Origin of the sequence: Bacillus sp. MHSD_36 (assembly GCF_030757775.1) — a bacterium.
In the GTDB taxonomy this organism is placed as follows: Bacteria; Bacillota; Bacilli; order Bacillales; family Bacillaceae_G; genus Bacillus_A.
The window spans coordinates 401,243-516,585 of record NZ_JAVBIS010000002.1 but is presented as its reverse complement, the minus strand read 5'-3'; the positions used below and the strand labels follow the sequence as shown (position 1 = coordinate 516,585).

General features: G+C 35.8%; 127 protein-coding genes, 1 tRNA gene, 1 pseudogene and 2 riboswitches (2 of these 131 running past the window's edge). Of the genes and pseudogenes, 102 read left to right on the top strand and 27 right to left on the bottom strand.

What is annotated here, in order from left to right:
* A pseudogene (locus Q9B79_RS26985) lies at positions 1-634 on the top strand (delta-aminolevulinic acid dehydratase) (it extends 55 nt beyond the left edge of the window).
* A gap of 264 nt (positions 635-898) precedes the next feature.
* Positions 899-1,399 (top strand): DoxX family protein, encoded by a 501-nt coding sequence (locus tag Q9B79_RS10810; protein ID WP_000236600.1) that lies wholly within the window; start codon positions 899-901, stop codon positions 1,397-1,399.
* Between the two features lie 207 nt (positions 1,400-1,606).
* Here Q9B79_RS10810 and Q9B79_RS10805 read toward each other — a convergent pair whose 3' ends face one another.
* Together Q9B79_RS10805 and Q9B79_RS10800 are read right to left on the bottom strand one after the other, a co-directional pair.
* Complete coding sequence (locus tag Q9B79_RS10805; RefSeq protein WP_306184002.1) at positions 1,607-2,482, bottom strand: alpha/beta fold hydrolase; 876 nt, start codon at positions 2,480-2,482, stop codon at positions 1,607-1,609.
* Between the two features lie 15 nt (positions 2,483-2,497).
* Positions 2,498-3,331, bottom strand: coding sequence for a GNAT family N-acetyltransferase (locus Q9B79_RS10800; RefSeq protein WP_306184001.1), 834 nt, complete (start codon positions 3,329-3,331; stop codon positions 2,498-2,500).
* Positions 3,332-3,592: 261 nt separating this feature from the next.
* On the opposite strand from Q9B79_RS10800, the gene Q9B79_RS10795 reads away from it, so the two are divergent.
* Positions 3,593-4,978 (top strand): alkaline phosphatase, encoded by a 1,386-nt coding sequence (locus tag Q9B79_RS10795; RefSeq protein ID WP_212955429.1) that lies wholly within the window; start codon positions 3,593-3,595, stop codon positions 4,976-4,978.
* A 54-nt stretch (positions 4,979-5,032) separates the two neighbouring features.
* The gene (locus Q9B79_RS10790) at positions 5,033-5,500 is read left to right on the top strand and encodes a hypothetical protein (protein WP_306183998.1); all 468 of its coding nucleotides are present in this window, start codon (positions 5,033-5,035) and stop codon (positions 5,498-5,500) included.
* 197 nt (positions 5,501-5,697) lie between these two features.
* Here Q9B79_RS10790 and Q9B79_RS10785 read toward each other — a convergent pair whose 3' ends face one another.
* Positions 5,698-6,348 (bottom strand): GTP pyrophosphokinase, encoded by a 651-nt coding sequence (locus tag Q9B79_RS10785; RefSeq protein WP_139866606.1) that lies wholly within the window; start codon positions 6,346-6,348, stop codon positions 5,698-5,700.
* A gap of 337 nt (positions 6,349-6,685) precedes the next feature.
* Here Q9B79_RS10785 and rpmG (Q9B79_RS10780) point away from each other — a divergent pair, with 337 nt between their 5' ends.
* Together rpmG (Q9B79_RS10780) and Q9B79_RS10775 are read left to right on the top strand one after the other, a co-directional pair.
* Positions 6,686-6,835, top strand: coding sequence for a 50S ribosomal protein L33 (gene rpmG / locus Q9B79_RS10780; protein ID WP_306183995.1), 150 nt, complete (start codon positions 6,686-6,688; stop codon positions 6,833-6,835).
* A 71-nt stretch (positions 6,836-6,906) separates the two neighbouring features.
* Positions 6,907-8,394, top strand: a complete 1,488-nt coding sequence (locus tag Q9B79_RS10775; RefSeq protein WP_306183993.1) for a YcdB/YcdC domain-containing protein — start codon at positions 6,907-6,909, stop codon at positions 8,392-8,394.
* A gap of 43 nt (positions 8,395-8,437) precedes the next feature.
* Here the strand turns inward: Q9B79_RS10775 and Q9B79_RS10770 are convergent, their stop codons facing one another.
* On the bottom strand, positions 8,438-9,331 hold the full coding sequence (locus Q9B79_RS10770) for a hypothetical protein (protein ID WP_306183991.1): 894 nt from the start codon (positions 9,329-9,331) through the stop codon (positions 8,438-8,440).
* 183 nt (positions 9,332-9,514) lie between these two features.
* Here Q9B79_RS10770 and sigK point away from each other — a divergent pair, with 183 nt between their 5' ends.
* Together sigK and Q9B79_RS10760 are read left to right on the top strand one after the other, a co-directional pair.
* Positions 9,515-10,228, top strand: coding sequence for an RNA polymerase sporulation sigma factor SigK (gene sigK / locus Q9B79_RS10765; protein ID WP_000051382.1), 714 nt, complete (start codon positions 9,515-9,517; stop codon positions 10,226-10,228).
* A gap of 290 nt (positions 10,229-10,518) precedes the next feature.
* Positions 10,519-11,307 (top strand): phosphatidylserine decarboxylase, encoded by a 789-nt coding sequence (locus tag Q9B79_RS10760; RefSeq protein WP_074614813.1) that lies wholly within the window; start codon positions 10,519-10,521, stop codon positions 11,305-11,307.
* Between the two features lie 146 nt (positions 11,308-11,453).
* Here Q9B79_RS10760 and sda read toward each other — a convergent pair whose 3' ends face one another.
* Positions 11,454-11,609 carry a sporulation histidine kinase inhibitor Sda gene (sda, locus tag Q9B79_RS10755; protein WP_000850094.1) on the bottom strand — a complete coding sequence of 52 codons (156 nt, stop codon included), beginning with the start codon at positions 11,607-11,609 and terminating at the stop codon, positions 11,454-11,456.
* 247 nt (positions 11,610-11,856) lie between these two features.
* On the opposite strand from sda, the gene Q9B79_RS10750 reads away from it, so the two are divergent.
* The 8 genes from Q9B79_RS10750 (at position 11,857) to Q9B79_RS10715 (ending at position 16,992) form a co-directional block, all read left to right on the top strand.
* Complete coding sequence (locus tag Q9B79_RS10750) at positions 11,857-12,369, top strand: YqeG family HAD IIIA-type phosphatase (RefSeq protein WP_306183990.1); 513 nt, start codon at positions 11,857-11,859, stop codon at positions 12,367-12,369.
* A 3-nt stretch (positions 12,370-12,372) separates the two neighbouring features.
* A complete protein-coding gene (gene yqeH, locus Q9B79_RS10745; protein WP_000140795.1) occupies positions 12,373-13,479 on the top strand; it encodes a ribosome biogenesis GTPase YqeH in 1,107 nt (368 codons plus the stop codon).
* Between the two features lie 15 nt (positions 13,480-13,494).
* Positions 13,495-14,328: a shikimate dehydrogenase gene (gene aroE / locus Q9B79_RS10740; protein ID WP_306183989.1), complete on the top strand. Its 834-nt coding sequence runs from the start codon at positions 13,495-13,497 to the stop codon at positions 14,326-14,328.
* 5 nt (positions 14,329-14,333) lie between these two features.
* Positions 14,334-14,627 (top strand): ribosome assembly RNA-binding protein YhbY, encoded by a 294-nt coding sequence (gene yhbY / locus Q9B79_RS10735; RefSeq protein WP_000955224.1) that lies wholly within the window; start codon positions 14,334-14,336, stop codon positions 14,625-14,627.
* 137 nt (positions 14,628-14,764) lie between these two features.
* Positions 14,765-15,334, top strand: coding sequence for a nicotinate-nucleotide adenylyltransferase (nadD, locus tag Q9B79_RS10730; RefSeq protein WP_306183987.1), 570 nt, complete (start codon positions 14,765-14,767; stop codon positions 15,332-15,334).
* Positions 15,324-15,893 carry a bis(5'-nucleosyl)-tetraphosphatase (symmetrical) YqeK gene (gene yqeK / locus Q9B79_RS10725; RefSeq protein WP_306183985.1) on the top strand — a complete coding sequence of 190 codons (570 nt, stop codon included), beginning with the start codon at positions 15,324-15,326 and terminating at the stop codon, positions 15,891-15,893. The genes nadD and yqeK overlap by 11 nt, the downstream gene beginning before the upstream one ends.
* Positions 15,890-16,246 (top strand): ribosome silencing factor, encoded by a 357-nt coding sequence (gene rsfS, locus Q9B79_RS10720; RefSeq protein ID WP_000653200.1) that lies wholly within the window; start codon positions 15,890-15,892, stop codon positions 16,244-16,246. Before yqeK ends, rsfS begins: the two co-directional genes overlap by 4 nt.
* Positions 16,243-16,992 (top strand): class I SAM-dependent DNA methyltransferase, encoded by a 750-nt coding sequence (locus Q9B79_RS10715; RefSeq protein WP_306183982.1) that lies wholly within the window; start codon positions 16,243-16,245, stop codon positions 16,990-16,992. Before rsfS ends, Q9B79_RS10715 begins: the two co-directional genes overlap by 4 nt.
* Positions 16,993-17,213: 221 nt before the next feature.
* Here Q9B79_RS10715 and comER read toward each other — a convergent pair whose 3' ends face one another.
* Positions 17,214-18,041 (bottom strand): late competence protein ComER, encoded by an 828-nt coding sequence (gene comER, locus Q9B79_RS10710; RefSeq protein ID WP_306183981.1) that lies wholly within the window; start codon positions 18,039-18,041, stop codon positions 17,214-17,216.
* Positions 18,042-18,118: 77 nt separating this feature from the next.
* On the opposite strand from comER, the gene Q9B79_RS10705 reads away from it, so the two are divergent.
* The 3 genes from Q9B79_RS10705 (at position 18,119) to Q9B79_RS10695 (ending at position 21,675) form a co-directional block, all read left to right on the top strand.
* Positions 18,119-18,718, top strand: a complete 600-nt coding sequence (locus tag Q9B79_RS10705) for a helix-hairpin-helix domain-containing protein (protein ID WP_306183980.1) — start codon at positions 18,119-18,121, stop codon at positions 18,716-18,718.
* 63 nt (positions 18,719-18,781) lie between these two features.
* The gene (locus Q9B79_RS10700; protein WP_088311955.1) at positions 18,782-19,339 is read left to right on the top strand and encodes a ComE operon protein 2; all 558 of its coding nucleotides are present in this window, start codon (positions 18,782-18,784) and stop codon (positions 19,337-19,339) included.
* Between the two features lie 14 nt (positions 19,340-19,353).
* Complete coding sequence (locus Q9B79_RS10695; protein WP_306183979.1) at positions 19,354-21,675, top strand: DNA internalization-related competence protein ComEC/Rec2; 2,322 nt, start codon at positions 19,354-19,356, stop codon at positions 21,673-21,675.
* A 29-nt stretch (positions 21,676-21,704) separates the two neighbouring features.
* Here the strand turns inward: Q9B79_RS10695 and Q9B79_RS10690 are convergent, their stop codons facing one another.
* A complete protein-coding gene (locus Q9B79_RS10690) occupies positions 21,705-21,839 on the bottom strand; it encodes a YqzM family protein (RefSeq protein ID WP_000997609.1) in 135 nt (44 codons plus the stop codon).
* A gap of 346 nt (positions 21,840-22,185) precedes the next feature.
* Between Q9B79_RS10690 and holA the strand changes: the two genes are divergently transcribed.
* Positions 22,186-23,196, top strand: a complete 1,011-nt coding sequence (gene holA, locus Q9B79_RS10685; protein ID WP_306183978.1) for a DNA polymerase III subunit delta — start codon at positions 22,186-22,188, stop codon at positions 23,194-23,196.
* Positions 23,197-23,280: 84 nt separating this feature from the next.
* Here holA and rpsT read toward each other — a convergent pair whose 3' ends face one another.
* Positions 23,281-23,538 carry a 30S ribosomal protein S20 gene (rpsT, locus tag Q9B79_RS10680; RefSeq protein WP_001274011.1) on the bottom strand — a complete coding sequence of 86 codons (258 nt, stop codon included), beginning with the start codon at positions 23,536-23,538 and terminating at the stop codon, positions 23,281-23,283.
* Positions 23,539-23,719: 181 nt separating this feature from the next.
* Here rpsT and gpr point away from each other — a divergent pair, with 181 nt between their 5' ends.
* The 31 genes from gpr (at position 23,720) to Q9B79_RS10525 (ending at position 54,742) form a co-directional block, all read left to right on the top strand.
* Positions 23,720-24,823 (top strand): GPR endopeptidase, encoded by a 1,104-nt coding sequence (gene gpr, locus Q9B79_RS10675; protein ID WP_306183977.1) that lies wholly within the window; start codon positions 23,720-23,722, stop codon positions 24,821-24,823.
* Positions 24,823-25,185: a YqxA family protein gene (locus Q9B79_RS10670; RefSeq protein ID WP_306184808.1), complete on the top strand. Its 363-nt coding sequence runs from the start codon at positions 24,823-24,825 to the stop codon at positions 25,183-25,185. Before gpr ends, Q9B79_RS10670 begins: the two co-directional genes overlap by 1 nt.
* 209 nt (positions 25,186-25,394) lie before the next feature.
* The gene (gene lepA, locus Q9B79_RS10665) at positions 25,395-27,218 is read left to right on the top strand and encodes an elongation factor 4 (protein WP_306183976.1); all 1,824 of its coding nucleotides are present in this window, start codon (positions 25,395-25,397) and stop codon (positions 27,216-27,218) included.
* A gap of 150 nt (positions 27,219-27,368) precedes the next feature.
* A complete protein-coding gene (locus Q9B79_RS10660; protein WP_001293546.1) occupies positions 27,369-27,743 on the top strand; it encodes a winged helix-turn-helix transcriptional regulator in 375 nt (124 codons plus the stop codon).
* Between the two features lie 52 nt (positions 27,744-27,795).
* Entirely contained in the window at positions 27,796-28,935 is a 1,140-nt protein-coding gene (hemW, locus tag Q9B79_RS10655) for a radical SAM family heme chaperone HemW (protein ID WP_306183975.1), read from the top strand.
* A 133-nt stretch (positions 28,936-29,068) separates the two neighbouring features.
* Positions 29,069-30,085 (top strand): heat-inducible transcriptional repressor HrcA, encoded by a 1,017-nt coding sequence (gene hrcA / locus Q9B79_RS10650; protein ID WP_098667264.1) that lies wholly within the window; start codon positions 29,069-29,071, stop codon positions 30,083-30,085.
* A gap of 114 nt (positions 30,086-30,199) precedes the next feature.
* Positions 30,200-30,778 carry a nucleotide exchange factor GrpE gene (gene grpE, locus Q9B79_RS10645; protein WP_306183974.1) on the top strand — a complete coding sequence of 193 codons (579 nt, stop codon included), beginning with the start codon at positions 30,200-30,202 and terminating at the stop codon, positions 30,776-30,778.
* 26 nt (positions 30,779-30,804) lie between these two features.
* A complete protein-coding gene (dnaK, locus tag Q9B79_RS10640; RefSeq protein WP_306183973.1) occupies positions 30,805-32,640 on the top strand; it encodes a chaperone protein DnaK in 1,836 nt (611 codons plus the stop codon).
* 194 nt (positions 32,641-32,834) lie between these two features.
* Positions 32,835-33,950 carry a chaperone protein DnaJ gene (dnaJ, locus tag Q9B79_RS10635; protein ID WP_071757255.1) on the top strand — a complete coding sequence of 372 codons (1,116 nt, stop codon included), beginning with the start codon at positions 32,835-32,837 and terminating at the stop codon, positions 33,948-33,950.
* 28 nt (positions 33,951-33,978) lie between these two features.
* Positions 33,979-34,917, top strand: a complete 939-nt coding sequence (prmA, locus tag Q9B79_RS10630) for a 50S ribosomal protein L11 methyltransferase (RefSeq protein WP_306183972.1) — start codon at positions 33,979-33,981, stop codon at positions 34,915-34,917.
* 147 nt (positions 34,918-35,064) lie between these two features.
* A complete protein-coding gene (locus Q9B79_RS10625) occupies positions 35,065-35,814 on the top strand; it encodes a 16S rRNA (uracil(1498)-N(3))-methyltransferase (protein WP_306183971.1) in 750 nt (249 codons plus the stop codon).
* Between the two features lie 6 nt (positions 35,815-35,820).
* The gene (mtaB, locus tag Q9B79_RS10620) at positions 35,821-37,173 is read left to right on the top strand and encodes a tRNA (N(6)-L-threonylcarbamoyladenosine(37)-C(2))-methylthiotransferase MtaB (RefSeq protein WP_306183970.1); all 1,353 of its coding nucleotides are present in this window, start codon (positions 35,821-35,823) and stop codon (positions 37,171-37,173) included.
* A 409-nt stretch (positions 37,174-37,582) separates the two neighbouring features.
* The gene (gene rpsU / locus Q9B79_RS10615; RefSeq protein WP_000048061.1) at positions 37,583-37,756 is read left to right on the top strand and encodes a 30S ribosomal protein S21; all 174 of its coding nucleotides are present in this window, start codon (positions 37,583-37,585) and stop codon (positions 37,754-37,756) included.
* 15 nt (positions 37,757-37,771) lie between these two features.
* Positions 37,772-38,215, top strand: a complete 444-nt coding sequence (locus Q9B79_RS10610) for a GatB/YqeY domain-containing protein (protein ID WP_000054573.1) — start codon at positions 37,772-37,774, stop codon at positions 38,213-38,215.
* Positions 38,216-38,323: 108 nt separating this feature from the next.
* A complete protein-coding gene (gene yqfC, locus Q9B79_RS10605) occupies positions 38,324-38,617 on the top strand; it encodes a sporulation protein YqfC (protein ID WP_000732265.1) in 294 nt (97 codons plus the stop codon).
* A 176-nt stretch (positions 38,618-38,793) separates the two neighbouring features.
* Entirely contained in the window at positions 38,794-39,993 is a 1,200-nt protein-coding gene (gene yqfD, locus Q9B79_RS10600) for a sporulation protein YqfD (RefSeq protein ID WP_306183969.1), read from the top strand.
* 3 nt (positions 39,994-39,996) lie between these two features.
* Positions 39,997-40,956, top strand: a complete 960-nt coding sequence (locus Q9B79_RS10595; protein WP_306183968.1) for a PhoH family protein — start codon at positions 39,997-39,999, stop codon at positions 40,954-40,956.
* A gap of 176 nt (positions 40,957-41,132) precedes the next feature.
* Positions 41,133-43,277, top strand: a complete 2,145-nt coding sequence (locus Q9B79_RS10590; protein WP_306183967.1) for an HD family phosphohydrolase — start codon at positions 41,133-41,135, stop codon at positions 43,275-43,277.
* Complete coding sequence (gene ybeY, locus Q9B79_RS10585; RefSeq protein ID WP_306183966.1) at positions 43,274-43,744, top strand: rRNA maturation RNase YbeY; 471 nt, start codon at positions 43,274-43,276, stop codon at positions 43,742-43,744. Before Q9B79_RS10590 ends, ybeY begins: the two co-directional genes overlap by 4 nt.
* Entirely contained in the window at positions 43,741-44,094 is a 354-nt protein-coding gene (locus tag Q9B79_RS10580; protein ID WP_306183965.1) for a diacylglycerol kinase family protein, read from the top strand. The genes ybeY and Q9B79_RS10580 overlap by 4 nt, the downstream gene beginning before the upstream one ends.
* A gap of 99 nt (positions 44,095-44,193) precedes the next feature.
* Complete coding sequence (locus Q9B79_RS10575; protein ID WP_306183964.1) at positions 44,194-44,592, top strand: cytidine deaminase; 399 nt, start codon at positions 44,194-44,196, stop codon at positions 44,590-44,592.
* Positions 44,585-45,490, top strand: coding sequence for a GTPase Era (gene era, locus Q9B79_RS10570; protein WP_001080242.1), 906 nt, complete (start codon positions 44,585-44,587; stop codon positions 45,488-45,490). Before Q9B79_RS10575 ends, era begins: the two co-directional genes overlap by 8 nt.
* Positions 45,491-45,666: 176 nt before the next feature.
* Positions 45,667-45,810 (top strand): YqzL family protein, encoded by a 144-nt coding sequence (locus tag Q9B79_RS10565; protein WP_000883923.1) that lies wholly within the window; start codon positions 45,667-45,669, stop codon positions 45,808-45,810.
* Between the two features lie 33 nt (positions 45,811-45,843).
* Positions 45,844-46,590: a DNA repair protein RecO gene (gene recO, locus Q9B79_RS10560; RefSeq protein WP_000487010.1), complete on the top strand. Its 747-nt coding sequence runs from the start codon at positions 45,844-45,846 to the stop codon at positions 46,588-46,590.
* Positions 46,591-46,697: 107 nt separating this feature from the next.
* A complete protein-coding gene (ccpN, locus tag Q9B79_RS10555) occupies positions 46,698-47,330 on the top strand; it encodes a transcriptional regulator CcpN (protein WP_000583759.1) in 633 nt (210 codons plus the stop codon).
* A 29-nt stretch (positions 47,331-47,359) separates the two neighbouring features.
* Positions 47,360-48,172, top strand: coding sequence for a pyruvate, water dikinase regulatory protein (locus tag Q9B79_RS10550; RefSeq protein ID WP_000368943.1), 813 nt, complete (start codon positions 47,360-47,362; stop codon positions 48,170-48,172).
* An 853-nt stretch (positions 48,173-49,025) separates the two neighbouring features.
* Positions 49,026-50,822 carry a DNA primase gene (gene dnaG / locus Q9B79_RS10545; RefSeq protein ID WP_000528216.1) on the top strand — a complete coding sequence of 599 codons (1,797 nt, stop codon included), beginning with the start codon at positions 49,026-49,028 and terminating at the stop codon, positions 50,820-50,822.
* Positions 50,823-50,881: 59 nt separating this feature from the next.
* Positions 50,882-52,009, top strand: a complete 1,128-nt coding sequence (rpoD, locus tag Q9B79_RS10540) for an RNA polymerase sigma factor RpoD (protein WP_000764060.1) — start codon at positions 50,882-50,884, stop codon at positions 52,007-52,009.
* A gap of 385 nt (positions 52,010-52,394) precedes the next feature.
* Positions 52,395-52,751, top strand: a complete 357-nt coding sequence (gene cccA / locus Q9B79_RS10535) for a cytochrome c550 (protein ID WP_000828141.1) — start codon at positions 52,395-52,397, stop codon at positions 52,749-52,751.
* 165 nt (positions 52,752-52,916) lie between these two features.
* Entirely contained in the window at positions 52,917-53,624 is a 708-nt protein-coding gene (locus tag Q9B79_RS10530; RefSeq protein ID WP_306183963.1) for a tRNA (adenine(22)-N(1))-methyltransferase, read from the top strand.
* A complete protein-coding gene (locus Q9B79_RS10525; protein ID WP_306183962.1) occupies positions 53,621-54,742 on the top strand; it encodes a Nif3-like dinuclear metal center hexameric protein in 1,122 nt (373 codons plus the stop codon). Before Q9B79_RS10530 ends, Q9B79_RS10525 begins: the two co-directional genes overlap by 4 nt.
* 40 nt (positions 54,743-54,782) lie before the next feature.
* On the opposite strand, the gene Q9B79_RS10520 is transcribed toward Q9B79_RS10525, so the two are convergent.
* Positions 54,783-55,733: a 4-hydroxy-3-methylbut-2-enyl diphosphate reductase gene (locus Q9B79_RS10520; protein WP_000706669.1), complete on the bottom strand. Its 951-nt coding sequence runs from the start codon at positions 55,731-55,733 to the stop codon at positions 54,783-54,785.
* A gap of 89 nt (positions 55,734-55,822) precedes the next feature.
* Positions 55,823-56,560 (bottom strand): VrrA/YqfQ family protein, encoded by a 738-nt coding sequence (gene vrrA, locus Q9B79_RS10515; protein ID WP_306183961.1) that lies wholly within the window; start codon positions 56,558-56,560, stop codon positions 55,823-55,825.
* 180 nt (positions 56,561-56,740) lie between these two features.
* Between vrrA and Q9B79_RS10510 the strand changes: the two genes are divergently transcribed.
* Together Q9B79_RS10510 and Q9B79_RS10505 are read left to right on the top strand one after the other, a co-directional pair.
* Positions 56,741-58,051, top strand: coding sequence for a DEAD/DEAH box helicase (locus tag Q9B79_RS10510; RefSeq protein WP_098667278.1), 1,311 nt, complete (start codon positions 56,741-56,743; stop codon positions 58,049-58,051).
* Positions 58,052-58,186: 135 nt separating this feature from the next.
* On the top strand, positions 58,187-59,083 hold the full coding sequence (locus Q9B79_RS10505) for a deoxyribonuclease IV (RefSeq protein ID WP_002194541.1): 897 nt from the start codon (positions 58,187-58,189) through the stop codon (positions 59,081-59,083).
* Between the two features lie 26 nt (positions 59,084-59,109).
* Here the strand turns inward: Q9B79_RS10505 and Q9B79_RS10500 are convergent, their stop codons facing one another.
* Positions 59,110-59,364: a DUF2624 domain-containing protein gene (locus tag Q9B79_RS10500; protein ID WP_001048965.1), complete on the bottom strand. Its 255-nt coding sequence runs from the start codon at positions 59,362-59,364 to the stop codon at positions 59,110-59,112.
* A gap of 149 nt (positions 59,365-59,513) precedes the next feature.
* Between Q9B79_RS10500 and Q9B79_RS10495 the strand changes: the two genes are divergently transcribed.
* The 4 genes from Q9B79_RS10495 to Q9B79_RS10480 all read left to right on the top strand — a co-directional run bounded on the left by Q9B79_RS10495 (position 59,514) and on the right by Q9B79_RS10480 (position 62,664).
* Positions 59,514-60,392, top strand: a complete 879-nt coding sequence (locus Q9B79_RS10495) for a YitT family protein (protein WP_061677326.1) — start codon at positions 59,514-59,516, stop codon at positions 60,390-60,392.
* A 241-nt stretch (positions 60,393-60,633) separates the two neighbouring features.
* Positions 60,634-61,404 (top strand): metal ABC transporter ATP-binding protein, encoded by a 771-nt coding sequence (locus tag Q9B79_RS10490; RefSeq protein ID WP_001059655.1) that lies wholly within the window; start codon positions 60,634-60,636, stop codon positions 61,402-61,404.
* Positions 61,404-62,237, top strand: coding sequence for a metal ABC transporter permease (locus Q9B79_RS10485; protein WP_098667280.1), 834 nt, complete (start codon positions 61,404-61,406; stop codon positions 62,235-62,237). Before Q9B79_RS10490 ends, Q9B79_RS10485 begins: the two co-directional genes overlap by 1 nt.
* Before the next feature lie 13 nt (positions 62,238-62,250).
* A complete protein-coding gene (locus Q9B79_RS10480; RefSeq protein ID WP_001054512.1) occupies positions 62,251-62,664 on the top strand; it encodes a Fur family transcriptional regulator in 414 nt (137 codons plus the stop codon).
* 79 nt (positions 62,665-62,743) lie between these two features.
* Here the strand turns inward: Q9B79_RS10480 and ispG are convergent, their stop codons facing one another.
* The 3 genes from ispG to Q9B79_RS10465 form a co-directional block, all read right to left on the bottom strand.
* Entirely contained in the window at positions 62,744-63,847 is a 1,104-nt protein-coding gene (gene ispG / locus Q9B79_RS10475; RefSeq protein ID WP_011040674.1) for a flavodoxin-dependent (E)-4-hydroxy-3-methylbut-2-enyl-diphosphate synthase, read from the bottom strand.
* A gap of 164 nt (positions 63,848-64,011) precedes the next feature.
* On the bottom strand, positions 64,012-64,377 hold the full coding sequence (locus tag Q9B79_RS10470) for a hypothetical protein (protein ID WP_306183960.1): 366 nt from the start codon (positions 64,375-64,377) through the stop codon (positions 64,012-64,014).
* Positions 64,378-64,430: 53 nt separating this feature from the next.
* A complete protein-coding gene (locus Q9B79_RS10465; protein WP_306183959.1) occupies positions 64,431-65,195 on the bottom strand; it encodes a DUF1189 domain-containing protein in 765 nt (254 codons plus the stop codon).
* 242 nt (positions 65,196-65,437) lie between these two features.
* On the opposite strand from Q9B79_RS10465, the gene Q9B79_RS10460 reads away from it, so the two are divergent.
* The 14 genes from Q9B79_RS10460 to glcK all read left to right on the top strand — a co-directional run bounded on the left by Q9B79_RS10460 (position 65,438) and on the right by glcK (position 79,650).
* Positions 65,438-65,511: transfer RNA gene (locus Q9B79_RS10460), tRNA-Ile, on the top strand.
* Positions 65,512-65,732: 221 nt separating this feature from the next.
* Positions 65,733-66,344 carry a superoxide dismutase [Mn] gene (sodA, locus tag Q9B79_RS10455; protein WP_001052031.1) on the top strand — a complete coding sequence of 204 codons (612 nt, stop codon included), beginning with the start codon at positions 65,733-65,735 and terminating at the stop codon, positions 66,342-66,344.
* A gap of 115 nt (positions 66,345-66,459) precedes the next feature.
* Positions 66,460-67,737, top strand: a complete 1,278-nt coding sequence (locus Q9B79_RS10450) for an MFS transporter (protein WP_306183958.1) — start codon at positions 66,460-66,462, stop codon at positions 67,735-67,737.
* A gap of 109 nt (positions 67,738-67,846) precedes the next feature.
* Positions 67,847-69,973 (top strand): peptidoglycan D,D-transpeptidase FtsI family protein, encoded by a 2,127-nt coding sequence (locus Q9B79_RS10445; protein ID WP_306183957.1) that lies wholly within the window; start codon positions 67,847-67,849, stop codon positions 69,971-69,973.
* Between the two features lie 331 nt (positions 69,974-70,304).
* Positions 70,305-71,222 carry a phosphate ABC transporter substrate-binding protein PhoX gene (phoX, locus tag Q9B79_RS10440; protein WP_306183956.1) on the top strand — a complete coding sequence of 306 codons (918 nt, stop codon included), beginning with the start codon at positions 70,305-70,307 and terminating at the stop codon, positions 71,220-71,222.
* A gap of 27 nt (positions 71,223-71,249) precedes the next feature.
* Positions 71,250-72,200 (top strand): phosphate ABC transporter permease subunit PstC, encoded by a 951-nt coding sequence (gene pstC / locus Q9B79_RS10435; protein WP_306183955.1) that lies wholly within the window; start codon positions 71,250-71,252, stop codon positions 72,198-72,200.
* Position 72,201: 1 nt separating this feature from the next.
* Positions 72,202-73,068 carry a phosphate ABC transporter permease PstA gene (gene pstA / locus Q9B79_RS10430; protein ID WP_306183954.1) on the top strand — a complete coding sequence of 289 codons (867 nt, stop codon included), beginning with the start codon at positions 72,202-72,204 and terminating at the stop codon, positions 73,066-73,068.
* A gap of 28 nt (positions 73,069-73,096) precedes the next feature.
* Positions 73,097-73,912 carry a phosphate ABC transporter ATP-binding protein gene (gene pstB / locus Q9B79_RS10425; RefSeq protein ID WP_000226683.1) on the top strand — a complete coding sequence of 272 codons (816 nt, stop codon included), beginning with the start codon at positions 73,097-73,099 and terminating at the stop codon, positions 73,910-73,912.
* Positions 73,913-74,072: 160 nt separating this feature from the next.
* Complete coding sequence (phoU, locus tag Q9B79_RS10420; protein WP_306183953.1) at positions 74,073-74,729, top strand: phosphate signaling complex protein PhoU; 657 nt, start codon at positions 74,073-74,075, stop codon at positions 74,727-74,729.
* Positions 74,730-75,086: 357 nt separating this feature from the next.
* A complete protein-coding gene (locus Q9B79_RS10415) occupies positions 75,087-77,441 on the top strand; it encodes a sugar phosphate nucleotidyltransferase (RefSeq protein ID WP_306183952.1) in 2,355 nt (784 codons plus the stop codon).
* A 69-nt stretch (positions 77,442-77,510) separates the two neighbouring features.
* Positions 77,511-77,660: a 50S ribosomal protein L33 gene (gene rpmG / locus Q9B79_RS10410; RefSeq protein WP_001265616.1), complete on the top strand. Its 150-nt coding sequence runs from the start codon at positions 77,511-77,513 to the stop codon at positions 77,658-77,660.
* A gap of 104 nt (positions 77,661-77,764) precedes the next feature.
* Positions 77,765-78,343, top strand: a complete 579-nt coding sequence (locus tag Q9B79_RS10405) for a 5-formyltetrahydrofolate cyclo-ligase (protein ID WP_306183951.1) — start codon at positions 77,765-77,767, stop codon at positions 78,341-78,343.
* 103 nt (positions 78,344-78,446) lie between these two features.
* Positions 78,447-78,647 (top strand): YqgQ family protein, encoded by a 201-nt coding sequence (locus Q9B79_RS10400; RefSeq protein WP_000623706.1) that lies wholly within the window; start codon positions 78,447-78,449, stop codon positions 78,645-78,647.
* 19 nt (positions 78,648-78,666) lie between these two features.
* Positions 78,667-79,650: a glucokinase gene (glcK, locus tag Q9B79_RS10395; protein WP_000391706.1), complete on the top strand. Its 984-nt coding sequence runs from the start codon at positions 78,667-78,669 to the stop codon at positions 79,648-79,650.
* An 80-nt stretch (positions 79,651-79,730) separates the two neighbouring features.
* Here the strand turns inward: glcK and Q9B79_RS10390 are convergent, their stop codons facing one another.
* The gene (locus tag Q9B79_RS10390) at positions 79,731-79,904 is read right to left on the bottom strand and encodes a DUF2759 domain-containing protein (protein WP_000524846.1); all 174 of its coding nucleotides are present in this window, start codon (positions 79,902-79,904) and stop codon (positions 79,731-79,733) included.
* Between the two features lie 170 nt (positions 79,905-80,074).
* Here Q9B79_RS10390 and Q9B79_RS10385 point away from each other — a divergent pair, with 170 nt between their 5' ends.
* Together Q9B79_RS10385 and Q9B79_RS10380 are read left to right on the top strand one after the other, a co-directional pair.
* On the top strand, positions 80,075-80,704 hold the full coding sequence (locus Q9B79_RS10385; RefSeq protein ID WP_306183945.1) for an MBL fold metallo-hydrolase: 630 nt from the start codon (positions 80,075-80,077) through the stop codon (positions 80,702-80,704).
* Positions 80,705-80,713: 9 nt separating this feature from the next.
* The gene (locus Q9B79_RS10380; protein ID WP_306183943.1) at positions 80,714-81,826 is read left to right on the top strand and encodes a class I SAM-dependent methyltransferase; all 1,113 of its coding nucleotides are present in this window, start codon (positions 80,714-80,716) and stop codon (positions 81,824-81,826) included.
* Positions 81,827-81,977: 151 nt separating this feature from the next.
* Here the strand turns inward: Q9B79_RS10380 and Q9B79_RS10375 are convergent, their stop codons facing one another.
* The 4 genes from Q9B79_RS10375 to metI all read right to left on the bottom strand — a co-directional run bounded on the left by Q9B79_RS10375 (position 81,978) and on the right by metI (position 85,626).
* On the bottom strand, positions 81,978-82,268 hold the full coding sequence (locus Q9B79_RS10375) for an ArsR/SmtB family transcription factor (RefSeq protein ID WP_000894375.1): 291 nt from the start codon (positions 82,266-82,268) through the stop codon (positions 81,978-81,980).
* 433 nt (positions 82,269-82,701) lie between these two features.
* Complete coding sequence (locus Q9B79_RS10370; protein ID WP_306183940.1) at positions 82,702-83,214, bottom strand: cysteine hydrolase family protein; 513 nt, start codon at positions 83,212-83,214, stop codon at positions 82,702-82,704.
* Between the two features lie 139 nt (positions 83,215-83,353).
* On the bottom strand, positions 83,354-84,517 hold the full coding sequence (metC, locus tag Q9B79_RS10365) for a cystathionine beta-lyase (RefSeq protein ID WP_306183938.1): 1,164 nt from the start codon (positions 84,515-84,517) through the stop codon (positions 83,354-83,356).
* On the bottom strand, positions 84,514-85,626 hold the full coding sequence (gene metI / locus Q9B79_RS10360) for a cystathionine gamma-synthase/O-acetylhomoserine thiolyase (RefSeq protein WP_103626534.1): 1,113 nt from the start codon (positions 85,624-85,626) through the stop codon (positions 84,514-84,516). The genes metC and metI overlap by 4 nt, the downstream gene beginning before the upstream one ends.
* Before the next feature lie 93 nt (positions 85,627-85,719).
* Positions 85,720-85,829, bottom strand: a riboswitch (SAM riboswitch).
* A gap of 203 nt (positions 85,830-86,032) precedes the next feature.
* Positions 86,033-86,142, top strand: a riboswitch (SAM riboswitch).
* A gap of 70 nt (positions 86,143-86,212) precedes the next feature.
* Here metI and Q9B79_RS10355 point away from each other — a divergent pair.
* The 6 genes from Q9B79_RS10355 (at position 86,213) to Q9B79_RS10330 (ending at position 93,915) form a co-directional block, all read left to right on the top strand.
* Positions 86,213-88,045: a bifunctional homocysteine S-methyltransferase/methylenetetrahydrofolate reductase gene (locus tag Q9B79_RS10355; RefSeq protein WP_000770330.1), complete on the top strand. Its 1,833-nt coding sequence runs from the start codon at positions 86,213-86,215 to the stop codon at positions 88,043-88,045.
* Positions 88,045-91,443 (top strand): methionine synthase, encoded by a 3,399-nt coding sequence (metH, locus tag Q9B79_RS10350; protein WP_306183934.1) that lies wholly within the window; start codon positions 88,045-88,047, stop codon positions 91,441-91,443. The genes Q9B79_RS10355 and metH overlap by 1 nt, the downstream gene beginning before the upstream one ends.
* An 18-nt stretch (positions 91,444-91,461) precedes the next feature.
* A complete protein-coding gene (gene murG, locus Q9B79_RS10345; RefSeq protein WP_000724748.1) occupies positions 91,462-92,520 on the top strand; it encodes an undecaprenyldiphospho-muramoylpentapeptide beta-N-acetylglucosaminyltransferase in 1,059 nt (352 codons plus the stop codon).
* Between the two features lie 96 nt (positions 92,521-92,616).
* Positions 92,617-92,877 (top strand): DUF3966 domain-containing protein, encoded by a 261-nt coding sequence (locus Q9B79_RS10340; RefSeq protein ID WP_306184805.1) that lies wholly within the window; start codon positions 92,617-92,619, stop codon positions 92,875-92,877.
* A 95-nt stretch (positions 92,878-92,972) separates the two neighbouring features.
* Positions 92,973-93,347 carry a nucleoside 2-deoxyribosyltransferase gene (locus Q9B79_RS10335; protein ID WP_001012338.1) on the top strand — a complete coding sequence of 125 codons (375 nt, stop codon included), beginning with the start codon at positions 92,973-92,975 and terminating at the stop codon, positions 93,345-93,347.
* A 79-nt stretch (positions 93,348-93,426) separates the two neighbouring features.
* Complete coding sequence (locus Q9B79_RS10330) at positions 93,427-93,915, top strand: hypothetical protein (protein WP_042875547.1); 489 nt, start codon at positions 93,427-93,429, stop codon at positions 93,913-93,915.
* Positions 93,916-93,951: 36 nt separating this feature from the next.
* Here Q9B79_RS10330 and Q9B79_RS10325 read toward each other — a convergent pair whose 3' ends face one another.
* Positions 93,952-94,263 carry a hypothetical protein gene (locus Q9B79_RS10325; protein WP_001093243.1) on the bottom strand — a complete coding sequence of 104 codons (312 nt, stop codon included), beginning with the start codon at positions 94,261-94,263 and terminating at the stop codon, positions 93,952-93,954.
* 252 nt (positions 94,264-94,515) lie between these two features.
* On the opposite strand from Q9B79_RS10325, the gene Q9B79_RS10320 reads away from it, so the two are divergent.
* Entirely contained in the window at positions 94,516-94,731 is a 216-nt protein-coding gene (locus Q9B79_RS10320; protein ID WP_001008328.1) for a DUF3912 family protein, read from the top strand.
* 215 nt (positions 94,732-94,946) lie between these two features.
* Here the strand turns inward: Q9B79_RS10320 and Q9B79_RS10315 are convergent, their stop codons facing one another.
* From Q9B79_RS10315 to Q9B79_RS10305, 3 genes are all read right to left on the bottom strand, one after another.
* Positions 94,947-96,341 (bottom strand): L-cystine transporter, encoded by a 1,395-nt coding sequence (locus tag Q9B79_RS10315; protein WP_306183929.1) that lies wholly within the window; start codon positions 96,339-96,341, stop codon positions 94,947-94,949.
* Positions 96,342-96,447: 106 nt separating this feature from the next.
* Positions 96,448-96,690: a DUF2626 domain-containing protein gene (locus Q9B79_RS10310; protein ID WP_000440714.1), complete on the bottom strand. Its 243-nt coding sequence runs from the start codon at positions 96,688-96,690 to the stop codon at positions 96,448-96,450.
* Between the two features lie 125 nt (positions 96,691-96,815).
* Complete coding sequence (locus tag Q9B79_RS10305) at positions 96,816-97,511, bottom strand: helix-turn-helix transcriptional regulator (RefSeq protein ID WP_306183926.1); 696 nt, start codon at positions 97,509-97,511, stop codon at positions 96,816-96,818.
* A 205-nt stretch (positions 97,512-97,716) separates the two neighbouring features.
* Between Q9B79_RS10305 and comGA the strand changes: the two genes are divergently transcribed.
* From comGA to Q9B79_RS10255, 10 genes are all read left to right on the top strand, one after another.
* Complete coding sequence (gene comGA / locus Q9B79_RS10300; RefSeq protein WP_306183924.1) at positions 97,717-98,760, top strand: competence protein ComGA; 1,044 nt, start codon at positions 97,717-97,719, stop codon at positions 98,758-98,760.
* Complete coding sequence (comGB, locus tag Q9B79_RS10295; protein ID WP_306183921.1) at positions 98,753-99,784, top strand: competence type IV pilus assembly protein ComGB; 1,032 nt, start codon at positions 98,753-98,755, stop codon at positions 99,782-99,784. The genes comGA and comGB overlap by 8 nt, the downstream gene beginning before the upstream one ends.
* Positions 99,785-99,795: 11 nt before the next feature.
* Positions 99,796-100,095: a competence type IV pilus major pilin ComGC gene (comGC, locus tag Q9B79_RS10290; protein ID WP_306183919.1), complete on the top strand. Its 300-nt coding sequence runs from the start codon at positions 99,796-99,798 to the stop codon at positions 100,093-100,095.
* Positions 100,092-100,547 (top strand): comG operon protein ComGD, encoded by a 456-nt coding sequence (gene comGD, locus Q9B79_RS10285; RefSeq protein WP_306183917.1) that lies wholly within the window; start codon positions 100,092-100,094, stop codon positions 100,545-100,547. The genes comGC and comGD overlap by 4 nt, the downstream gene beginning before the upstream one ends.
* Positions 100,540-100,842, top strand: coding sequence for a competence type IV pilus minor pilin ComGE (gene comGE, locus Q9B79_RS10280; RefSeq protein ID WP_306183915.1), 303 nt, complete (start codon positions 100,540-100,542; stop codon positions 100,840-100,842). The genes comGD and comGE overlap by 8 nt, the downstream gene beginning before the upstream one ends.
* A complete protein-coding gene (gene comGF, locus Q9B79_RS10275; protein WP_306183913.1) occupies positions 100,812-101,282 on the top strand; it encodes a competence type IV pilus minor pilin ComGF in 471 nt (156 codons plus the stop codon). The genes comGE and comGF overlap by 31 nt, the downstream gene beginning before the upstream one ends.
* Positions 101,279-101,650, top strand: a complete 372-nt coding sequence (gene comGG, locus Q9B79_RS10270) for a competence type IV pilus minor pilin ComGG (RefSeq protein WP_306183911.1) — start codon at positions 101,279-101,281, stop codon at positions 101,648-101,650. The genes comGF and comGG overlap by 4 nt, the downstream gene beginning before the upstream one ends.
* Positions 101,651-101,826: 176 nt before the next feature.
* On the top strand, positions 101,827-102,477 hold the full coding sequence (locus tag Q9B79_RS10265) for a 2OG-Fe(II) oxygenase (RefSeq protein WP_048531136.1): 651 nt from the start codon (positions 101,827-101,829) through the stop codon (positions 102,475-102,477).
* A 118-nt stretch (positions 102,478-102,595) separates the two neighbouring features.
* Complete coding sequence (locus tag Q9B79_RS10260; protein WP_098254311.1) at positions 102,596-103,093, top strand: shikimate kinase; 498 nt, start codon at positions 102,596-102,598, stop codon at positions 103,091-103,093.
* A gap of 38 nt (positions 103,094-103,131) precedes the next feature.
* Positions 103,132-103,332, top strand: coding sequence for a YqzE family protein (locus tag Q9B79_RS10255; protein WP_306183907.1), 201 nt, complete (start codon positions 103,132-103,134; stop codon positions 103,330-103,332).
* 68 nt (positions 103,333-103,400) lie between these two features.
* Here the strand turns inward: Q9B79_RS10255 and Q9B79_RS10250 are convergent, their stop codons facing one another.
* The gene (locus Q9B79_RS10250) at positions 103,401-104,033 is read right to left on the bottom strand and encodes a VC0807 family protein (RefSeq protein ID WP_001073110.1); all 633 of its coding nucleotides are present in this window, start codon (positions 104,031-104,033) and stop codon (positions 103,401-103,403) included.
* A 129-nt stretch (positions 104,034-104,162) separates the two neighbouring features.
* Positions 104,163-104,279, bottom strand: coding sequence for a hypothetical protein (locus Q9B79_RS10245; RefSeq protein ID WP_002022367.1), 117 nt, complete (start codon positions 104,277-104,279; stop codon positions 104,163-104,165).
* A gap of 73 nt (positions 104,280-104,352) precedes the next feature.
* Between Q9B79_RS10245 and Q9B79_RS10240 the strand changes: the two genes are divergently transcribed.
* A complete protein-coding gene (locus tag Q9B79_RS10240; RefSeq protein WP_000032702.1) occupies positions 104,353-104,580 on the top strand; it encodes a hypothetical protein in 228 nt (75 codons plus the stop codon).
* 104 nt (positions 104,581-104,684) lie between these two features.
* Entirely contained in the window at positions 104,685-104,816 is a 132-nt protein-coding gene (locus tag Q9B79_RS10235) for a hypothetical protein (RefSeq protein WP_000064661.1), read from the top strand.
* A 35-nt stretch (positions 104,817-104,851) separates the two neighbouring features.
* Here the strand turns inward: Q9B79_RS10235 and Q9B79_RS10230 are convergent, their stop codons facing one another.
* Positions 104,852-105,646 (bottom strand): YqhG family protein, encoded by a 795-nt coding sequence (locus tag Q9B79_RS10230; protein WP_001183969.1) that lies wholly within the window; start codon positions 105,644-105,646, stop codon positions 104,852-104,854.
* Positions 105,633-107,315, bottom strand: coding sequence for a DEAD/DEAH box helicase (locus Q9B79_RS10225; protein ID WP_306183903.1), 1,683 nt, complete (start codon positions 107,313-107,315; stop codon positions 105,633-105,635). Before Q9B79_RS10225 ends, Q9B79_RS10230 begins: the two co-directional genes overlap by 14 nt.
* Before the next feature lie 390 nt (positions 107,316-107,705).
* Between Q9B79_RS10225 and gcvT the strand changes: the two genes are divergently transcribed.
* From gcvT to Q9B79_RS10175, 10 genes are all read left to right on the top strand, one after another.
* The gene (gcvT, locus tag Q9B79_RS10220; RefSeq protein WP_000631769.1) at positions 107,706-108,806 is read left to right on the top strand and encodes a glycine cleavage system aminomethyltransferase GcvT; all 1,101 of its coding nucleotides are present in this window, start codon (positions 107,706-107,708) and stop codon (positions 108,804-108,806) included.
* Positions 108,807-108,826: 20 nt separating this feature from the next.
* Positions 108,827-110,170 (top strand): aminomethyl-transferring glycine dehydrogenase subunit 1, encoded by a 1,344-nt coding sequence (gene gcvPA, locus Q9B79_RS10215; protein ID WP_306183899.1) that lies wholly within the window; start codon positions 108,827-108,829, stop codon positions 110,168-110,170.
* Positions 110,167-111,642, top strand: coding sequence for an aminomethyl-transferring glycine dehydrogenase subunit 2 (gcvPB, locus tag Q9B79_RS10210; RefSeq protein ID WP_000795696.1), 1,476 nt, complete (start codon positions 110,167-110,169; stop codon positions 111,640-111,642). The genes gcvPA and gcvPB overlap by 4 nt, the downstream gene beginning before the upstream one ends.
* 362 nt (positions 111,643-112,004) lie before the next feature.
* Complete coding sequence (locus Q9B79_RS10205; protein WP_061677400.1) at positions 112,005-112,208, top strand: DUF3929 family protein; 204 nt, start codon at positions 112,005-112,007, stop codon at positions 112,206-112,208.
* Positions 112,209-112,278: 70 nt separating this feature from the next.
* A complete protein-coding gene (locus tag Q9B79_RS10200; RefSeq protein ID WP_000535935.1) occupies positions 112,279-112,470 on the top strand; it encodes a hypothetical protein in 192 nt (63 codons plus the stop codon).
* Between the two features lie 116 nt (positions 112,471-112,586).
* A complete protein-coding gene (locus Q9B79_RS10195; protein ID WP_001021351.1) occupies positions 112,587-112,961 on the top strand; it encodes a GntR family transcriptional regulator in 375 nt (124 codons plus the stop codon).
* A 3-nt stretch (positions 112,962-112,964) separates the two neighbouring features.
* Entirely contained in the window at positions 112,965-113,837 is an 873-nt protein-coding gene (locus Q9B79_RS10190; protein WP_306183896.1) for an ABC transporter ATP-binding protein, read from the top strand.
* Entirely contained in the window at positions 113,818-114,486 is a 669-nt protein-coding gene (locus Q9B79_RS10185) for an ABC-2 transporter permease (protein ID WP_306183894.1), read from the top strand. The genes Q9B79_RS10190 and Q9B79_RS10185 overlap by 20 nt, the downstream gene beginning before the upstream one ends.
* A 12-nt stretch (positions 114,487-114,498) precedes the next feature.
* Positions 114,499-115,131 (top strand): ABC-2 transporter permease, encoded by a 633-nt coding sequence (locus Q9B79_RS10180; RefSeq protein ID WP_306183893.1) that lies wholly within the window; start codon positions 114,499-114,501, stop codon positions 115,129-115,131.
* Positions 115,132-115,198: 67 nt separating this feature from the next.
* A protein-coding gene (locus Q9B79_RS10175) for an ABC-2 transporter permease (protein ID WP_306183891.1) crosses the window boundary here: on the top strand, positions 115,199-115,343 show its 5' end (the start). It continues 479 nt past the right edge of the window; only the first 145 of its 624 coding nucleotides appear in the window; its start codon is at positions 115,199-115,201; its stop codon lies beyond the right edge, outside the window.

Below are 115,343 nucleotides of genomic sequence, written 5' to 3'. Positions count from 1 at the left end.
TCCGTGCATCGCTTGAATATTTTGGGGCAAAAGTTGTCACGTATTGGATTGGTAGACCGAAAGAGTTCATCGATATTCTTTCTGGAAAGGGTTTATATAATGATATCGATTATGTTGTCTTTTGCTTTCATGGTGAGGAAGGAAAGTTTGTCATGGAAGAGTTAGGTGAAGATATATATGAACAAGATGAACCGAGGGGATACTTTGGTACAGCAGAAATTTATCCCGCGTTAACGGACAGTAAAACTCCCACCTCAAAATTCAGTTGGAGCAAAGAAGTTAGGTGGAAGATTAACTGTCCGTAAACGTCCGATTGGTTCAACTAATAATCAGTAGGGGATGAACAAAACCCCCACTGATTAAAGTTTCACTTTATAAATATGCAAAATTGCATAATACACATATTGTAAATAGCGGGTGTACGTTAGGGGAGCGAAAACTAGCAGAATCTTTCTTACGTAGTGGCGCGAAATCGTATATTGGATCGATAGATTATGTAGATGGGAATGCAGCACTTATGTTTACAATACGCTTATTTTACGGGCTTATTAACCATGAAAAAAAGTTAGGAGAGGCTTTTGAAGAAGCACGGTTAATTGATAAAGAGACATATACATTTCGATTATATAAGTAGTGTGAAACACGTTTATTCTATATTCGAATAAACGTGTTTCACATTTAACTCACATTTTTTTTACATTTTCTTCAATGAAAACTATTATCACTTATGGTATGATATGTTCAAGTTTTTACAGGTAATAAAAGTTACTATATAAACGTTAGTTTTTGATGTTTCATACACATGTCATGAATTTTTCATAATTAACATTTGAAAAATAAGTAACTAATGTTATTATATTATCTGTAACTAACTTAATTACGACTTTAGGAGGAAGATATGGTTATTCAATTTTTAAGAGAAAACAAAGCAGTTTCTTTTGTGTTAGCAGTAATTCGAGTGTATCTTGGTTACACATGGTTAATGGCTGGAATCGGTAAACTACAAGGAAAAGGATTCGATGCAACTGGTTATTTACAAGGTGCAATTGAAAAATCTAAAGGAGCACAACCGGCTGTTCAATCTTGGTGGGCATCATTTTTACAAGATTTCGCAATTCCAAACGTTGATCTATTTAATACACTTGTAACGTGGGGAGAAATTTTAGTCGGAATTGGTTTAATTGTAGGCTGTTTAACAAAAACAGCGGTCTTTTTCGGTCTTGTAATGAACTTTTCCTATATGTTTAGTGGGTCAATTGGTGTGAATCCTGAAATGGTTATTCTATCAATGTTCGTTCTAGTTTCTGGTATGAATGCTGGTAAATTTGGAATAGATGGTTTCGTTATTCCGAAAGTATTAGGTTCAAAAACTCAAAAACGCCAAAAGCAAGCTGCTTAATATATGAAAGCGGGTATCTCAAAATGAGATGCCCGCTTATGTTATTTTTCAACTTTTATCCCGCATTTAACGAGCAGTAAGCCCCCTCACACCTCAAAATTCAGCGAAAGCAAAGAAGTTAGGTGGGAGATCAACTGCCCATAAAAGCCCGATTGGTTCAACTAATAATCAGTGGGGGATGGACAAAACCCCCCACTGATTAAAGTTTCACTTTATTGGATTGTTCTTAAAGAATTCTTTTACATACCCTACAAATTCTTGTGGTTCTTGACGAAATGGTGCATGATAACCTTTTTCGATAACATGGAAAGTACTATTTTTTAAGAATTGATGATATGTTTCTCCTTCTTTCCAAGAAACGCTACTATCATTTCTTCCCCATATAATTAAGGTTGGTTGTTTCATTTCATTTGCATTGATTTGAAGACGTCTCGGCCATAATTTCATTTTATTGTAATGCTCTTCATCGTTACGTTTAAATTTCACTTTGCTCTCATCATAATCTGCAATAGCAGAAACGGTATTTAAATCGGTCGACAATTGTGGTTTTGGTGACCCTTGTTTATTAACGAGTGTATGAGGACCACCTGTAGCATCAGTTAAAATAAGGTGGGTAACGGCTTCAGGATATAAATACGTTAAATTAAGGGAGATTTCTCCACCCATTGAGTGGCCCAGTATTGCAAACGAATCATAACCTAGTTTTTTCATTAATTTATAATACAAATTTGCATGGGTTGAAAAGGAATAATAAAAATCCATCGGCTTAGATGAGCGCCCGAACCCTAAAGCATCTACAGAAATAATTGTATGATCTTTTGCTAAGTCTGAGTAAATCTTTTGAAAACCATCTGATGACCCTCCAAATCCATGGATCATAAGTAAAGGTGGCTTTTCGTTACCAATCTGCTTAAAGTAAATGGTTTGACCATCTATTTCCACCATCTTTTCCTCGGTAGCTAGTTTTGCTGTAAGTGTATTTTTAACTTGTTTTACTTGTTCTACTGGCTTTTCTGCTGCACTACATCCTACTAATAGTGTAAGAGTAAGACAACCTACCATAAAATAGCTAAATTGCTTCAATGAGGTGTCCCCTTTCTAACATAACGCTGTATCTATCATAGCAAATAGCATATTACGATTTCCAGGAAGTTGGCTACCATTTTTTATCATAAGAGGTGAAAGGAGCGTTTCTTGGAAATTTTTTGTTTGAAGAAATTTACGAAATGAAAATTGTGAATGTGGGATATCAATCCTTACTGTGCCACTCCAACATTCACAGATTTTCTTGAATAATTGAATAGCATCCTTCTCTTGCTTTGCGATAAGTGGATTGACGCATAATATATTTCCTTTTTGTATACATAAGGAAAAAGCTTCTATACAGTTATTTCTCTCAATTTTAAAAGAGTGGCTCGTTCTTGGTAATAGTGATGAATAAAGTAAGGAACGATTAGCACCAGTTGTAATTTGATCGAGAGAAATAAGTGAGACAAGATCTTGTTCTTTCACTTGTTGCGTATGAGTAATATGTGTTTTAGTAGTTTGTTTCTCAAAACGATGAATCGTTGTTACTGTTTGAAATCCGCATGATGTATAAAGAGGCTCGCCAGCTTTTGTTGCAATAAGTGCAATTGGTTGTTTTGGGTGAGTGTGTACTAAGCAATGATTTAGCAAAGTTCGCCCGATGCCCCGGCCTTGAAAAGCTGGATGGACGATTAACATGCCAATAGTAGAAAAACTATCTTTAAAAGGAAATACTCCTCCAGTTGCAATCAGTTTATTGTCATGCATATAACCGATAAGTGTGCCAAGAGAAAGGTACATTTCGAATTGTTTTTTCATAAATGTTTTATCTTGTAACCATCCAACAGCTTTACAAAGGTCGAGTAAATCAAAAATAAAAGATTCATCTAGCCGTATTGTTTGCATAAATGCCCACCACATTTCTATTAATTTTTATGAAAGTAGATTGAAAATGTTAAATAAGAGATTTACGTTACATGAAATCCAACTTGTTTATATTTTAATTGTAAAGGGGAAGATGGTTGATATGAAAAGACAAAGTTATACAAATTATAACTGATATTTACATAAGTTAACAAAAAATTTACATATAACTAATTTTCTCTTAACAGTATTCTATTAAATTTGATAGTGGGAAATGAATAACCTAATTAGGGGGACAAGACAGTGAAAAAGTTTGTGAAAAAAGCATGGCCATTTGCAGTTGTGGCATCATTAGCAGTTACTTCGGTAGCAACATGGAATTTTACACGTTCTAGTGAAGTGAGTGCAGATGAGAGCGGAAGCAATGCAAAGATTAAAAATGTCATTGTATTAATTGGGGATGGTATGGGTCCTTCATATATGACGGCTCACCGTTATATGAAAGATAATCCAAAAACTTTTGAGATGGAATCTACAGAGTTTGATAAACATCTTGTAGGAACACAAAAAACATATCCGGAAGATGAACATGAAAATATCACAGACTCTGCATCAGCAGCAACAGCTATGTCAGCAGGAATTAAAACATATAATGCGGCAATTGCAGTTGATAATGATAAAGCAGAAGTAAAAACTGTTCTTGAACAAGCGAAGGAAAAAGGGAAATCAACGGGACTCGTTGCCACTTCTGAAATTACACATGCCACACCAGCTGCTTTCGGTGCGCATGACATTAGTCGTAAAAATATGGACGCAATTGCAAATGATTATTTTGATGAAAAAATTAAAGGGAAGCATAAAGTAGACGTTATGCTTGGCGGCGGAGTAAATAACTTTGTTAGAAAAGATCGCAATCTTACAGAAGAATTTAAGAAATCTGGTTATAGCTATGTAACTGATCGCAATCAATTGTTAAATGATAAAAATGATCAAATTCTAGGTTTATTTGCGCCAGGCGGTTTAGATAAAATGATTGACCGCACCGATAAAACGCCTTCATTAGAAGAAATGACAAATGCAGCAATTGAACGTTTGAACAAAAATAAAAATGGTTTCTTCTTAATGGTTGAAGGAAGTCAAATCGACTGGGCTGGACACGATAATGATATCGTTGGTGCAATGAGTGAAATGGAAGACTTTGAAAAAGCATTTAAAGCAGCGATTGAGTTTGCGAAAAAAGATAAAAATACGTTAGTCGTTGCAACGGCAGACCACGCTACTGGCGGATTATCTTTAGGTGCAAATGGTGAGTATAACTTTAAAGTAGATCCAATTAAAGCTGCAAAACGCACACCAGACTTCATGGCAAATGAGATTGCAAAAGGTGCAAATGTAGAAGAAACATTGAAAAAATATATTGATTTACAATTAACACCAGAAGAAATTAAAGCGGTAAATGATATTGCTCCTTCAAAAGATGTAACAAAGATTGATAACGCGATTGAGGATATTTTCAATAAGCGTTCGGTTACAGGCTGGACAACAGGTGGACATACAGGGGAAGATGTAAACGTATATGCATTTGGCCCTGGTAAATACTTGTTCTCTGGCGTTCAAGAGAATACAAATATCGCTAAACGTGTCTTTGATATCGTTGGTGGTGGCGATCCGAATAAAGGAAGACGCTAATTATAAATGAAAGTGAGGCGAAATGCCTCACTTTTCTTTTTAGGAGATGGGAAGATGAGGGCTTTTTTCAGAGGGATAGGATCCCTTCTAATAGGTGTATTATTGCTAGTTGGATGTCAATCCAAAGAGAATAAGATAGAACAAAAAGCTACTACTACAAAAACTGAGGAAAAGGTACAAATAACGAAAGAAGAAGAGAAAACGATTCAAGATGTAATGGAGAAATTTGTACGGACGACAAATGAAAAGAATCTTACTGAACATATGGAGTTATTTTCAAAGAAGATGCCTAGTGCTGAAGATTTAAAAACACAAAAAGAAGCAGCTTTTCAAAAAGGAAATAAAAAAATTGAATTGGAACATATAGACATGAAAGCGAGTAAAGCAGGGTATGTTGTTGTTGAAACAGAGGAAAAGGAAATAGATGGGGATATCACTCTCCAAAAGAAAGTACAGTATGCACTTGGAAAAGAAGAGGATGGATGGAAAATTGAAGAGGTCCGCACGATAGGGAAGAAATAAAGTGAAACTTTAATTAGGGAGCTTTACTGCCCATAAATAGTGAAATAAAAAAGGTTCTCATTGGCGAGAACCTTTTTTTATCCCGCGTTAACGGACAGTAAAACTCCCACCTCAAAGTACAGTTGGAGCAAAGAAGTTAGGTGGGAGTCGGGCTGTCCGTTAACGTCCGATTGGTGAGGGCTGATTAAAGTTTCACTTTATAGCGGTAACATAATTTGATTTGAGCATGCTTCGATATCATCAATATCTTGGCGAATGGTTGCCATTTTATTATCAAGATCTTCAGCTTTCATTGCTGCATCATGTAGTTCATCTTTTAAATACTCAGGTATTTTCCCTTCATATTTATAATAAAGTTTATGTTCCAAACTCGCCCAGAAGTCCATTGCTAGCGTACGTAATTGAATCTCTGCAAAGACTTCTTTTGTACCTGAATTCAGTGATAAAGGATATTTAATAATCATGTGTAAACTTTTATAGCCATTTTGTTTTGGGTTAGCAATATAATCTTTTACTTCTATGATTTCCATATCTTCACGCTTTTGAATGACTTCTTTTAAATGATAAATATCTTCTACGAAGCAACATGTAATACGAATGCCGATGATGTCTTGTAAATGCGTTTGTGCATTTTCAACTGTCGGTAATAAATTTTTACGCTCAAGCTTTTTAATAATACTTTCGGGCTGTTTTAATCTTGTTTTTATATGTTCAAACGGGTTGTAATCCTCTAAAAATTGAGCTTCCCGGTTCATAATTTCAAATTTAGTTTTTAACTCTTCTAAAGCAAATGTATATGGTAGTACAAAAGCTTTCCAGTAGTTAACTGTTGATTGATTATATTCCATTTATATACACACCTTTTCCTATTTACAAGTGAGGTTGTTATTATACTAAATACCAAAGCATATAAGCGCAAGCAGCAAATGATGAGATCATAAAACGATATTTAGTTTTCATAATTTCAGCTCCTTTCGATTAAAAGTCTATATAAATAAACGTGATTGTTAATAAGTTCACTATGTACAATTCCTATAGTAATAGATTCGTGTGAATTTCGTATGAACTAATTGTTTCAGCTTTTTGTCTTTTTTTGCAATTGACAAATAGAATGAAGTTATATAATATTTAAATCGTAATCATTACGTTTTAGTTTGCGATCTTTAAAAGAAAGGAGAATTATATATGCGTATAAATATTACATTAGCTTGTACAGAGTGCGGTGATCGTAATTATATTTCTAAAAAAAATAAACGAAACAATCCAGAGCGCATCGAACTAAAAAAATATTGTCCACGATTAAAGCGAGTAACGCTACATCGTGAGACGAAGTAGAAGACTAGAGATATCTCTAGTCTTTTTTGTTTGTTATAATTACCTTAAATTGTAATAAAGGGAGCGGTATGATGAATCAAAAAGATAAAGAAAGAAAAGAGCAAGTGGCTCATATGATTGACATTTCAGATGATTATAGGCTTGTAGTAGACGATCAAGAAGGCGTAGATGACCCGTATCATCTATTATGGTGGGAGCATAAAGAGGATGAGGAGAGAACGATACAAATTACGTTGAATAGACATACTGGTAATTTAATAGAGTTTAGGATAGAGGATAAAAATTATTTTTCGATTGATAAGGAAGCGATAGAGGAAAAGAAAGCAAGAGAGATTGCAAATGTATTTTTAAAAAAATATACAAAAGAAGGTTATGAATTTTATACATATGTAACGGTTAAGGACGACAGACGTGGTTGGAAAGAAGTAAATTATATGCAAGAAGTGAATGGGTATCCACTGCCGAATACAGGATGTGTCGTGCAAGTTTGTCCTTCAGGTAATGTTGTGCATTTTCGTTATAATGGACAAAAAGCTATCGAGAAAAAACCGGTATGGCCAAGTGAAATTGTTGAGGAGAACGTCGTCTTAGAAAATTTGAAAGCTAGACAAGATATGAGACTTGTATTTGTAGATTTAACACACGCTTCATGTGAATATGAAAATGGAGAGGAAGTAAAAGGGTACCATCTTGTATATGAACCAGAACCTAGCCATGCGTTTATTAATACAAGTACAGGTAAAGATTTGTTTGGACCAGATCACTATAAATTGCCTCCAACTGTAGCTGTTGAAATAATGGGAAAAGGTAGCCAGCAAGATGATATATTCGATTTGCTTGACTGGGATAAAGACAGTTTTACAAAAGTAGCTGAGACGGAAGATGATGATGAAATAAGGATGAAATTTGTTCCGAAAGAGGAATTACAGAAACAAAAAGAAGAAAAAAATCCATATTTAATGAATGAATTTTTTAAGAAGCATTTACCGATGTTAAAATATAATAATTTAGTTGGCATTACGGTTGATAAATCTACCAATGAATTAATTGGCTTTATAAAACTGACAGACGATAAAGAAGTAAAGCCAATACTGTCTAGAGAGGAATGTTTACAAAAAGCACTTCAATTTTTAGAACAAGTTATTCCAGATGTCACACAATATTTACGTCTTTGGGAAGAACGTGAAGAAGATGGGATTGAAAGGTTTACCTTTTCCGTATATGTGAATGGTATTTCGGCAGAGTATAACCAATTTAGGGTCAATATCAATGCGGAGAATGGTGCTGTGATGCATTATTCAGGAGAATCTAGCAATATTATAAAAGGATTACTCACATATGAAACAACACCAAAAGTAACAAAGGAAAAAGCATTAGAAATATACAGAGGCGCCATGCGAGTTCATTTAGAATGGTTTTTAGAAAATGATGTAGAGGAAACAAGTTATAAACTACTGTATAAACAAACAACGGATGAGAATTATAAAGAGTTCTTCGACGGTAGTCGAGAAATTCGTTATATTGATGCGCATACTGGGGAGAAAATTTGGAGCAAGTAAAATAAAAAGAGTTATTTTTCAAAGGAAATAACTCTTTTTATTTTTATAATTTGCCTGTTCGTTTTTCAAATGTAAATGTGATAGGAAGGTTGGAAGGAGAACTATCACTTTTAAATGTTATTTTCCATTCTTTAGAATGAGCTTTGATTTCGAAATCAAGAAGATTCATTGCTCTACGTTTATCTATTTCTAAAAACATATTATGAATTTCTGGTTCTTGCTGTAAATTAAGAGCCTTTAGTGTGACTGTTAATGTGAAAAAATTTCGCCCTTCATATACTATTTTTGATATTTTTGTTTTTTGTGTATTTAACAGTATATAAAAACGGTCTGATGGAGTGAATTGTACAGAGTCATCAGTAACTTCATCCTCCATATTATGAAGTTTAACTAAGAAAGATGTACTATGGGAAGAATCTTTTTTGCTTGTAATCTGTAATTCAGTGGGAATCATCGGTATTTCATAAAAATCATTCCTTATTATATTGTTGTAATCCTCGGAAAATTTACGGACTTCTTTTGGGAAAGAGTCTTCTTCTTTTGTACTTAAAAAAGTTGTATGTTGCTTTGGAATTTTTTTACTAAACTTTAATGTTTCTTTAAAGTAATAATTGGATCCAGTTAAAAATAAAAAACTACAAATTAATAAAAAAATTCGATAGTGATTTTGAAAGTGAAAGAACAATAGTATACATGTAATAAATCCAATTACATAGAAAATAAAGATAAGTATTTCTAGTTTTGAGTGAAAGGAGAAACCATAGTTATGAAGAAATTTGATTCCAATTATAATTTGAGCTCCAAAAAACAAAGAAATTCCAAATTGAAAAAATAATAAATCAGGCCCCCTCTTAATAACAAAAGTAATGAACGAAATGAAAAGTAAAAATACCCCTAAATAAATTGTTACATTTAATAATCGATCTAATGTAAGCATGAATAGTGTCCCCTTTAATAGTATATTCATATATATAACTATAAATTTATATAATTATAATATAACGATAAAATATTTTAAATATTGGAAGTGTTGAGTTTTATAAATAAACTGTACAGACACAAACAACCTCAGGCCTACATACACATAGTAAAGACCACTATTTTGGCGGGGGTGAAAGGTTTGAGTCTATTCGCCGCAATTGGATATATGGTTCGAGAAGTGTTTGTCTTTGTTTCTTATGTGAAGAATAATGCGTTTCCGCAGCCGTTATCATCAGATGATGAGAGGAAGTACTTAGAGTTAATGGAGCAAGGTGATGCTCAAGCGAGGAATTTGTTAATTGAACATAATTTACGGCTTGTAGCTCATATCGTTAAGAAGTTTGAAAACACAGGGGAAGATGCAGAAGATTTAATTTCAATTGGTACAATCGGGCTTATTAAAGCGATCGAGAGCTATTCGGCAGGAAAAGGCACAAAACTTGCGACGTATGCAGCGCGCTGTATTGAAAATGAAATTTTGATGCATTTACGTGTACTAAAGAAAACGAAAAAGGACGTTTCACTTCATGACCCGATCGGGCAAGATAAAGAGGGGAATGAAATATCGCTTATTGATATATTAAAATCAGAGTCTGAAGATGTAATTGATATGATCCAGCTTAGTATGGAGTTAGAAAAGATTAAAGAGTATATCGATATTTTAGACGAACGAGAGAAAGAAGTGATCGTGAAGCGTTTTGGACTGGGGCTTGATAAGGAGAAAACGCAACGAGAGATTGCAAAGGCACTCGGTATTTCCAGAAGCTACGTATCCAGAATTGAAAAGCGCGCTTTAATGAAAATGTTCCATGAATTTGTAAGAGCAGAGAAAGAGAAAAAAGCGAAAGAATAATGTATATTGCAAGCAGCCGTATTTTAAAATGGGCTGCTTTTCTTTTTGGAAATCAAGAAAGAAAAAAGGTAATGTTCAGAAGAAATCCACGTTCACTGTTGAAAATGACGGATTCTATCTGTAATATTAGAGGGTGCTAAACAATTTAAGAATAATACCATACTTAGTTTTCCGCATGTATAATATAGTGGTTCTATATGATATGTGGGAATAAGAACCAATTTTACATATGATATAGAAGGAAAAGAAGGGGAAGCTAAAGTTATAGACTGATTAGGAGGTTTCGCAATTTGCGACGTACATTATATCGACTTATGATCGAACTTACAAATGGTCGTTTTACTTCTTATATATTACGTAAATTTGCACAATCTCGTTTGAGCTCTATCATTATTCCATCGTATGCGAAAGTTTTTCAAATTAATCAAGATGAGATGGAAAAGGGCTTGAAGGAATATAGAACATTGCATGAATTATTTACGCGTAAGCTAAAAGAAGGAAAGCGTAGTATTGATACAGATGCATCGAGTATCGTTAGCCCTGTTGATGGTGTTTTTGCTGATCACGGTCCTATTGAGGACACAAAAACATTCGATATTAAAGGAAAGCGTTATTCGATTGTGGATATGCTAGGTAATGAAGAGCGTGCACAGCGATATGCAGGTGGTACATACATGGTTATTTATTTAAGCCCAAGTCATTATCATCGTATTCATAGTCCGCTTTCTGGTTCTGTGACTGAAAGATTTGTACTCGGTAGAAAATCATATCCGGTAAATGCAGCTGGTATGGAATACGGGAAAGAACCGTTGTCAAAAAATTATCGCTCTGTTACAGAAGTGAATAGTGACGGTGAACATATGGCCCTTGTAAAAGTAGGAGCTATGTTTGTTAATAGTATTGAGCTGCTGCATGAAAGAGACGTTGTTCAAAAAGGTGAAGAAATGGCATACTTTACATTCGGTTCAACAGTTGTGTTATTGTTTGAAAAAGATATGATAAGAGTAGTGCAGCAATTAAAGAGTGGACAAGAGCTTCGCCTTGGTGAAAAAATTGCTACTCGATTGGCTCATAAATAAAAAAGATTTTATAACTGTAAGCAAGAGTTATGGACAAAGATGCTTAATGATGAAATTCCCTAGATGGGAGTACTTGTTTATTCGAGAGCCATCGCAGGATGGCTCTTTTTACAAGTTAGCTAATTAAAATTTCACTTTATATGTAATCAAGACGATTTGACAAGCTTGTCCTCTAATGAGCGTCTAATAATTTCTTGTTTTATAAGTAAAATGAAGTCGGGATTTAATTTTAGTTCTTTTGCTTTATAATAAGACTCAGTGAGTAACTCAGTAGATAACTGTTCCATATGTTTTGTTTTCAAGGTGAGTCACCTCCTAATAATATAAGGATTGATTCGTTGTTGCATTTAATGTACCAAAAAAATATGACAGTCACAAACGAGTGGTTATCCACATACCTAGGTGGATAAAATGTGTATAGATTGTTAGTAAATTCCAAATTGACTGAAAGATTAATGTGGAAAATGTGTACAATTTTATCCACAGGTCATATATCGAAATATGTTGTCGAAAAATTTTTATGAAAACTCCTCAAAGAGGTGAAAGAAATTGAAACTATTTTTACCAAATGAATACGTGAAAAATGTATATTATGTTCAACCAGAAGATTTGAAGAAGCGTGGAATTAAAGGTGTTATTACTGATTTAGATAACACTTTAATTGAGTGGGATCGTCCAAATGCAACGCCACAACTTGAAGAATGGTTTTTGAAAATGAAAGAGCAAGGCATTCAAGTAACGGTCGTTTCAAATAATAATGAGCAACGAGTGAAAGACTTTGCTGATCCATTAGGCATTCCATTTATTCATAGTGCGCGTAAGCCATTTGTTCGTGCGTTTAAGCGTGCGATACAAGAGATGCAGTTGCAGCCAGATGAAGTTGTAGTAATTGGGGATCAGTTACTAACGGATGTTTTAGGTGGAAATCGAGTAGGACTTCATACAATTTTAGTTGTACCGGTAGCACAAACGGACGGATTAGTAACGCGCTTTAATCGAAAAATTGAAAGAAGAATTATGAAAAATATGAAGAAAAAAGGTTTAATTAACTGGGAGGAATAAAGTTTGACTGAAACAATTAAATGTATTGGTTGCGGTGTAGAAATTCAAACAGAAGATAAAAATGAAGTGGGATATGCTCCTGCCTCATCTTTAGAAAAAGAACAAGTCATTTGCCAACGCTGTTTTCGTTTGAAACATTATAACGAAATTCAAGATGTATCATTAACAGACGATGATTTCCTACGTATTCTAAACGGAATTGGAAAATCAGATGCATTAGTAGTTAAGATTGTAGATATTTTTGACTTTAATGGCAGCTGGTTACCTGGCTTACATCGTTTCGTAGGAAATAATAAAGTATTACTTGTTGGAAATAAAGCTGATTTAATTCCTAAGTCAGTAAAACATGATAAAGTAAAGCATTGGATGCGCTATAGTGCGAAGCAGCTAGGATTAAAGCCAGAGGATGTCTTTTTAATTAGTGCAGCGAAGGGACAAGGAATTGCTGAGCTGGCAGATGCAATTGAATATTACCGCGGTGGAAAAGATGTTTACGTTGTTGGATGTACAAATGTAGGGAAATCAACATTCATTAATCGTATGATTAAAGAATTTAGTGATGAGACTGAAAATGTAATTACAACATCTCATTTCCCAGGGACAACGCTTGATTTAATTGATATTCCATTAGATGAAGAATCTTCTTTATATGATACGCCAGGTATTATTAACCACCATCAAATGGCTCACTATGTTGGAAAACAAAGCTTAAAGCTTATTACACCAACAAAAGAAATTAAGCCGATGGTGTTCCAATTAAATGAAGAACAAACGTTGTTCTTTAGTGGACTGGCACGTTTTGATTATGTAAGTGGCGGTCGTCGTGCATTTACTTGTCATTTCTCAAATCGTTTAACAATCCATCGTACAAAGCTTGAGAAAGCAGATGAATTGTATAAAAATCATGCTGGAGATTTACTAAGCCCACCAACACCAGAAGAATTAGAAAATATGCCAGAGCTAGTGAAATACGAGTTTAATATTCGCGAACCAAAAACGGATGTTGTATTCTCTGGATTAGGATGGGTTACTGTAAACGAACCGGGAGCAAAAATTGTTGCACACGTACCAAAAGGAGTAAGTGTTTCATTGCGTAAATCTTTAATTTAATATGGAGAGGGATTTATGAAACAATTATATGGGGTAATCGGAAATCCAATTGGACATTCATTATCACCCGTTATGCATAACGATGCATTTGAACACTTGAATATGGATGCCCATTATCATGCCTTTCTTGTTAAAGAGGAAGAGCTAGGGGAAGCAGTAAGAGGTTTAAAAGCATTAGGTATTTCAGGATTTAATGTAACAACTCCGCACAAAGTTGCGATTATGGATTGTTTGGATGAGATTGATCCGCTAGCAAAACAAATTGGTGCAGTAAATACAGTGGTTCATAAGGATGAAAAGTTGATTGGCTACAATACAGACGGAATTGGTTTTGTCCGAGCGCTGCAGTCTATTAGTAGCGAACCACTTCAAGAGAAACGTATTTTATTACTTGGCGCAGGTGGTGCTAGTCGAGCGATTTATTTTTCTCTTGCTGACGTAGGTGTGAAGGAGATTGATGTAGCTAATCGTACAGTAGATAAGGCGAAAGAACTTATTGCTGCATGTACGGCTACTGTTCATTCTGTTGCTTTATCGTTAGAAAAAGCAACAGAAGAACAAGGGAATTATGATATTATCATTCAGACGACAACAATAGGTATGCATCCACGTGTCGAACATACGCCTTTACAAATTTCTTCGTTAAAAAAAGGAACGATTGTATCAGATATAATTTATAATCCATTTGAAACGAAAATTTTATGTGAGGCGAAAGAGCAAGGTGCAATCATTCAAAATGGTATTGATATGTTTGTTTATCAAGGTGCACTTGCGTTTGAAATGTGGACGGGACGCGCGCCAAATATCGAACGAATGAAACAATTAGTTATAAGAAAGCTTGGAGGCTAACATATATGTTAACAGGAAAACAAAAAAGATTTTTACGTGCACAAGCACATCATTTAACACCGATTTTTCAAGTAGGAAAAGGCGGAGTAAATGAAAATATGATTAAACAAATCGCAGATACTTTAGAAGCTCGTGAGCTATTTAAAGTAAGTGTGCTACAAAACTGTGAATTCGATCGCCGTGAAGTTGCAGAAGAACTTGCAAAAGGTGCACGTGCTGAAATCGTTCAAGTAATTGGAAGCACAATCGTTTTATACAAAGAGTCAAGAGAAAATAAACAAATTAAGCTTCCTCGATAAAAAGATTAGCATGCGCTATTTTTATCGTTGATGTGTAATGATGTAGAGAGCGAAACCAATTGAACTTTTATTAATAGCAACTCTCTTCATTCCTAACCGAAGAGAGTTGCTGTACGTAAAAGGAAGGGGCGTTTCTTTTGAGGAAAATTGGCATCATTGGCGGTACATTTGATCCGCCACATTATGGACATTTGCTTATTGCAAATGAAGTATATCACGCTTTGAATTTAGAAGAAGTGTGGTTCTTACCGAACCAAATTCCGCCGCATAAACAAGGGCGAAATATTACAAGTGTAGAAAGTCGCTTACAAATGTTAGAGCTTGCGACTGAGACAGAGGAATACTTTTCTGTTTGTTTAGAAGAGCTAAGCAGGAAGGGCCCATCTTATACGTATGACACTATGCTACAATTGACGAAGAAACATCCGGATGTGCAGTTTCACTTTATTATTGGTGGAGATATGGTTGAGTATTTACCGAAGTGGTATAACATTGAGGCGTTACTTGATCTTGTAACGTTTGTTGGGGTTGCAAGACCTGGTTATACATTGTATACACCTTATCCTATCACCACTGTGGAAATTCCGGAGTTTGCAGTTTCTTCATCTTTATTACGTGAGAGATATAAAGAGAAGAAAACATGCAAATATTTACTTCCTGAAAAAGTACAGGTATATATCGAGAGGAATGGGTTGTATGAATCGTGAGAAAGCACTTCATATTGTCAAACAACAAATGCATGAAAAACGTTATATACACACAATTGGTGTAATGGAGACAGCAATTGAACTTGCTAAGTTATACGGTGTGGATGAAAAAAAGGCTGAAGTTGCAGCTATATTCCATGATTATGCGAAGTGTAGAGCGATTTCAGAGATGGAAGAAATCATTAAACATGAAGATTTGCCGAAAGATTTACTTTGTTATAACAAAGAGTTATGGCATGCACCTGTTGGGGCATACTTAGTAGAAAAAGAAGTAGGTATTACGGATCCTGAAATCCTGCAAGCTATTACATATCATACAAGTGGTCATGAGAAAATGACGATGTTAGATAAAGTAATTTATGTAGCGGATTACATTGAGCCTGGTCGGGATTTTCCAGGAGTGGAGGAAGCTCGCAAACTCGCATATGCGGATATAAATCAAGCTTTATTATTCGCGCTAAAGAGAACAATTCAATTTTTAATGGAAAAAAATCAAACGATTTATCCGTTAACATTCCAAACATACAACGCAGTTATCAAGGAGGAAATGAGTAAATGAAAGATAAAGATTTATTAGTATTAGCGGCAAAAGCAGCTGATGATAAGAGAGCAGAAGATATGGTTGTCCTAAATATGCAAGGTATTTCACCAATTGCAGATTATTTCATTATTTGTCACGGTAACTCAGATAAGCAAGTGCAAGCAATTGCACGTGAAATTAAAGCAAAAGCACACGAGTTCCAAATCGACGTACAACGTATGGAAGGTTTTGACGAAGCGCGCTGGGTATTAGTTGACCTTGGAGATGTAGTTGCTCATGTATTCCATAAAGATGAGCGTAATCATTATAATTTAGAGCGTCTGTGGGGCGATGTGCCGCGTGAAGATATTACAGAAGAGTTAGGCCAATGAATTACGAACAATTTGCATTGCTGTACGACGAACTAATGAATGATGTCCCTTATGATAAATGGGTAGAATTCACAGAGGAAAGCTTGCAGCAAGCGGATATGAAAGAGGCTAAGATTCTTGATGTAGCATGTGGTACTGGTAATGTAACGCTTCCGCTTGTACAAAAAGGTTACGATGTAATCGGTGTCGATCTTTCAGAAGAAATGTTAGCAGTTGCTCAGCAAAAACTAGGCGGAGAAGGATATTTTATGCCTTTTTACCAACAAGACATGCGAGAGCTTGATGTTCCGGGTGAGTTTGACTGTGTAACGATCTTTTGTGATTCATTAAATTATGTACTGCAAGAAGATGGAGTGCAAGAAACATTTCGGAGAGTGTTTCACCATTTACGTCAAGATGGTTTGTTTTTATTTGATGTACATTCTTTATATAAAATACATCATGTATTTCAAAATGAAACATACACAGTGAATGGAGAAGAAATATCTCTTATTTGGAATTGCTTCCCTGGTGAAGAATCAAATAGTGTAGAACATGATTTAACATTCTTTGTTCAAGATCCGGAGGAAGATGTGTACCATCGTTTTGACGAATGTCACGTGCAACGTGCATATCCGGTTGAAGAGTTAACGAAATGGCTTGAAGAAGCTGGTTTTACAGTGCTTCGTGTAACTGGTGACTTTGAACGACTTGAAGTTACAGAACAAACAGAGCGTATTTTCTTCATGGCGAAGAAAAACGGATAAAGTAAAACTTTAATCAGCGGGCTACTACTGCCCAGCAAATAGAGGGATAAAACAAAAGCAACCGAGAAGGTTGCTTTTGTTTTGTAAAGAAGATGTACTTTTCGTTCTAGCATAATTAGAAGGTGTTATACGTGAAGTGTGAAAATGCTAGTTTAAGTGAAAATGTAATGTGAAAAACTAAGTATTTATAAAAAGGATTTGGAATGACGATGACGTATTTATTATGTGTGTTTATTGAATTGCTGATCAACGCATTTTAAATCTTCATCAAATTTTTCGTGTGTCCGCTCGATTAATTTGTGAAACATATCCCCAACATGTTCTTCTAAAACACGAATGCCTTCTCCTGTAACGCCGCCTTTAACACATACTTTTTCTTGTAAAGTAGGCAATGTGAAAATCCCTTTTTCGAGTAGTTTACCCATTCCGACGACCATTTCACTTACTAAAGTAGTGGCTTCTTCATGTGTAATATTTGTTTTATCTACAGCAGCGTTAATGAAACATTGTAATAAATAACTAAAGAATGCAGGGCCGCAGCTTGCTATATCAGATGAAACGCGCGTTATATCTTCTTCTATTACAAGGGGAGTAGAAATGTTTTTGAATAGGCGAAATAGTTTTTGTTGCCACTCTTCAGAGCATTTACTTCCAAATGTAAATAGTGATGCGCCAGATAGGGCGCGGTTTGTAATGCTCGGAATAATACGGGCAACATGGCAAGGTACAAGTGTCTCTAATTGTGATGGAGATATTGGACTTGTGATAGAAACTAAGCACTTTTCATTAGAAAAATGTTCAGCGTATTTTTGTAGGATTGGGTATATATCTATCGGCTTTACGCAAATAAAAATAAGATGTGATCGTTCAATTACCTCATCAATAGTTTTGGCTATATGAACAGAAGGGTATTTTTCCTTTATGTGATATGCTTTGGCGGGCGTTCGATTAATGATTGTAAGGCACGAAGGTTTGACAGCACGGGTTTCTAAAAATGCATCGATTAGTATATTCCCCATGTTTCCTGTCCCTATAATTCCTATGTTCAATGTTTCATCCCTCCTTCGTAACAGCTTTCTCCTAAACAATATGAATGATGTTATAAATTTATGATTAGAGGTGAAAAATGATGTGGGATTTTCCAAGGAAATGGTTAGGATTAGTAGCTATTATGGGAACTTTACTTTTTTTTCTTTTTTGGAAAGCGAACGAGCATACAGAGCGGTCAGTCATTGCAACGGATGTGCAAGTGAAAGAGATAGAGAAAAAAAGTAAACCGAAAATATCGGATATAAAGCAGCAGAAAAAAATAATTGTAATTGATATGAAAGGAGCTGTTGTTAAAGAGGGAGTGTATGAAATGAAAGAAGGAGACCGGGTCAAGGATGCCATTGAAAAGGCAGGTGGTTTTTTGCCCGAGGCAGATAGGCTGAAGGTAAATTTAGCACAAATGGTACAAGACCAAATGATTCTTTACGTACCGAATAAAAACGAACAAGCGCAAGAAGGAGCTGCTATTTCAAAGGGAGAGGGCAAAATTCAAATAAATACAGCTTCTAAAGAACAAATTGAAAAAATTACAGGTATCGGTTCTCGGAAAGCGGAAGGTATTTTGAAATATCGAGAGGAACATGGTCCGTTTCAGAAAATAGAAGATTTGTTAGAGATTGACGGAATTGGTGTGAAGTCTTTGGAAAAAATAAAAGATCAAATTATTATTCCGTAAAAGATTGACGAAGTTTTTCTTCATTAGCTACACTACAAGTAGACAAAAAAGTAGGTGAAGAATATGGAACGAATTTCATGGGATCAATATTTTATGACGCAAAGCCATTTGCTATCATTACGTAGTACATGTACAAGGCTTGCAGTAGGGGCGACAATCGTTCGTGATAAACGAATTATTGCTGGTGGATATAATGGTTCAATTAAAGGTGGCGTACATTGTATAGATGATGGATGCTACGTTATTGATAATCATTGTGTTCGTACAATTCATGCAGAAATGAATGCTTTATTACAATGTGCAAAATTCGGTGTGAAAACAGAGGAAGCAGAAATTTATGTTACGCATTTTCCTTGTTTACAATGCTGTAAGGCAATTATTCAAAGCGGGATTACGGCAGTTTATTATGCGCAGGATTATAAAAATCATCCATATGCCATAGAGTTATTTGAAAAAGCGAATGTAACAGTGAAACACGTTCCGCTAGAATATGATATTGCAGCATTAGAGGATCAAAAGCGCCATATGGAGTTAAAAGAACTATTCGCATCTTTAGAAAAAGAGAACTTATCAATGGAAGAATTACAGCGTGTATTCACGAAAGCAAAAATGATGCTATAAGGAGTGAGTATGAGTTGCAAGGACAATGGGGCTATGTTGCAATCTCATTTATAATAGGGATTGCAATTGCCTTCTCCTCTTCGGTTTTATTGTTGACTTGTTGTCTCGGTCTATATGTTTTCTTTTGTTTGTATCGTACTTCGCGTAAAACCTTTTTTTATTGTATGGTAGCGTGTTTTAGCGGCGCTATGTACACTACGTATATTCAAGGTCAAAACAAGCCTCTAGGAGAATCCTACGAAGTTACAAGAGGAGTGATACACAATACACCTCTTATTAACGGAGATCGCCTATCATTTCAAGTTGAAGATCAGAATGAAAATATAGTGCAGTTAAGTTACAAAATTAAATCAGCCTCAGAAAAGAAACAACTACGAAAATTACATGCAGGAGTATCATGTGTATTCGAAGGTGAGAGGAAAGCCCCGCCAATAGCTAGGAATTTTCATGGTTTTAATTATCGTGATTATTTGTATAAGCAAAATATTCATTTCATATTGGAAGCTACATATATTTCTGAATGCCATAAAACATCGTTGTCACTCGTGCAATGGATTCTTCTGTTGAGACAGCAAGCAATCTCGGGCGTTACAGAAATGTTTCCAGAACAATCAGGTGCTTTTATGAATGCGTTAGTATTTGGTGATAGACAACAAATGACATTTGAAGTTGAAGAGCAATATCAACAATTTGGTCTTGTGCATTTGTTGGCGATTTCAGGTTCGCATATCGTATTGTTAATGGTGATCGTATATTTTATTTTGCTGAGAAGTGGTGTGACGAGGGAGGTAGCAACAGTATGTCTTATCTTCTGTATTCCTCTATATATGATTTTAGCAGGAGCGTCACCGTCTGTTATAAGAGCTTCTATAACAGGAATGTTAATGTTAATTGCTTTTATGTGTTCTATTCGTTTATCTAGCTTAGATGCTTTAAGTATAACTGCTATATGTATGCTTATATTTGATCCGTATCTTCTGTTTAATATTGGTTTTCAGTTTTCTTTCGTTGGTAGTTTTGCTTTACTATTATCTGCCTCGCTTTTACTAGAGAGTGGTAATGGATTGATTCGAAATTCTATTTATATTTCTCTTATTTCACAACTTGTTAGTACCCCAATTTTGTTATATCACTTCGGTTATTTTTCTCCATATAGTATTTTTCTTAATATCCTATACGTTCCGTTTTTATCCCTCATTGTATTGCCGTGTAGTATCGTTATTTTGATATGTATACCGATTATTCCATTCCTTGCAAAAGGACTTGCGAATGTACTATCAATAGGTTTGAATCTTTCTAATAATGTTTTAAGTTATTGTGAAAGTTTACCGTTTACCAGTCTTCATTTCGGGCAAACACCTATACTTCTTGTAGCCCTATATTGCGTAAGTATTATTAGTATATTGATGGTTTGGGAAAGGAAAATGCCGAAAGGGATTATGTGTGTAGCTTCGGGGATATTTCTTTTTATTAGTACATGTCATTATATATATCCGTATTTTCGGGAAAGTGGAAGTGTTACATTTCTTGATGTTGGACAAGGAGATGCGATATTAATTCGTCTCCCGTACGATAAAGAGATTTACCTCATTGATACTGGTGGAACAATTCGTGTAAACAAGGAAGAATGGCAACGGAAAAAGCATGAATTTTCTGTTGGAAATGATATTTTGATTCCTTATTTACAAAAGGAAGGTATTAAAAAAATCGATAAGTTGATCGTGACGCATGGAGATGCGGATCATATAGGTGCTGCGGAAGAATTATTATCAAATATAACCGTAAAAGAAGTCGTATTTGGCCGAAAGGAACAAGATGCGGAATTAGAAAAAGTAGTAAAGAAACAGGCGTTAGAAAAGGAAGTGAAAATAAGAGAGGTAGGAGAAGGAGAAAGCTGGAGCATAAATGGAGCAGAATTTTTCGTATTAGCGCCAGTAGGAAAGGAGAGTAGTGAAAATAACGCTTCAATTGTGGTGTGGGCAAAATTAGGAGGACTAACGTGGTTGTTTACAGGTGATTTAGAAGAAGAAGGAGAGAAGCTTTTAGTAGCTACGTATCCAGAGTTACGGGCGGATGTTTTAAAGGTTGCTCATCATGGGAGTAAAACGTCATCTGTAACGCCTTTTCTAAGTGCTGTACAGCCTGATATAGCGATTATTTCTGTCGGTGAGCGTAATAGGTATGGGCACCCTCATAAGGAAGTTATAGAGCGTTTTAAGCAGATGGGGATTGAAATATGGCGCACGGATAAGCAAGGTGCTATTTCCTATGTTTTTAAAGGGGAAAACGGAACCTTTCGTAGCAAAATCACATATGATGAAACACATAATCGATAAAAAAGAAGACTGCCAGTAAGCAGCAGTCTTTAAGAACCAATAAATTTAATAACAGTTGCAATGATGAAAAGTGTTGCGAAAAAACCAAATGAGACGATAAATCCTACCCCTGAATCAATAGCGTCATTGCGTTTACTTTGAACATTTTGTTCAAAATCATTCATTTAGAATCCCTCCCCAACATTCCACTTTAGTATAAAATATTGTCAGAAAAAAATCTACAATTTCCATGTGAAGAGAAATAGAGCGTTTTTATTACTTTTAGATCATGGAGTAACGTTAATTTTTTGTTTCCAAGCATGTTAACAGTTGGCACTTATACTCGAATTTTTATTGTGAATAATAAAGGGAAGGTGATTACCGCACACCAATAAGAAACCCGGGGCTTATTGAGTGGCGTTTAATATAAATAAAGGAACGGGTTATATAGCCTGTTCCTTTGTACTTGTAAAACAAAAGCTAGGGCATTAGTATAAATATATATTGCCAAGTTAGGGAGTAGGAAAAAGTATGAGTGATATACATAAAAAGATTAAAAAGAAGCAGTTTGCTCCGTTGTATTTACTGTATGGAACGGAAGCGTTTTTTATAAATGAAACGATAAAGCTTATTACAACCGAAGCGCTTGAAGAGGAAGATCGCGAGTTTAATGTCGTGACATATGATTTAGAAGAAGCGTATTTAGAAGATGTGGTTGAGGATGCACGTACACTTCCTTTTTTCGGAGAGCGTAAAGTACTATTAATAAAATCACCACTATTTTTAACTTCACAAAAAGAAAAGTTAGAACAAAATATAAAAATTTTAGAAGAATATATTGGGGAGCCTTCTCCGTTTTCTATTCTTGTTTTTGTTGCGCCTTACGAAAAGCTTGATGAACGAAAAAAAATTACAAAACTATTAAAGAAAACAGCAGATGTAATAGAAGCGAACGCAATGCAAGTGCAGGATGTTCAGAAGTGGATTGTTGCTCGTGCAGATGAAGTGCATGTACATATTGATCATGCAGCTGTTAGTTTATTGTTAGAGCTTGTAGGAAGCAATGTAACGATGTTGGCGAAGGAAATGGACAAGTTAACGTTATATGTGGGTATGGGCGGAGAGATTACATCGAAACTTGTTGCAGAGCTTGTGCCAAAATCAGTTGAACAAAATGTGTTTGCTTTGACAGAAAAAGTGGTAAAAAAAGATATCGCGGGTGCGATGCAAATTTTGGATGGATTATTTACGCAGCAGGAGGAACCTATTAAATTGCTTGCATTATTAGTAAGTCAGTTCCGTTTGCTGCATCAAGTGAAAGAGTTACAGCAGCGTGGTTATGGGCAGAATCAAATTGCGTCTCATATTGGTGTGCATCCATATCGTGTAAAGTTAGCGATGAATCAAACGAAGTTTTTCTCTTTTGAAGAATTAAAAAAAGTAATTATAGAATTAGCGGAAGCTGATTATAGTATGAAAACGGGAAAAATGGATAAGAAACTTGTGCTTGAGTTTTTCTTAATGCGGTTAAATCATATGTGATGAAGCAAAAAAAGTTCACGTGCTTAGCACGTGAACTTTTTTGTATATAAAAAAACGATCCAGATGGATCGTTTTTTAAACGCCTTACGCGTTTACTTGTTTCGCTAAGCGAGATTTTTGACGAGCTGCAGCGTTTTGGTGGATAAGACCTTTACGAGCTGCTTTGTCAAGTTTTTTAGAAGCAGTTTTGAAAGCTTCTTTAGCATTTTCAAGATCGTTATTAGTAACTAAAGCTTCAACAGTTTTAACAGCAGAACGCATGTCAGACTTGATAGAAGCGTTATGTGCACGACGCTCTTCGCTAAGTTTAGCGCGTTTGATAGCAGATTTGATGTTTGCCATACTTTTCACCTCCCTGGTGCAATCGAATGACTCGATTCATAACATAGAACAAGTGATATTCTATCAAACGGTGAAGAGAATTGCAATAGTATATCCATGAAATTTCACGTAAAGGAAAGAATGACCTTATATAACTTTGGGAAATCTAACGATATTTACTATGAATTACGGAGGAGATACGATGAAAGAACCATTAGATTTAAGTAAATATAGTGTTAGAACTGACCTTGCTGTAGAGGCACATCAAATGTTGCAAGAGCGTCAAGAAGAGCAACAAGGAATACAAGGAGTTATTGTAAAAGAGAGGGAAGAAGAAGGTATTACCGTTACGAAAGTAACGATTGACGAAGTTGCCTCTGACTCGATGGGTAAAAAACCTGGAAATTATTTAACGCTTGAAGTACAAGGTATACGTCAACAAGACACAGAGCTACAACAAAAAGTAGAGCGTATTTTTGCAAAAGAATTTTCGTATTTCTTAGAAGAGGTTGGCGTTACGAAAGAAGCGAGTTGTTTAATTGTTGGTCTTGGAAATTGGAATGTAACGCCCGATGCGCTTGGACCAATAGTTGTAGAAAATGTATTAGTAACGAGACATTTGTTTCAGTTGCAGCCTGAAAGCGTAGAAGAAGGGTTTAGGCCTGTTAGCGCGATTCGGCCGGGGGTAATGGGGATTACAGGAATTGAAACGAGCGATGTCATTTATGGAATCATTGAGAAGACAAAGCCGGACTTTGTTATTGCAATTGATGCATTAGCTGCTCGTTCGATTGAAAGGGTAAATAGTACGATACAAATTTCTGATACAGGAATTCACCCTGGGTCGGGTGTTGGGAATAAACGTAAGGAACTCAGTAAAGAAACATTAGGAATTCCTGTTATCGCAATTGGTGTTCCGACTGTGGTGGATGCCGTTTCGATTACAAGCGATACAATTGATTTTATTTTGAAACATTTTGGCAGGGAGATGAAAGAAGGTAACAAACCTTCCCGATCTTTGTTACCGGCTGGTTTTTCATTTGGAGAAAAGAAAAAATTAACAGAAGAAGATATGCCGGATGAAAAGAGTCGAAATATGTTTTTAGGTGCTGTAGGTACACTGGAAGATGAAGAGAAGAGGAAATTAATTTATGAAGTGTTATCTCCTCTTGGCCATAATTTAATGGTGACTCCGAAAGAAGTCGATGCTTTTATAGAGGATATGGCAAATGTAATAGCAAGTGGTTTAAATGCAGCGCTGCATCATCAAATTGACCAAGATAATACAGGAGCGTACACACATTGATGGGAAGAGAGGATAATCATTTAAGCCGCTTTTCGCTTTTATGTATATGTAGTGCGGCCATATGCTTACTTATGGTGATAGCGGGGGTGGCACTTGCTAATCACGGTTTGAAAAGTATGAAAGGTTATCAGCAAATGTCGTATGAACAAATCGCACATATGACAGGAACAAAAGGTGAGGCTGCTGAATCAGAAATTTTGGAGGGTTCGTTTTCCGCTACTGAAAAACAAAAACAATTAGAAAGCTTAAGAAGTTTTAATGTTGTAGAAGGAATGGGTATGGCGATAGCAAGTGTCGCCTATGAAATAACAAAGTTTGGAACAGACATAGTTGTCGGGAAAGTAAAAGAACTTTTTAGTTAAGAGCCAAACGGGGGCGGCTGTTTTACAGATTTGTAAGACAGCCGTTTTTTAATTTGAAAAAGGTTTGTCTCTTATGGTTTGTTCGCATAAGATATAGATAGAATGATTTGTATTGTAAGCAGCACGAGTTTTCATTGAATCTTTGCTGCTCTATTGATATAATCAGTGCTAGTGTATATTGGCGAGACTATTAGGAGTTGAGAACATAGATGAACAAAGAAGAAAGAGCAAAAAGACAGTCCAAAATTCGTAACTTCTCTATCATTGCTCATATTGACCACGGAAAGTCAACGTTAGCAGACCGTATTTTAGAGAAAACAAACGCGTTAACACAACGTGAAATGAAAGCTCAGTTGCTTGACTCTATGGATTTAGAGCGTGAGCGTGGTATTACAATTAAATTAAACGCAGTACAATTAAACTATAAAGCAAAAGACGGTGAAGAATATATTCTTCACTTAATTGATACACCAGGACACGTCGACTTTACGTACGAAGTATCTCGTAGTTTAGCGGCTTGTGAAGGTGCGATTCTTGTAGTAGATGCAGCTCAAGGTATTGAAGCACAAACGTTAGCAAACGTATACTTAGCGCTTGATAACAATTTAGAGATTTTACCAGTTATTAATAAAATTGACTTACCAAGTGCAGACCCAGAGCGTGTACGCCAAGAGGTAGAAGATGTAATCGGTTTAGATGCATCAGAAGCTGTACTTGCTTCTGCAAAAGCTGGGATTGGTATTGAAGAGATTTTAGAACAAATCGTTGAAAAAGTACCAGCACCAACAGGAGATTCAGAAGAGCCGTTACAATGTATGATTTTTGACTCTTTATATGATCCGTACCGAGGTGTAATTGCATACATTCGTGTTGTTAACGGAACGGTAAAAGTTGGCGATAAAGTACGTATGATGGCAACTGGAAAAGAGTTTGAAGTAACAGAAGTAGGTGTATTCACACCGAAAACTACGCAACGTGAGGAGTTAACAGTAGGTGATGTAGGTTTCTTAGCAGCATCGATTAAAAATGTTGGTGACACACGCGTTGGTGATACGATTACACACGCGAAACGTCCAGCTGCAGAACCGTTAGCAGGTTATCGTAAATTAAACCCAATGGTATTCTGTGGTTTGTATCCGATTGATTCTGCACGTTACAACGATTTACGTGATGCGTTAGAAAAATTAGAGTTAAATGATTCTGCTCTTGAGTTTGAGCCAGAAACATCTCAAGCGCTAGGATTTGGTTTCCGTTGTGGTTTCTTAGGACTTCTTCACATGGAAATCATTCAGGAACGTATTGAACGTGAATTTAAAATTGATTTAATTACAACGGCGCCAAGTGTTATTTATAAAGTTTATTTAACAAACGGTGAAGATGTTATTGTTGATAATCCGTCTAATATGCCAGATCCACAGTCTATCGATCGTGTAGAAGAGCCGTTTGTGAAGGCTTCAATTATGGTTCCGAATGACTATGTTGGAGCTGTAATGGAAATTTGCCAAGGTAAACGTGGAACGTTTATTGATATGCAATATTTAGATGAAACACGTGTTACATTAACATATGAAATCCCGTTATCAGAAATCGTATATGATTTCTTCGACCAATTGAAATCAAACACAAAAGGGTATGCATCATTTGATTACGAGTTAATTGGCTACAAACCATCTAAACTTGTGAAAATGGATATTCTTTTAAATAATGAACAAGTCGATGCTCTATCATTTATCGTACACCGTGATTCAGCGTATGACCGTGGTAAAGTGATTGTAGAAAAATTAAAAGATTTAATTCCGAGACAGCAGTTCGAAGTGCCAATTCAAGCGACGATCGGAAATAAAGTTGTAGCGCGTTCTACAATTAAAGCGATGCGTAAAAACGTACTTGCGAAATGTTACGGTGGTGACATTTCTCGTAAGCGTAAACTTCTTGATAAGCAAAAAGAAGGTAAAAAACGTATGAAGTCTGTTGGTTCTGTAGAAGTACCGCAAGAAGCATTCATGGCTGTACTGAAAATGGATGACAACTAATAATTGATTGTTATTTCATGTGAATTGATATAAAAAAGAAGTCGTTTTATACGGCTTCTTTTTTATATCATTACTTTTTAGACAACGTAGCTGCTCTCAATTACAATAGTGAGAGAGCTGTTTAGTTCATATAGAGTTAGGAGTTTGTTAATGTCCGAAAATATTCGAAAAGATATTCAAGAAAAAATACAAAATGGAAATTTTAATTGTGAAAAGGAATTGACGCTTTCTATTATTAGTGGAAAGTGGAAAGTTGTAATATTGTGGCATCTTGGTGTGGAAGGGCCTCATCGTTTTAGTGAATTACAACGATTATTCCCAAGCATTTCTCATAAAGTTTTGTCAAACCAATTAAAAGAGTTAATGGAAGACGGGATTGTCGATCGAACAGTATACCCAGAAATTCCTCCGCGAGTGGAATATTATATGACGGAATTAGGCATGTCGCTTTTACCAATCGTTGAAATGATGTATGATTGGGGAAAAATGCGAATGGAGCAAATTCGTAATACGTTAGAGAAGTAAAAGAAGCCTCCCGAGCGCGGAGGTTTTCTTTTTAGAAAGGTAGGAGTTATTTTTGGTGCAAGCTGCATATATTCATATTCCGTTTTGTCAGCATATTTGTCACTATTGTGATTTTAATAAAGTGTTTATTGAACGCCAGCCGGTCGATCAATATTTAGAGTATTTAGAGAAAGAAATTATAAATACAGTTCAAAAGGTACCGTTTGATAGTATGAAAACGATTTTTGTTGGTGGAGGGACTCCGACAGCGTTAAATATGGAGCAGACAAAGAAATTATTAGATATTATAAATCGTCGTTTACGTCCGTTTGCCCCGAATTGTGAATTAACATTTGAAGCGAATCCGGGTGATTTGCCGAAAGAGAAGTTGAATGTGTTACTAGAAGGTGGAGTAAATCGAATTAGTTTTGGTGTGCAAACATTTCGAGATGAATTGCTTGAGAAAATTGGACGTAAGCATACGAGGGAAGATGCGTTTGTAGCAATTAGAGAAGCGCAGGAAGTAGGATTTAAAAATATAAATGTAGATATTATTTATGCTCTGCCAGGGCAGACGATAGAAGACGTAAAAGAAACATTAGATATTGCTTTTACGCTTGGTGTACAACATTTCTCGGCATATTCATTAATTGTGGAACCGAAAACGGTATTTTATAACTTAATGAATAAAGGGAAGTTAAGACTTCCAGGTGAAGACCATGAAGCGAAAATGTACGAAATGGTAATGGATGAAATGGAGAAACATGGCTATAGCCAGTATGAAATTAGTAATTTTTCAAAAGGTAATAATGAAAGTAGACATAATCTCACATACTGGAATAATGAAGAGTATTATGGATTTGGAGCTGGAGCGCATAGTTATGTAAATGGAGAACGTATTCAAAATGTAGGGCCGCTCAAGCAATACTTCAATAAAATAGATGAAACCGGACTTCCGTATTTAGATGTTCATGTGGTGACGGAGAAAGAAAAAATGGAAGAAGAGTTGTTCTTAGGGCTTCGAAAAACAAAAGGTGTATCTAAAATAGCGTTTCAAAAGAAATTTAATATGGAGATGGATCAAGTTTTCGCGAAGCAGTTACAAAACAATCAAGAACAAGGATTGCTTGAAGAGAGCGATGGATATGTTCGTTTAACACGAAAAGGAAAATTATTAGGGAATGAAGTATTCCAATCATTTTTGATTGACTAATTAAAAGTTCCATTAACGTGAAAAAGTTTCATTATTTCGTGACGTTTCCGTTGACAATTGAATGTCAATTTTGGTAAGTTATTAATAGATTTAGCACTCGAAGACAAAGAGTGCTAACAGAGGTGATGATGAGATGCTTACGGAACGTCAGCTCTTAATTTTACAAACAATTATTGATGACTTTATTGGATCAGCGCAACCTGTTGGGTCAAGGACGTTGGCTAAGAAAGATGAAATTACATTTAGTTCAGCTACTATTCGAAATGAAATGGCTGATTTAGAGGAACTAGGATTTATTGAAAAGACGCACAGTTCTTCTGGACGTGTTCCTTCTGAAAAAGGATACCGATTTTATGTAGACCATCTTTTAGCACCGCAAAACTTACCGAACGATGAAATTGTACAAATTAAAGATTTATTTGCTGAAAGAATTTTTGAAGCGGAAAAGATTGCGCAGCAATCGGCTCAAATTTTATCAGAGCTTACGAATTATACGGCCATTGTTCTTGGACCGAAGTTAAGCACAAATAAACTTAAAAACGTACAAATTGTACCGCTTGATCGTCAAACTGCAGTCGCTATTATTGTAACGGATACAGGGCATGTACAAAGCAAAACGATTACCGTTCCGGAATCTGTTGATTTATCAGATTTAGAAAAAATGGTTAATATTTTAAATGAAAAACTATCAGGTGTACCAATGTCGGAACTCCATAATAAAATCTTTAAAGAGATTGTTACGGTATTGCGTGGGTATGTTCATAATTATGATAGTGCAATAAAAATGTTAGACGGTACATTTCAAGTTCCTTTATCGGAAAAGATATACTTTGGAGGAAAAGCAAATATGCTTTCGCAACCAGAGTTCCATGACATTCACAAAGTAAGATCCTTACTGACGATGATTGATAATGAAGCCGAGTTTTATGACATTTTGCGTCATAAACAAGTAGGTATTCAAGTGAAGATTGGTAGGGAAAACTCCGCGACGGCCATGGAAGATTGTAGTTTGATTTCTGCAACATATTCGATTGGAGAAGAACAGCTTGGAACAATTGCAATTTTAGGTCCAACGAGAATGCAATACTCTCGTGTAATTAGTTTGTTGCAGTTATTTACAAGGCAAATTACAGATGGACTAAAAAAATAAAGAAGAATACATGCGCTCAAGTGATGAACAATACATCGCTGTGTGTAATATATAACTATGCTTAGGTAATTATGCTATGCGTGATACCTAATACCTTTTAAGGAGGTGAAAATTGTGGAAGAGCGTAACGAACAAGTTGTAGAAGAAATGAAAGAAGAAGTAAAAGAAGCAAAAGTTGAAGAAGCCGTAACATCTGAAAACAGCGAAGAAACTGTTGAAGAAAAAAGTGAGGCTGCTCTTTTACAAGAAAAAGTAGATGAGTTACAAGCGAAACTAACGGAAACGGAAGGTCGCACATTACGTCTACAAGCTGATTTTGAAAATTATAAGCGCCGTGTCCAAATGGATAAACAGGCTGCTGAAAAATATAGAGCACAAAGCCTAGTTTCAGATATTTTGCCAGCTCTTGATAATTTTGAAAGAGCGATGCAAGTGGAAGCAACTGATGAGCAAACGAAATCCTTATTACAAGGTATGGAAATGGTGCATCGTCAATTGCTAGAAGCGTTGGCTAAAGAAGGTGTTGAAGCGATTGAAGCTGTTGGTAAACAGTTTGATCCTAATGAGCACCAAGCTATTATGCAAGTAGAAGATAGTGAATTTGAATCAAACGCGGTAGTTGAAGAATTCCAAAAAGGTTATAAACTAAAAGACCGTGTGATTCGCCCATCAATGGTAAAAGTAAATCAATAATTTACATAAAAGTAGGAGGATTCGCCATGAGTAAAATTATCGGTATTGACTTAGGTACAACAAACTCTTGTGTAGCTGTTATGGAAGGTGGAGAACCAAAGGTTATCCCAAATCCAGAAGGAAACCGTACAACACCTTCTGTTGTAGCTTTCAAAAATGAAGAACGTCAAGTTGGGGAAGTTGCAAAGCGTCAAGCAATTACAAACCCAAATACAATCATGTCTGTTAAACGTCATATGGGTACAGACTACAAAGTAGAAGTTGAAGGTAAAGATTATACACCTCAAGAAATTTCTGCAATCATTTTACAAAACTTAAAAGCTTCTGCTGAAGCATACTTAGGTGAAACAGTAACGAAAGCTGTTATTACAGTACCTGCATACTTCAACGATGCAGAACGTCAAGCAACAAAAGATGCTGGTCGTATCGCTGGTTTAGAAGTTGAGCGTATTATTAACGAACCTACAGCAGCAGCGCTTGCTTACGGTTTAGAAAAACAAGATGAAGAGCAAAAAATCTTAGTATATGACTTAGGTGGCGGTACATTTGACGTATCTATTCTTGAGTTAGCAGACGGAACGTTCGAAGTTATTTCAACTGCTGGTGACAACCGTCTTGGTGGAGATGACTTTGACCAAGTTATTATCGACCACTTAGTAGCTGAGTTCAAAAAAGAAAATAACATTGATTTAAGCCAAGATAAAATGGCACTTCAACGTTTGAAAGATGCAGCTGAAAAAGCGAAAAAAGATCTTTCTGGCGTAACACAAACACAAATTTCATTACCATTCATTAGTGCTGGAGCTGCTGGTCCATTACACTTAGAATTAACATTAACAAGAGCAAAATTCGAAGAGCTTTCAGCAAGTCTTGTTGAAAGAACATTAGAGCCAACTCGTCGTGCATTAAAAGACGCTGGTTTTGCTCCAAGCGAATTAGATAAAGTTATCCTTGTTGGTGGATCTACTCGTATCCCAGCTGTACAAGAAGCTATTAAACGTGAAACTGGTAAAGAACCATATAAAGGTGTAAACCCTGATGAAGTTGTAGCGTTAGGTGCTGCAGTTCAAGGTGGCGTACTTACTGGTGATGTAGAAGGCGTACTATTATTAGACGTAACTCCACTTTCTTTAGGTATTGAAACTATGGGTGGCGTGTTCACGAAATTAATCGAGCGTAACACTACAATTCCAACAAGTAAGTCACAAGTATTCTCAACAGCTGCTGATAACCAACCAGCAGTAGACATTCACGTATTACAAGGTGAGCGTCCAATGTCAGCTGACAACAAAACGTTAGGTCGTTTCCAATTAACAGACCTTCCACCAGCACCACGTGGTATTCCACAAATCGAAGTAACATTCGATATTGATGCGAACGGTATTGTTAACGTACGTGCAAAAGATTTAGGAACAAGCAAAGAGCAAGCTATTACGATCCAATCTTCTTCAGGTCTTTCTGATGAAGAAGTAGAACGTATGGTACAAGAAGCAGAAGCAAATGCTGACGCTGACCAAAAGCGTAAGGAAGAAGTTGAACTTCGTAACGAAGCTGACCAACTTGTATTCCAAACAGATAAAGTTGTAAAAGACTTAGAAGGTAAAGTGGATGCTGCTGAAGTTGCGAAAGCAACAGAAGCGAAAGAAGCATTACAAGCTGCGATCGAGAAAAACGAGCTTGAGGAAATCCGTGCGAAAAAAGACGCTTTACAAGAAATCGTACAACAATTAACTGTTAAATTATACGAGCAAGCTCAAGCTGCTGCAGGGCAAGCAGAAGGTGCACAAGGAGCACAAGATGCTGGCGCTAAGAAAGACAATGTAGTAGACGCTGAGTTTGAAGAAGTAAAAGAAGATAAGTAATAATAAATAAGTAAGATGACAAGAAGTCAAAGTCAAGCGTGCCTTGGCTTTGGCTTTTTTCACGAATGAGAAGAAAAGTGTGAGGGTCTTAAGTTTTTTACTTTGCATACTGTAAGTGAGGAAACTTTGTTGCAAAGCACTTTCTTTCGGTGTTAAAATTACGTTTATGTGAAAGATTCGGGGGTTGTAAATTTATGAGTAAACGAGACTATTATGAGGTCCTTGGACTTAGCAAGGGTGCTTCAAAAGATGAAATAAAAAAAGCGTATCGTCGTTTGGCTAAAAAATACCATCCAGACGTAAGTAAAGAAGAAAATGCAATTGAAAAGTTTAAAGAAGTACAAGAAGCATACGAAGTGTTAAGCGACGATCAAAAGCGCGCGCAATATGATCAGTTTGGTCATGCTGGTGCAAATCAAGGCTTCGGTGGCTTTGGCGGCGGAGGAGACTTCGGCGGTGGTTTCGGTTTTGAAGATATCTTTAGTTCATTCTTTGGCGGCGGTGGCGGCAGACGTCGTGATCCAAATGCTCCGCGCCAAGGTGCTGACTTACAATATCAAGTCACTTTAGATTTTGAAGAAGCTATTTTTGGTAAAGAATTAAATGTTGAGATTCCAGTAGAAGATCCATGTGATACTTGTAAAGGTAGCGGGGCAAAACCAGGAACTTCAAAAGAAACATGTAAACATTGCTCAGGATCAGGGCAAGTAAGTGTAGAACAAAATACACCATTTGGTCGTATCGTAAACCGTCAAGCTTGTGGTCATTGTTCAGGAACTGGTCAAATGATTAAAGAAAAATGTACGACATGCCACGGTTCTGGTAAAGTACGTAAACGTAAAAAAATCAACGTTAAAATTCCAGCAGGTATCGATAATGGTCAACAAATCCGTGTATCTGGAAAAGGTGAAGCGGGCGTAAATGGCGGACCAGCAGGGGATTTATATGTTGTTGTTCATGTAAGAGATCATGAATTCTTTGAGCGTGAAGGAGATCACATTATTTGCGAAATGCCATTAACATTCGCGCAAATGGCACTTGGTGCTGAAGTGGAAGTTCCTACTGTTCATGGGAAAGTGAAGCTGAAAATTCCAGCAGGCACACAAACAGGAACAGAATTCCGCTTAAAAGGGAAAGGTGCTCCGAACGTACGTGGATACGGTCAAGGAGATCAATATGTAGTCGTTCGTGTTGTTGTACCGACGAAATTAACTTCACATCAAAAAGATTTATTGCGTGAATTTGCGGGACAAGAAGAGCAGGATGATAGTTTATTTGGAAAGCTTAAACGTGCTTTCAAAGGGGAATAATGGAAATAAAAAATGGAGTTGGTAAATTGTGAAATGGTCAGAAATTAGTATTCATACAACAGAAGAAGCAGTAGAAGCTGTCTCTCATATTTTACATGAAGCTGGTGCTAGTGGAGTTGCGATTGAGGATCCAGCGGAGTTGACGAAAGAGCGCGAGCAACAATACGGTGAAATTTATGCATTGAACCCAGATGAATATCCGGCAGAAGGTGTATTAATAAAAGCATATTTCCCGCAAACGGATTCTTTACATGAAACGATTGCAGGTGTAAAATCATCTATTGATGTGCTTCCATCTTACGACATCGAAATTGGTACTGGAAATATTACCGTTAACGAAGTCAATGAAGAAGATTGGGCTACTGCTTGGAAAAAATATTACCATCCAGTACAAATTTCTGATACATTCACAATTGTGCCGACGTGGGAAGAATATACACCGTCTTCTCCGGAAGAAAAAATTATTGAATTAGATCCAGGTATGGCGTTTGGAACAGGAACTCATCCAACAACAACGATGTGTATTCGTGCTTTAGAGAAAACAGTTCAGCCAGGTGACACTGTCATTGATGTAGGAACAGGTTCTGGTGTACTTAGTATTGCAGCAGCAAAATTAGGTGCGTCTTCTGTTCAAGCGTATGATTTAGATCCAGTTGCGGTTGAAAGTGCAGAAATGAATGTACGTTTAAATAAAACAGATGATATCGTGTCTGTTGGGCAAAATAGTCTTTTAGAAGGTATTGAAGGTCCTGTTGATTTAATCGTAGCTAACTTATTAGCAGAAATTATTCTATTATTCCCTGAAGATGCAGCGAAAGTTGTGAAGTCAGGTGGATTATTTATTACATCGGGCATTATTGCTGCGAAGGAAAAAGTAATTACTGAAGCGTTAGAAAAAGCCGGGTTTACAATTGAAGAAGTGTTACGAATGGAAGATTGGGTAGCAATTATTGCACGAAATGCGTAATATAGATTTTAGTCTATAATGAAAAGGGGAGTCTCTCGCTATAATAAGGTGAGGGACTTGCCGTTTGTTATATGAAAAATGATAACGTTTCGTTCTTTTCGTAAGTGTTGACTTACGAAAGGAACGAAACTCTACTAAGGTGATTATATGCAACGTTATTTTGTAGAAGAGAAATATGTAAATGAGACAAGTATTCGCATTGTAGGTGATGACGTACATCATATCGCAAGAGTGATGCGTATGTCAGCTGGTGATCACATTTATTGCTGTGTAAACGGAAAAACAGCTATATGTTCAATTGATGAAATTACCAGTGAATTTATTAATACGGCTATTGTAGAATGGGTAGAGGCGTCGAGTGAACTTCCTGTTTTCGTGACGATTGCAAGTGGACTGCCGAAAGGAGACAAGCTCGAGTTAATTTTCCAAAAAGGAACTGAGCTTGGGGCGGCTGCATTCTTACCATTTCAAGCATCTCGCTCTATCGTAAAATGGGATACGAAAAAAGCTGATAAAAAAGTTGAACGTTTAAGAAAAATTGTGAAAGAAGCTGCGGAACAATCACATAGAAGTGAAGTTCCAGAAGTACATGCTCCGGCATCATTTAAACAATTGCTTTCGATGAGTGGTGAGTATGATGTTTGTCTTGTTGCTTACGAAGAGGAAGCAAAACAAGGCGAGAAATCTAACTTTGCGAAAGCTTTAACGATGATGAAACCAGGTCAAAAGCTATTGATTGTATTTGGCCCAGAAGGCGGTTTAGCTGAGGAAGAGATTACAGCGCTTCGTGAACATAAATTTGTACCATGTAGTTTAGGACCAAGAATTTTAAGAACAGAAACGGCGCCGTTATACGCGTTAAGTGCTGCTTCGTATCATTTTGAATTGATGGGGTGATGATCAATGTCAACTGTTGCGTTCCATACGTTAGGTTGTAAAGTAAACCACTATGAAACAGAAGCCATTTGGCAATTGTTTAAACAAGGTGGATATGAAAGAACGGAATATGAAAAGAAAGCTGATGTATACGTTATTAATACGTGTACAGTAACGAATACGGGAGATAAGAAAAGTCGTCAAGTTATTAGACGTGCTGTTCGTCAAAACCCGGATGCGGTTATTTGTGTAACTGGATGTTATGCGCAAACATCTCCAGCAGAAATTATGGCGATTCCAGGCGTAGATATTGTAGTTGGTACACAAGATCGTGAAAAGATGTTAGGATACATCGAAGAATTCCGCAAAGAGCGTCAGCCAATTAATGCTGTCCGCAACATTATGAAAACACGTGTATACGAAGAACTAGATGTACCTTACTTCACGGATCGTACACGTGCATCTTTAAAAATACAAGAAGGTTGTAATAACTTCTGTACATTTTGTATTATTCCTTGGGCGCGTGGTTTAATGCGTTCTCGTGATGGGAAAGAAGTTATTAAACAAGCACAGCAATTAGTAGATGCAGGCTATAAAGAAATCGTATTAACAGGTATTCATACAGGTGGGTACGGTGAAGATATTAAAGATTATAATTTAGCTGGATTACTTCGTGATATGGAAGCGGAAGTAAGCGGATTAAAACGTCTTCGTATTTCTTCTATTGAAGCGAGTCAGATTTCAGATGAAGTAATTGAAGTGTTAGATAAGTCTGAAGTAGTTGTACGTCACTTACACATTCCATTGCAATCTGGCTCTAATACAGTATTAAAACGTATGCGTCGTAAGTATACGATGGAATTTTTCCAAGAGCGTTTAGATCGTTTGAAAGAAGCGTTACCAGGTCTTGCAATTACATCGGACGTAATCGTTGGTTTCCCAGGTGAAACAGAAGAAGAATTCATGGAAACATACAATTTCATTAAAGAGAATCGATTCTCTGAGTTACATGTATTCCCTTACTCAAAACGTACAGGAACACCTGCAGCACGTATGGAAGATCAAGTTCCTGAAGATGTAAAGAACGAGCGTGTTCACCGTTTAATCGAACTATCTAATCAACTAGCAAAAGAGTATGCGTCACAGTTCGAAGGCGAAGTACTTGAAATCATTCCGGAAGAACAATTTAAAGAGGGCGACCGCGAAGGCTTATATGTAGGTTATACAGATAACTACTTGAAAATTGTATTTGAAGGATCAGAAGAATTAATTGGTAAACTAGTGAAAGTAAAGATTACGAAAGCTGGTTATCCATATAATGAAGCGCAATTTGTTCGTGTTCTTGAAGATGATGTGAAAAAAGAATCAGCAAGCGCATAAAGTGAAACTTTAATCAGCGGGGCATCCCTCGCTGATTATCAGTACTCACCAATCGGGTGGCAGGGCAAATAGCGTGATAAAAAAGCATGCAAACGGAAACGATTTGCATGCTTTCTTTTTTAGTGGAGAAGTTAAGTACTGAAAATGTACGAAATGAATAGTTGTTTCGTACATTTCTGCATGAAAAAAGGTGTCATCACAAAAATATAGTTGTCTTTAGGTGAAAGGATAACAGCTATCTATATAGTTTTTGAAAAAGGAAGAGCATCTATTCTTCTTTTATTCTGCCAAATAGTTGACCTGAAGTGATAAAATGTATTATAATCGTAAAAGACATGCTGAAGAAGTGTTTCTTTTTGCATGCTGAAGTTAGTATGTAAGTGTGATGTTTCGGAGGGAGGGAAAGAGAATGTCAAAAACAGTCGTTCGTAAAAACGAGTCTTTGGAGGATGCACTTCGCCGTTTTAAAAGATCGGTTTCTAAAACTGGTACACTTGCTGAAGCAAGAAAGCGCGAGTTTTATGAAAAACCAAGTGTAAAACGTAAGAAGAAATCTGAAGCGGCAAGAAAGCGTAAATTCTAAGAGAGGGTGTAAGTTATGAGTCTTCTCGGTCGTTTAAACGATGATATGAAACAAGCGATGAAGAATAAACAAAAAGAAAAATTAACCGTCATTCGTATGGTTAAGGCTGCTTTACAAAATGAAGGTATTAAACTACAGCATACTCTTACTGAAGAAGAGGAACTAACAGTTTTAGCTCGTGAAGTAAAACAGCATAAGGACTCCCTCCTTGAATTTAAAAAAGCTGGTCGTGAAGACCTTGTTAATAAACTGCAAAGTGAAATTCAGATTTTAAGCGCATATTTGCCGGAGCAATTAACTGAAGAAGAACTAGTTGATGTAATCAAGCAAGTTATTTCTGAAGTTGGTGCGACTTCTAAAGCAGATATGGGTAAGGTGATGACTGCTGTTATGCCGAAAGTAAAAGGTAAAACAGACGGATCGCTTGTGAATAAGCTGGTTATCCAGCTATTAGCATAAAAAAACGTCTCATTTCATATGAGACGTTTTTTTATGCTTTTTTTCAGTTTGGACGTGATATTACAAGCTCTTTTTTCATACATATGGGATGAGAGGGGGTCTTTTGGGATGAAAAAGTTAGAACAAATGAAGAATTGGTTAACGAAGCAAATAGACCTGCCAGTGGATGTGTTAATGGATCTACCTCGGATCACGCTTGTTGGGCAAGTACATATCTATATAGAAAATCATCGAGGTTTATTAGTGTTTTCAGATAAAGAAGTAAGATTATTGCTAAAGCATGGTCAGTTATTAATTAAGGGGCAGTCCTTTGTTATTAAAACAATCCTTCCGGAAGAACTTTTGCTTGAAGGGATAATTGAGCAAGTGACTTTTTTAGAAGACGAAAAGAAAGAGAAGTAAGGGAAACTTCCGTATGTGAAGTTTTTCTTCTTTATTCTAATGATTTGACCCTGCTATTTAGTTTATCCCGCTATTTATGGAAAATAAAACTCTTTATTTCATTTTCGTACGAGCTATTTTACTAATTAAAGTGAAAAGTAGATTGTCTACTTTTGGAAAGGTAGTGAAGGTGGTAGATGAAAAATAAATGGTTTATAAAGTGGCTTGGATATGTAAAGGTACGAATTGAAGGTAGAGGAGCAGAACGATTTGTTAATGAATGTGTGCGTAGGAAATTATTAGTTTGGGACGTTAAGAAAATTGCTGAAGAAACGTTAGTTTTTTGTATGCTATTGCGAGATGTGAAAAAAATAAAGCCAATTTATAGAAAAAATGAATGTAAACTATATTTTATTGGGCGTTACGGTTTCCCTTTTTGGAATAAGCGTTTAATTAAGAACAGTGGATTCTTAATTGGTTTTTTAATTTTCTTTTTTGGTATGATCGTATTATCGAATATGGTTTGGAAAATTGAAATTACAGGAGCGAAACCTGAAACAGAATATATATTGATGAAAGAATTGGACAAAATGGGTATTAAAAAAGGGAAATTACAATTCCAAATGCCTAGTGTAGAAGATGTGCAACGTCATTTGACAGACAATATTAATGCGATTACTTGGGCAGGATTAGAAATAAGAGGAACGACGTACCATTTTAAAATTGTTGAAAAAAACGAGCCGAAAAAAGAAAAAGAACAAAGACCACAAAATTTAGTGGCAAAAAAAGAAGCGATTGTTACAAAAACATTTGTTGAAGTAGGGAAACCAGTCGTTCTAAAAAATGATCATGTAGAAAAAGGGCAGCTTCTCGTATCAGGGATATACGGTAATGAGGAGAGTCCGACGATTGTTTCGGCGAAAGGTATTGTATATGGAGAAACTTGGTATACATCTAATGTGAATGTACCGCTAAAGACACAATTTCAAGTATATACTGGCAATGCATATAATGAGCATTACCTTACGTTTGGGAGTGCAAAAATAAAAATATGGGGATTTCAACATGATAAGTATAAACGCTCTCGTACGGAAAGTGTAAAGCATGATGTGAAATTATTTGGTTTTACACTACCGATTGCATACGAAAAAGATATAGTGCGGGAAGAGGAAGAAGCAAATCGAGAATATACAGAAAAACAGGCAATGAAAGTAGCAAAAGAAATGGCTGAAAAAGAACTAAAGAAAAAATTGGATGAACATGCTATGATTGTAAGTGATAAGATTTTGAGTAAAAAGGTTGAGGCGAATCAACTAAAAGTCACATTGCATTATACTGTGATTGAAAATATTGCAGAGCCACAACCGATATCCGAATCCGATATTCAAGGAGACTGAGTAATGGCAGAACAATTAGTAGAAATGAACCAACAATTGGAAAATACTAACGAAGCAATCGCTCTTTTTGGAGTCAATGATGCTCATTTGAAAGTAATTGAACGGGAACTGAATGTATCGATTGTAACTAGAGGTGAAACTGTTCATGCATCTGGAGCAGTTGAAACTGTGACACTTGTAGAAAAAATCTTACAGCAATTACTTGTTGTTATTCGAAAAGGTGTAGCAATTACAGAAAGAGATGTTGCGTATGCAATTCAGCTCGCACAACAAGGGAAAATTGCTCAATTTGAAGAGTTATATGAAGAAGAAATCTTTAAAACGGCAAAAGGTAAATCCATTCGTGTAAAAACAATGGGGCAAAGAAGATATATTCATGCAATGAAGAAAAATGATATTGTATTTGGAATAGGACCTGCTGGGACTGGGAAAACATACTTAGCTGTAGTAATGGCTGTAAGAGCTTTAAAGCAAGGGTATGTAAAGAAAATAATTTTAACGAGACCAGCTGTAGAAGCTGGAGAAAGTTTAGGGTTTTTACCAGGTGATTTGAAAGAGAAGGTAGATCCGTACTTACGTCCGTTGTATGATGCTCTGCATGATATTCTTGGACAAGAATATACACAGCGTATGATGGAGCGAGGTGTAATTGAAATCGCGCCTCTTGCTTATATGAGAGGGCGTACGCTCGATGATTCATTTGTTATTTTAGATGAAGCGCAAAATACAACGGGTGCACAAATAAAAATGTTTTTAACAAGATTGGGTTTTAGTTCTAAAATGGTTATTACGGGGGATCCTTCACAAGTAGATTTACCAAAAGGGGTAAAATCAGGGCTTACACTAGCTTCTAACATTTTATCTGGTGTATCAGGTCTTTCATTCATTACATTAGAACAAACGGACGTTGTAAGGCATCCACTAGTGCAACGTATTATTGAGGCATATGATAAAATGGAATGATCCTATTTGTCAGGATCATTTCTTTTTGTATTAAGGTTGGCGAACAGCATATTTTTTACTATCATAAAAGATAAGAGAAATAAACTATAGGTACTGGTGTATAAAATGTTACCTAAAAGAAATGAAAGCTATAAATAGTTTCACTTTATTTCTGGAGAGGAGAAGGTATTGAAATCATGTTAAGATCTCAAGAAATTTCTAAGTGGTTTCGTAATTTACAACATTCGAAAAAACTAAGTTGGATTTCTTACGTTTTATTAGGAGCAGTGCTGTTTTTTGCACTTTTGAATAATGTGAAACCAGAGCAATTAGATGTTGATATGTATTCTATTGCGAAAAAAACAATTCATTCTCCTATTAAAATTGAAGATAAGGTTATAACGGACAGAAAAAAACAAGAGGCCGCTCAAAAAGTCGGGGATCAATATACATATAGAAGTGAATATAAACAAAATAGAGTAGATATTGTAAATGATGTTTTTGCTAAGGTGAATGAAGTAATTCAGGATATGAAAGCTGCTGGACCTGAAGAGCAAAAAAAGATGACCGATGCTAATAAATTAGAAAAATTGAAGAAGAAGTTGCCATCTAATTTAACAAAGGAATTATCGGATGAGAATTTATTATACTTTATTAATGCAGAACCAGATCAATTAGAATTAGCAAAGAATGCGGCTTTAACGTCTGTTAGCGTTATTATGGGTGGAAATATTAAAATGTCCGAAGAAATGGCAGCGAAAGAGCGATTTGTTAATGAAATGAAAAGCCTGAATGTGAATAGCGGATTGAAAGAAGCTGTGAATGCGCTAGGATCATATGCGATTACAGCAAATTATTTCTATGATCCGGCTGTAACGAAAGAGAAGAAGAAAGCAGAAGAAGATTTAGTTCCACCTGTTTATATTCTTCAAGGACAAGTTATTGTTAGAGAAGGTGAAACAATTTCAAGTGATATGTATAATCAGTTGAAATTAGTCGGTTTATTAGAGAAAGGTAATAGTTTTCAGCCCTATGTTGGATTAGCAGTGCTCATTGGTGTGTTACTATACTTTATGCATAAACAGTTTGAAGTATTTTTACAACGGAAAAGAGAGGACAAACCGTACATTTTAGCGTATATTACAATTTTGTCTATCACGATTGTATTAATGAAAATTATTAGTTTGTTTCAAAAGCTTGAATATGCAGGAATTGCGTATGTCGTCCCTGTTGCGATGGGAACAATACTTGTAAAACTAATGATTGGCGATCGATTTGTATTTTTAACAAGTATGATTTTTTCTGTGTGCGGAAGTATTATGTTTAATGAAGGAGTAACAAGTACACTGAATTATAGTGTAGGTATTTATGTGTTATTAAGTTCATTATCAGTGAGTATTTTCTTACGAGAAAAAAATCGCCGTACGATGATTTTGCAAGCTGGTATACTCGTATCTATCTTAAATGTAGTCGTCTTGGCGGCGTTATTATTATTACGTAATGGGAATTTTTCACCTCTTGAAATTGGTACGCAATTATTAATGGCTTCCCTTTCAGGAATTATCTCATCCGTTCTGGCTATGGGAATATTACCATATTTAGAAAGTGGACTTGGAATTGTATCAAGCATGAAACTTATGGAACTATCAAGTCCGAATCATCCGCTTTTGCGTAGAATTTTGTTAGAAGCGCCAGGAACATATCATCATAGTGTAATGGTGGCGAATCTTTCTGAGGCAGCTTGTGAAGCTGTTGGAGCAAATGGTGTATTAGCACGTGTAGGGGCATATTATCATGATGTAGGAAAAACAGTACAACCGCAATTCTTTATTGAAAACCAGATGGGAATTGAAAATCCGCATGATAAATTAGATCCTGTGACGAGTAAAGATATTATCATTGCCCATGTAACAGATGGAGTGAAAATGCTCGAAGAATACCATATTCCGCAAGAAATTATCGATATTGCTGGACAACACCATGGTACAACGCTTCTTAAATATTTTTATTATAAAGCGATTAAAGAGGATAAAGAAAAATATACAGAAGAGATGTTCCGATATCCGGGATCAAAAGCAACTTCTAAAGAATCGGCAATCGTTGGTATTGCTGATAGTGTTGAAGCGGCGGTACGTTCTATGAATCACCCAACGCCAGACCAAATTAATAATTTAGTACAAAGTATTATTAAAGATCGCCTGCAAGATGGGCAATTTAGTGAATGTGATTTGACATTTAAAGAACTACAAATCGTTGGAAAAACGTTATGTGAAACGTTAAATGGTATTTTCCATTCGCGTATTACATATCCGGAACCACCGGAAGAGAAGGGGAAAGAATGAGTTTATTAATTGATTTCATTGATGAAACAGAAGAAGTGAAAGAAGAATATGTGAATTTAATTCGTGAGATATTAGGTAAAGCAGCTCAAATGGAAAAAATAGAGGATGGTGCGGAATTATCCGTGACATTTGTAGATAATGAACGCATTCGCGAGATTAATCGTGATTACCGAGATAAGGATCAGCTTACTGATGTCATTTCCTTTGCTATGGAAGAAATGGGAGAAGGGGAAATGGAAATTGTGGGCGCAGAAATGCCGCGTATGTTAGGTGACCTTATTATTTCTATTCCGAGAGCGAAAGAACAAGCTGAAGAGTATGGACATTCTTTTGATCGTGAACTTGGCTTTTTAGCGTTACATGGCTTTTTACATTTACTTGGTTATGACCACATGACAGAAGAGGATGAAAAAGAAATGTTTGGAAGACAAAAAGAAATTTTAGAAGCATTTGGATTAGGACGATGAAAAAAGGAAAACTTATAGATAGTTTTGGATATGCTATAGCAGGTGTATTCTTTTGTCTTCGTCATGAACGAAATATGAAAATTCATTATGTAGCCGCAGTCATCGTTATATGCTGCGGCTTTTATTTCCATATTACGAAGGTAGAGTGGATGATACTGCTTATTGTAATAGGGATTGTAATGAGTTTAGAGATGGTGAATACGGCTGTGGAAAAAACAGTAGATTTAGCAACTACCGATATACATCCGTTTGCGAAAATTGCAAAGGATGTCGCAGCGGGAGCAGTTTTATTATTTGCGATAATTGCTGTTATAATTGGTGCTATTATCTTTTTACCGTATGTGGTATAGTTGCATTCCAAAGCTTTTATTAAGCTTTGGGAGTGCCGTAAAGGCCTTTTATAAGAGTGTGTATCTATTCACAGGTGTGAACAGGAAGGATGCGGGAATATGAATAGTAAACAATTAATTCAAGAAGCAATCGAAGCGCGTAACCAAGCGTACGTACCATATTCTAAATTTCAAGTAGGTGCAGCATTATTAACACAGGATGGAAAAGTATATCGTGGATGTAATGTTGAGAATGCATCATATGGTTTATGTAACTGTGCAGAAAGAACAGCTTTATTTAAGGCAGTTTCTGAAGGAGATAAAGAGTTTGTAGCTATCGCAATTGTGGCGGATACAAAGCGTCCAGTACCTCCTTGTGGAGCATGTCGACAAGTTATGGTAGAATTATGTAAACAGGATACGAAAGTATACCTATCAAATTTACATGGTGACGTTCAAGAGACAACAGTCGGAGAATTGTTACCAGGAGCATTTTTAGCGGAGGATTTACATGAATAGAAAAGGTTATAAATCAGGTTTTGTCTCTATTATTGGCAGACCGAATGTTGGGAAATCTACATTTTTAAATCGTATTATCGGCCAAAAGATTGCTATTATGAGTGATAAGCCACAAACAACTCGTAATAAAATTCAAGGCGTATATACAGAAAATGATTCACAAGTAATTTTCATTGATACACCAGGAATACATAAACCGAAACATAAACTAGGCGACTTCATGGTGAAGATGGCGCAAACAACATTAAAAGAGGTTGATATCGTTCTGTTTATGGTGAATGCGGTTGAAGGATTTGGTCGTGGTGAGGAATTCATTATTGAGAAGTTAAAAGAAACGAAACAACCAGTATTTTTAGTTATCAATAAAATTGACCAAGTTCACCCAGAACAATTGTTAGAGTTAATCGATCAATATCGCAAATTACATGATTTTGCAGAGATTGTACCAATTTCCGCATTAGATGGTAATAATGTGGAATCTCTAATTGGAACAATTAAAAAGTATTTACCAGAAGGACCACAATACTATCCAGATAATCAAGTAACGGATCATCCGGAGAGATTTATTATTGCAGAGCTTATTCGTGAGAAAGTACTACATTTAACACGTGAAGAAGTGCCGCATTCTGTGGCTGTTGTTATCGATGCAATTCAAAAACGCGAAGGCGGGGCAGTTTATATCAATGCAACGATTGTTGTTGAACGTCCGTCGCAAAAAGGGATTATTATCGGGAAACAAGGGAAGATGTTAAAAGAAGTCGGTAAGCGAGCTCGTTTTGATATTGAAGCATTACTTGGTTCTAAAGTATTTTTAGAAGTATGGGTAAAAGTGCAAAAAGATTGGCGTAATAAAATGTCTCAGCTTCGTGACCTTGGTTTCCGCGAAGACGAGTATTAAAATAGAGTAAAGCTGTAATCAGCGGATGTTTTGTTCATCCGCTGATTATTGGTTTTTATGAGTTTTGATAAATTAGGAAAAATTTTTCTCACATGAAAATGGACAAAATGGGTCAATTTAATAACAACAAAGGAAATTGGTTTATAGGCTACGCTTATTGAGAAAGGTGGATTCTTATGCTAGATTTTACCTGGAAGTTTTTCTCCAAAACAGGAAGCATTGAGACGTACTTGCTTTTGAAAGAAATGGAAAAAGACGTAAACGATGAGATGGATCAACATGACGAGGAGCTAGCGCATCTAGACTCTCCAATTTCTTGACCCGTTTTGTTCAAACCTTGGATGGTGACGAACATGTTTCAAAAAGTTGAGGGCATCGTTATCCGTACGACAGATTACGGAGAAACGAACAAGATTGTTACAATATTCTCAAGAGAATTGGGTAAGGTAAGTGCAATGGCAAGAGGGGCGAAAAAACCGAAAAGCCGGTTAGCATCTGTTTCGCAACTTATGACACATGGCCATTTTCTTATTCAAATGGGATCTGGACTTGGAACTTTGCAACAAGGCGAGATTATTTCAACTATGAAAGAAATTCGCGAGGATATATTTTTAACTGCTTATGCATCATTTATTGTTGAGTTAACTGATAAAGCAACAGAAGATAAAAAACATAATCCATATTTATTTGAAATGTTATATCAAACGTTGCATTATATGTGTGAGGGTGTTGATCCAGAAGTATTATCATTAATTTATCAAACGAAAATGCTTCCAGTATTAGGGATGCGCCCGTACTTTGATACATGTGCGATTTGTCATCAAGAAACAGATTTTGTCGCCTTCTCTGTCAGGGAAGGCGGTTTTCTGTGCTCGCGTCATGCTGAGCAAGATCAGTATCGTATACCAGTGGGAGAAGCCGTTCATAAATTATTACGTCTTTTCTACCACTTCGATTTACATAGGCTCGGCAATGTATCAGTGAAGGATAGCACAAAAAAACAAATGCGTTTAGTATTGAATACATATTATGATGAATATTGCGGGATTTATTTGAAATCAAGACGTTTCTTAGAACAACTTGATAAGTTTCAAATATAATTTGGGACCGTATACGGTCCTTTTTACATCCTTTCTTTTTCGAATAGCATATTTAGTATATAATATTTAAGAGATAGTATAACTTTTTTCGTTGTGCATTAAAGGTGGTGATTATCATAGAGCTGAATAAACGGCAAGAACATATCATTCAGATTGTAAAAGATCACGGTCCTATTACAGGGGAGTCAATTGCTGCGCAATTGGGATTAACACGTGCTACGCTAAGACCAGACTTAGCAATTTTAACGATGGCTGGTTATTTAGAAGCACGTCCACGCGTAGGTTATTTTTATACGGGTAAAACTGGGGGACAGCTATTATCTGAAGCTGTTAAGAAAATTAAAGTACAAGATTATCAATCTAGACCAGTTGTAATTGATAAAAATGTATCAGTATACGATGCGATTTGTACTATGTTTTTAGAGGATGTGGGTACATTATTCGTTGTAGATCAATCGACTCTATTAGTTGGCGTCGTATCTCGTAAAGATTTATTACGAGCTAGCTTAGGAAAGCAGGATTTAACCTCTCTTCCGGTTAATATTATCATGACAAGGATGCCAAACATTGCGATGTGTCGTAGAGAAGATTCTTTATATGATATTGCGATGGAATTAATAGAAAGACAGATTGATGCGATGCCAGTTGTAAAAGATACGAAACAAGGTTTAGAAGTGGTTGGACGAATTACAAAAACAAATATTACACGCGCGTTTGTAAACTTAGTAAATAACGAATAAGTGTAATTTGTTTAAAGTGAGGTAATGTAATGGATAATAAAATCGTATATGTCGTATCTGACTCTGTAGGAGAAACGGCTGATTTGGTTGTTCGAGCAGCAATGGGGCAATTCCCATTTGCTCCTGATATTAGACGTGTACCGTATGTAGAGGATACAGGGACGTTAAAAGAAGTGATTTCGATTGCTAAGAGCAATCAAGCGCTTATTTGTTTTACGTTAGTAAAACCTGACATGCGCCAGTATTTAGTGACAGAGGCTGCAAAAGAAGGTGTAGAGGCATATGATATTATCGGGCCTCTGATCGATCAGATTGAAGAAATTACAGGGCAAGTGCCGAGATATGAGCCAGGTGTTGTTCGTAGATTAGATGAAGAATACTTTAAAAAGATTGAAGCGATTGAGTTTGCGGTAAAATATGATGATGGTAGAGATGCACGTGGTATTTTGAAAGCAGATATTGTGCTGATTGGGATTTCGCGTACATCAAAAACGCCACTTTCTCAATATTTAGCTCATAACAAACGTTTGAAAGTTGCCAATGTACCACTCGTACCAGAAGTAGATCCGCCTGAAGAATTATATCAAGTGGCTAAAGAAAAATGCTTTGGTTTGAAAATTACACCAGAGAAGTTGAATCATATTCGAAAAGAGCGATTGAAATCACTTGGACTAAGTGACGGAGCAACATATGCTAATATTAATCGTATTAAAGAAGAAATTGATCACTTTGAGAATGTAGTTAGTAAAATAAATTGTCAAGTAATTGATGTATCGAACAAAGCGATTGAAGAAACAGCTAACATTATTGTGAATGCAGTGCAAAACCAAAAAATGTTTTAGCACATTTACCAAAGGTGAATGTGCTTTTTTCGCTCGTGAGAAACGCGGTGCCTGCTGATTTCGTAATAGATGATAGCGGAGTGGTTATACTTATATTCTTCCCGCTTTTTATTATGTTAAAGGCAGGGTTTCGTTATCCTGAAATAGAAGATGAAAAAATAAAGGGATATGTAGCGTAGTTGAAGAAAATATATTATAATAAAAAATTGTGATAAAAACCTATATTTTACGTTTAGACTTTAATTTTTCAGAATAAACTAGGGATAGGATTTACGAAAAGACATGTAATTACGTTAAATCGACAAAATCTATACAAGAAAACGCACATTATGGAAGGATTCGCAGAAGGGATGTAGAATACAGAAATATGCAAAACATCAATATGGTATTAGTTGATGCAAATGCATATACTGTGAATGCTGAAAATTGTGCAAGTTGGAATGAAATTTCATGTCGAAATTTTGTTTGTCACATCGTATGCTCATCGTTTAAGGAAGCGGCAAGGGAATTTGGATCTATGTAGATGCTGAAAACGCGCAAGTTGATATTTATATATGTATCAACATGTAAAAGAAACAGATCTCGTGATCACATAGGATAGGGCGCTTGCTAGTCTTCTTGTGAAAAGGTGCATATGTATTGTCTCAAAGAAGATGCATTTGTAACAGATGAGCAAATGGATACAATTTTATATAGTAGGTACGTATCTGCGAAGTTACGCAGAAAAGGTCTGCAAAATCGCTTGATAACGTGATCGGCAACACTTTCTAATAAGTTTAGAAAAAATATTGTCGAATTATAAAGGAATTTTTTAATTTATATCGAATACAAAATACGACACGGAGATGGATTTATGGGGAACAGAATTCCCGAAGAAGTTGTTGAACAGATTCGGACGTCATCCGATATTGTCGAAGTGATTGGTGAATACGTTCAACTTAGAAAACAGGGGCGTAACTATTTCGGCCTTTGTCCGTTTCATGGTGAGAATTCTCCTTCATTTTCTGTTTCATCTGATAAGCAAATTTTTCATTGCTTCGGATGTGGAGAAGGTGGAAATGTATTTTCCTTTCTAATGAAAATGGAAGGACTTGCTTTTACCGAGGCTGTTCAAAAGCTAGGTGAAAGAAATGGAATTGCGGTTGCAGAGTATACATCAGGGCAAGGACAACAAGAAGACATATCTGATGACACTGTCATCATGCAACAGGCTCATGAACTTTTGAAAAAGTATTATCACCATTTATTAGTAAATACAGAAGAAGGAAATGAAGCACTTTCGTATTTGTTAAAACGTGGTATTACAAAAGAGATGATTGAGAAATTTGAAATTGGTTATGCATCACCTGCTTGGGATGCAGCGACGAAAATTTTACAAAAAAGAGGTTTATCGCTGTCTAGTATGGAACAAGCTGGTCTTCTCATAAGAAGCGAAAAAGATGGTAGTCATTATGATCGCTTCCGTGGAAGAGTTATGTTTCCAATCTATACGTTACAAGGTAAAGTGATAGCGTTTAGTGGAAGGGCATTAGGAGACGATACTCCGAAATATTTAAATAGCCCAGAAACACCGATTTTTCACAAAAGTAAATTGTTGTATAACTTCCACCAAGCGAGGCCGTTTATTAGAAAACGTGGGCAAGTGGTTCTTTTTGAAGGATATGCCGACGTACTAGCTGCGGTGAAAAGTGGTGTGGAAGAAGCTGTTGCGACAATGGGGACAGCTTTAACTGAAGAACAAGCAAAACTTCTGCGACGTAACGTTGAAACTGTTGTTCTTTGCTATGATGGTGATAAAGCAGGGCGAGAAGCAACGATGAAAGCTGGGCAATTATTGTTGCAAGTTGGTTGCCAAGTGAAAGTTACATCCTTGCCAGATAAGCTTGATCCTGATGAATATGTGCAACAATATGGGACAACTGCTTTTGAAAATCTTGTGAAATCAAGTATAAGTTTTGTTGGTTTTAAAATAAATTATTTGCGTTTAGGGAAAAATTTGCAAGATGAGTCTGGCAAAGAAGAGTATGTGAAAAGTGTTTTAAAAGAGTTATCGTTGTTACAAGATGCGATGCAGGCAGAATCATATTTGAAGTCATTATCGCAAGAATTTTCGTATTCAATGGAAACACTTTTGAATCAATTGCACCAATATCGCAAAGAACAAAAGGTACAGCAAAAACAAGTAAAGCAGGTTTCTAAGCCGTCTCAAATTGTTCAAACAAAACCGAAGTTAACAGGTTTTGAAAGGGCAGAAAGAGAAATTATTTACCATATGTTGCAAAGTCCAGAAGTGGCGGTTCGTATGGAATCCCACATAGAAGATTTTCATACAGAAGAACATAAAGGGATTTTATATGAACTATACGCATATTATGAAAAGGGAAATGAACCTTCAGTCGGAACATTTTTAAGTTGGCTCTCTGATGAAAAGTTGAAAAATATTATTACTGATATTTCGACGGATGAATTTATTAATCCAGAATACACAGAAGAAGTGTTACAAGGCCATTTAGAGACGCTTAGACGTCATCAAGAAAAACTTGAAAAGATGGAAATCATCTTCAAGATAAAACAAATGGAAAAAACAGATCCTGTAGAGGCTGCTAAATATTATGTAGCATATTTACAAAATCAAAAAGCGAGAAAATAGCTTTTTTGATAAATTTTTAGTATAATGAATGTTTGTATCTCGCGTAAGGAGGGGAACAGATGGCTGACAAACCAGCTCGTTCTAAACAAATTGAAACTGAAATGACCCTTGAGCAAGTGAAAGAACAACTCACTGAGCTCGGAAAAAAACGTGGCGTTCTTACATATGAAGAGATTGCAGAACGCATGAATGGATTTGAAATTGAATCCGATCAAATGGATGAATACTATGAATATTTAGGTGAACAAGGGATTGACTTAGTTGGCGACAATGACAACGACGAAGGCCCTAATAATCGCCAAATAGCAAAATCGGAAGAAGAGTTCGACCTCAATGATTTAAGTGTACCACCAGGGGTTAAAATCAACGATCCTGTTCGTATGTATTTAAAAGAAATTGGTCGTGTAGATTTACTATCTGCAGAAGAAGAAATTCGACTTGCAACGCGTATTGAAGAAGGCGATGAAGAAGCGAAACGTCGTCTTGCAGAAGCAAACTTACGTCTTGTAGTAAGTATTGCAAAGCGCTACGTGGGCCGTGGTATGCTTTTCTTAGACTTAATCCAAGAAGGGAATATGGGTCTAATTAAAGCGGTTGAAAAGTTCGACTATCGTAAAGGTTTCAAATTTAGTACGTATGCAACTTGGTGGATTCGCCAAGCAATTACACGTGCGATTGCAGACCAAGCGAGAACAATTCGTATCCCAGTTCATATGGTTGAAACGATTAATAAGTTAATTCGTGTACAACGTCAATTATTACAAGATTTAGGACGCGAACCATCTCCTGAAGAGATTGGTGAAGAAATGGATCTTGCTCCAGAAAAAGTACGCGAAATCTTAAAAATTGCACAGGAGCCAGTTTCTCTTGAAACACCAATTGGTGAAGAAGATGACTCCCATTTAGGTGATTTTATTGAAGACCAAGAAGCAACATCGCCTGCGGACCATGCAGCGTATGAATTGCTAAAAGAACAATTAGAAGATGTGTTAGATACACTAACAGATCGTGAAGAAAATGTTCTACGTCTTCGTTTTGGTTTAGATGATGGACGAACTCGTACGCTTGAAGAAGTTGGGAAAGTATTCGGCGTAACGAGAGAACGTATCCGTCAAATTGAAGCAAAAGCACTTCGTAAATTAAGACATCCAAGCCGTAGTAAGCGTCTTAAGGATTTCTTAGAATAGGCTACCTTTAAGTTTACTTCACTTTTGTGAAGTAAACTTTTTTATTTTGTTAATTTTTGTTAAACTTTAGCTGTCAGCAACGATTACAATTTCTTGTAATTTATTTTACAGAATTGTCTTTTGATTTGCAAATGCTCATTTTTCGATTTTTCGATTAATTTTGTTTATTCTATACAAAAATATATGTAGAAAAGTGAAAAATATGATGAGAAACGTTAATAATTATCGAAATAATAAGCGATATAACAATAAAAAACAATAAACTGAATTTATGGAATATTTTTAACGATTAGTAGTTTACTCTTTTCTGATAGAGCGTTTTCAAGTACAATGGAAATGACTGAATCATCTAACTATTTAGGGGTATAGAGGGGGGAGAAGAGATATGAAACGTAATCCGCTGATTCCGTTCGCTCTTATTGCAGCATTAGGTATTATCGTTATGTTTGTATTTTCATTTCAGGGGCTAAATAAATCTAAAGAGTTAGCTGATGCAAAAAATGGCGGGAAGCCAGCACAAACAGCATCAAAGCCAGAGGATATTGTGAAGCAAAGCTGTACGAGCTGCCACGGTGATCAATTACAAGGGGCAGTAGGACCTAATTTGCAAAAAATTGGTGGGAAGCTTTCAAAAGATGAAATTAAAGAAATTCTTTCGAAAGGTAAAGGCAATATGCCTGCTAACATTGTTCCAGCTGATCAAGCTGCTAAAGTAGCTGATTGGTTATCGAAGAAAAAATAAAGTTCCGTATGACAAGCCTTTTGCTTAAGCAAAAGGCTTGTTTTTCTATATTTTCTAAAATACGATGAATGATAGAGAAGTGAATTATTGTTATGGGCTTGCAACAACTACTATAAATTCATTATCATGGAGACAGACTGACAAGAGAAGGAGTAATGGAAATACATGAATGAAGTAAAGCTTTCAAAACGATTAGAAGAAGTTGTGCGCGAAATACCAGTAGGATCTACAGTTGCTGATATCGGATCAGATCATGCGTATTTACCGTGTTATACAATTATAAATAATATTGCTACAAAAGCAGTTGCAGGAGAGGTTGTAGAGGGACCATTTCGCTCTGCGCAAGCAACTGTAGCTGAAAGTGGCTTACAAGATAAAGTAGATGTGCGTAAAGGGAATGGATTAGCTGTTATCACGCCAGGAGAAGTAGATGTAATTACGGTTGCCGGAATGGGTGGGGCGTTAATTCGTGACATTTTAGAAAGTGGTAAAGAAAAATTAGAAGGTGTAACGCGTTTAATTTTACAGCCGAATATTGCAGCGCATCACATTCGTGAATGGTTTATTGAGAATGGATGGGAACTTATCCATGAAAAAATCGTAAAAGAAGATGGGAAAATTTATGAGATTTTAGTAGGAGAGCGAGGGAATATCGCGTCGCCTTATTCTGAAAATAAACAAGCTGAATTGTTTATGGGACCATTTTTAATAAAAGAAAAAAGTGAAGCTTTCATTGAAAAATGGGAAGGAGAATTGAAAAACTTCCAAAATATTTTAAAGCAGTTAGAACGTGCGACGGATTCTGAAGAAACAAAAGCGAAGCGTGCGGAAGTAGAAGCGAAAATGAAAATGATAGGGGAGGTTTTATCATGAGTAAAATTCCAAATGGCCATGAAATTATTTCTTTATTTGAAAGTATGTATCCAAAGCATTTGGCGATGGAAGGAGATAAGATTGGCCTGCAGATTGGGGCGCTTAATAAACCCGTGCAGCACGTATTAATTGCGTTGGATGTAACGGAAGAAGTGGTAGAGGAAGCAATTCAATTAGGAGCGAATGTTATTATTGCACATCACCCTTTAATTTTTAATCCGTTAAAAGCGATTCATACAGACAAGGCGTATGGAAAAATTATTGAAAAGTGTATTAAAAATGATATTGCAATCTATGCAGCGCATACAAATGTGGATGTTGCTAAGGGCGGGGTAAATGATTTACTTGCTGAGGCACTAGGATTGCAAAATACAGAAGTTTTGGCACCAACATATGCAGAAGAAATGAAAAAGGTTGCTGTGTTTGTGCCAAAAACGCATGCAGAAGAAGTACGAAAAGCATTAGGAGACACAGGTGCTGGTCATATCGGCAATTATAGCCACTGTACGTTTAGTAGCGAGGGTACAGGTACATTTGTACCTCAAGAGGGGACAAATCCTTATATCGGGGAAACTGGACAGTTAGAGCGCGTAGAAGAAGTGCGAATCGAAACAATTATTCCAGCTTCACTACAACGAAAAGTGATTAAAGCAATGCTAACAGCACATCCATATGAAGAAGTAGCCTATGATGTGTATCCACTTGATAACAAAGGTGAAACGTTAGGGCTTGGAAAAATAGGGTATTTACAAGAAGAAATGACACTTGGACAGTTTGCGGACCATGTAAAGCAATCATTAGATGTAAAGGGTGCGCGAGTTGTTGGGAAATTAGATGATAAAGTGCGCAAAGTAGCTGTACTTGGTGGCGATGGTAACAAATACATCAATCAAGCTAAATTTAAAGGTGCGGATGTATATGTAACAGGTGACATGTATTATCATGTTGCCCATGATGCGATGATGCTCGGTTTAAATATAGTTGACCCAGGACATAACGTTGAAAAGGTAATGAAGCAAGGTGTACAAAAGCAATTACAAGAAAAAGCAGATGCAAAGAAATTGAATGTACATATTCATGCTTCGCAATTACATACAGATCCATTTACATTTGTATAAGAAAAATAAAAACCGTTGCTCATGAAGGCAACGGTTTTTATTATTGTTCTTTTTTCACTTTTACACGAGGTAATATTTTTTGTAACGGTACTTTTCGAACTCTTTCCCATGTAGCAGGATTCATTGGGTCATATTGCTCTAAGAAAGCGATAACCTCTTTTGTAATTGGAGTTGGAGTAGAAGCACCTGCTGTAACAGCTACGTTTTCTACACCTTGTAGCCATTCTAATTTGATTTCACTTACGTCTGCAACGCGGTATGCTTTCGTACCAGCGATTTCTTGTGATACTTGTGCTAAACGGTTTGAGTTGTTACTTTTCGGATCACCGACAACAATTGTTAAGTCTGCAACATCAGCTTGCTTAGCAACGGCTTCTTGGCGAACTTGAGTTGCTAAACAAATTTCCTTATGGAATTCTGCTGTTGGGAATTTCTTCTGAATGTCCTCCATTAAATGTTGAACATCCCATTGGCTCATCGTTGTTTGATTTGTAACTAAAATTTTATCCGTTGGAATTTCTAATGTTTTTAAATCGTCAGCTCTTTCAATCAGGTGAACAATATCAGGTGCAATACCAACTGCGCCTTCTGGTTCTGGATGATTTTTTTTGCCGATATAAATGACATGGTAACCTTCAGCTTTCTTTGCTTCAATAAGGTCATGTGTTTTTGTAACATCTGGGCAAGTGGCATCGATTGTTGTTAAACCTTTTTCTTTTGCACGTTGTTTAACTTCTGGAGAAACACCGTGTGCAGTGAAAATAACAGTACCAGAATCAATTTTATCTAAAATGTCTAATCGACTTGGCCCGTCTAGTGTGATGATGCCATCTTCTTCGAATGCATCTGTTACATGTTTGTTGTGAACAATCATACCTAAAATATAAATAGGTCTTGGTAATGATGTATCTAATGCGGCGTTACGTGCAATAACCATCGCGTCCACAACACCGTAGCAATAACCACGAGGGGAAATTTTAACAATTTTCATATGAGTAATCCTCTCCTTCTAAACAAGGGATACTTTTGTGCGTAGTCTTCTACATTATAAAGGAGGAGTGGATAGAAAACAAAGGATTGTTACACATATAGTTTTGGTTTTGTTGCTATTTTTTGAACAGGCTCCTCTCGTACTTCTTTTTCTATGACTGGCTCAATCTTTATTTTTTTTCTTTTTCTTTTTTTGGGGGGAGGAGGTGGAGTTGCTACCTCAACCTTCTCTGTTACGTCTTCAGTGCGATCTTCGGTTTGATCTTCTTCCGTACTTTTTCCAGAGGTGAGGATTTTAACAATGCTCGGTAGGTTACGCATAATGGGACCGTACTGTTCGACGACAGGGCTTACAGATTGAACGACCTGAGATACTTTTTCGATATTATTTATCATATTAGTTGGATTCGAAATCAAATTCGAAATAAAGCTACCGATGCCGCTGCTTGATGCGGCTGTAGTTGTTGCACCACCTCGCGTTTCATTTGATTCATACATTTGAGGCGGAATCATTTGCTCTGGATGCTGCTGCATGTAAGGTTGATATTGTTGTGAGTATTGCTGCGGGTATTGTTGTTGGTATTGTGGATGATATTGCTGTTGATATTGAGGTGGCGGTTGCTGGTGCATCATTGGCGGTCCTTCCATTTGTCGATAAGGCGGAACCATTTGCATGTAAGGTTCGGTTGGATCGTGTTTTTTAAAGAGTTTAGCAAGGAATCCTTTCTTTTTTTGTGCCACCGGTGGTAGTTGTGGAATTGGATATGGTGTATAAGGTCGCTGCCCTGGATTCGGATACATTTGCCTTGTAGGGGATTTTGGAAACATGTGACAAATCCTCCTTTCTTCAATTAGGTATATACACATACAATATGCAATAAGAGGGAAGAAGGTTAGTTTTTGAAGTAAAAACCTAAACTAAAGATGGATTTTACTTGTAGATTTCGATATAATGTAGACTTGACTGATTTGTGCGCGCAGTAGAAATTTAGAAAGAAGGTGTAACTTATGACACAACAAACTTTTACACAGTATGATTTTAAACCATTTTTAATAGATGCAGTTCGTGAACTACGCTTTACAGAGCCGACAGGAATTCAACAGAAAATTTTCCCGGTCGTGAAAAAAGGTGTAAGTGTAATTGGACAATCCCAAACAGGTTCTGGGAAAACACATGCATACTTACTTCCTACATTGAACAGAATTAATGCAAGTCGTGAAGAAGTACAACTTGTTATTACAGCGCCTACTCGTGAGTTAGCACAACAAATTTACGAAGAAATCGTGAAATTAACAAAGTTCTGTGCGGAAGATCAAATGATTACGGCACGTTGTTTAATTGGTGGAACTGATAAACAACGATCAATTGAAAAGTTGAAAAAACAACCTCATATTGTAGTTGGAACACCAGGGCGTATTAAAGATTTAGTAGAAGAGCAAGCACTATTTGTTCATAAAGCAAATACTATTATTGTCGATGAAGCAGACTTAATGCTTGATATGGGATTCATTCATGATGTAGACAAAATTGCAGCACGCATGCCTAAAAACTTGCAAATGTTAGTTTTCTCTGCGACAATTCCTCAAAAACTAAAGCCGTTTCTGAAGAAGTATATGGAGAATCCAGAGCATATTCATATCAATCCAAAACAAGTTGCGGCTGGAAATATTGAGCATTATTTAGTACCTTCTAAACACCGTAACAAAATCGATTTAGTGAACAAAATGTTGCTACAATTTAAACCGTATTTAGCAGTTGTTTTCACGAATACGAAGAAGATGGCAGATCAGGTTGCTGACGGATTAATGGAACGTGGCTTAAAAGTTGGACGAATTCACGGAGATTTATCACCGCGTGACCGTAAAAAAATGATGAAACAAATTCGTGATCTTGAATTCCAATATATTGTTGCAACTGATTTAGCAGCACGTGGTATTGATATTGAAGGGATTAGTCATGTTATTAACTACGAACTTCCATCAGATTTAGATTTCTTCGTTCACCGCGTTGGAAGAACAGCACGTGCAGGGCATTCAGGTATTGCAGTGACGATTTATGATCCAGCGAACGAAGAAGCGTTAGATAGTTTGGAAAAGCAACGTCATATTGAGTTCAAGCATGTAGATTTACGCGGAGATGAGTGGGCGGATTTAGGTGAACGCCGTCGTCGTAAGAGTCGTAAAAAACCAAATGATGAAATGGATGTTATGGCAACAAAAGTTGTTAAAAAGCCGAAAAAGGTAAAACCAAATTATAAACGTAAACTTGCAACAGAACGTGACAAAGTGAAAAGAAAATATAGTAATAAAAAGAGATAAGGGATTCCCCTTATCTTTTTTTATCCCGCTATTTACGGAGATAATAATCAGTGGAGAATGGAAAAAAACAATTCACTACATATTTCTACAAATTATGCTATCATTATATCTATTGTATATTGAAGAGGTGATTGTATGTTAAAGATTGGATCTCATGTTTCCATGAGTGGTAAGAAAATGTTATTAGCAGCAAGTGAAGAGGCTGTTTCATACGGTGCAACAACGTTTATGATTTATACAGGTGCACCGCAAAATACAAGAAGAAAACCAATTGAAGAATTGAACATAGAAGCAGGAAGAAAACATATGGAACTAAACGGTATTGAGGAAATTATCGTACATGCGCCATATATTATTAATGTCGGGAATACGACGAAGCCAGAAACATTCCAATTAGGTGTAGACTTTCTTCGCATGGAAATTGAAAGAACATCGGCATTAGGTGTAGCGAAACAAATCGTTCTTCACCCAGGTGCGCACGTTGGTGCAGGAGCGGATGCTGGTATTCAACAAATTATTAAAGGGCTGAATGAAGTATTAACGCCAGATCAGACGGTTAACATCGCGTTAGAAACGATGGCAGGTAAAGGGACAGAATGCGGCCGTAGCTTTGAAGAAATTGCAAAGATAATTGACGGTGTAACATATAATGAAAAACTATCCGTATGCTTTGACACGTGTCATACGCACGATGCAGGATACGATATCGTAAATGACTTTGACGGTGTATTAAACGAATTTGATAAGACTGTTGGTATTGATCGTTTACAAGTACTTCATATTAATGATAGTAAAAATGTGCGCGGCGCAGGAAAAGACCGTCATGAAAATATCGGTTTCGGTCATATCGGTTATAAAGCGTTGCATCATATTGTGCATCATCCGCAATTAATGCACGTACCAAAAATTCTTGAAACGCCATATGTAGGTGAAGATAAAAAGGATAAGAAGCCGCCATATAAATTAGAAATCGAAATGCTGAAAAATGGTACTTTTGATGAAGGTCTTCTTGAGAAAATTAAAGCGCAATAAACAATAAGGAGGGGGATATCCCCTCCTTATTTTAGTAGTTGTTGAAATAAAGTATTTACTTGTTGGGCAGTAGCAGGGGAGGTTACTTTTGCTATTTGTTTTAAGAGCTCTAGTCGTTCGTCGTTATCGTAAATGTTAATATTCTTTCCTTTCATAAGTAAAACAATTTGATCAGCTTGGGCAGTCGTAATAGAAACTTCATATTCTTTGCTATATTTCAATAATTCTTTTGTAGAAATATGATTTAATTTTTTATTTACAAGTTGTTTAATGAGGTTCATTGAGTTATCCTCCTTCACTCGTTCTTCTATCGAAATATATGAGTACGTAGCTTGTACATATTCGTATAGAGTTTCTTTTTTCATGAGAAAAAGAAGCGTATGTTATAATAAAAGGACAAAACTATAGAAAAAGAGTATAGGGAGGACTTATGGAGCAAAAGCAACATCGAAAAGAAAGTGTTATCCATCTTATTTATCGTTTAGTTATGATTATTTTTGGGGCAGCATGCGCAGCGGTAGCGATTGAATTATTCTTAATGCCAAATAAAATTATTGATGGTGGAATTATTGGTATTTCTCTTATATTAGATTATCTTACTCCTAATATTTGGTGGTTAAGTTTTTCTACTTTAGTCGTTATTCTCAATATCCCATTTATGTATTCGGGTTATAAGCAAATCGGAAAAACGTTCATGCTATCTTCGGCATTTGGCATTGTAGCTTTAGCATTTATTGAATCAACGTTACATGCTGTTCCGCCATTTACAACAGAGCCGATTTTAGCGACAGTGTTTGGAGGACTTATTTTAGGTCTTGGTGTCGGGCTCGTTATTCGTCACGGTGGATCAATGGACGGAACAGAAATTATGGGTATTTTATTAACGAAGAAATTACCTTTCTCCGTTGGCGAATTTGTAATGTTTGTGAACTTATTTATTTTTGCGTGGGCAGCATTTGTATTTGGTGTGGAACAAGCTATGTATTCTGTTATGGCGTACTATATCGCCTTCAAAACAATTGATACAGTCATTCAAGGTTTAGATGAAACGAAAGCAGTATTAATTGTATCAGATCAATATGAGGAAGTATCAAATGCGATTTTGCATCGTCTTGGTCGTGGGACGACAAAGCTTGTAGCGAAAGGCGGCTACACGGATAAAGAAAAAGAAGTGATTTATGCAGTCGTAACGCGTCTGGAAGTGACAAAGTTGAAATCAATTGTGTATGAAATTGATGCGAATGCGTTTGTGACGATTATGAGTACACAAGAGACAAATGGTGGTAAGTTTAAATCGGCTATTCACTAAAAATATATCGAGTAACAGCCCTTGCCAATTGGAAATGGGATGGACTCATTTAATTAAACTTCCACTTTATAGGGATATTTTTCGAAAGCAGAGAATTTTTCTCTGCTTTTTGTTATAATAATAAGGTTTCTTGAAAAAGTAGATATATTTTGGGCAGATTGGTTTACAACTATAATAAGCTATACTATAATTCAAATAGATATAAATCGGAATCATTCTGAATTAAAATAGGTGAGATGCTATGAATAATATATTAGAAATAGAAGGATTGTCATTTCGATATGAAGATCGAAATGTGTTAGAAGATATTAATTTGCAAGTTCCGAAGGGAGCTTTTTTAGGTTTAGTTGGACCAAATGGTTCTGGGAAATCAACGTTGCTAAAATGTTTATTAGGCGTTTTAAAGCCAAAACAGGGAAGTATTCGTTTGTTTGGTGTTGATAGTAAGAAGTTTAAAGAATGGAACAAAGTTGGTTATGTGTCGCAAAAGGCAAATAGCTTTAATTCTGGTTTTCCGGCAACTGTTTTTGAAGTTGTGTCAATGGGACTCGTTTCGAAAAAAGGGCTGTTTCGCTTTTTCACGAAAAGCGATAAGGAAAAGGTAGAAAAAGCGATTGCTGATGTAGGAATGAGTGAGTTTCAAGGGCGCAATATTGGAGAACTTTCTGGTGGACAACAACAGCGTGTATTTATTGCTCGTGCGCTCGTTAGTGATCCTGAATTACTTATTTTGGACGAGCCTACTGTGGGAATCGATGTGAAGAATGTAGAAAGTTTTTATGAGATATTAGAGGATTTAAACAAAAGGTTAGGAATCACATTAATTCTCGTTACGCATGATATGGGAGCTGTTACCGAGAAAGTAACACATGTTGCATGCCTAAACCAACATCTACATTTCCATGGAAATGTAGAGAAGTTCCGAGAGTTAGAAGATGCAGAAATGTCCGTCTTATATGGACATCATGTTCATCGTTTAGAACACGAGCATGAGCATCACGGGAGGATATAATGATACAAGATTTTTTACAATATGACTTTTTACGTAATTCTTTATATGCAGGGATTTTAATAGGACTTGTTGCACCGCTTATCGGTGTATTTGTTGTCATTCGTCGTATGTCGCTTATTGCAGATGCGTTAAGCCACGTAACATTATCGGGTATTGCTGCAAGTTTACTACTAGAAAAAACAATTTTCACAGGGGGATTTTTAAATCCGTTATATATGGGAATGATTTTTTCTATTGGTGGGGCGTTACTTATTGAAAAACTACGTACTGTATATAAACATTATCAAGAATTAGCAATTCCGATTATTCTTTCAGCAGGAATGGGGATTGGCGTTATTTTTATTTCACTTGCAAATGGATTTAACACAGATTTATTTAGTTATTTATTTGGTAGTGTAAGTGCTGTAACAAGTACGGATTTAATAATCATTGGCATTGTAGCAATTGCTGTTATTGTAACAATTACTTTATTATACAAAGAGTTGTTTTTACTATCGTTTGATGAGGAGTACGCTGTATCAACGGGTTTAAGTGCAAAGTGGATTCACTTTATTTTCATTATATTGGTTGCGCTTGTCATTGCAGTATCAATGCGTGTAGTAGGGGTTCTTCTCGTATCATCATTAATGACGTTACCCGTTGCAGCGAGTATTCGTATTGCGAATGGATTTAAACAAACAATTTTCTTCTCCATTTTATTTGGTGAAATTGCAGTAATTGGTGGAATGTTTGCTTCGTATCAACTTGATTTAGCACCAGGTGGTACAATTGTTATGATAGCGGTTCTTATTTTAATTGGTGCGATTTTATGGAAAAAGAAAAAAACTGCATAAAGTAGGGATAGATATGAATCTAACAGAAGCTTTACGCCTAATGAAAGATAAAGGATACAAACATACTGGGAAAAGGGAAGAAATGCTCAGGTTATTTGCAGCTCACAATCGTTATTTAACGGCGAAAGACGTTTTAGAGCATATGAAGGATGATTATCCAGGTCTTAGTTTTGATACGATTTATCGTAACTTAACGGTGTTTGCTGAAATCGGTGTTTTAGAACAAACCGAATTAAACGGTGAAAAACATTTTCGTTTTACATGTTCTATTATGGAACATCATCATCATTTTATTTGTTTAGATTGCGGAGGGACGAAAGAGATTACTTCTTGCCCGATGGATTTTATGAATAAAGATTTTAATGGTTATGAAGTAACTGGTCATAAGTTTGAAATATACGGCCGTTGTCCAAAATGTGCAAAGTAAAAGCTCGTCAGTTATGTAACTGACGAGCTTTTTTACGTAGAAAAGAAGGTTGCTCACAAATATTGTGGCAACCTTCTTTTTATTGTTCTTGTGTTTCTTTTTCTTTTTCTCGTTCAGCAGCCATTTCAGCAGCAATTACGTCGATTTCTTTTTTCAGTTCTTCTACCATTATTTCTTCTGGTACTTTACGAACGACTTGCCCTTTACGGAATAATAGTCCTTCTCCACGTGCGCCGGCAATACCGATATCAGCTTCACGAGCTTCACCAGGACCATTTACAGCGCAGCCAAGTACTGCAACTTTAATTGGTACTTGTAGTGTAGAGATATATTCTTCCACTTCGTTAGCGATGCTAATTAAATCAATTTCAATACGACCACAAGTTGGACAAGAAATAAGTGTTGCTGCATTAGATGCAAGGCCGAATGATTTTAATAGTTCGCGCGCAACTTTTACTTCTTCAACTGGGTCAGCACTTAATGAAATACGTAGTGTATTTCCGATGCCTTTACTTAAGATTGCTCCAAGACCAGCTGCACTTTTTACAGTTCCGGCAAATAACGTTCCAGATTCTGTAATACCTAAATGTAATGGGTAATCAAAAGCACGTGCAGCTTTTTCGTATGCTTCAATTGCTAAGTTAACATCAGAGGCTTTCATAGATACGATAATATCGTGGAAATCTAAGTCCTCTAAAATTTTAATGTGGTGCAGGGCACTCTCAACCATACCATCTGCAGTTGGGTATCCGTACTTTTCTAAAATGTGACGCTCTAATGAACCAGCGTTTACACCGATACGGATTGGGATACCGCGTTCTTTTGCTGCATTTACAACAGCTTCTACTTTATGGCGACGACCAATGTTACCTGGATTGATACGTACTTTATCAATGCCACCTTCAATTGCTTTTAAAGCAAGGCGATAATCAAAATGAATATCAGCAACAAGTGGAATGTTGATTTGTTTTTTAATATCAGCAATAGCATTTGCTGCGCGTTCGTCTGGAACAGCAACACGCACGACTTGACAGCCAGCTTCTTCTAAACGTTTAATTTCAGCAACTGTTGCTTCAACATCATGTGTTTTTGTTGTTGTCATACTTTGTATAATTAATTCATTATTACCGCCAATTGTTAAATTACCGACTTTAACTGGACGTGTTTTTGTACGATGAGTCATTTCATTCACGAATAGATCGCTCTCCTTATAAAAGAAGTTTCTTATTTAGTCCCTTATATCAACAAAAGTATACGTGATACAGGGCTATAGAAACCGAAGTGCTCGGTTTCACTTTTACTATTGTATCAGCGCCTTTATATAATTGACAAGGATTAAGTGATTGCTTATTGATATAACGGGAATTTATAAGACTTTCCAATTTGTATTTTTGTAGCAGTTGTATTTTTATTTAATTGTTTAAAATCATCAATTACTTTTTCGATAGAAGGAATTTTCTTCTTATTAATTGCCTCTGTAATGGAAAGAACTGTATCACCTGTTTTGACTTCAATTGTTTTATAAGTGACATCTGTTTCTTTTTCCGCTTTGTTCTCTTTCTTTTGTTTGGGATCTGTACTTTCTTTTTTTATCGTTTCGGCCGCATTTGTCTTTTTATATGAACTTAACATCGGTAAAGTGCCGATTTTTATATCGTAATAAAATATATAACCAAGAACAAGCACGAATAAGAATATACCTAATCTCTTCATATTCTTCACTCCTTTGCTAGGAATATATGCTTGTCCAAAAAAAAAATGCCTATTTAGGCATTTTTTTCGTTCGGTTTTGGAACTTCTTTAATTGTTAAGTATAGGACAATTAAAACAACTGCGATATAAATGAATGTTGAACCAGGTACAACGATTTTGAATAGATCCATAATCATAAAGAAGATTGTTGGAATTGTGTAGCTGTAAGCAGTTAGTGTCCATACTTGCTTATAAGATAATTTACGTTGGCCACTCATAGCAGAACCTATAAACGCAAGTAAAGTAATTCCTAAGAAAGTAATAAACAGTTGGAATAGGTATACTAACACGCCGATAACTGCTAATAAAATTGGATAAATACTATCGAATACAGAAATGAAATCTTGCAAATCTTTCTTCTCAAGAGATGTCCCTAATAAATCATTGTAGGAGTATGTTTGTGTTTGACCATTTCCTATAGAAACTACTTTATCTTTTAAAATAAATAAACCAGTTTTATTCTGATATTTTTCCATATCTGTTGTATTTGGATCAAATACGAAAAGAGCGTCTCCCTCTTCCTTTTGAATAGGTTGTTCTATATCAGCTTTTAGTTCACCATTTTCGATTTTAAAATCAGGTAAATCTTTTTCAATTGCTTGATTTACCATAGTAACACTTTCTTGGATAAAGCTACCGTAAAAGAATGTTCTCGGAATAGTAGTGATTAGACAAAGTAGCATAATATACAAAATGGTTTTTCCGATTTTTTGAAAACGGAATAGCGCCATATCTTTAGGCGAATATACGCTTTTGGCTAATTGGGTAAATATGGACATAGATTCACTTCCTTTATGTATGTATAAAATCATTGTAACGTAGTAATCTAGGGAATCTCAAGATATATTATATTTACATATAGCGGAGATAACTAAATTTCTTTTTATTAATTTTCTTCTTTTAAATGAGAAAAATACAATTGACACTTTTCTTTTCTATATGGTAAATTTATCTTACATTTCTTAAAGGATATATCCGATAGGAATTCCTTTATTTGATATATTGTTACATACATAATTGTGGACCCTTAGCTCAGCTGGTTAGAGCAGACGGCTCATAACCGTCCGGTCGTAGGTTCGAGTCCTACAGGGTCCATATCCATTTCACATGTTTATTATGTCAGCAGGAAGCTTCCTTGTAGAAGGGAGCTTTTTTTACGGAATATATGAGCATTTTAATTGAAAAGAAGTGGGAATTTTGCTACTTTAATGATAGCAAGACAATGTGATTTATTTGTTTGCACCCTATGGCAATTAGGGTAGAATGAAGTTGTATGTCACTTAAGTGGCAATACATAAACTGGGAGGAATATAACAATGGCAAAACACGAATTACCAAATTTACCTTATGCGTATGATGCTTTAGAGCCTCACTTTGACAAAGAAACAATGAACATCCATCATACAAAACATCATAACACGTACATTACAAACTTAAACGCTGCTTTAGAAGGTCATGCAGAATTAGCTGACAAAAGCGTAGAAGAATTAGTTGCAAACTTAAACGAAGTACCAGAAGCAATCCGTACAGCAGTACGTAACAATGGTGGCGGACATGCTAACCATACATTCTTCTGGACAATCTTATCTCCAAACGGCGGCGGACAGCCAGTAGGCGAACTTGCAACTGCAATTGAAGCGAAATTCGGTAGCTTTGATGCATTCAAAGAAGAATTCGCAAAAGCTGGCGCAACTCGTTTCGGTTCTGGTTGGGCTTGGTTAGTAGTAAATAATGGTGAGCTAGAAGTAACAAGCACGCCAAACCAAGATTCTCCTCTAACTGAAGGTAAAACTCCAGTTATCGGTTTAGATGTTTGGGAACATGCTTACTACTTAAATTACCAAAACCGTCGTCCAGACTACATCGGTGCATTCTGGAACGTTGTAGACTGGAACGCTGCTGAAAAACGTTACCAAGAAGCAAAATAATTGTAATAACGATAGAAAAAGCTAGGAGAATGCTCCTAGCTTTTTCTGTACTTTCCTTTTACATAATTGGGCTGGTCTTTGGAAGACTAGAACATGAAGTAAAGGAGAGTTGTGTATGAAGTGGAAACATGTAATTGGTGACGTTGAAGTGAATCGGGATTTAGTGTTATTACTCCTTATCGGAGGTTTATACACGCTCGCAATTTCTTTATCGAATACGTTTGTTAACATTTATTTATGGAAACAAACACAAAATTATGTGAATCTTGGCTTGTATAATTTGGCCAGCGTTGTATTGCAGCCCCTCACATTTCTTGTAGGTGGGAAATTAGCGAAGCGTATTGATCGCTCAATCTTGTTACGGATAGGTGTAGGCACGCTCGCGATTTTTTTTATCGTTGTTTTAGTAGCGGGGAAAAGCGCTTCTCACTATATTTTATTGATGGGGGCTCTTTTAGGAGTCGGATATGGTTTTTACTGGCTCGCGTTTAACTTATTAACATTTGAGATTACAGAACCAGAAACAAGAGATTTCTTTAACGGATTTCTTGGGCTTCTTACATCCTTCTCTGGCATGATTGGACCGATAGCAGCTGGATACACAATTTCACGTATGGAAAAGTGGAGTGGCTATACGGTCATATTCTTTCTTTCGTTACTGTTATTTGCAATTGCTGTCATTTTAAGCTTTTTTGTATCTAAGAGAGAATGTGAAGGACGATATGAAATTGTACAAGTATTGAAAGAGCGGCAAATTGATAAAAATTGGGGAAGAATTACACGTGCTCATTTTTTCCAAGGATTGCGAGAGGGAACGTTTATTTTTGTTATTTCAGTGTACGTGTATTTAGCAACTGATAGCGAGCTTGCATTAGGGAAATATAGCTTAGTAAATTCGGCAGTATCATTTGTATGTTACTATTTAGTCACTCGTATGTTAAAGAAGGAATGGCGGAAAAAAGCAATTTTGCTTGGAGGCATTATTTTATATGCTGTCGTATTTTTAGTTATATTCAACGTTACATACACAAAATTACTTATTTATGCAGCGTGTATCGCGATTGCATATCCCATTTTACTCGTTCCGTACGGATCCATGACATATGATGTAATTGGTAGAGCGAAAAATGCGAGAGAGTGGCGAGTTGAGTATGTAGTTGTCCGGGAATTGTGGTTAAATGCAGGAAGAATTTGCTCGATTTTAAGTTTTTTATGTGCTGTACTATTCTTCCCGCCTGAAAAAAGTTTGCCGTACTTATTATGTATTTTAGGTGCAGGACATTTTCTTATTTATTTTGCAGTTAAAAATGTCAAATATAATGAGGGAAATGCGAGTAAAACAAGTGTTGTAACGCAAGGGACCACGCAGAATCAAACAGAACCAGAAGGTTAACTTCTCGGTTGTTTTATGCTAGAATAGAAAAAGATGTAAGACAGCAGTGAGGACACCTGTATGAAGGTGTCCCTTTCACATTACATAGCTGTTGGTAGAGGGGGTTTGTATGGGCAAGAAGCAGAAACAACAAAAGAAAAAGACTCACGTTCCTTTTCGGTTAAACGTGCTGTTTTTCTGCGTGTTTTTAATGTTCTCCGCGGTGATTGTAAGGCTTGGTTATGTACAAATTGTTCGCGGTGAGGAATATAAGAATGAAGTGGAGAGGAAAGAAAATTCGACGATAAGTAATCCTGTACCACGTGGGAAAATATTTGACCGTTATGGGCGAGCTGTAGTAGATAATGCAGCTGTACGTACAATTACATTTACAAAAATGAAAGGATCAACTGCAGAGGCGCGCTTAGAAACAGCGAAAAGGCTAGCAGATTTGATTGAAGTACCGACAGATAAATTAACAGATCGTGATAAAAAAGATTATTGGCTTGCTATTCATAAAGAGGAAGCGAAAGAAAAAATTACGAATAAAGATCGTCAAGAGTTTAAAGATAAAAAAATTGACGATAAAGAATTAGATGAGCGTCAACGAAATCGCGTGACAGAAGAAGAAGTGAATCAATTATCCGCAAAAGATTTAGAAATATTAGCGATTAAAAGCAAAATGGACGGCGGATATGCAATGACACCACAAGTCATTAAGAAGGATGCTACAGAACAAGAATATGCGATTATTAGTGAAAATCTAGCAACATTACCGGGTGTAGATACGAATGTTGATTGGGATCGAAAATACGTTTATGATGATTTGTTCCGAAGTGTACTTGGCGGGGTGTCAACGTCTGATGAAGGTTTACCGAGAGAAAGACTAGATTACTATCTTGTTCGTGATTATAATCGAAATGACCGCGTAGGGAAAAGTTATCTTGAGCAGCAATATGAAGATAGTTTGCACGGTAATAAAGCGGAAGTGAGAAATATTACAGATAAAAACGGTAATATTTTAGAAACGATTAATGTATCAAAAGGGCAAAGTGGTAACAATCTGAATTTAACAATTGATATGGAATTACAAAAACGTGTAGAAGAAATTATCACGAAAAATTTATTGAGATATAAAGGGGGACAACCTCTTTTAGATCGTGCATTCGTTGTAATGATGAATCCAAAAAATGGTGAAGTTTTATCTATGGCAGGGAAACAGTTAGTGGAAGAAAATGGCGAAACGAAAGTGCAAGATTTCGCATTAGGAACGATGACAAGCTCTTATCCGATGGGATCAACTGTAAAAGGTGCGACAGTACTTACAGGATATCAAACAAATGCAATTCAACCAGGTTCAGTTCAACTCGATGAACCAATTGTATTGAAAGGAACGCCGAAAAAATCTTCTTGGAAGACGATGGGATACATTAATGATATGACAGCATTAAAAATGTCTTCTAACGTATATATGTTTAAAACAGCGATGAATATCGCAGGTGTTCCATATGTGAGAGGTGGTACGTTAGACATACCGCAAAAAGCATTTGATACGATGCGATATTATTTTGGACAGTTTGGACTAGGCGTAAAAACAGGTATTGATTTACCGAATGAATCTGCGGGTCAAACAGGTAGAGGAAGTCAGCCAGGTTTCTTATTAGATTTATCAATTGGACAGTATGACACGTATACACCACTTCAATTAGCACAATACGTTTCAACAATTGCAAATGGTGGTTACCGTATGCAGCCGCAAGTTGTAAAAGAAATTCGTCAACCGGCAGTGAAACCAGATGAAGTTGGAAAAGTTGTTCATTCAATGGAACCGAAAGTACTAAACCGTATCGATATGCCTGAATCACAAATTAAACGTGTTCAGGAAGGATTTAGACAAGTATTTAATGAGTATGGCGGTACAGCTGCGAAATACTTTACAGGCGCACCATATAAAGCTGCTGGTAAAACAGGTACAGCTCAAACTGTGTATGGCGGAGATAAAGAGATTGGTAAGAAAGCAAACGGTGAGCGTAAACAAACATATAACTTAACATTAGTAGGTTATGCGCCACTTGAAGACCCTGAAGTAGCATTTTCTGTTGTTGTACCTTGGGTAGATGATCAATCAGGTATTAACGGATATATTAGCCGTGACATTATGGACGCGTACTTTGATTTGAAAAAAATAGAAAATGGTGAAGCTACAAAAGAAGAAATAGATAATAAAAAGAAAAATAAAGAGCAAGATGATGAATAAATAAGTTAAAAAAAAGCACACTATCTGAAAAGATAGTGTGCTTTTTTTTATGGTTCATGCATACGTTTTAATAAAGTGGACAAGCATATCATATCGGGAAATTAAGGGATCTTGCAAATGATACATATGCATGTCCCTATGGAGGATAATGATTTTATGGACCAATTATTAGTGAAGATGAATGGTGGCTACGGATTAGAAATTCACCTAATGTTGATTCTTGTGGAACTTTACAAAACTTTTACAAACAATTAAAACCGAATTAATAGTTTAGCAGTATTCTTATATCTGTAATCCTGTTATTTCCGGTTACTTCTAGGAGGAAGAACACGTGAGATGGATAAGTGCATCGATTAAAGTTTTCATGCTGTCGACATGTTTCTTTTATGTGGGCACGTCTACTGCATTTGCTTTGAATGAAATGGGAGAAGTGAGAGTTGATGGATCCTCAACAGTTTTTCCTATTATAGAAGCGGTAGCGGAGGAATATACAAAGGTGCATCCGAACGTGAAAATCTCCATAGGTGTTTCTGGAACAGGAGGAGGATTTAATCGTTTCAGTAAAGGAGAAGTGGATATAAATAATGCTTCGAGAGTAATGAAACAAGTGGAAGAAAATGAAATGAAGAAAAACTCTATTCAGTTTACACCGTTTGAAGTCGCTTACGATGGTCTTACGATCGTTGTGAATCGCCAAAATACTTGGGTAGACAATATGACGGTAGACGAGTTACGTCTATTATGGAGTGAAGATGGAAATAAAAAGCGATGGTCGCAAATTCATTCTTCATGGCCACGTGAACAGGTGAAATTTTATGCGCCAGGTGTAGACTCTGGTACGTATGATTATTTTCAAAATGTCATCTTACAAAATAGTCGCATTGTAAAAAAAGTCTCTTTGTCTGAAGATGATCAAGTTATTATGCAAGGGGTAATGAATGATAAAAATGCCATTGCTTTTGTAGGATATGCTTATTATATGGCCAATCAAGATAAGGTGAGAGCAATAAAAGTGAATGATGTACTTCCAACGAAAGATACGATTCAATCAGGTAAATATAAGCCATTATCTAGGTCGCTATTTACTTATGTAAATGATGCATCTATCCGAAATAAAATGAATGTAGCAAATTATGTTGAGTTTATGATTCAGCATGTTGGTAATCTTGCTGAAGAAGTTGGGTATGTAAAATTACCAAAAGAAAAATACAATGAACAGCTGCGGATGTTAACAGAAATAAAAAGGTAATGTCAGGGTGGAAAGGGGTTTTCATCTTTGGCTCATAATGACAAAAGTCAAATTACATTTTCTGTACAACATTTGATTGAAAGAAATACAAAACAAAGAAAAAAAACGCAGCGAATCAATCGAATCGTTCCATTATTGCTAAAAATAATTGCTAGCGTGTCTATTGTAACGACACTTGGAATTATTTTTACATTGGCAAATGAAACAATGATGTTTTTTCGAAAAATACCATTGCTCTCCTTTTTGACAGAGAAAGAATGGTTACCTTTTTTTGAAGATCCTAAATTCGGTATATTACCACTTATATGTGGAACGGTCCTTGTAACAGCAATTGCTATGTTCGTAGCAGTTCCTATCGGTTTAGCGTGTGCCGTATTTTTAAGTGAATATGCTTCAAACGGTGCAAGGAAAGTATTAAAACCGATGTTAGAACTATTAGCAGGTATCCCGACAATTGTATATGGTTTTTTTGCATTAACAGTTGTCACACCGCTTTTACAACGGATTATACCAGATTTACAGTTTTTTAATGCGATTAGTCCAGGTATTGTTATTGGCTTTATGATGATACCTACAATTGCATCTTTGTCTGAAGATGCAATGAGAGCTGTAGCGAAAGGGACGAAAGAAGCTTCGTTAGCACTTGGAGCAACTCGGTTTGAAATGGTAAAACAAGTCGTGTTTCCTTCGGCTTTTACAGGGATTATGGCAGCGATTATATTAGCGGCTTCCAGGGCAATTGGTGAAACGATGGTTGTTGTAATTGCAGCGGGATCCACGCCGAATGTATCGCTTGATCCAACACACTCTATTCAAACGCTAACAGCTTATATTGTGCAAGTGAGTTTAGGTGATGCTCCGCATGGAACAATTACTTATTACAGCATGTACGCTGTAGGCGCAACGTTATTCTTGTTTACTTTTATAATGAACATCATTTCGCAGTTTATTATGCGCCGCTTTAGGAGGGTGACATAATATGCGAATGTTAAATCATAAAAAAATACAAGAAAATATGGCATTACGGTTTTTAAAAGATCGAGTTTACAAAATGTTATTTTATATAGCCATTTTGTTTTCGATAGTAATACTGCTTGTTTTGCTTTTTCAAATTTTTGAAAAAGGTATAAGTTATCTTTCATTAGATTTCTTTACAAACTTCGCTTCGCGTAATCCGAAAGAAGCTGGAATTGCTGCAGCATTGTCAGGAACAATATTATTTATGAGTATTGTTATACCAATCTCCTTTATATTTGGAGTCGGAACTGCTCTTTATTTAGAGCAATATGCGAAGGAATCTATATTTAAAAAGGTAATAGAAATTAATAATCAAACGTTAGCAGGAGTACCTTCTGTCGTATTTGGATTACTCGGCTTAACTATTTTTGTATACGCTCTTCATTTAGGAGAGAGTATCATTGCGGCGGCACTGACGATGAGTTTACTCGTCTTACCTACAGTTGTTGTAGCAAGTCAAGAAGCGATACGATCTGTACCAAGTTCATTATTAGAAGCTTCTTACGGATTAGGTGCTACGAAGTGGCAAACGATGTATCAAATTGTATTGCCATATGCTTTCCCGGGAATTATAACGGGTTGTACGTTAGCGATATCAAGAGCGATTGGAGAAGCGGCACCGTTATTAGTTATTGGAGCACTTGCATTTGCAAATTATGTTCCATTTAGCATGTTTGATAGATTTACAGTTTTACCAATTCAAATTTTTAATTGGATGAGTAGACCGCAAGAAGAATTTCAGTATGTAGCAGCTGCTGGAATGATTGTTTTGTTAGGTTTGTTGCTCTTTATCAATATATTTGTCCTGTGGTTACGAAATCGAAAATAAGTTGGAAATGGATGAAAGGGGAATTCAAATGGTAGCAACAGTAGTAAATGTACAGGTGAAAAACGAGGAGAAAATCGAGACTGCGCCAAAGAAAGTAGTATTTGATACGAAAAATTTAAATTTATGGTACGGAGAAGACCATGCTTTAAAAGATATTAACTTAAGCATTCATGAGAATGAAGTTACAGCGATTATTGGACCAAGTGGTTGTGGTAAATCAACGTACTTAAAAACATTAAATCGTATGGTAGAGTTAGTACCAATCGTGAGAACTACAGGCGTAATTGAATATAGGGAGCGCAATATATTTGATAAATCATACCCAGTTGAAGAATTGCGAACACATGTAGGAATGGTGTTCCAAAAGCCAAATCCATTTCCAAAATCTATTTATGAAAATGTAGCATACGGCCCGAAAATTCATGGTATTAGCGATAAGAAAACGTTGGATGAAATTGTTGAAAAAAGTTTACGTGGAGCAGCAATTTGGGATGAGTTAAAAGATCGTTTGCACGATAATGCATACGGTTTATCTGGTGGGCAGCAACAGCGTCTATGTATCGCACGTTGTTTAGCGATTGAACCAGACGTTATTTTAATGGATGAGCCAACATCGGCACTAGATCCAATTTCAACATTGAAAGTAGAAGAATTAATTCAAGAGTTAAAGAAAGACTTTAGTATTGTTATCGTAACGCATAATATGCAACAAGCAGCGCGTATTTCAGATAAAACTGCTTTCTTCTTAAGTGGAGAAGTTGTGGAGTATACAGATACAAATAAATTATTTACGACACCTTCAGATAAGCGTACAGAAGATTATATTACAGGCCGATTTGGTTGATATCGCTAGCAAGGCTAAGAGCAAATACCCTCTTAACAGAGGGTATTTCTTGTTTTACTGAGAAGGAATACTTCTCCTATGTAAGGCTGGTTACAGAGATAAGAGACCTTACATAGCAGATTTATATATAATGGCACATAATATTGAGGGGGAAGAAACAATGGTAAGAGAACAATTTCAATGTGATTTAAAAACGTTACAGCAAAAGGTGATTGAGCTTGGAGAGCTTGCGAGAGAAGCTTTATTGTTTGCTATGGAAGGTCTTCATAAAAGAGATGTAGAGAAAGCGTTAGAGGTAATAGATGGTGATTATCGTATGGATAATTTAGAAGAGGAAATAAATGATCTTGCGCTTATGCTTATTACGAAGCAGCAACCTGTAGCAAGTGATTTAAGAAGGATTTTCATTTCAATTAAGACAGCGACAGATTTAGAACGTATTGCAGATCATGCTGTTAATATTGCGAAATCAACAATTCGTCTTGGGGAAAAAGAAGCGTCTGTTAGTTTGCACAATCTTGATGAAATGTTTGCAGTTGCAAATAAGATGTTACAGTTAGCGTTAGATGCATATGAGCAAGAAAATTTAACTTTTGCGAAACAAATTGCCGAAATGGATGATTCAGTGGATGAAATATATGGGAAAGCAATTCGTGAATTTATATCTTCAGTCCCAGAACAACCAGAAGCAATTACACAAATTACACAATTATCGTTTGTAGCGAGATATATTGAGCGCGTAGCAGACCATATTACAAATATTGCTGAAAATGTTTTTTATTTAGTGAAAGGAAAGCATTACTTATTAAATGAATAAAGAAAAAAAGCAGGTGAAACATCACCTGCTTTTTTTAGTCAAAACATGACAAAAAAAGCTCGTTGTTTCCTTTAGTTTATGATGATAAGATGTATCATAATATAATGGAAAAAATAGGGCATATATGTTGTTCACTTATTAAGGAATATTTTACTAAGTTGATGGTAAGCGCTTACTTTTTAGCTTTTAAAAGGTGCACGTATATAGGAAGTTTTACCGTTTGTCAATCATCAGCGGGAGATGAAAAAATCCCTACTAAGTTAAAGTTTCATTTTATACTGCTAGTTAATGCGGGCTAGATAATATACATATCGTATATGAAGTTACTGAACATTATATAAGTGGAGGCTGAAGTATATGAAGGGGGTTATTTTAGCTGGAGGAAAAGGACGACGCCTTAGGCCATTAACATGTAATACTCCAAAGCCGATGTTGCCATTATTAGAAAAGCCAGTTTTGGAATACAATATTGAATTATTACGTCAGCATGGTATTCGTGAGATTGCAATTACTGTTCAGTATATGAGTACTGCCATTAAACAGTATTTTGGTGACGGTAGCAAATGGGACGTTAACTTGTACTACTTTGAAGACTCTCCTCCGCTTGGTACCGCAGGAAGTATTAAACAAGCGGAGAAATTTTTAGATGAAACGTTTGTCGTCATAAGTGGGGATGCTTTAACTGATTTTCAATTATCAGAAGGAATTACGTTTCATGAACAAAAGAAAAGAATGGTAACTATGTTTGTAAAGGAAGTAGAAAATCCACTCTCATTTGGTTTAGTTGTAATGAACAAAGAACAAGAGGTTACACGATATATAGAAAAACCGAGTTGGAATGAAGTGGTCTCTAATATTGTGAATACAGGTATATATATTATGGAGCCAGAAATTTTTTCTTACATACCGTCCCGAGAATTTTTTGATTTCAGTCAAGATGTGTTTCCCTTATTAGCAAATAAGAACGCATTATTTGCATATTTGTCAGAAGGCTATTGGTTAGATATCGGTACATTTGATCAATATCGACAAGCACAATTTGATTTGTTAACGAAAAAATTGCAAGTACCTATTCCGTATACGGAAGTATTACCAATGGTATGGATGGGAGAAGGTGTGACGATTGGAAAAGGAACGAAAATTCACGGTCCTTCTTTTATTGGAGAAGGAGCAAAAATTGGTACTGGATCTGTAATTGAGCCTTACTCTATTATCGGGAAAAATAGTGTTGTTTCAAGTTATTCTCATCTTCAAAAGAGTATTATTTTTGCAAATGCGCAGATTGGTAAATATTGCGAGTTATTAGAAACAACAATAGGAGAGCATACAATGGTGGAAGATGACGTTACATTGTTTCAAAAAAGCATTGTAGCGGATCATTGTCATATAGGGAAAAGTACGGTAATTAAGCAAAAGGGAAAACTATGGCCATATAAGGCGATTGACAGTCATTCGGTAGTCGGGTCGGCTGGTGTTCAAGAAAGTGAAAAGAGTGCAGGCTGGTTGCAAAAAAGCCGCATTGTAGGAAGAGGCAATGTGGAGATTACTCCTCAATTTATTGTAAAGGTTGCGATGGCGTACGGATCTCTTTTTGCCAAAGGGGAAAGTATATTAATTGGGAGTCAAGAACATATAGAAACGACCTCTTATAAAAATCTCTTTCTTCATGCAATTCATGGTATCGGGATTCATACGATGGAATGCAAAGAAATGAACGAATCACTTTTTCAGTACAGCATTCAAGATTTGCAATGTGCGGGCGGGGTTTTCATTCAAGTGGAAAAGGAAAAAGAGGTTGTTATAAAGTTGTATGGCAAGGATGGGGTACAATTAACGTATAAGCAGCAAAAAGCGATAGAACAAGTATATATGTCTGAGTCGTTTTATTACGTATGTGAGAAGGAAATGGGACGGAATAAGCTAGTACACGTTTCATTACATGATTATATAGAGGCTGTATTAGAGCGCATTGATATTGAGAAAATACAAAAACAGAAGTTCCACCTTCTTATTAATAAGAGAAATGATATGTTACAGCATTTGCTTATGCTCTTTTTGCAAAGGCTCGGATGCACAGTTACGTGGATTTATGCGGGTGAACAAAAGGATCATGTGAAAGCTTTGATGAAATCAAGTAAAGCAAATATGGCGCTTATGTTTTCAGAGCAAGGAAATTATTTTGAGTTATATGATAATCATAGTAATATTTACCAAGGGACAGATTTTGAAGAGATTGATATTCCAGATTTATTACTTGAATCGACAGGTAATATTTACCCAATGTCTTTGAAATTAGGAGAATGTTATCTTCTATTTTATACGCAGGATGAAAAAAAGTCGTTTCAAGCGAGATGGAAGCGAGATATTTTATATCGAATTGGAAAATTATTTGAGTTAATAGCATTGCAGGAAAAAACATTTCTCAGCATAGTAGAGCAATCGCCTCCGCTCTATCTACTTTGTGATGAAGTTGTATGTTCGTGGAATGAAAAAGGGAAAGTAATGAGGAAATTATTGGCTGATATGGAAAGGAAGGAAGAAGGCATATTTGAAGGAGTACAGTTCAAATATACCGAAAAAGAGTGGTCTTATATTGTTTCTGACACAAAACAACCGAAATTTTTAGTGTATTCACATGCTAGAAACCCAGTAATAGCAAGGGAAAACATGAAAAATCTTATAGAAAAAATTAGACAATATCAAAAGGTGTAGAATTTTTATTTTAAAAGTGGTATTATAGTATAGTCTGATTTAAGTTATTAGTACTGGAGGGAAATAAGAATGCGTGTGAATATTACTCTAGCATGTACAGAATGCGGAGATCGTAACTATATCTCAAAGAAAAACAAACGTAACAACGCTGAGCGTATCGAGCTTAAAAAGTATTGCAAGCGTGACAAGAAGTCTACGTTACACCGTGAAACAAAGTAAGCAGTAGGAATATTTTCCTACTGTTTCTTTTTTTATTCGATTCCTCTGTTAAAAATGATACACTATCATCGTAGAGCAAAGTATCACTGTGAGGGGGAAAATGTGTGAGAGAAGAGAAACTACGTTTACGTAAACAAATAATAGAGCACATGAATTCTTTATCAGAAGAACGGTATACAACTTTATCAGAGCAAATTGCATTTTCGTTGTATGCACAAAAAGAGTGGGCTGAAGCTAAAGCAATTGGAATCACTCTCTCAATGGAAAATGAAGTGAATACATATCCTATTATCGAAAAAGCTTGGGAAGAAGGAAAGAAAGTTGTTGTTCCGAAGTGTAATAAAGAAACACGAACAATGTCCTTTAGGCAAATAAGTAATTTTGATCAATTAGAAACAGTGTATATGAACTTACGTGAACCCATTCCAGCGCTTACGGAAGAATTGCATGCAGATGAAATTGATCTTCAAATCGTGCCAGGCGTAGCTTATACAGAGCGAGGAGAGCGGGTTGGATATGGCGGTGGCTATTATGATCGTTATCTCGTACATTACAAAGGGAAAACGCTATCATTAGCTTATAGTTTTCAAATGGTAGAACATATTCCAGTAGAGCCGTTTGATAAAAATATAGAGAAAATTATTACAGAAAAAGGAACAATAGTTAAAAATGGGCTTGTATAGACAAATAAAAATTGACGAGACTTTTTCTTCTTGATTATAATAAAATATGTGAACGTTTTCTTATTATAATCTTTTATAGTAAGTGAGCATAGAGGGTGATGAAATGATATCTATTTATGATATTCAGCAGTTACTAAAGAAATTTGGTACGATTATTTATACGGGTGATCGAATTGCAGATTTACAATTAATGCAAGATGAATTGCGTGAATTAAATCAATCACAGCTAATCGATCCACAAGACTATCAAACAGCTTTATTTTTATTGAAGCAAGAAATTCAAAAAGAGCTAAATAAGAATTAGATAAAGGTAGGTAAGCAACATGGAAGAGAAATGGTTAGTTGGTGTTGACCTTGGTGGTACAACGATTAAATTAGCATTTATTAATGTGTACGGTGAAATTTTACATAAGTGGGAAATCCCTACGAATACAAATGAGCAGGGAAAACATATTACACTTGATGTAGCGAAAGCTATTGATAAAAAGTTAGAAGAGTTAGGTGAATTAAAAAGTAAGTTAATCGGTATTGGTATGGGAGCTCCTGGTCCTGTACACGTGGCATCTGGAATGATTTATGAAGCGGTTAACTTAGGATGGAAAAACTATCCGTTAAAAGATTTGTTAGAAGTAGAAACAGGATTACCTGTTGTTATTGATAATGATGCAAACTTAGCAGCGCTTGGTGAAATGTGGAAAGGTGCTGGTGAAGGAGCAAAAGATTTAATTTGTATGACGCTTGGTACTGGTGTTGGCGGCGGTGTAATTGCCAATGGAGAGATTGTACACGGCGTAAGCGGTGCTGCTGGTGAAATTGGACACATTACAGTAGTTACAGAGAATGCTTTCCCATGTAATTGCGGGAAGTCTGGTTGCCTAGAAACTGTAGCATCTGCAACAGGTATTGTGCGTGTTGCTATGCAAAAAATACAAGAAACTGATAAAGAAAGTATTCTACGTTCTATGTTAGCAGAAGAAGGACGTATCACATCAAAAGACGTATTTGAAGCACATGGACAAGGTGATGAACTAGCAGGCGAAGTAGTAGAAAAAGTAGCTTCTTATTTAGGTTTAGCTGTAGCGAACCTTTCTAGCACGTTGAACCCAGAGAAAATTGTTATTGGTGGAGGCGTTTCTAAAGCTGGAGATGCACTATTAGAACCAATTCAACGCTATTTCGAGCAATATGCTTTCTCACGTGCTGTAAAGAGCACGAAGTTAGCGATTGCAACACTTGGTAACGATGCAGGTGTTATCGGAGGAGCTTGGCTTGTAAAAAAGCACAAATACGAAGCGAAGATGATATAAGTTGTGAAGTATGAAAAGAGGAAGGGGAACCCCTTCCTCTTTTTGTGTGAGATCTTGATGAAGAATAAAATGTAAATGAATTAAGCTGCTGGTGGGTACCCGTTATATAGAACAGTCATAATTGTAAACCATCCGAAAACGAGTACAGTTGCAATTGCAAAGCCGCCTGCGAAAAAGTTCTTTTCACGAAGTGTTCTAAGCGTAGCAAATACAGCTAACAGAGTGACTAGTGCAAAAATAATAACAAGGCCCATACAATATCCTCCTCTGTCTACCCATTCCTAAATATGAGTTTTTAGAATATTAACTCTTTTATATTGTACATGTTTTAAAAATGATTGTCGAGATAGCATCCTTTCTTTTCCTAAGAGAAAAAAATGTTGTATCATTGAAAGTAAGTTTAATAATTGGAGGAGATTTTCATATGAAATGGATACAAATGCCGTTAGGCCCATTACAAACAAATGCTTATATTTTAACGAATGAGCAAAATGAGTGTATTATCTTTGATCCTGGTCACGAAGGAGAGAAGCTCGTTACATATTTACAAGAAGAAAAATTGAAGCCACTGGCTGTTTTATTAACACATGCCCACTTTGATCATATTGGCGCCGTTGATGCGGTACGAGACGCTTTTCATATCCCTGTGTACGTACATAAAGAAGAAGCGGGTTGGTTAGGCGATGCAACTGTAAATGGTTCTCAAATTTTTATGATGAATCGTAGCATTACAGCAAAACCAGCAGATCATATTATTGATGCAGAAGGTGCATTAGCAATTGGTGCATTTCATTTTGAAATTTTTGAGACACCAGGACATTCTCCAGGCAGTATTTCTTATTACTGTAAAGAGGCGAATGCTGTATTTTCTGGAGATGTATTGTTCCAAATGAGTATTGGAAGAACAGATTTACCTGGTGGAAGTTTTGCAGAATTGATTGGAAGTATTGAAGAGAAATTATTTGTATTACCTGATGAAACAGCAGTGTTATGTGGACATGGTCCAGAAACCAGCATTGGTTTTGAAAAAGAAAATAATCCATTTTTACAGTAAGGAGCTAGTATGGAGATGGAGCTCATTTTAAAAGAATGGATGGAAAAAGAAAAGGATTATTCAATTTCATACAGTACATATATGAACCTCGCATTATATGCAGAGGAATATGGATATTATATGAAAGAACGTGAAAAAATCGGAAGACAAGGGGATTTTTTTACAAGTAGCAATGTATCCTCTGTGTTTGCAAAAACTTTTGCTAAGTTTTTTATTCGTCTTGTTGAAAATGGTGAAGTTGCTCCACATATTTGTGAGATTGGTGGGGGAACAGGGAAGTTTGCCTATGATGTTTTACAAGAATGGAAGCAATTATCACCGAAAACCTTTATTGATTTAAACTATTCAATGATTGAAATGAGCCCTTTTCATAGAAAATTACAGCAGAAAAATCTTTGTTCATTTTCTAATGTGTCATATTATACATCACATAATGAAATGGGAGAATCGTTCGAAGGAATTCTTTTTTCGAATGAGTTATTTGATGCATTTCCTGTTGAAGTAATTGAGAAGAGAAATGGAATATTGTATGAAGTACGTGTTACGTATACAGAGGAAGGGAAGCTTGCAGAAGTATGTAGGCCGTTACATAAAAGAATTGGTCGATACTTATTGAAATATAATATTCATCTTGCTGAAGGTCAACGTTTTGAAGTGCCGATTGCAATGGAAGAATATATAAAAGAAGTTGCGAAATGGTTTCAACGAGGTGTATGTATTACAGTTGATTATGGATATACAAAAGAAGAATGGATGCATCCTGCACATCAAGAAGGAAGTTTACGAGGCTATTACGAGCATAAGTTAATTCGTAATCCTTTAGCGTATCCAGGTGAAATGGACCTTACTACTCATATTCATTGGGACGAACTGAAAGAGATGTTTAGCCTGCAAGGTATGCATACAGTATGGCATAAGAAGCAATCTGAGTTTTTGTTAGCAGCAGGAATATTAGAGCAACTTACGAATCATCAAGATAGGGATCCTTTTTCTGAAACTCAAAAACAAAATCGCGCAGTGCGTTCAATGATTTTGAGCGGAGGATTAGGGAGTGCATTTGATGTTGCTATACATACGAAACATATGCAACAGCTACACTTAGATCGGTATTTGAAAATATAAAAAAACAAGACACAGCATATTTCTGTGTCTTGTTTTTTAATACGACTTTTTAATTATGTAGCATCATATATTTCCTCTCATGATATATATTTATATTAAAGATATGAGATGGAAAATATAAAATACGTCCTTTTTCTCTGTTTATGAATCCCTAACCTAATAATACGCGAACGAGTTGAATAATTGTCTCGTTTTCTACTTTGTAATAAATTTCCAATCCTTTTCTTTCACTTGAAACGATTTTAGCGCTTTTTAACTTTGCTAAATGCTGTGAAATTGTAGATTGTGGCATGTTTAAGCCAGTGTACATTGTAGAAACGTTGCTTGGACCACGTTCAATTAATCCTTTTACAATACATAAGCGAACAGGATGAGCAAGTACTTTCAATAATTCTGCATTGCTTTCATATAGTTCAATTTCTTTTTGAAAGGTTTCTAACATGTTCTTTTCCACCTCCGTGTGAGCTGTTATACCATATTATACATACCAAAAAATTAAAGAAAAGGAAACAGTTGTTGCAGAAAAAAAGTCCTAAAGTAAAGAAATTGTAAGAAAAGAGACCCTGATGTAAATAAAGTAGATGATTTAGCATGGTTTTGTAAAATGACATTTTTGGGTGAAAATTTCGATGCGTTTTAAAAATTGAAAGATATAGATATATTTGTAACACAATTTTATCACGATTTTCTTATTCTTTCAAATGAATATACAAAATTTTTAAAATAATATGACAAAGGAATTATAATGTTATATATAGAATATAGAACAGGTTAAAAGAAAAGAAGCTGAATGTAATCAGCTTCTTTATGGTGAAAATGAAATGTTCGAATATAGCTGATAAATCTTAGAATTACCAAGTCATTAGTTATGTATTCTAGATTTCATCTTTTATCAATTTTAAAAATCTGTGGTTCCATATATTTTCATAAAAGTTAATTGTCTCTTTTGCAGACATAAATGGATTATTTAGCGTAGAGGTTGCTTTTTGTACCATGAAGTTTTCGTATCCTAGCCCATGAGCGAATTTAATCGTAGCATCCATACAATACTCTGTTTGGGCACCACAAAATTCAATACGCTGTACAGATAATTGATCTAAAATCTCCTTTAAATTTGTCTTATAAAATGAATTGGCATGTGTTTTTCTTACAAAAAAATCTTGTTCTTGAACATCTAAATCAGCATGAATAGCCCAAAACTCTTTTTCGGGTACTAAATCATCATCACAATGTTGAACGAAAAGAATTGGTTTATTTGATTCTCTGTATGAAAAAATTCTTTTATTTACTTTTGTAAGTAAGTTTTGTAAGTCAAATAAATGTTCTTCGCTATAACATACTCCATTTTGTAAATCGATAACGATTAAAACATCTGCACAAGTATCCATTATTTTTGCTCCCTTTTTATTTCTTAATATATCAATTAATTTATTATTTGGAAATAGATGGTCTCTTTCGTTTTTTTATGAACTATACGAAACAGCATAAAAAAGATATGAAAGCTTAATTTCATATCTTCTTTTTTCTCTATGCATTTACAGGTTCTTCTACATAAGAAAGGGCATTTTCAAAATCGGATATTAAATCGTCAACATTTTCAAGGCCGACGGATAACCGAAGTAATGAATTCGAAATGCCTCTTTCATCACGAGCTTCTTGCGATAGTGCTGCATGTGACATTTTAGCGGGGTAGGAAAGGATTGATTCGACAGCTCCTAAACTAACCGCAAAGACAGGTAATTTAACTTTTGATAAAAATTGGCGGAGTGCGTCTTCTGATTGTAAAGTGAAAGATAGGACAGCTCCGGCTGATGTAGCTTGAGATTGTTGAATATCAAATCCCAGATGTGTTTGTAAGCCAGGATAATAGACGTTTTGAACTTTAGTGTGCTTTTGTAAATAATGTGCAATTTTATTGGCGTTAGCAGCTGAGTGCTCAAGACGAACATGCAATGTTTTTAGACCGCGAAGTACGAGAGAACAATCTTGCGGACCTAAAATAGCGCCGAATGCATTTTGTAAAAATCCAAGTTTTTGAGCGAGTTCGGCATCTTTTACAACCGCTAATCCTGCAGTAACATCACTATGACCGGCAATGAATTTTGTGGCACTATGAAGAACGACATCGGCGCCAAGATCAAGTGGCTTCTGGAATAGTGGTGTCAAAAATGTATTATCAACAAAAGTAAGGGCGTCAATAGATTTTGCAAGTTTAGAAACAGCGCGAATATCTGTCACTTTTAAAAGTGGATTAGAGGGTGTTTCCACATAAAAGAGTTTTGTATTTGGCTTAATGTTTTGTTTTATTTCTTCTAAATTGGTCATATCAACAAATGTATGTGACACACCGTAACGGGAGAGAACTTCAGTTATCATTCGATAAGTCCCTCCGTATACGTCTTCTGAAATGAGTACGTGATCACCTTGTGAAAGGAGGAGGAATGCAGTAGAAATCGCTGCAATTCCTGATGCGAATGCAAACCCTTTTGTTCCGCCTTCTAATAAAGCAATGATATCTTCAAGCGCTTCACGTGTTGGATTACCAGAGCGGCTATAGTCATATTTCCCGAACGTATCTACATCAAATTGGTGGAATGTTGATGTATTATAAATGGGAACGTTAACAGCTCCTGTTTGCGAGTCGTGTTTATATTGGTTGTGTAGTAAAAGTGTATCTATAGAATAACTCATATTCTTACACCTTCTTTTACAAGTTTAATGGCTTGCTGTAAGTCTTGAATTAAATCGTTACTATTTTCAATACCGACGGAAAATCGAAGAAGACGATTACATACACCGTTTGCTGTTCTGATTTCTTCAGGAATATCAGCGTGTGTTTGTGTTGCCGGATATGTCATTAAACTTTCAACACCACCGAGACTTTCAGCAAATGTAATTAAGGATAAAGATTGTAGGAATGGATTAATCCAAGTTTCATCCTTTAGACGAAATGAGATCATGCCGCCTCTTCCAGGGTAAAATACATCTGTCACACCATCTTCATCATTTAAATAAGCAACAACTGCTTTTGCATTTTCTTCATGTTGTCTCATACGAAGCGCTAACGTTTTCATACCACGAATTAATAGCCATGAATCAAATGGGCTTAAAACCGCGCCTGATGCATTATGATAATGAGCGATTTCCTCACAAAGTTCCTTTCCTTTTGCAACGACAAGTCCGCTTAGTACATCGTTATGTCCCCCTAAATATTTTGTTGCACTATGAAGTACAATGTCGGCACCTTCTGTTAATGGCTGCTGTATATAAGGCGTGTAGAATGTGTTGTCTACGATAAGCAGTAGTCCATGTCTCTTCGCTACAGTTGCGACAGCCGCAATATCAGTAACTTGCATTAATGGATTAGTTGGAGTTTCAATGAAAATAGCCTTCGTTTCAGTTGTGATAGCTTGCTCAATTTGTTTAATAGATTGTGTATTTACGTATCTACATCGAACGTTCCACTTTTTTTCATGCTCAGAAAATAATCGATAAGTGCCCCCATATAAATCTTCGGATACAATAAGTTCGTCTCCAGAGCGGAATAGGGAAAGGACAAGAAGAACGGCTGCCATCCCGGAACTACAGGCATAACCTTGTTCACCGTATTCTAAATCTGCAATTGCCTGTTCTAAAAGGCCACGAGTTGGGTTTCCAGTTCGTGAATAGTCAAAACCAGTAGATTGACCAATCCCTTCGTGACGATAAGCGGTTGAGAAATAAACAGGTGGATTAACAGTTCCTGTTGTAGTTTCGCTACGGTTTCCGATTTGTGCTAGTTTTGTTTCGATAGTTGACATGTAAAAATTCCTCCTTTTTAAATGAACAATTAAGTGAATATAAAATAAAAAAAGCCTTCTAAGAAGAAGGCTTTCGGTTTGAATAGAGTCTTCTTCTCATCTGTCAAATCGTTCACAATTTGCTGGAATTAGCACCTTATTAACAAATGTTAATGGTTGCTGAGGCGTCATAGGGCCAGTCCCTCTACCTCTCTAGATAAGAATGTTCGTATGAAATTTTATTATGGTTTTAACTTTACAACAAAAGATAATTGAATTGCAACTTTATTTTAAATAATTTTTATTTTTCCGCAACTGTCATTGACTTTTGCATTTGTGCGTGCTAAATTTATTAAAAAATTAACAAACATTGTTAAAAGGGGAACGCATTTCCTTTTAGCTACATAAATAAAATAATAAAGACAAACTCTTATTTAGAGCGGTGGAGGGAAAGGCCCTGTGAAACCCGGCAACCTTCAAACGAAATGTTTGAAACGGTGCTAATACCTGCAAAACGAATGTTTTGCATAATAAGAGGAGGATCAATTATGTCCCCCTCTTCAAAGTGAAGAGGGGGTTTTTATATTGATAGAAATGAGGGAGATTTGTGAAATTACTAGATTTATTATCAAAAGGAATTGTAATAGGTGATGGTGCGGTTGGGACGTTATTACATTCACATGGTTTGCAAAGTAGTTTTGAAGAATTGAATATATCTGATCCAGATTTAATTATATCGATTCATAAGCAATATGTAGCTGCTGGGGCAGATGTGATTCAAACAAATACGTACGGAGCAAATGAAGCGAAATTACGTATGTATGGATTAGAAAATCAAGTTACTGAAATTAATAGAGCGGCAGTAAAACTGGCGAAAGCATCTGTTACAGACAGAAATGCCATTTTAGGAACAATTGGTGGTATGAAACATATCGGAGCGGTTACGACAACTGATATGGAGCGAGAATTTATGTTACTGGAACAGGCAAGTGCATTATTAGAAGAACAGGTTGATGGACTGCTATTAGAGACTTTTTATGATGAGTTTGAATTACTTCATGCTGTTCAGGTGTTACGAAAAGAAACGAATATTCCAATTGTAGCGCAATTGGCGTTACATGAGGCGGGTACGACTCAAAATGGAAATGATGTAAATGAAATATTAAAACAGCTTTTAGATTACGGTGCAAATGTTGTTGGATTGAACTGCCAACTAGGGCCACTTCATATGACGGAAGCTTTTAAAATGATATCGATTCCGAAAAATGGTTACTTGTCAGCATATCCAAATGCAGGTCTCCCAAATTATGTGGAGGGACGCTACGTATATGAGGGAAGTCCAGCTTATTTCGAAGCGATGACACCGAAATTTATTGAGCAAGGTATTCGGTTATTGGGTGGTTGTTGTGGCACGACTCCAGAACATATTGAAAGTATGAAACGTGCTACTTTAAATGTTACGCCTGTAATAGAAAAGGATACGATTCAAAGACCAAAAGTAGTTCATACACATGAGAAACGTTCAAAAGCCCATGTCACTTTAGCAGAGAAAGCAAAAAAACAAACGACAGTAGTAGTGGAATTAGATCCACCGAAAACGTTAGATACGCAGCGATTTTTTGAAGGCGCAAGAGCATTGAAAAGAGCTGGAGCAGATGCTATTACTCTAGCAGATAATTCATTAGCATCGCCTCGTATCTCGAATATGGCAATGGGAGCATTATTAACGAAGCATGATATTCCGGTATTGACGCACTTAACATGTAGAGACCATAACGTTATCGGACTACAATCTCACTTACTAGGTCTATCAGCGTTAGGTATGGAAGAAGTGTTAGCTTTAACTGGAGATCCAGCGCGTGTTGGTGATTTTCCAGGTGCCACTTCTGTATATGATTTGTCCTCTATTGAGCTCATTAAAATGATTAAAGAAATGAATGATGGGCGCTCTATTTTAGGGAAATCGATAGGGCCAGCAACAAGGTTTTCTGTAGGCGGCGCATTTAACCCTCATGTAAGACATTTAAAAGCAGCGGTTAAGCGAATGGAACGGAAAATAGATGCTGGAGCGGAATATTTCTTAACGCAGCCGATTTATGATATCGCATTAATTGAAGAAGTGTATGAAGCGACAAAGCATTTAGAACAACCTATTTTTATTGGGATTATGCCATTAATAAGTAAAAGGAATGCAGATTTTCTTCATTTTGAGGTGCCAGGAATTACGCTGCCTGAAGCAGTAAGGGAGAGAATGGATGGACATGAAACGAAAGAGGCAGCAATTGAGGAAGGAATTCGCATTTCACAAGAACTAATTGATGCGGCGATGAAATATTTTAACGGCATTTATCTGATTACACCATTTCTAAAATATGAAATTACAGAACATCTTGTTAAGTATGTGAGAGAAAAGCAAGAAGTGAAAGAAGGTATTAATTGATGAAATGTATAGAAGAAAAATTACAAAATAACATCTTACTATTAGATGGTGCAATGGGAACGATGATCCAGCAAGAGGACTTAACTGCGGAAGATTTCGGAGGAGAAGAGTACGAAGGTTGTAATGAGTATTTAGTAGAAACAAGACCAGATGTTATTTTAAAGATTCATAAAGCCTACATTGAAGCTGGAGCGGATATTATTGAAACAAATACATTTGGGGCGACAAATATTGTGCTAAGTGATTATGAGTTATCTTATTTAGACGAGGAGCTAAATGAGAAGGCAGCGCGTTTAGCGAAGCAAGCAGTCGAAGAAAGCGGGAAGGAAGTATATGTTGCGGGAGCAATGGGACCGACAACGAAAGCGATTAGTGTTACTGGTGGTGTAACGTTTGAAGAATTAATTGAAGCCTATACACGGCAGGCAAGAGGATTGTTGAAAGGAGAAGTTGATGTATTACTCGTTGAGACGAGTCAAGATATGCGTAACGTGAAGGCAGCGTATATTGGAATTCAAGCGGCTTTTGATGAACTAAATATAATTGTACCTATCATGATTTCGGGAACGATTGAACCGATGGGAACGACCCTAGCTGGGCAAACAATTGAGGCTTTTTACTTATCGGTAGAACATATGAAGCCATTATCTGTTGGATTAAACTGTGCGACTGGTCCGGAGTTTATGAGAGACCATATTCGTTCACTATCTGATTTATCGGAGTGTTACATTTCTTGTTATCCAAATGCAGGTCTTCCTGATGAAGATGGACATTATCATGAATCTCCATCTTCTCTAGCTGAAAAAGTGAAGCGATTTGCTGAAGAGGGATGGGTTAATATTATCGGTGGTTGTTGTGGTACAACACCAGAACATATAAAAGCAATGAAATCCGCGTTAGCTTCTCTTAAGCCTCGTGAACAGCAAGAAAGAGCTGGACACGGGGTTAGTGGATTAGAGGCACTGCAATATGATGACTCTATGAGACCTTTATTTGTAGGTGAAAGAACGAATGTTATTGGGTCACGTAAATTTAAAAGATTAGTAGCAGAAGGGAAATTTGAAGAGGCTGCTGAAGTCGCAAGAGCACAAGTGAAGAAAAATGCTCATATTATTGATATTTGTATGGCAGACCCGGACCGGGATGAAATAGAAGATATGGAAAACTTCTTGGCAGAAGTTACAAAAGTGCTAAAAGTACCGATTATGATTGACTCAACAGATGAAAATGTGATGGAGCGAGCTCTTACTTATATTCAAGGAAAAGCTGTTATTAATTCAATTAATTTAGAAGATGGAGAAGAACGATTTATAAAAGTGACGCCGCTTCTTCAGAAATATGGTGCAGCTATTGTTGTAGGGACAATTGATGAAGACGGTATGGCAGTAAGTGCGGAACGAAAACTCGAAATTGCGAAACGAAGTTATGAATTATTGACGACGAAATATGGTATACGCCCGTCAGATATTATTTTTGATGCACTTGTATTTCCTGTAGGGACAGGTGATGAAGAATATATTGGCTCGGCGGCAGCGACGATAGAAGGAATTCGCCTTATTAAAGAAACATTACCAGAGTGTTTAACGATTTTAGGTGTAAGTAACATATCATTTGGTTTACCACCAGCTGGACGTGAAGTATTAAATTCCGTCTTTTTATATCATGCAACGAAAGCAGGATTAGATTATGCGATTGTGAATACGGAAAAATTAGAGCGCTATGCATCAATTCCTGAGGAAGAAAAACGGCTTGCAGATGCATTACTTTTTGAAACGACGCAAGAGACGTTAGAAGAATTTACAAACTTTTATCGCGCGGCAAAAAAGAAAGATGTCGTTATTCAAGAAACATTAACGCTTGATGAAAGGCTAGCAAATTACATTGTAGAAGGTACGAAACAAGGGTTACATGAGGATTTAAGCCTCGCACTTACAGAAGGAAGAAAACCTTTGGATATTATTAACGGTCCGCTTATGACAGGAATGGATGAGGTAGGACGATTATTTAATAATAATGAGCTTATCGTTGCTGAAGTATTGCAAAGTGCTGAAAGTATGAAAGCTGCTGTAAGTTATTTAGAGCCACATATGGAATCTAGCGATAGTGCGAAAAAAGGGAAAGTATTATTAGCAACTGTAAAAGGTGACGTACATGATATTGGGAAAAATCTCGTTGAAATTATTTTAGCGAATAACGGATATGAGATTATTAATTTAGGAATTAATGTACGTTCGGATCGAATTGTTCAAGAAGTACAAGAAAAGAAGCCGGATATTATAGGTCTTTCTGGCTTGTTAGTAAAATCGGCTCAACAAATGGTAACGACTGCAGAAGATTTAAAAGCGGCGGATATTGATATTCCAATCGTTGTAGGCGGGGCAGCGTTAACGAGAAAGTTTACAGATAATCGCATTTCGCCATCCTATAAAGGGCTCGTATGTTATGCGAGTGATGCGATGACGGGGCTTGATATTATTAATAAGCTTCAAAAAGAAGAAGAGCGTGAGAAGATGAAGCAGGATAAAAAGGAACGTCATCTTCATATTGTAACAAAAGAAGAGAAGAAAGTAGAAATTCCAGCAGTAATTGAACCATTACCAAAATCAGAGGTTATGGTACCTGATTCAACAAAACGAATTGTATTACGAGATATTCCCGCCCTTCATCTCGCACCATTTCTGAATAGACAAATGCTACTTGGGCATCACCTTGGATTAAAAGGAAGTGTGAAGAAGCTTTTGCGAGAGGGAGATAAAAGAGCACACGAATTAAATGATTTAATAGACGAATTATTGCAGGAAGGACAATCTTGGTTAAAACCAAAAGCGGTGTATCAATTTTTCCCAGCGCAAAGCGACGGACAAAATATTGTAATATATGATCCAGAAGATCATACGCGTGTCATAGAGCGTTTCACATTTCCGAGACAAGGAAAAGCACCATATCGTACTTTAGGTGACTATTTAAGACCAATTGGAGATGAAATGGACTATGTTGCTTTCCTATCTGTTACGGTTGGAGAAGGCGTTCGGGACATTGCTGAAGAGTGGAAGGCGAAAGGTGATTATTTACGCAGTCATGCTATTCAATCGTTAGCGCTTGAACTAGCAGAAGGACTTGCTGAAAAAACACATATGCTCATTCGCGATCGCTGGGGGATTCCAGATTCGCCAGAATTGACGATGGAAGAACGCTTCCGTACGAAATATAGAGGGATACGAGTGTCCTTCGGTTATCCAGCATGTCCAGAACTCGCAGATCAAGAAAAGTTATTTCGCTTAATTCATCCAGAGGAAATAGGTATTTCATTAACGGAAGGATTTATGATGGAGCCAGAAGCGTCTGTAACGGCTATGGTATTTTCTCACCCCGAGGCAAGATATTTTAGTGTATTATAGTCTAGAAGGGGGAGACGTATGAAAAAAATAGTCTTTACAGGTGGCGGTTCGGCAGGGCATGTAACACCTAATTTAGCCATCATTCCACATTTACAAGAACAGAATTGGGATATTTCTTATATTGGTTCTCATCAAGGAATTGAGAAAACGATTATAGAAAAGGAAGGCATTCCGTACTATAGTATTGCGAGCGGAAAGCTACGCCGTTATTTTGATTTGAAAAATATAAAAGATCCTTTTCTTGTGATGAAGGGTGTTATGGATGCGTATGTAAGGATTCGAAAACTAAAACCGGATGTGATTTTTTCAAAAGGTGGTTTCGTATCTGTACCAGTCGTAATAGGCGGATGGTTAAACAGGGTACCAGTTTTATTACATGAATCTGATATGACGCCAGGACTAGCAAACAAAATTGCGCTCCGTTTCGCTTCGAAAATATTTGTTACATTTGAAGAAGCTGCGAAACATTTACCGAAAGAAAAAGTAATTTATACAGGATCTCCTGTACGTGAAGAAGTACTAAAGGGAAATCGTGAAAAAGGTTTAGCATTTTTAGGTTTTTCACGTAAAAAGCCAGTTATTACAATCATGGGAGGAAGTTTGGGCGCAAAAAAAATTAATGAAACGGTTCGAGAAGCGTTACCAGAACTTCTGAAAAAATATCAAATTGTTCACCTTTGCGGAAAAGGTAATCTTGATGATAGTTTACAAAATAAAGAAGGATATAAACAATTTGAGTATGTACACGGAGAACTGCCAGATATATTAGCCATAACAGATTTTGTTATTTCACGTGCGGGCTCTAATGCCATTTTTGAGTTTTTAACATTGCAAAAGCCGATGGTTTTAATTCCACTATCGAAATTTGCAAGTCGTGGAGATCAAATACTAAATGCAGAGTCTTTTGAGAGACAAGGATATGCTTCCGTATTGTATGAAGAAGATGTGACTGTGAAATCTCTTATAAAGCATGTCGAAGAATTAAATCAAAATAATGAAGTGTATAAAACAGCTCTAAAAAAATATAATGGAAAAGAAGCAATTCAAACAATCATTCAACATATTTCAGAGGCATGATGAAACAATCATGCCTCTTTTAGTAGGATGAAAGATTCCAAGAAACGGTGTTTTTATGTTACAATAGCAAATGGATTAGTAGGGAAATTCCAATTAATGAAGTGTGAAAATACGAATGGATTAGGAGTGACTGTGTTGGAGCTAAGTCTCTATGAAAATACTGCACTTATTATATGCTTTGTGTTGTACGTTGGTAGTGTTATTGTTTATATTTCAAGGAAGTTTTCGCAAGAAAGAGAGCTTGAAAAATCAGAGATAACAGCTGAACTAGAAATGTTAGCTGATGAAAGTTATAAAAAGCAAAAAATAAAAGAAGATCATGAAGCATCCCATCATTTAAACGCAAATAAGTTTTAAAGATGGGGATTTTTTTTGAAGTCGTTTTTTATCATAGCTATAACAAGTAACGCTAAAAAGGAGTTTCCCCATACATAATGAAGGAGTGTATATAAATGAATTTTTACATTGCTTCAGGATTCCAAAATAAACATCTTGTACGTTCTATAGCGAATGAACTGAAATATGCAGGATGGCACCATACATATGATTGGACAAGAAACGAAAGAGCTGTGAATCAAGAGCAATTAAGAGAAATTGGTCAGGCAGAAAAGAATGCTATTAAAGAAGCGGATATATTTTTACTTATATTAGATGGCGGAAACGGGAGCCATACAGAGTTTGGAATGGCGATCGCGTTAGAGAAAAATATATATGTATATCATGAAGGAAATCCGCTCCAAACAACGTTCTATCATTTGCCAGAAATAAATATTTTTGAAGGAGATGCAGCAGAATTTGCATCTTATGTTATGAATCATGTGAAATAATAGTAACTATCTAAAAGGTTATAAAAGTGATCTTTTGGGTACAGTGATGATAAGAAACATATATAAAGGAGTACATAATATGAAATTAGAAAATGGATGGGAAACGAGCTTTTTAGAAGTCGTGCAAAATAGTGAATTTAAGAAAGAGGCACTTCTTAGCCAATTACTTTTTGCAGATAGTGAAGAAGTTGAGGAGCTTGTAGATGATTATGGTTATGAAGAAATCATTGACCGCGAACATGATGATGAATTAGCTGATATTTTAGGAGAAGAACTTTTTAGTGAGATGGAACGACACGTATTCTTATCTTCACAGCCAGAAGAAAAACTTATTTCATTCGTAAATGGATTAGGTTTTCATGTGTTAGATTGGATCGTTCTTCTTGAAACAGAATTTGGCATCGATAGTGCACACTTTACGTCGGATGCTGTGAAAATGTTAGAAAAGCGTTTTAGACAATTTCCATACATAGAAGATAAAACAATTTTTGACATGACATTTGGAGAAGCAATGGATGTATTAGAGTCTATTACAGGATTACAACTGAAAGAAAAGATGAATGTATAATGTAAAAAAAGAACGTGAGGCTATCACGTTCTTTTTTTACATTATAATAATTTTATCATCTAGTTTCGTTTGCCCGCTAAGAAGTGCGTTTAAATATTCCACTTTTCTTATACAGGCTTGTATATGTCTTTCAACCTCTTGTAACTCTGCTTGGTGATGCGTTTCAATAGGATGAATTTGTACGTTGAATTTTTCAAATTGACTACTATATGTTATTTCTGCATAGCCGCTCATAATATCGGTTTCGTTATGAAATAAAAATTGCTTCGTTTTGTCACAGAATGATACATTCTGAAAGCCATATACTTTTAATGCTTCAATTACTTTTTTTATCATTTTTGTATTCATTTTTTAACCCTCTTTACGAAGTTCTACTTATATATTATAACATAAAAAATTACATAGAAAGCGCTTCCAAGTGTATTTTATTATAAACTTTACGTTTCAATCACAAAAATGAAACAAAGAAAAAATAATTGTAAAGAAGGGAGGACTCTTTTATTGTTTCGTCATATATATAGAGAAATAGTGCAATGAAAGGAAATTTTCCGAGGTGGAGATCGTATTTCCAATTTGAGCGCAGTAAAAGAGGTGAAGATCTTGAACTTTGATATTGTAGGACAAAAAGCATATATAAAAGATGGACCGCATCGGAACCGAATTGGAATTGTAAAGAAAAACGAGACAAAATTAGAATCGCAGTTTGCTATTGCAATTGGAGAACAAATCATTGATGTAGAGCTAAAGGATATCGTGTTAGTTGGAGTAGACGTAGGACAATTTCATAAATGGTGCGAACAAAATGGTTATTTGTGAAAAGGACGGGCTGTGAGATAATGGAATATATTTGAGGAAAGAGAATATGTTATTGTATTCTCTTTTTCCGTGTTTAAGGAGATGGAAATGAAGTATAAAGAACGGGATTTTACATAGTGTTTGAAACAATATGTTATGCCTTATGTATAAAAGATAAAGAGGAAGATGAAAAGAACTAATAAAGGACGCTAACATTTTTGTTAGCGTCCTTTTTATTATGAAGCAATTTCACCAGTTTTTGTATCATCTTGATTGTACGTATCTTGATCTAATTCACCAAGCCATTTACTAGAAATAAGACCTGCTGTCATAGAACCACTTACGTTAAGAGCTGTACGACCCATATCAATTAATGGTTCAACTGAGATAACAAGAGCGACAATACCGATTGGTAAGTTCATTGTAGATAGTACGATTAACGCTGCAAATGTTGCACCGCCACCAACACCAGCAACACCGAATGAACTAATCGCAACGACAGCGATTAAAGTTAAAATAAATTGTGGTTGTAATGGATCGATTCCTACAGTTGGAGCGACCATCATTGCAAGCATTGCTGGATAAATACCTGCGCAACCGTTTTGTCCGATAGATACTCCAAATGATGCTGCGAAGTTTGCAATCCCTTCAGAAATACCAAGCTTTTCTTTTTGTGCTTCAATATTTAATGGCATTGCACCAGCACTAGAGCGAGATGTGAATGCAAATGTTAATACAGGGAACACCTTTTTCAAATATTGAATTGGATTTAAACCAGATAGAGCAATTAATAATAAGTGGATAACGAACATTACGATAAGTGCTACGTAAGACGCTAACACGAAGTTACCAAGTTTTAAAATAGCGTTTATATCGCTACCAGCAACTGTTTTTGCCATAAGAGCTAATACGCCGTATGGAGTAAGACGTAAAATTAATGTTACCATACGCATTACGATTGCATATATAGCATCAAGCATTTTCTTAAATAGTTCTGCTTGTTCTGGATATTTTCGTTTTACACCGATAAAGGCGATACCGATAAAGGCTGCAAATATTACAACCGAAATTGTTGACGTTGGACGAGCACCTGTTAAATCAAGAAATGGATTTGTAGGCAATAGTTCTAATAATTTATCTGGAATTGTTGTTTTTTCAATAGAAGTAAATCTTTCTTCAACTAGCTTCAGACGAGCAGATTCTGCATCACCTTGTTGTAGACCTGTTGCAGATACATCAAATCCTGCACTTGCAGCGATACCGACAGCTGCAGCGATTCCTGTAGTAAGAATTAAAATTCCGATAATAAGACCACTAATTTTACCAAGGTTTTTCGTTAATTGTAATTTTGTAAAGGCTGAAATAATAGATACTAAAATAAGTGGCATAACGATCATTTGAAGTAATTTCACATAACCGTTACCGATTAAGCCAAACCAAGTATTTGATTCAATAATTACTTTAGAAGTTGGTTCATAAATAAATTGTAATATAAGACCGAATATAATTCCGACTCCTAAAGCAGTAAATACACGTTTATTAAAAGATACATGCTTACGTTGCATATAATATAATACGCCAACTAAGATGAGCATGACTGCAACGTTAATTCCGACAAGCAGTGTATTCATGTTGATTCCCCCTAATTCCAATCTGTTATATAGAATATAATGCAATAAAACCTATAAGTCAACTAGGAAATTGCGGATTTAAAAAAAGATGGCAAAATGCCATCTTTTAATGTCCAGCCCCAGGGACAAGTAAAAACGTCGTGTAGTATGTAAATCCTATGAAGAAAACAGTTAAATATGCCCCAAATACGTATATATACATACGCTCTGTTAAATTTAAATAGCTTAAAAGTACGAAGAATCCTGTTTGTCCTAAAAATAGTAGTGCGGTCGAGTGCATATCCCCTACGTAAAACATAACCGAGAAAATTCCAGTCCAAAAGCCGAGAACGCGAAACATGCGCTCCATGCCATCTCCCTCCTTTTCTAAAAAAAGTAAACCTCACTTCATTATAGTTTATTTTTCTTACTATTGTAAATATTCGTTCATATAAAAAGAAGCCAATTATAATTGGCTTCTTTTTATATGAGAAATTAAATTGTTAGTTTATAATTACAAGATTTACATCCATCGAGTAAACTATCGTTTCGTGTTAATTCCATGTTAGGGAATAGGATTTCAAAAATCCCTTTCATCATATCTCCGTGCATATTACAAATTTCAGTTGGATGATGAACGGCAACTTCTTTAAATGGACAATTGTGTACATCATAGAAAATTTTCGTTCCATCTGCACTTAATTCAAATGCAGGTGATAAGCCAGCTGTTGAGAAAGCTTCTTTTGCAATTTGAACTTTTTGTTCCACTGTTAAAGCATCTTCACTCACATTTAAACGTAGCATATGTTGTTGCATTAATTCGGCTCCGAATTGTTTTCCAGTTTCGTATAGTGCTTTTTCACCAGCAGCGCCAAGGTTAAGTAAAGAATTAAATGCGATTCTTGCTAACAATTGATAATCACGGAATGGAAATTGTAATTGAATCACATCTTCAGATAATACATACAATCTGCTTGGTCTTCCGCCTTTTCCAGTTTTCTTCGTTTCCGATTTCAGCATATGAACATCTTCTAATTTAGATAAATGTAAACGCGCTACGTTTGGATGAATGTCAAACTCATCTGCAATTTCTTGTACCGTTACGTAACTATGTTTTTGAGAAATATATTTATAAATGTAATAACGAGTTGGATCAGATAATACACCTGTAATTTTTAAAGCTTGTTCCATGAGGATCTCCACCTTTATCACTTTATCCAAGATAATAACATTATAATACAGATAAACTTCCATATAGGTAATTTCAGACAATAATTCAGAAATTGTTCATAATTTCACAAACATATTTTTCCTTTTTGCTCTAGTGAAAATACAAAAGTAGTAATTTTTCTTATGAATTTTTTCATGCTATATACATAGTGGGGAGGGAAAAATGATGAATGGAATTGAAAGCTTTGCGAATACGATTTTGAAAGAAGCGTGCAGGGTACAAGCTTCGGATTTACATATTGTGCCCCGGAAGAAGGATGTAGCGGTTCAACTACGCATAGGAAAAGATTTAATTACGAAACATTGTATTGAAAAGGAATTTGGAGAAAAACTTGTTTCACATTTTAAATTTTTAGCATCCATGGATATAGGGGAAAGGCGGAAGCCACAAAATGGTTCCCTGTATTTACAAATGGATGGGCAAGAAGTGTATTTACGTCTTTCCACACTTCCAACTGTATATCAAGAAAGTCTCGTTATTCGTCTGCATTTACAAGCATCTATTCAGCCGTTATCTCATCTTTCGTTATTTCCAAGTACAGCGAAGAAACTACTTTCTTTTTTACATTACTCTCATGGGTTGCTTGTATTTACTGGACCGACTGGTTCAGGGAAGACAACAACAATGTATGCGTTATTAGAGGTAATTAGAAAAAAGAAAACACGTCGTATCGTTACACTGGAAGATCCAGTTGAAAAAAGAAATGACGATGTATTACAAATTCAAATAAATGAAAAAGCAGGTATCACATATGAGGCGGGATTGAAGGCTATTTTACGTCATGATCCAGATGTTATTTTAGTCGGTGAAATTCGTGATGAAGAAACAGCAAAAATTGCTATAAGAGCAAGTTTGACTGGCCATTTAGTAATGACGACACTTCATACGAATGATGCGAAAGGGGCGATACTTAGATTTATGGATTTTGGCATAACGAGGCAAGAGATTGAACAATCTTTATTGGCGGTAGCTGCACAGCGACTTGTCGAATTGAAGTGTCCGTTTTGCAAAAGAAAGTGCTCAACTTTATGTAAATCAATGAGGCAAGTAAGACAAGCGAGTATTTATGAGTTGTTATGTGGATATGAGTTAAAACAAGCAATAAAAGAAGCAAATGGGGAATGTGTCACTTATAAGCATGAAACATTACAATCTTCGATACGAAAAGGCTATGCTTTAGGTTTTTTAGAAGAGGATGTGTATGTTTAAGAAAATATGGAGTTTAAGTGATCAAGTTATATTACTGAAACGATTAGGAGAACTATTAGAAAAAGGATACTCCCTTTTGCAGGCTTTAGAATTTTTACGGTTTCAATTACCTTTAGAAAAGAAAGTGCAATTGCAGTGCATGATCGATGGATTAAAAGATGGAAAAAGTCTACACGATTCTTTTTATCAATTAAAATTTCATCAGGAGATGTTAAGCTATTTATTTTATGCTGAGCAACATGGTGATATTTCTTTTGCATTGCAACAAGGGAGCGTACTTCTTTATAAAAAGGATAAGTATAGGAAAGATATGATAAAAATAATGCAGTATCCTATGTTATTAGCGTTCTTTTTAATAATCATGATTTTGATTTTTAACCGCATTTTATTACCGCAGGTTGACATGGTATATAGTTCGTTTGGTTCTACAGCCCCGTTATTTACAAAACAAATATTAAGTGTAATTAAGCTACTACCCTATCTTATTTTTAGCACTATTTGTCTAGCCATAATTAGCTATAGTATATATTTTTTTTACTTTCGGAAACTCCCACATATGAAGCAGGTAAACATTATGCTTCGTATCCCTCTCGTAAAAACATTTCTTATTTTAAAGCATTCACATTATTTCGCCACTCAATTGAGCGGTCTGTTACATGGCGGTCTATCCGTACTTGAGGCTCTAACAATAATAATGGAGCAAAAATATCATCCGTTCTTTCAGTATGAAGCGGGCCGAATTGAACGCCAATTAATTGCAGGAGAGCCGTTGCAATCTATTATTGCTAAAAGCGGATATTATGAGGAAGAACTTTCTTATATTATTACGCATGGACAAGCAAATGGGAGTTTAGCGATTGAATTAGGTGACTATAGCAATCTTATTATGGAAAAGATGGAGCAAAAAGTTAAGCGTATGTTAGTGATTATTCAACCAATTTTATTTACGTGTATTGGAGGAATAGTCGTTCTTATGTATTTAGCGATGATTATGCCAATGTTTCAAATGATGAATTCTCTTTAGGAGGTATTTACATGCAGAATGAGGAAGGGTTTACCCTTTTAGAAATGCTATTAGTTATGGTCGTCATAACTGTATTATTACTATTAATTATTCCGAATGTAGTTACACAGCGTTCCTCCGTCGAAGGCACAGGATGTAAAGCCTATGTGAAATCTATAGAAGCTCAAATACAAGTATACCAATTGCAACATAATAAAATTCCCTCGCTAAAAGAACTAATTGATGGAAAGTATATTACAAAGGAAGAGTGTCCGAATGGTGAATCTATTTACATTTCAAATAACGGGACAGTAACAAGTGGGAAACTGTGAAACAAAAAGGTTTTACTCTTTTAGAAATGTTACTCGTTCTATTTGCAATTTCTGTACTAAGTATGGTCACGTATTTTAACGTACATTCATTATATGAAAAACAAAAAATTGAACAATTTTTAAGACAGTTTTCAAATGATATTTTGTATATGCAACAATTAGCGATAAACCGCCAAAAACACTATACATTACGATGGTATAAAGATAGACATACGTACTATATAGGAGAACTAAGTACGAATTTGACTATTATCAAAAGAGAATATGATAACGATATACAAATTGATTTAAATACTTTTCCAAATCCGATGACATATAATCCGAGTGGAAATATTAATAGAGGTGGCACGATTTTACTTTCGTATCGAAGTTATAAATATGAAATTGTATTTCAGCTTGGAAGAGGGAGATTTATGTATCGTGAAATGTCAAAAGGGGTCAGTGATGGTTGAGATGCTTGTAGCGTTAAGTATAGTAATGATGGCAGTATCTTTAATACTCCCGCAATCAGTATTGATTATGCAAGAACGAAAGAACATACAAATTCGTTATAAGGCATTTGTATTATTAAAAAAGGAAGCAGCTTTATATATGTATGAGAATGAGGCGAAACAACAGAAGGAAAAAGTCGTGAACGGAAATGTATATTACACATATTGGGGAGGAAATGAAGTTTGTGCCATGTGGAAAGATGTGAAAGGAAGAATGACGGAACAATGCTTTTATGCAGGAGAAAAAATAAATTAGAAGTTGGATTTACATTACTTGAAATGATCGTATGTTTTTTTCTGTTATCACTGTTCTTTTTACTCTTGCCACGTTTAAACTTTATTGCAATAGAAAACAAACAATCGAAAGGGTTAAATAATTGGGAATGGGATGTGTTTATAGGGCAAGTACAATTAGAATTTCGAGAAGTATCATTTGTAGAAAAAATAGTACCTGAAAATAAAGGTAATCTTTTGCGCTTTCGCCTTCGAACTGGAGATGAAGTGACGTACGAAAAATTGAATAATCATCTAATAAGAAAAGTGAATACGCGCGGAAGAGAAGCTATATTACAAAATGTTGAAATGGTTTCATACGAAGTAACACCTCATTTGCTCTTTATAAATGTGAAAGATATGAGTGGGAAAATATATGAAGGTGTAGCTATTAGGTATAGCGAAATGGAAATAAATACATGAGAAAACAAGAAGGGTTTACGCTGCCAGGAACAATTGTTTTTCTTGTATTATTAACTTCGTTCTTTGTATACGAAACGAATATGTTGCTTATAGATAAAAAATTTTATATTGAAATAGAGCAAAAGTTTGTATTAGAGGAACTACTAAATCGATCTATTACAAATATAAAACAGGAGTTACAGCAAAAAGAACAGGAAGGTACTTTTTTCTTTCCATATGAAAAGGGAGAAGCAAGTGGAAATTACGTCTTTGAAAATGATGTCATTTTTGTTTCGTTACAGTGCAAAATCAAACAAGAAGTTTTCTATAAAGTAAGCTTTCGGTATAGAAAAAAGGATGAGAAAATATTTGATTGGATAGAAGGATAGTATGTAAAATATACAGATGAAAAACCATAATTTTCCCTTTGAAAATAGGCTATTTTTTCAAAGGAAATGGATAAATAAAACAATTAAAAGTTTAAATTTTCTCAAAAAAGAGAAAGGTAGAAAGAATATGATATATTCATGCTATCCAATCATTATTTTTTAGGGAGAATAGGGAAATGACAAATAACAATCAAATAGGTGAAAATAAGGAACAAACTATTTTTGATCATAAAGGAAATGCGATTATGACGGAAGATAGGGAAATACACATTATTTCAAAATTCGAAGAACCTCTTATTGTCGTGTTAGGAAATGTATTAAGCGATGAAGAATGTGATGAATTGATCGAATTGTCTAAAAATAAGTTAGCACGTTCTAAAGTTGGTTCATCACGTGATGTAAATGATATCCGAACGAGTAAGGGTGCATTTTTAGACGATAATGAACTTACTGCGAAGATTGAAAAGCGAATTTCATCTATCATGAATGTTCCTGCGTCGCATGGAGAAGGGTTACACATTTTAAATTATGAGGTGGATCAACAATATAAAGCGCATTATGATTATTTTGCAGAGCACAGTAGATCAGCTGCTAATAATCGTATTAGTACGCTTGTCATGTATTTAAATGATGTAGAAGAAGGCGGAGAAACGTTCTTTCCGAAATTAAATCTTTCTGTGCACCCTAGAAAGGGAATGGCAGTATACTTTGAGTATTTTTATCAAGACCAATCATTAAATGAGCTTACGTTACATGGAGGGGCACCTGTAACGAAAGGTGAGAAATGGATTGCAACGCAGTGGGTGAGAAGAGGCGCTTATAAGTAAAAGTGTGTATGAAACGTTTTGTTCTTCATTGTATAAGAAGAACAAAACGTTTTTTTATTAAATAATGTAATCATTCGTTATAATAACAAATAATAATGAATGATTGAGAGGAACGAATATGAAATCTATATACATAACTGGTTATATGGGAGCAGGGAAAACAACAATTGGAAAAGCATTAAGTAAAGAACTTCATATGGATGTTGTTGATACAGACCAAAAAATTGAAGAGAAGCAGGAGAAGGCAATTCGTGATATTTTTGCCGAAGAAGGCGAAATAGCTTTTCGCGAATATGAAAGTGAAATGTTACGTTCACTACCGAGTTGTAATGTAATTATTACAACTGGTGGCGGAATCATTGAACGAGAGGAAAACCGAAAGTGGATGAAGGAAAATGGAACTGTCGTGTATTTATATTGTGATCCACATGTAATTGCAGAAAGACTTCGTGAAGATACGACACGGCCACTATTTCAGAAGAAAGATATAGAGGCATTTGTGGCAAAATTTGAATCGCGCCGAGCTTATTATGAAGAGGCTCATATTCATATCGATACGACGAATAAGTCTGTAAAGGAAATTATGAATGAATTAAAGGAAAAGATTAATGAATAAAAAAGTGGACATACTAATCAAGTAGAGGTGATGATAATATGTCTACTAATGATTATGTTCGCTTTGTGACGCAGCAGTTTGTGTCGTATATGGATGCTCCAAAAGAAAATCGTAAACAAAAGAAAGAACAACGCCGTGCTGAAAAAGAGCCATTTATGAATAAATGGTTTGGTGTTATGCCGCTAAGTGCTGCTTTGTTTTATCGAAATGTAAAAAATAAAAGAAAAAAATCAAGTTAACGATTTCGTAATATGTGTAGCAAAGTGAAAATCCCCTAGTAGCATCATACTACTAGGGGATTTTTTATTTACTGCACAGATTCCTTTTCTTCTGTAACGGCATGTATTTTATTGTTCACCCATACGAACCCTATTCCGATACAAATGGAAATGCCCCATCCAACAGCGGTCATAATCGCTCTCATTTCACCATAGCCATCTACACCGAAAACAGAGATGAAATAAATTTTTAAGAAGCTTTTTAATATGAATTGTAGACCGAAAAATAGCGTTAAATATTGTAGTGCTGGATAAATACGACTATCACGATACAGTTCACGACTTTTATCACGGTCATGGCCTTGCAGTGCGGCAATATCTGCTGCGAAATATAACATAAGTGGTTTTTTTATAAAAATTGTACATATAACGATAATGCCGAGTACGATGTGATAATACGCATCGTTCCACAACATTCGTTCAGCTGATCCCGATAATAAATCTACCGTTGTATTAGAAATGAGTGTAATTAAAATAAAGAACCCTGTCACGTTAAACTGCTTTTCTTTTTTAAAGGTATACAGTGTATAAATAATTCCCGGAACAGAGGAAAGTAACATCGCGTAATAAGGATCGATATAAGGTTTTGCGAATTTCCAAATGAGGAATGGGATTACGAGATAAAAGACAAGATCTAATATAGCTTTTTTATTTTGATTCATATACAGCCTCCTTAAGTCATACATATATTTTATAATATAATTTCTGAAAATTGTATAAGGTTTATTGAAAAAAGAAAAAGTGTATGATTAGTAGATTGAAAAAAATTGCCCCTAGCGTAGTAAGTTTTTTTAGTATATAATAAAGGAAACGCTTTCATTTCTAGTTTGTTCACAAAATGGACGGAAAATCATATATTTACTATCGATATGTTGCTTTATAATGAAACTAATTAAATATACATGCATACAATATTGTGAAATAAATAACATAAATAATCTATATAAATGTAAACGTTATCAAAAGAGAGAGGTGGAGACAATGAGTAAATTTTTCTTCAATCATAATCCAGCAACAGTAGAGGATGGAAGGCTTGTTAAGTATGCTGAAATTATTTATGGAGAAGGTGGCCGTTCTGTATTAGAAAATTTAATGGTGAAGGCATCTATCAGATTGCGTGATCGTTATCCGAATAAATCTGACGAGCAGATCTCGAACCTAGTAAATAAAGGCATCCATGATATGTTTCAAAAATATGTGAGTGAGTAAGAAGTAAGAGTAGCTAACGGCTGCTCTTATTTTTTTGTATAAGGATGGTGCCTCTAGCTGAAAATAAGGGTGTATTTTGAAAGATATAAAAAGGAGGGAAAAAGATGAGTAATGGAATTGGTCGTTCAAAAGAAAATCTTCCAACTGATGCAAATCATGTGAGTGCAAAGGATCGTGCACATCAAAAACGTATGGCAAAGCAAAAACAACAAGAGCGTAATGGCGATAGAGGATAACTCAAAAAAGCTCCTTCTAAAACAGAAGGGGCTTTTTAAGTTAGAAAATGATTCGCCGTAACATAAAAGAGTCCACCGTTAATAATTTGCACTGTAATGCGTGGTTCATATTGTTCTTGCAAGGCTTGCTTTTCAATTTCATAGCTTTCGGGAAGTTCATCACTTTCTTCATAAAAACGATTTAAAAGGTCTAAATCGTGATTCCAGCGCACTCTTGCTTCTTTCGCCCACGTATGGTCATCTTCCGCAATAATATTCTTTAAAGCATCCTCTATACGTTGTAAACCGCTTTGCGGTTTAATGATAGGCGAGAGCGTAAAACAAAAGTCAGGTATTTTCGGCGTAAGTTTAATCTTAGTTAATGTTTCATGAAAGTTTGCGATCATTGTGCCAGAAATAAGATGAATCCCAATGGAGTGAAGGATGTCTTTTTTTCGATCACATTGATAGGAAACTTTAATATTTACACCGAGCCACGGATGGAGCGGTGTATGTGTTGCCCCGCTATGCCGTACTTCCTCATATAAACGTATGTAAGAGCCTAATTCTTTTGTCGTTTGGAAAATTTGATGAAGACGTGGGGAACCGTAGTGAATAAGCTCGCCGTCGTTTTCTTCATTTTCTGGATTTGTAATAAGAGTAAGGCGCATCGGATTCGGTACGCCTCCTGTTTTCTCAAGGTAGTGCCAATAAAAAGGGCGATTCATTAATAATTTATCCATCTCAATTGTCAACTGCACATCTAATAAATGAGGAGAACGTTCTAAAATTTCACAGTTATTCGCCTCAAAGAAATTGTATAAGTAATTATGAATTTCATGTTGCTGCATAGCCTTGCACCTCAGCTTCATTTCGCTTCGCAAAGTCGATAATAGATGTTAAATTTTCCATCTTAATTCGGATTTCTCCTTCGCTTTTTGATTGCGCAAATATTTCTTGAATGTGTGCATCGATGTTTTTCATATTAATTCTCGTTAAAATTTCATCAAGTTCACCGATAACACGCTCGAATAAATTGATTTTTTCATATAACAGTTTCAAAATATGTTCTTCAACAGTGTGCTTTGTAGCTAAGTTATAAATATGAACATCATTTTTTTGACCAAGACGGTGAATACGTCCGATTCTTTGCTCAAGACGCATTGGATTCCATGGCAAATCATAATTGATCATATGGCTACAAAACTGTAAATTAATTCCTTCACCACCAGCTTCCGTTGCGATTAGCACTTGCGCGTGATTTTGGAAAAGCTCCTTCATCCAATCTTTCTTTCCGCGTTTAAATCCGCCGCGGAATGGAACGGAAGAAATACCGTGTTGTTGTAAAAACCATTGTAAGTACATTTGTGACGCTCGGTATTCTGTGAAGATGACGACTTTATCGTCAATTTCTGTAATAAGCTCAAGAGCTTTATTCGCTTTTGAGTTGAAAGGAATTTGATTAATTTTGTCCATTAGCACATCAATATGTGGGTCTTTTATGTAATTCTCATTTTCCTTCTGTCGTTTTTCTACATGTTTTTTTAATGAATAGTAAACAGCCTCGCGACTACTACACGCTTCCCGTTTTAAAGTTAATGATGAGAAAGCAGATGTGAAGGCGTCTTGTCCTCGCCAATTTTCAATATCATTATATAGAGCTTGTTCTTGTTCATTAAACTCAACAAAAATTGTACGTACATGTCTCTTTGGCCAATCAATTCCGGTATTATGCCGTCGATTTCGGACCATCACTTTGTTAATAAGAGCTTTTAAATCTTCATCAGATTCGGCAGAGCGATTTTTTGAAGCGTAATATTCTTCAAAATTGGATTGATTGCCTAAATGTCCTGGTTTTAATAAAGAAACAAGGTTGAAAATTTCATCAATCTTATTTTGAACAGGAGTAGCCGTTAATAATAAACAAAATTTCTTTTTTAATCGCTGTGCAAATTCATAGTTTTTTGTTTTATTATTTTTAAGTTTATGTGCTTCATCGATAATAATAAGGTCATATTCTAAATTCAAAACGATATCGCGATGCGGTGAACGTTTTGCAGTATCAATTGATGATACAATCACATCAGCTTGTTCCCATGAATAGCTTTTCTTCTGGGCTACAGCAGGAATGAAGAACTTTGTATTTAGTTCGTATGCCCATTGTGATACGAGGGAGGCAGGGACAAGTATAAGTACTTTTTTCACAAGGCCACGGACCATATATTCTTTTAAAATAAGCCCAGCTTCAATCGTTTTCCCAAGTCCTACTTCATCTGCTAGTATCGCTTTACCATTCATTTGTTCAATAACATTTTGAGCGACTTCTAATTGATGAGGAAGTGGTGTGAAATGGGATAAATGTTTCGGTGCTTGTAATCCATCGAAAGTAGGAACAAGTAACGATTTTTCTGTTTCATAAGCTAAATGATATAAATCCCAGTTTGTCCAAGGGCCATCTTCGTCAATTCTATTTAAAAAATTGTTTTGCCACGTTCGATCTATGGAAATATCGACATTCATTACGACTCTCCCACCTTTTATAAACTAAAGTAATTATTAAAAAATCTGTATTTACAAGCCTTGTAATAAGGCTCTATTACACTTGTTGAAAGGTAAAGAATAAACAAAGATAAAGAGCTAAATCTTAAAAGTTGTATGTAATAGGATTAAGCATAAAAAATTCTAAATTATTTTTTATGCTAGAATATTGATGAAATATAGCGAATAATGTTAGGATAATGGTGTGAAATGTGTGGAATCTTTCGTATTTTATCCAAGAAAGTGATTTTTTATTTACGCTTTCATAAAAAAATATAATGAGATTCCGTATATCCTATCTTTTTAGAATGAAAATGTTTAGAAATGAGTAACAACTTTTATTGATTTGTCAGAGCATAAGGGGGAGAGATCATGATTACATTACAACGTACACCGTTATTTGATGTATACGCGAAGTATGGTGGGAAAACAATCGACTTCGGTGGTTGGGAGTTACCAGTTCAATTTTCAAGCATTAAAGAAGAACATGAAGCTGTACGTACAGCGGCAGGTTTGTTCGATGTGTCTCATATGGGAGAAGTTGAGGTAAAAGGTGTAGATAGTTTAGCATTTTTACAACGTGTTGTTACAAATGACGTATCTACCTTAAAGGTAGGGGGCGCACAATATACAGCTATGTGCTACGAAAATGGTGGCACAGTAGATGATTTATTAATCTACAAACGTGGTGAAGAAGACTATTTATTAGTTATCAACGCATCAAATATCGAGAAAGATTACGAATGGTTAGCTAGCCATGTAATTGGCGATGCGACAGTAGTCAATGTTTCTAGTGAAGTTGCACAGCTTGCAATTCAAGGACCAAAAGCAGAAGGCATTTTACAAAAAGTTGTGTCAGAAGATTTGAAAGAAATTAAGTTCTTTAAATTTAAAAACGATATTCTTGTAGATGGAATTCCAGCACTTGTATCTCGTACAGGTTACACAGGTGAAGATGGATTTGAAATTTACTGTAAGAGTGAAGATGCAGCAAAACTTTGGGAGAAACTTCTTGAAGTTGGAGCAGAAGAAGGCTTAAAAGCATGTGGTTTAGGTGCTCGTGATACACTTCGCTTCGAAGCAACATTACCACTTTATGGTCAAGAATTATCAAAAGATATTACACCGATTGAAGCTGGAATTGGCTTTGCGGTAAAAACAAATAAAGAAGCAGACTTCTTTGGAAAAGCAACGTTAAAAGAGCAAAAAGAAAACGGTGCGCCTCGCAAATTAGTCGGCATCGAAGTAATTGAACGTGGAATTCCTCGTACGCATTACCCTGTATTTATTGGAGAAGAAAAGATCGGGGAAGTAACAAGTGGTACACAATCTCCAACGTTAAAGAAAAGCATTGGTTTAGCACTAATTGATGTAAAATACGCAGCAGTTGATACAGAAGTAGAAATTGAAATTCGTAATAAACGCGTCAAAGCAGTAGTTGTTCCAACACCATTTTATAAACGTTCAAAGTAACGGGGAGAGGGGTAGATTTCATGTTGCATCGTTATCTTCCAATGACAGAAGAAGACAAAAAAGAAATGTTACAAACGATCGGCGTCCAAACGATTGATGAGTTATTCTCTGATATTCCAGAGAGTGTTCGTTTTAAAGGGGATTTAAAAATTAAAGAAGCAAAATCAGAGCCAGAGCTTTTAAAAGAGTTATCTCAAATGGCTAGTAAAAATGCTAACTTAAAAGAGTACGCTTCTTTCTTAGGAGCAGGCGTATACGATCATTATGCTCCAGTAATTGTAGATCATGTTATCTCTCGCTCAGAATTTTATACAGCTTACACGCCATACCAACCGGAAATTTCACAAGGGGAATTACAAGCAATTTTTGAATTCCAAACAATGATTTGTGAATTAACAGGAATGGATGTAGCAAACTCTTCTATGTACGACGGAGGTACAGCTTTAGCTGAAGCGGCAATGCTAGCAGCTGGCCATACTCGTAAAAAGAAAATTCTTGTATCTAGCGCAGTTCATCCAGAATCAAGAGCAGTACTTGAAACATATGCAAAAGGTCAACATCTTGAAGTTGTTGAAATTAATCATAAAGATGGTGTAACAGATTTAGACGTATTACAAAGTGAAGTAGATGATACAGTTGCTTGTGTAATCGTTCAATATCCAAACTTCTTCGGACAAGTTGAAAAATTAGCTGATATTGAAAAAATCGTTCATCAACAAAAATCACTATTTATCGTTTCTTCAAATCCATTATCATTAGGCGCATTAACACCACCAGGAAAATTTGGTGCTGATGTTGTCATCGGTGATGCACAACCATTTGGTATCCCAACGCAGTTTGGTGGACCACACTGTGGTTACTTTGCAACAACGAAAGCATTTATGCGTAAAATTCCAGGACGTCTTGTCGGACAAACTGTAGATTCAGAAGGTAAACGTGGATTTGTATTAACGTTACAAGCACGTGAACAGCATATTCGCCGTGACAAAGCGACATCTAACATTTGTTCAAACCAAGCGTTAAATGCATTAGCAGCATCAGTTGCAATGACGGCACTTGGTAAACAAGGTGTAAAAGAAATGGCACGTCAAAACATTTCTAAAGCACAATATGCAAAACGTCAATTTGAAGCGAAAGGCTTCACAGTTACATTTGCTGGACCATTTTTCAATGAGTTCGTTGTAGATTGTAAGCGCCCAGTGAAAGAAGTAAACGATGCATTATTACAAAAGAATATTATCGGCGGTTACGACCTAGGCCGTGATTATAAAGAGCATGAGAACCATATGCTTGTAGCAGTAACAGAGCTTCGTACAAAAGAGGAAATTGACACACTTGTAAACGAAATGGGGGCTATCCAATGAAGAACCAAGACCAAGCACTTATCTTTGAAGTGAGTAAAGAAGGACGCATAGGATATAGCCTACCAAAATTAGATGTAGAAGAAGTGAAACTAGAAGATGTGTTTGAGAGCGATTATATTCGAGTAGAAGATGCAGAGCTACCAGAAGTATCTGAACTTGATATTATGCGCCACTATACAGCACTTTCAAACCGTAACCACGGTGTAGATTCTGGATTCTATCCACTTGGATCTTGTACGATGAAATATAATCCGAAAATTAATGAGAGTGTAGCTCGTTTCGCAGGATTTGCAAATATTCATCCGTTGCAAGATGAAAAGACAGTACAAGGTGCAATGGAATTAATGTACGACTTACAAGAGCATTTAATTGAAATTACAGGTATGGATACTGTTACATTACAACCAGCTGCTGGTGCACACGGAGAATGGACAGGTTTAATGTTAATTCGTGCATACCATGAAGCAAATGGTGACTTTAACCGTACGAAAGTAATTGTTCCTGACTCTGCTCACGGAACGAATCCAGCATCTGCAACTGTAGCTGGTTTCGAAACAATTACAGTAAAATCAAATGAACATGGTCTTGTTGACCTAGAAGATTTAAAACGTGTTGTAAATGAAGAAACAGCAGCACTTATGTTAACAAACCCTAATACATTAGGTCTATTCGAAGAAAATATTTTAGAAATGGCAGAAATCGTCCATAACGCAGGCGGTAAATTATACTATGATGGTGCAAACTTAAATGCGGTATTAAGCCAAGCGCGCCCAGGAGATATGGGATTTGACGTTGTGCATTTAAACCTTCATAAAACATTTACAGGTCCTCACGGCGGCGGTGGCCCAGGTTCTGGTCCAGTAGGTGTAAAAGCTGATTTAATTCCGTACCTACCAAAACCAATTTTAGAGAAAACGGAAGATGGCTATCGCTTTAACTATGATCGTCCAGAAGCAATTGGGCGCGTAAAACCATTCTACGGTAACTTCGGAATTAACGTTCGTGCATACACATACATTCGTTCTATGGGTCCAGATGGATTACGTGCAGTAACGGAGTATGCGGTATTAAATGCGAACTATATGATGAGAAGATTAGCACCATTCTATGATCTTCCGTTCGATAGACATTGTAAGCATGAGTTTGTATTATCAGGTCGTCGTCAAAAGAAACTTGGTGTACGTACATTAGATATTGCAAAACGCCTGCTTGATTTCGGTTACCATCCACCAACAATTTACTTCCCATTAAATGTGGAAGAATGTATTATGATTGAGCCGACAGAAACAGAATCAAAAGAAACATTAGATGGCTTCATTGATAAGATGATTCAAATTGCTAAAGAAGTAGAAGAAAATCCAGAAGTTGTACAGGAAGCACCTCATACAACAGTCATTAAACGTTTAGACGAAACGATGGCAGCACGTAAACCAGTTTTACGTTATGAAAAGCCAGCTCCTGTACAAGTTTGATTAGAATAACAAAGGAAGAACTCGCTATATGCGAGTTCTTTTTTTTGTATGGAGAATTTGTTCCGCAATTTGTGGCCTGATAATCAGTAGAGATGAACAAAAACACCCACTGATTAAAGTTTCACTTTATGCAGAAGTGGTGAAGAAAATGTTAAAAATTTATATTTTTTGTTTCATAATGGTGTAAAGAAGCAGTTTTATAGGTGATTTTGTTGAAAAAGTCAGTTTGATAAAAGTATTTATTTTTGTTAGAATTTTATTGAAATTAAGAAGATGTAATGAGATAGGAATGACTCATTTTTATGTATATGTGAAAAAACGAGCAAGCTGGGGGTGAAAATGTGGGATATCGGTGTTATAGAATGATATACCATTTAGAGAACGGAAAAACGATTAAAGATATAAAAGAATTTTGTTATCGAGATCAAGGAAAAGTGCTAGAAAGAGTAGCGCATCGTGTAATGGATAATAGGGAAGTAACGGCAATTGATAAGCAAGGAACGATCATTTCAATAGCATGTGAGGACATTGTAAAGGTGGAACTTGATTACATAACAGAAAGTTAACCTTGAGTCATATCGAATTATTCGATAAAATATACTGTTGAATGGTGAATTGAGAAGAGAGGAGTTTATCATGGGTAGTACAAGACACTTTTATATGTTTATCTTAGCGTTTGTTCTTGTTGTCGCATTAACGATTTATTTAATTGTTGATAGTACTTGGTACAACACAGTTCATCCGGCATTCCTTCTGTTTATGTATGTAGGAATTGCGGTAGTGAGTTTCGGAATGAGAGATGAGATGTTAGATCGCTTTGAAAAGTGATACATATACGAAAGACCAACAGGAAAATGTTGGTCTTTTTTTCTTGCCAAAAATAGGATGGTGTGTATATACTGTGTATGTAAGTTATATACAGTATATACACACTGGAGGAAAACATGAATATTATTATTTCGAATTCTTCCCAAGACCCTATTTATGTACAAATAAGAAAACAATTAAGCCAGCTTATTTTAAATGGTGGTTTAAAGGGTGGAGACCAATTACCGTCTATTCGTAGCTTAGCGAAGGAATTACAAATTAGTGTAATTACAACGAAGCGTGCGTACGAGGAGCTTGAAAAAGAAGGATATATAGAAACTGTTGCTGGGAAGGGGACTTATGTTTCACGTAAAAATAATGAACTACTAAAGGAACAAAGGCTTCGTCTATTGGAAAGTAAAGCGGAAGAGATTGTAAATGAAAGTAAAGCGTTGCAGCTTTCACTTGAAGATTTACAGCAGATGATTGCGTGTTTATATGAGGGGGAATAAAGGGTGTTAGAGCTAAAAAACGTTTGTAAAAGTTATCAAGATTTTGCAGTGAAAAATATAAGTTTTACATTACCACGCGGATATATCATGGGATTTGTCGGGCCGAATGGGGCAGGGAAAAGTACGACGATCAAAATGATTATGAACTTAATTCGAAAAGATAGCGGCGATATAAAAATTTTTGGCAAGGACAATAAGAAAGCTGAAAAGGAGATAAAACAAAATATTGGTTTTGTATATGATGAAAATCATTACTACGAAGATTTAACGTGTGAACAAATGAAACGTATTATTGCACCGTTATATAAAAAGTGGGACGAAGAGCAGTATCAATCGTATATGCATAGACTACAAGTTCCGAAGTATAAAAAAATTAAAGAATTATCAAAAGGGATGAAAATGAAATTTGCGATTGCCATCGCGCTTTCGCATCACGCAGAGTTTATCATTATGGATGAACCGACAGCAGGATTAGATCCAGTTGTTCGAAGTGAATTACTTGATATGCTGCAAGAAATTGTAATGGAAGATGAAGTATCTGTATTATTCTCAACTCATATTACAACAGACTTAGAGCGTATCGCAGATTATATTACGTTCATCAACGATGGAGAAATTATATTTACTGGTGAGAAAGACGATTTAATGGAAAACTACGTAATCGTAAAAGGGAGTAATGATTTATTAGACCGAGAAGGAAAAGAACTATTTGTTGGATTACGAAAAAATAAGTTTGGTTTTGAAGGTTTAGCGAATGATAAACAAGCAATCATAGATTGGTTTGGAAATGAGGTTGTACTAGAAAAGCCTACATTAGATGATATTATCGTTTACACCGCGAAAGGAAGAGGTGCCTATGCGTCAGCTCATTTATAAAGATTTGTTCTTTTTTCGGGTGATGTGGTTAGTGAATTTTGTTATGCCTCTTTTGTTTTTTATGTTAGAGCCAAGTGGTGAATTTTTGTTTCCAATGAGTTGTCTATTTATAACTCTTTCCTCCGTTAAGACGTTAACCTTTATGGATGAAAGGAATAAAAGTGAAATTATTATAAATAGTTTACCGCTAAGCCGAAAGGATATCATAATTGCTAGATATATTACCTGTGCAGTATTTATTATTAGTGCCATGGTTTCAACTATAATAATTGTTTTCCTTTTAAGAGGTATCGCTGTTATTGGTGATATTGGTGTATATCATCCTAATTTTTATATTGAAATTCCATGGTATGTAGTGGTAAGTGGAGTAATTTATTCTTTAGTATTTGTGGCGACATTTTTTCCTAGTTATTATGGTACAAAATCAAAGGTCGTGAGAAGTATAGTATCAGCCGTAGCGATGGGGATTGGTGTACTTCTTTGGATGTTTATTAGTGACGATCTGAACAAAGCAACACCACCATTTATAAATTGGATTATGAATCCATTACATCTTAGCATATTCATAGTTGGATTCATTACATTAGTCAGTATTTATATCGCTTCTATGTTTCTTACAATTAAAATTTATGAAGCTCGTGATTTGTAGGGGAGGAATTGTATGCAACAGTTAATTTTGAAAGAGTTTTTCTTACAAAGAAAAATGCTTCTTATCTATTTAATCTTACCAATATACGGAGCATTCCAAAACACTATAGAACCATTTCAATTAGCATATGTTTGTTTTGCTATATGTCTTTTGATGATTTCAATCTCTTTATCAAATGAAGAGAAAAATAGTACGGAAAAAGTGTTAGTCAGTTTACCTTTTACTAGGAAAGATCTTGTCATTGCGAAATACATATCGACACTATCTTTTATTGTATTTAGTCTAATCGTTACATTTGTTTTCTTTGTACTACCTATATTTATATTAAAAGAAAATATAAATATTCCGTGGTATGCATTATTTATAGCTATTTTCTTTTCTGTTCTTTATGCTGTTATGATCCTTCCTATAAAATACAGTGGGGATAAGCGAACAGTTACTATCCTTGGGGGATTTATATTTTTTCTTCTAATAGGTTTGTTAGGATTTATGTGCAATATATTTGCTGATGAAAGGCTTCTGTTAATGTTTTTTCGATCTTCAGATATGATGCTGGTTATAAGTATTTTAAGTATAGTGGCATGTTTAACTTATTTAATCTCAATGCTTTTTTCAATCGCGATTTTTAAAGAAAAGGAGTTTTAACAATTGTGCATTTGATTAGTAAGAAAAAATGTTCAATGTCGCAAAATGCCACTAGTAGGTGTAATACATGATCAAGCAACTAGTTTTAAAAGATATGATGTTGCAAAGAAAGTTAGGATTTATTAGTTTTATATGTTTGTTTTTCCTTACAATTGTTGATTTTGGTAGCGACAATTTTCTTTTGAAGCTTAGCATATCTATACCTATCCTTG

Excerpts from the sequence above, each read along its gene's own strand:
- Q9B79_RS10810 (WP_000236600.1), top strand. The coding sequence starts at position 899 with ATGGTTATTCAATTTTTAAGAGAAAACAAAGCAGTTTCTTTTGTGTTA.
- Q9B79_RS10700 (WP_088311955.1), top strand. The coding sequence starts at position 18,782 with ATGGAACGAATTTCATGGGATCAATATTTTATGACGCAAAGCCATTTG.
- comGG (WP_306183911.1), top strand. The coding sequence starts at position 101,279 with ATGAGAAAACAAGAAGGGTTTACGCTGCCAGGAACAATTGTTTTTCTT.
- ybeY (WP_306183966.1), top strand. The coding sequence starts at position 43,274 with ATGAGTTTATTAATTGATTTCATTGATGAAACAGAAGAAGTGAAAGAA.
- Q9B79_RS10260 (WP_098254311.1), top strand. The coding sequence starts at position 102,596 with ATGAAATCTATATACATAACTGGTTATATGGGAGCAGGGAAAACAACA.
- Q9B79_RS10265 (WP_048531136.1), top strand. The coding sequence starts at position 101,827 with ATGACAAATAACAATCAAATAGGTGAAAATAAGGAACAAACTATTTTT.
- lepA (WP_306183976.1), top strand. The coding sequence starts at position 25,395 with ATGAACAAAGAAGAAAGAGCAAAAAGACAGTCCAAAATTCGTAACTTC.
- Q9B79_RS10505 (WP_002194541.1), top strand. The coding sequence starts at position 58,187 with ATGTTAAAGATTGGATCTCATGTTTCCATGAGTGGTAAGAAAATGTTA.
- Q9B79_RS10775 (WP_306183993.1), top strand. The coding sequence starts at position 6,907 with ATGAATCAAAAAGATAAAGAAAGAAAAGAGCAAGTGGCTCATATGATT.
- Q9B79_RS10390 (WP_000524846.1), bottom strand. The coding sequence starts at position 79,904 with ATGGGCCTTGTTATTATTTTTGCACTAGTCACTCTGTTAGCTGTATTT.
- metI (WP_103626534.1), bottom strand. The coding sequence starts at position 85,626 with ATGTCAACTATCGAAACAAAACTAGCACAAATCGGAAACCGTAGCGAA.
- gpr (WP_306183977.1), top strand. The coding sequence starts at position 23,720 with ATGAAAGAACCATTAGATTTAAGTAAATATAGTGTTAGAACTGACCTT.
- gcvPA (WP_306183899.1), top strand. The coding sequence starts at position 108,827 with ATGTTGCATCGTTATCTTCCAATGACAGAAGAAGACAAAAAAGAAATG.
- rsfS (WP_000653200.1), top strand. The coding sequence starts at position 15,890 with ATGAAAGATAAAGATTTATTAGTATTAGCGGCAAAAGCAGCTGATGAT.
- phoU (WP_306183953.1), top strand. The coding sequence starts at position 74,073 with ATGGTAAGAGAACAATTTCAATGTGATTTAAAAACGTTACAGCAAAAG.
- Q9B79_RS10335 (WP_001012338.1), top strand. The coding sequence starts at position 92,973 with ATGAATTTTTACATTGCTTCAGGATTCCAAAATAAACATCTTGTACGT.
- Q9B79_RS10325 (WP_001093243.1), bottom strand. The coding sequence starts at position 94,263 with ATGAATACAAAAATGATAAAAAAAGTAATTGAAGCATTAAAAGTATAT.
- rpoD (WP_000764060.1), top strand. The coding sequence starts at position 50,882 with ATGGCTGACAAACCAGCTCGTTCTAAACAAATTGAAACTGAAATGACC.
- mtaB (WP_306183970.1), top strand. The coding sequence starts at position 35,821 with ATGTCAACTGTTGCGTTCCATACGTTAGGTTGTAAAGTAAACCACTAT.
- Q9B79_RS10200 (WP_000535935.1), top strand. The coding sequence starts at position 112,279 with ATGGGTAGTACAAGACACTTTTATATGTTTATCTTAGCGTTTGTTCTT.
- era (WP_001080242.1), top strand. The coding sequence starts at position 44,585 with ATGAATAGAAAAGGTTATAAATCAGGTTTTGTCTCTATTATTGGCAGA.
- Q9B79_RS10380 (WP_306183943.1), top strand. The coding sequence starts at position 80,714 with ATGGAGATGGAGCTCATTTTAAAAGAATGGATGGAAAAAGAAAAGGAT.
- Q9B79_RS10575 (WP_306183964.1), top strand. The coding sequence starts at position 44,194 with ATGAATAGTAAACAATTAATTCAAGAAGCAATCGAAGCGCGTAACCAA.
- Q9B79_RS10245 (WP_002022367.1), bottom strand. The coding sequence starts at position 104,279 with ATGCATGTATATTTAATTAGTTTCATTATAAAGCAACATATCGATAGT.
- Q9B79_RS10670 (WP_306184808.1), top strand. The coding sequence starts at position 24,823 with ATGGGAAGAGAGGATAATCATTTAAGCCGCTTTTCGCTTTTATGTATA.
- Q9B79_RS10315 (WP_306183929.1), bottom strand. The coding sequence starts at position 96,341 with ATGAATACACTGCTTGTCGGAATTAACGTTGCAGTCATGCTCATCTTA.
- Q9B79_RS10520 (WP_000706669.1), bottom strand. The coding sequence starts at position 55,733 with ATGAAAATTGTTAAAATTTCCCCTCGTGGTTATTGCTACGGTGTTGTG.
- Q9B79_RS10415 (WP_306183952.1), top strand. The coding sequence starts at position 75,087 with ATGAAGGGGGTTATTTTAGCTGGAGGAAAAGGACGACGCCTTAGGCCA.
- Q9B79_RS10595 (WP_306183968.1), top strand. The coding sequence starts at position 39,997 with ATGGCAGAACAATTAGTAGAAATGAACCAACAATTGGAAAATACTAAC.
- Q9B79_RS10385 (WP_306183945.1), top strand. The coding sequence starts at position 80,075 with ATGAAATGGATACAAATGCCGTTAGGCCCATTACAAACAAATGCTTAT.
- yqfD (WP_306183969.1), top strand. The coding sequence starts at position 38,794 with ATGAAAAATAAATGGTTTATAAAGTGGCTTGGATATGTAAAGGTACGA.
- Q9B79_RS10485 (WP_098667280.1), top strand. The coding sequence starts at position 61,404 with ATGATACAAGATTTTTTACAATATGACTTTTTACGTAATTCTTTATAT.
- Q9B79_RS10590 (WP_306183967.1), top strand. The coding sequence starts at position 41,133 with ATGTTAAGATCTCAAGAAATTTCTAAGTGGTTTCGTAATTTACAACAT.
- Q9B79_RS10610 (WP_000054573.1), top strand. The coding sequence starts at position 37,772 with ATGAGTCTTCTCGGTCGTTTAAACGATGATATGAAACAAGCGATGAAG.
- rpsT (WP_001274011.1), bottom strand. The coding sequence starts at position 23,538 with ATGGCAAACATCAAATCTGCTATCAAACGCGCTAAACTTAGCGAAGAG.
- Q9B79_RS10660 (WP_001293546.1), top strand. The coding sequence starts at position 27,369 with ATGTCCGAAAATATTCGAAAAGATATTCAAGAAAAAATACAAAATGGA.
- recO (WP_000487010.1), top strand. The coding sequence starts at position 45,844 with ATGTTTCAAAAAGTTGAGGGCATCGTTATCCGTACGACAGATTACGGA.
- Q9B79_RS10565 (WP_000883923.1), top strand. The coding sequence starts at position 45,667 with ATGCTAGATTTTACCTGGAAGTTTTTCTCCAAAACAGGAAGCATTGAG.
- comGF (WP_306183913.1), top strand. The coding sequence starts at position 100,812 with ATGCTTTTATGCAGGAGAAAAAATAAATTAGAAGTTGGATTTACATTA.
- Q9B79_RS10790 (WP_306183998.1), top strand. The coding sequence starts at position 5,033 with ATGAGGGCTTTTTTCAGAGGGATAGGATCCCTTCTAATAGGTGTATTA.
- vrrA (WP_306183961.1), bottom strand. The coding sequence starts at position 56,560 with ATGTTTCCAAAATCCCCTACAAGGCAAATGTATCCGAATCCAGGGCAG.
- yqeK (WP_306183985.1), top strand. The coding sequence starts at position 15,324 with ATGAATCGTGAGAAAGCACTTCATATTGTCAAACAACAAATGCATGAA.
- Q9B79_RS10310 (WP_000440714.1), bottom strand. The coding sequence starts at position 96,690 with ATGGAGCGCATGTTTCGCGTTCTCGGCTTTTGGACTGGAATTTTCTCG.
- gcvT (WP_000631769.1), top strand. The coding sequence starts at position 107,706 with ATGATTACATTACAACGTACACCGTTATTTGATGTATACGCGAAGTAT.
- Q9B79_RS10625 (WP_306183971.1), top strand. The coding sequence starts at position 35,065 with ATGCAACGTTATTTTGTAGAAGAGAAATATGTAAATGAGACAAGTATT.
- Q9B79_RS10500 (WP_001048965.1), bottom strand. The coding sequence starts at position 59,364 with ATGAACCTCATTAAACAACTTGTAAATAAAAAATTAAATCATATTTCT.
- dnaJ (WP_071757255.1), top strand. The coding sequence starts at position 32,835 with ATGAGTAAACGAGACTATTATGAGGTCCTTGGACTTAGCAAGGGTGCT.
- Q9B79_RS10225 (WP_306183903.1), bottom strand. The coding sequence starts at position 107,315 with ATGAATGTCGATATTTCCATAGATCGAACGTGGCAAAACAATTTTTTA.
- sodA (WP_001052031.1), top strand. The coding sequence starts at position 65,733 with ATGGCAAAACACGAATTACCAAATTTACCTTATGCGTATGATGCTTTA.
- Q9B79_RS10230 (WP_001183969.1), bottom strand. The coding sequence starts at position 105,646 with ATGCAGCAACATGAAATTCATAATTACTTATACAATTTCTTTGAGGCG.
- Q9B79_RS10495 (WP_061677326.1), top strand. The coding sequence starts at position 59,514 with ATGGAGCAAAAGCAACATCGAAAAGAAAGTGTTATCCATCTTATTTAT.
- Q9B79_RS10490 (WP_001059655.1), top strand. The coding sequence starts at position 60,634 with ATGAATAATATATTAGAAATAGAAGGATTGTCATTTCGATATGAAGAT.
- Q9B79_RS10375 (WP_000894375.1), bottom strand. The coding sequence starts at position 82,268 with ATGTTAGAAACCTTTCAAAAAGAAATTGAACTATATGAAAGCAATGCA.
- Q9B79_RS10240 (WP_000032702.1), top strand. The coding sequence starts at position 104,353 with ATGAGTAAATTTTTCTTCAATCATAATCCAGCAACAGTAGAGGATGGA.
- Q9B79_RS10195 (WP_001021351.1), top strand. The coding sequence starts at position 112,587 with ATGAATATTATTATTTCGAATTCTTCCCAAGACCCTATTTATGTACAA.
- comGE (WP_306183915.1), top strand. The coding sequence starts at position 100,540 with ATGGTTGAGATGCTTGTAGCGTTAAGTATAGTAATGATGGCAGTATCT.
- Q9B79_RS10340 (WP_306184805.1), top strand. The coding sequence starts at position 92,617 with ATGAAGTGTGAAAATACGAATGGATTAGGAGTGACTGTGTTGGAGCTA.
- Q9B79_RS10785 (WP_139866606.1), bottom strand. The coding sequence starts at position 6,348 with ATGGAATATAATCAATCAACAGTTAACTACTGGAAAGCTTTTGTACTA.
- yqfC (WP_000732265.1), top strand. The coding sequence starts at position 38,324 with ATGAAAAAGTTAGAACAAATGAAGAATTGGTTAACGAAGCAAATAGAC.
- comGC (WP_306183919.1), top strand. The coding sequence starts at position 99,796 with ATGCAGAATGAGGAAGGGTTTACCCTTTTAGAAATGCTATTAGTTATG.
- Q9B79_RS10480 (WP_001054512.1), top strand. The coding sequence starts at position 62,251 with ATGAATCTAACAGAAGCTTTACGCCTAATGAAAGATAAAGGATACAAA.
- Q9B79_RS10550 (WP_000368943.1), top strand. The coding sequence starts at position 47,360 with ATGGATAATAAAATCGTATATGTCGTATCTGACTCTGTAGGAGAAACG.
- dnaK (WP_306183973.1), top strand. The coding sequence starts at position 30,805 with ATGAGTAAAATTATCGGTATTGACTTAGGTACAACAAACTCTTGTGTA.
- rpmG (WP_001265616.1), top strand. The coding sequence starts at position 77,511 with ATGCGTGTGAATATTACTCTAGCATGTACAGAATGCGGAGATCGTAAC.
- Q9B79_RS10250 (WP_001073110.1), bottom strand. The coding sequence starts at position 104,033 with ATGAATCAAAATAAAAAAGCTATATTAGATCTTGTCTTTTATCTCGTA.
- rpsU (WP_000048061.1), top strand. The coding sequence starts at position 37,583 with ATGTCAAAAACAGTCGTTCGTAAAAACGAGTCTTTGGAGGATGCACTT.
- metC (WP_306183938.1), bottom strand. The coding sequence starts at position 84,517 with ATGAGTTATTCTATAGATACACTTTTACTACACAACCAATATAAACAC.
- ispG (WP_011040674.1), bottom strand. The coding sequence starts at position 63,847 with ATGACTCATCGTACAAAAACACGTCCAGTTAAAGTCGGTAATTTAACA.
- gcvPB (WP_000795696.1), top strand. The coding sequence starts at position 110,167 with ATGAAGAACCAAGACCAAGCACTTATCTTTGAAGTGAGTAAAGAAGGA.
- Q9B79_RS10400 (WP_000623706.1), top strand. The coding sequence starts at position 78,447 with ATGATATCTATTTATGATATTCAGCAGTTACTAAAGAAATTTGGTACG.
- Q9B79_RS10530 (WP_306183963.1), top strand. The coding sequence starts at position 52,917 with ATGAATGAAGTAAAGCTTTCAAAACGATTAGAAGAAGTTGTGCGCGAA.
- Q9B79_RS10690 (WP_000997609.1), bottom strand. The coding sequence starts at position 21,839 with ATGAATGATTTTGAACAAAATGTTCAAAGTAAACGCAATGACGCTATT.
- comGB (WP_306183921.1), top strand. The coding sequence starts at position 98,753 with ATGTTTAAGAAAATATGGAGTTTAAGTGATCAAGTTATATTACTGAAA.
- Q9B79_RS10450 (WP_306183958.1), top strand. The coding sequence starts at position 66,460 with ATGAAGTGGAAACATGTAATTGGTGACGTTGAAGTGAATCGGGATTTA.
- Q9B79_RS10465 (WP_306183959.1), bottom strand. The coding sequence starts at position 65,195 with ATGTCCATATTTACCCAATTAGCCAAAAGCGTATATTCGCCTAAAGAT.
- Q9B79_RS10715 (WP_306183982.1), top strand. The coding sequence starts at position 16,243 with ATGAATTACGAACAATTTGCATTGCTGTACGACGAACTAATGAATGAT.
- Q9B79_RS10770 (WP_306183991.1), bottom strand. The coding sequence starts at position 9,331 with ATGCTTACATTAGATCGATTATTAAATGTAACAATTTATTTAGGGGTA.
- Q9B79_RS10580 (WP_306183965.1), top strand. The coding sequence starts at position 43,741 with ATGAAAAAAGGAAAACTTATAGATAGTTTTGGATATGCTATAGCAGGT.
- Q9B79_RS10445 (WP_306183957.1), top strand. The coding sequence starts at position 67,847 with ATGGGCAAGAAGCAGAAACAACAAAAGAAAAAGACTCACGTTCCTTTT.
- yhbY (WP_000955224.1), top strand. The coding sequence starts at position 14,334 with ATGTTAACAGGAAAACAAAAAAGATTTTTACGTGCACAAGCACATCAT.
- Q9B79_RS10330 (WP_042875547.1), top strand. The coding sequence starts at position 93,427 with ATGAAATTAGAAAATGGATGGGAAACGAGCTTTTTAGAAGTCGTGCAA.
- cccA (WP_000828141.1), top strand. The coding sequence starts at position 52,395 with ATGAAACGTAATCCGCTGATTCCGTTCGCTCTTATTGCAGCATTAGGT.
- hrcA (WP_098667264.1), top strand. The coding sequence starts at position 29,069 with ATGCTTACGGAACGTCAGCTCTTAATTTTACAAACAATTATTGATGAC.
- metH (WP_306183934.1), top strand. The coding sequence starts at position 88,045 with ATGAAATGTATAGAAGAAAAATTACAAAATAACATCTTACTATTAGAT.
- Q9B79_RS10180 (WP_306183893.1), top strand. The coding sequence starts at position 114,499 with ATGCAACAGTTAATTTTGAAAGAGTTTTTCTTACAAAGAAAAATGCTT.
- murG (WP_000724748.1), top strand. The coding sequence starts at position 91,462 with ATGAAAAAAATAGTCTTTACAGGTGGCGGTTCGGCAGGGCATGTAACA.
- Q9B79_RS10305 (WP_306183926.1), bottom strand. The coding sequence starts at position 97,511 with ATGGAACAAGCTTTAAAAATTACAGGTGTATTATCTGATCCAACTCGT.
- holA (WP_306183978.1), top strand. The coding sequence starts at position 22,186 with ATGAGTGATATACATAAAAAGATTAAAAAGAAGCAGTTTGCTCCGTTG.
- glcK (WP_000391706.1), top strand. The coding sequence starts at position 78,667 with ATGGAAGAGAAATGGTTAGTTGGTGTTGACCTTGGTGGTACAACGATT.
- Q9B79_RS10800 (WP_306184001.1), bottom strand. The coding sequence starts at position 3,331 with ATGCAAACAATACGGCTAGATGAATCTTTTATTTTTGATTTACTCGAC.
- aroE (WP_306183989.1), top strand. The coding sequence starts at position 13,495 with ATGAAACAATTATATGGGGTAATCGGAAATCCAATTGGACATTCATTA.
- Q9B79_RS10525 (WP_306183962.1), top strand. The coding sequence starts at position 53,621 with ATGAGTAAAATTCCAAATGGCCATGAAATTATTTCTTTATTTGAAAGT.
- Q9B79_RS10235 (WP_000064661.1), top strand. The coding sequence starts at position 104,685 with ATGAGTAATGGAATTGGTCGTTCAAAAGAAAATCTTCCAACTGATGCA.
- pstB (WP_000226683.1), top strand. The coding sequence starts at position 73,097 with ATGGTAGCAACAGTAGTAAATGTACAGGTGAAAAACGAGGAGAAAATC.
- Q9B79_RS10255 (WP_306183907.1), top strand. The coding sequence starts at position 103,132 with ATGTCTACTAATGATTATGTTCGCTTTGTGACGCAGCAGTTTGTGTCG.
- Q9B79_RS10370 (WP_306183940.1), bottom strand. The coding sequence starts at position 83,214 with ATGGATACTTGTGCAGATGTTTTAATCGTTATCGATTTACAAAATGGA.
- Q9B79_RS10185 (WP_306183894.1), top strand. The coding sequence starts at position 113,818 with ATGCGTCAGCTCATTTATAAAGATTTGTTCTTTTTTCGGGTGATGTGG.
- Q9B79_RS10205 (WP_061677400.1), top strand. The coding sequence starts at position 112,005 with ATGATATACCATTTAGAGAACGGAAAAACGATTAAAGATATAAAAGAA.
- rpmG (WP_306183995.1), top strand. The coding sequence starts at position 6,686 with ATGCGTATAAATATTACATTAGCTTGTACAGAGTGCGGTGATCGTAAT.
- pstA (WP_306183954.1), top strand. The coding sequence starts at position 72,202 with ATGCGAATGTTAAATCATAAAAAAATACAAGAAAATATGGCATTACGG.
- Q9B79_RS10470 (WP_306183960.1), bottom strand. The coding sequence starts at position 64,377 with ATGAAGAGATTAGGTATATTCTTATTCGTGCTTGTTCTTGGTTATATA.
- Q9B79_RS10510 (WP_098667278.1), top strand. The coding sequence starts at position 56,741 with ATGACACAACAAACTTTTACACAGTATGATTTTAAACCATTTTTAATA.
- comGA (WP_306183924.1), top strand. The coding sequence starts at position 97,717 with ATGAATGGAATTGAAAGCTTTGCGAATACGATTTTGAAAGAAGCGTGC.
- Q9B79_RS10705 (WP_306183980.1), top strand. The coding sequence starts at position 18,119 with ATGATGTGGGATTTTCCAAGGAAATGGTTAGGATTAGTAGCTATTATG.
- dnaG (WP_000528216.1), top strand. The coding sequence starts at position 49,026 with ATGGGGAACAGAATTCCCGAAGAAGTTGTTGAACAGATTCGGACGTCA.